General features: G+C 45.1%; 89 protein-coding genes (2 of these 89 cut by a window edge). 22 read left to right on the top strand and 67 right to left on the bottom strand.

Features of this window, described 5'->3' with window-relative positions; genetic code table 11:
- From B5M13_RS09745 to B5M13_RS09725, 5 genes are all read right to left on the bottom strand, one after another.
- Positions 1 to 327, bottom strand: partial view of a glycoside hydrolase family protein gene (locus tag B5M13_RS09745; protein WP_080055498.1) — the start only. 591 nt of this gene lie to the left of the window's left edge; the window shows 327 of its 918 coding nt (coding positions 1-327); it begins with the start codon at positions 325 to 327; its stop codon lies off the left edge, out of view.
- 1 nt (position 328) lies between these two features.
- On the bottom strand, positions 329 to 1,492 hold the full coding sequence (locus B5M13_RS09740) for an AraC family transcriptional regulator (RefSeq protein WP_080055497.1): 1,164 nt from the start codon (positions 1,490 to 1,492) through the stop codon (positions 329 to 331).
- A 58-nt stretch (positions 1,493 to 1,550) separates the two neighbouring features.
- Complete coding sequence (locus B5M13_RS09735; protein ID WP_080055496.1) at positions 1,551 to 2,804, bottom strand: sugar MFS transporter; 1,254 nt, start codon at positions 2,802 to 2,804, stop codon at positions 1,551 to 1,553.
- 60 nt (positions 2,805 to 2,864) lie between these two features.
- Positions 2,865 to 3,701, bottom strand: a complete 837-nt coding sequence (locus B5M13_RS09730) for an ROK family protein (protein ID WP_080055495.1) — start codon at positions 3,699 to 3,701, stop codon at positions 2,865 to 2,867.
- Positions 3,702 to 3,818: 117 nt separating this feature from the next.
- Positions 3,819 to 6,404, bottom strand: coding sequence for a family 20 glycosylhydrolase (locus B5M13_RS09725; RefSeq protein ID WP_080055494.1), 2,586 nt, complete (start codon positions 6,402 to 6,404; stop codon positions 3,819 to 3,821).
- Between the two features lie 242 nt (positions 6,405 to 6,646).
- On the opposite strand from B5M13_RS09725, the gene B5M13_RS09720 reads away from it, so the two are divergent.
- Together B5M13_RS09720 and B5M13_RS09715 are read left to right on the top strand one after the other, a co-directional pair.
- Positions 6,647 to 7,738 carry an acyltransferase family protein gene (locus tag B5M13_RS09720; protein ID WP_080055493.1) on the top strand — a complete coding sequence of 364 codons (1,092 nt, stop codon included), beginning with the start codon at positions 6,647 to 6,649 and terminating at the stop codon, positions 7,736 to 7,738.
- Between the two features lie 36 nt (positions 7,739 to 7,774).
- Entirely contained in the window at positions 7,775 to 10,198 is a 2,424-nt protein-coding gene (locus tag B5M13_RS09715; protein ID WP_080055492.1) for a hypothetical protein, read from the top strand.
- Between the two features lie 25 nt (positions 10,199 to 10,223).
- Here the strand turns inward: B5M13_RS09715 and B5M13_RS09710 are convergent, their stop codons facing one another.
- The 10 genes from B5M13_RS09710 to B5M13_RS09670 form a co-directional block, all read right to left on the bottom strand.
- Positions 10,224 to 11,141 carry an RpnC/YadD family protein gene (locus B5M13_RS09710; protein WP_080055491.1) on the bottom strand — a complete coding sequence of 306 codons (918 nt, stop codon included), beginning with the start codon at positions 11,139 to 11,141 and terminating at the stop codon, positions 10,224 to 10,226.
- Between the two features lie 94 nt (positions 11,142 to 11,235).
- The gene (locus tag B5M13_RS09705) at positions 11,236 to 12,387 is read right to left on the bottom strand and encodes an acyltransferase family protein (RefSeq protein WP_080055490.1); all 1,152 of its coding nucleotides are present in this window, start codon (positions 12,385 to 12,387) and stop codon (positions 11,236 to 11,238) included.
- A gap of 21 nt (positions 12,388 to 12,408) precedes the next feature.
- On the bottom strand, positions 12,409 to 13,791 hold the full coding sequence (locus tag B5M13_RS09700) for a purple acid phosphatase family protein (protein WP_080055489.1): 1,383 nt from the start codon (positions 13,789 to 13,791) through the stop codon (positions 12,409 to 12,411).
- A gap of 25 nt (positions 13,792 to 13,816) precedes the next feature.
- Entirely contained in the window at positions 13,817 to 14,680 is an 864-nt protein-coding gene (locus B5M13_RS09695; RefSeq protein ID WP_080055488.1) for a glycerophosphodiester phosphodiesterase family protein, read from the bottom strand.
- Between the two features lie 4 nt (positions 14,681 to 14,684).
- Positions 14,685 to 16,796: a hypothetical protein gene (locus tag B5M13_RS09690; protein WP_080055487.1), complete on the bottom strand. Its 2,112-nt coding sequence runs from the start codon at positions 16,794 to 16,796 to the stop codon at positions 14,685 to 14,687.
- An 11-nt stretch (positions 16,797 to 16,807) separates the two neighbouring features.
- Positions 16,808 to 17,626: an HpcH/HpaI aldolase family protein gene (locus tag B5M13_RS09685; RefSeq protein ID WP_080055486.1), complete on the bottom strand. Its 819-nt coding sequence runs from the start codon at positions 17,624 to 17,626 to the stop codon at positions 16,808 to 16,810.
- A gap of 118 nt (positions 17,627 to 17,744) precedes the next feature.
- A complete protein-coding gene (locus B5M13_RS09680; RefSeq protein WP_245859909.1) occupies positions 17,745 to 19,559 on the bottom strand; it encodes a hypothetical protein in 1,815 nt (604 codons plus the stop codon).
- Between the two features lie 182 nt (positions 19,560 to 19,741).
- Positions 19,742 to 20,020, bottom strand: coding sequence for a hypothetical protein (locus tag B5M13_RS34045; protein ID WP_245859908.1), 279 nt, complete (start codon positions 20,018 to 20,020; stop codon positions 19,742 to 19,744).
- A gap of 54 nt (positions 20,021 to 20,074) precedes the next feature.
- Positions 20,075 to 22,303, bottom strand: coding sequence for a hypothetical protein (locus B5M13_RS09675; protein ID WP_080055485.1), 2,229 nt, complete (start codon positions 22,301 to 22,303; stop codon positions 20,075 to 20,077).
- Between the two features lie 21 nt (positions 22,304 to 22,324).
- Positions 22,325 to 24,592: a ligand-binding sensor domain-containing protein gene (locus tag B5M13_RS09670; protein ID WP_080055484.1), complete on the bottom strand. Its 2,268-nt coding sequence runs from the start codon at positions 24,590 to 24,592 to the stop codon at positions 22,325 to 22,327.
- Between the two features lie 510 nt (positions 24,593 to 25,102).
- Between B5M13_RS09670 and B5M13_RS09665 the strand changes: the two genes are divergently transcribed.
- The 6 genes from B5M13_RS09665 (at position 25,103) to B5M13_RS09640 (ending at position 34,027) form a co-directional block, all read left to right on the top strand.
- Positions 25,103 to 25,648: an RNA polymerase sigma factor gene (locus B5M13_RS09665; RefSeq protein WP_179950483.1), complete on the top strand. Its 546-nt coding sequence runs from the start codon at positions 25,103 to 25,105 to the stop codon at positions 25,646 to 25,648.
- A 135-nt stretch (positions 25,649 to 25,783) separates the two neighbouring features.
- On the top strand, positions 25,784 to 25,987 hold the full coding sequence (locus tag B5M13_RS09660) for a hypothetical protein (protein WP_080055483.1): 204 nt from the start codon (positions 25,784 to 25,786) through the stop codon (positions 25,985 to 25,987).
- A gap of 72 nt (positions 25,988 to 26,059) precedes the next feature.
- Positions 26,060 to 29,461 carry a SusC/RagA family TonB-linked outer membrane protein gene (locus B5M13_RS09655; RefSeq protein ID WP_170061109.1) on the top strand — a complete coding sequence of 1,134 codons (3,402 nt, stop codon included), beginning with the start codon at positions 26,060 to 26,062 and terminating at the stop codon, positions 29,459 to 29,461.
- Positions 29,462 to 29,548: 87 nt separating this feature from the next.
- Positions 29,549 to 31,198 (top strand): SusD/RagB family nutrient-binding outer membrane lipoprotein, encoded by a 1,650-nt coding sequence (locus B5M13_RS09650; protein WP_080055481.1) that lies wholly within the window; start codon positions 29,549 to 29,551, stop codon positions 31,196 to 31,198.
- Between the two features lie 100 nt (positions 31,199 to 31,298).
- Positions 31,299 to 32,567, top strand: coding sequence for a hypothetical protein (locus tag B5M13_RS09645; RefSeq protein ID WP_080055480.1), 1,269 nt, complete (start codon positions 31,299 to 31,301; stop codon positions 32,565 to 32,567).
- An 89-nt stretch (positions 32,568 to 32,656) separates the two neighbouring features.
- A complete protein-coding gene (locus B5M13_RS09640) occupies positions 32,657 to 34,027 on the top strand; it encodes a PhoPQ-activated pathogenicity-related family protein (RefSeq protein ID WP_080055479.1) in 1,371 nt (456 codons plus the stop codon).
- Between the two features lie 76 nt (positions 34,028 to 34,103).
- On the opposite strand, the gene B5M13_RS09635 is transcribed toward B5M13_RS09640, so the two are convergent.
- The 5 genes from B5M13_RS09635 to B5M13_RS09615 form a co-directional block, all read right to left on the bottom strand.
- On the bottom strand, positions 34,104 to 34,601 hold the full coding sequence (locus B5M13_RS09635) for a hypothetical protein (RefSeq protein WP_080055478.1): 498 nt from the start codon (positions 34,599 to 34,601) through the stop codon (positions 34,104 to 34,106).
- A 57-nt stretch (positions 34,602 to 34,658) separates the two neighbouring features.
- On the bottom strand, positions 34,659 to 35,039 hold the full coding sequence (locus B5M13_RS09630; RefSeq protein ID WP_179950482.1) for a DUF805 domain-containing protein: 381 nt from the start codon (positions 35,037 to 35,039) through the stop codon (positions 34,659 to 34,661).
- Positions 35,040 to 35,234: 195 nt separating this feature from the next.
- On the bottom strand, positions 35,235 to 36,566 hold the full coding sequence (locus B5M13_RS09625) for a sensor histidine kinase (protein WP_245859906.1): 1,332 nt from the start codon (positions 36,564 to 36,566) through the stop codon (positions 35,235 to 35,237).
- Positions 36,567 to 36,777: 211 nt separating this feature from the next.
- Positions 36,778 to 37,065: a hypothetical protein gene (locus B5M13_RS09620; RefSeq protein WP_080055477.1), complete on the bottom strand. Its 288-nt coding sequence runs from the start codon at positions 37,063 to 37,065 to the stop codon at positions 36,778 to 36,780.
- A gap of 83 nt (positions 37,066 to 37,148) precedes the next feature.
- On the bottom strand, positions 37,149 to 37,427 hold the full coding sequence (locus tag B5M13_RS09615) for a hypothetical protein (RefSeq protein WP_080055476.1): 279 nt from the start codon (positions 37,425 to 37,427) through the stop codon (positions 37,149 to 37,151).
- Positions 37,428 to 37,801: 374 nt separating this feature from the next.
- Here B5M13_RS09615 and B5M13_RS09610 point away from each other — a divergent pair, with 374 nt between their 5' ends.
- Both B5M13_RS09610 and B5M13_RS09605 read left to right on the top strand, forming a co-directional pair.
- On the top strand, positions 37,802 to 38,023 hold the full coding sequence (locus B5M13_RS09610; protein ID WP_080055475.1) for a hypothetical protein: 222 nt from the start codon (positions 37,802 to 37,804) through the stop codon (positions 38,021 to 38,023).
- 205 nt (positions 38,024 to 38,228) lie between these two features.
- Complete coding sequence (locus tag B5M13_RS09605) at positions 38,229 to 38,666, top strand: response regulator (protein ID WP_080055474.1); 438 nt, start codon at positions 38,229 to 38,231, stop codon at positions 38,664 to 38,666.
- 9 nt (positions 38,667 to 38,675) lie between these two features.
- On the opposite strand, the gene B5M13_RS09600 is transcribed toward B5M13_RS09605, so the two are convergent.
- The 47 genes from B5M13_RS09600 to B5M13_RS09370 all read right to left on the bottom strand — a co-directional run bounded on the left by B5M13_RS09600 (position 38,676) and on the right by B5M13_RS09370 (position 87,950).
- On the bottom strand, positions 38,676 to 39,110 hold the full coding sequence (locus B5M13_RS09600) for a response regulator (protein ID WP_080055473.1): 435 nt from the start codon (positions 39,108 to 39,110) through the stop codon (positions 38,676 to 38,678).
- Between the two features lie 400 nt (positions 39,111 to 39,510).
- Positions 39,511 to 39,915 (bottom strand): VOC family protein, encoded by a 405-nt coding sequence (locus B5M13_RS09595; RefSeq protein WP_155297221.1) that lies wholly within the window; start codon positions 39,913 to 39,915, stop codon positions 39,511 to 39,513.
- 209 nt (positions 39,916 to 40,124) lie between these two features.
- Positions 40,125 to 40,673, bottom strand: a complete 549-nt coding sequence (locus B5M13_RS09590; RefSeq protein ID WP_080059862.1) for an RNA polymerase sigma factor — start codon at positions 40,671 to 40,673, stop codon at positions 40,125 to 40,127.
- 449 nt (positions 40,674 to 41,122) lie between these two features.
- Entirely contained in the window at positions 41,123 to 41,887 is a 765-nt protein-coding gene (locus tag B5M13_RS09585) for a tyrosine-protein phosphatase (RefSeq protein WP_245859904.1), read from the bottom strand.
- A gap of 104 nt (positions 41,888 to 41,991) precedes the next feature.
- A complete protein-coding gene (locus B5M13_RS09580) occupies positions 41,992 to 42,588 on the bottom strand; it encodes a hypothetical protein (RefSeq protein WP_080055471.1) in 597 nt (198 codons plus the stop codon).
- Positions 42,589 to 42,632: 44 nt separating this feature from the next.
- Positions 42,633 to 44,111, bottom strand: a complete 1,479-nt coding sequence (locus B5M13_RS09575; protein WP_080055470.1) for a capsule assembly Wzi family protein — start codon at positions 44,109 to 44,111, stop codon at positions 42,633 to 42,635.
- 37 nt (positions 44,112 to 44,148) lie between these two features.
- A complete protein-coding gene (locus B5M13_RS09570; RefSeq protein WP_080055469.1) occupies positions 44,149 to 44,685 on the bottom strand; it encodes a UpxY family transcription antiterminator in 537 nt (178 codons plus the stop codon).
- Positions 44,686 to 44,801: 116 nt separating this feature from the next.
- Positions 44,802 to 45,953 carry a non-hydrolyzing UDP-N-acetylglucosamine 2-epimerase gene (gene wecB, locus B5M13_RS09565; protein ID WP_080055468.1) on the bottom strand — a complete coding sequence of 384 codons (1,152 nt, stop codon included), beginning with the start codon at positions 45,951 to 45,953 and terminating at the stop codon, positions 44,802 to 44,804.
- A 15-nt stretch (positions 45,954 to 45,968) separates the two neighbouring features.
- Positions 45,969 to 46,382: a VanZ family protein gene (locus tag B5M13_RS09560; protein WP_080055467.1), complete on the bottom strand. Its 414-nt coding sequence runs from the start codon at positions 46,380 to 46,382 to the stop codon at positions 45,969 to 45,971.
- 16 nt (positions 46,383 to 46,398) lie between these two features.
- Entirely contained in the window at positions 46,399 to 47,154 is a 756-nt protein-coding gene (locus B5M13_RS09555) for a hypothetical protein (protein ID WP_080055466.1), read from the bottom strand.
- Between the two features lie 41 nt (positions 47,155 to 47,195).
- Positions 47,196 to 48,290 (bottom strand): DUF354 domain-containing protein, encoded by a 1,095-nt coding sequence (locus B5M13_RS09550; protein WP_080055465.1) that lies wholly within the window; start codon positions 48,288 to 48,290, stop codon positions 47,196 to 47,198.
- Positions 48,287 to 49,447 (bottom strand): DegT/DnrJ/EryC1/StrS family aminotransferase, encoded by a 1,161-nt coding sequence (locus tag B5M13_RS09545; RefSeq protein ID WP_080055464.1) that lies wholly within the window; start codon positions 49,445 to 49,447, stop codon positions 48,287 to 48,289. The genes B5M13_RS09550 and B5M13_RS09545 overlap by 4 nt, the downstream gene beginning before the upstream one ends.
- Positions 49,444 to 50,469, bottom strand: coding sequence for a lipid II:glycine glycyltransferase FemX (locus tag B5M13_RS09540; protein ID WP_080055463.1), 1,026 nt, complete (start codon positions 50,467 to 50,469; stop codon positions 49,444 to 49,446). Before B5M13_RS09540 ends, B5M13_RS09545 begins: the two co-directional genes overlap by 4 nt.
- Positions 50,470 to 50,571: 102 nt before the next feature.
- Entirely contained in the window at positions 50,572 to 51,729 is a 1,158-nt protein-coding gene (locus B5M13_RS09535) for an N-acetyl sugar amidotransferase (protein ID WP_080055462.1), read from the bottom strand.
- A complete protein-coding gene (locus B5M13_RS09530) occupies positions 51,726 to 52,493 on the bottom strand; it encodes an AglZ/HisF2 family acetamidino modification protein (protein WP_080055461.1) in 768 nt (255 codons plus the stop codon). Before B5M13_RS09530 ends, B5M13_RS09535 begins: the two co-directional genes overlap by 4 nt.
- Before the next feature lie 193 nt (positions 52,494 to 52,686).
- Positions 52,687 to 53,391 (bottom strand): imidazole glycerol phosphate synthase subunit HisH, encoded by a 705-nt coding sequence (gene hisH / locus B5M13_RS09525; protein WP_080055460.1) that lies wholly within the window; start codon positions 53,389 to 53,391, stop codon positions 52,687 to 52,689.
- Positions 53,388 to 54,326: a glycosyltransferase gene (locus B5M13_RS09520; protein ID WP_080055459.1), complete on the bottom strand. Its 939-nt coding sequence runs from the start codon at positions 54,324 to 54,326 to the stop codon at positions 53,388 to 53,390. The genes hisH and B5M13_RS09520 overlap by 4 nt, the downstream gene beginning before the upstream one ends.
- Before the next feature lie 6 nt (positions 54,327 to 54,332).
- Complete coding sequence (locus tag B5M13_RS09515; RefSeq protein WP_170061108.1) at positions 54,333 to 55,463, bottom strand: glycosyltransferase family 39 protein; 1,131 nt, start codon at positions 55,461 to 55,463, stop codon at positions 54,333 to 54,335.
- 292 nt (positions 55,464 to 55,755) lie between these two features.
- Positions 55,756 to 56,868: a glycosyltransferase gene (locus B5M13_RS09510; RefSeq protein WP_080055457.1), complete on the bottom strand. Its 1,113-nt coding sequence runs from the start codon at positions 56,866 to 56,868 to the stop codon at positions 55,756 to 55,758.
- Positions 56,865 to 57,818 (bottom strand): glycosyltransferase family 2 protein, encoded by a 954-nt coding sequence (locus B5M13_RS09505; protein ID WP_080055456.1) that lies wholly within the window; start codon positions 57,816 to 57,818, stop codon positions 56,865 to 56,867. Before B5M13_RS09505 ends, B5M13_RS09510 begins: the two co-directional genes overlap by 4 nt.
- Position 57,819: 1 nt before the next feature.
- Entirely contained in the window at positions 57,820 to 58,695 is an 876-nt protein-coding gene (locus B5M13_RS09500) for an FkbM family methyltransferase (protein WP_080055455.1), read from the bottom strand.
- 77 nt (positions 58,696 to 58,772) lie between these two features.
- Entirely contained in the window at positions 58,773 to 59,528 is a 756-nt protein-coding gene (locus B5M13_RS09495; RefSeq protein ID WP_080055454.1) for a class I SAM-dependent methyltransferase, read from the bottom strand.
- A gap of 2 nt (positions 59,529 to 59,530) precedes the next feature.
- The gene (locus B5M13_RS09490) at positions 59,531 to 60,349 is read right to left on the bottom strand and encodes a glycosyltransferase family 2 protein (RefSeq protein WP_080055453.1); all 819 of its coding nucleotides are present in this window, start codon (positions 60,347 to 60,349) and stop codon (positions 59,531 to 59,533) included.
- Complete coding sequence (gene rffA, locus B5M13_RS09485) at positions 60,349 to 61,482, bottom strand: dTDP-4-amino-4,6-dideoxygalactose transaminase (protein WP_155297220.1); 1,134 nt, start codon at positions 61,480 to 61,482, stop codon at positions 60,349 to 60,351. The genes B5M13_RS09490 and rffA overlap by 1 nt, the downstream gene beginning before the upstream one ends.
- The gene (locus tag B5M13_RS09480; RefSeq protein ID WP_080055452.1) at positions 61,460 to 62,185 is read right to left on the bottom strand and encodes a GNAT family N-acetyltransferase; all 726 of its coding nucleotides are present in this window, start codon (positions 62,183 to 62,185) and stop codon (positions 61,460 to 61,462) included. Before B5M13_RS09480 ends, rffA begins: the two co-directional genes overlap by 23 nt.
- Complete coding sequence (locus tag B5M13_RS09475) at positions 62,182 to 63,105, bottom strand: glycosyltransferase family 2 protein (RefSeq protein ID WP_080055451.1); 924 nt, start codon at positions 63,103 to 63,105, stop codon at positions 62,182 to 62,184. Before B5M13_RS09475 ends, B5M13_RS09480 begins: the two co-directional genes overlap by 4 nt.
- Before the next feature lie 11 nt (positions 63,106 to 63,116).
- The gene (locus tag B5M13_RS09470) at positions 63,117 to 64,790 is read right to left on the bottom strand and encodes a hypothetical protein (protein WP_080055450.1); all 1,674 of its coding nucleotides are present in this window, start codon (positions 64,788 to 64,790) and stop codon (positions 63,117 to 63,119) included.
- A 7-nt stretch (positions 64,791 to 64,797) separates the two neighbouring features.
- Positions 64,798 to 65,472, bottom strand: a complete 675-nt coding sequence (locus tag B5M13_RS09465; RefSeq protein WP_080055449.1) for a class I SAM-dependent methyltransferase — start codon at positions 65,470 to 65,472, stop codon at positions 64,798 to 64,800.
- A gap of 12 nt (positions 65,473 to 65,484) precedes the next feature.
- Complete coding sequence (locus tag B5M13_RS09460) at positions 65,485 to 67,158, bottom strand: hypothetical protein (protein WP_080055448.1); 1,674 nt, start codon at positions 67,156 to 67,158, stop codon at positions 65,485 to 65,487.
- A 35-nt stretch (positions 67,159 to 67,193) separates the two neighbouring features.
- A complete protein-coding gene (locus B5M13_RS09455; protein ID WP_080055447.1) occupies positions 67,194 to 68,453 on the bottom strand; it encodes a glycosyltransferase family 4 protein in 1,260 nt (419 codons plus the stop codon).
- Between the two features lie 44 nt (positions 68,454 to 68,497).
- A complete protein-coding gene (locus B5M13_RS09450; protein ID WP_080055446.1) occupies positions 68,498 to 69,421 on the bottom strand; it encodes a hypothetical protein in 924 nt (307 codons plus the stop codon).
- Positions 69,422 to 69,434: 13 nt separating this feature from the next.
- Positions 69,435 to 70,253 (bottom strand): glycosyltransferase family 2 protein, encoded by an 819-nt coding sequence (locus B5M13_RS09445; protein ID WP_080055445.1) that lies wholly within the window; start codon positions 70,251 to 70,253, stop codon positions 69,435 to 69,437.
- Positions 70,250 to 71,284 carry a glycosyltransferase family protein gene (locus B5M13_RS09440; protein WP_080055444.1) on the bottom strand — a complete coding sequence of 345 codons (1,035 nt, stop codon included), beginning with the start codon at positions 71,282 to 71,284 and terminating at the stop codon, positions 70,250 to 70,252. Before B5M13_RS09440 ends, B5M13_RS09445 begins: the two co-directional genes overlap by 4 nt.
- 10 nt (positions 71,285 to 71,294) lie before the next feature.
- Positions 71,295 to 72,200: a class I SAM-dependent methyltransferase gene (locus B5M13_RS09435; RefSeq protein WP_080055443.1), complete on the bottom strand. Its 906-nt coding sequence runs from the start codon at positions 72,198 to 72,200 to the stop codon at positions 71,295 to 71,297.
- A gap of 62 nt (positions 72,201 to 72,262) precedes the next feature.
- The gene (locus B5M13_RS09430; RefSeq protein WP_080055442.1) at positions 72,263 to 73,231 is read right to left on the bottom strand and encodes a glycosyltransferase; all 969 of its coding nucleotides are present in this window, start codon (positions 73,229 to 73,231) and stop codon (positions 72,263 to 72,265) included.
- Between the two features lie 4 nt (positions 73,232 to 73,235).
- On the bottom strand, positions 73,236 to 75,023 hold the full coding sequence (asnB, locus tag B5M13_RS09425) for an asparagine synthase (glutamine-hydrolyzing) (protein WP_080055441.1): 1,788 nt from the start codon (positions 75,021 to 75,023) through the stop codon (positions 73,236 to 73,238).
- Between the two features lie 41 nt (positions 75,024 to 75,064).
- Positions 75,065 to 75,796 carry an SAM-dependent methyltransferase gene (locus B5M13_RS09420; protein WP_155297218.1) on the bottom strand — a complete coding sequence of 244 codons (732 nt, stop codon included), beginning with the start codon at positions 75,794 to 75,796 and terminating at the stop codon, positions 75,065 to 75,067.
- 136 nt (positions 75,797 to 75,932) lie between these two features.
- Positions 75,933 to 76,667 (bottom strand): FkbM family methyltransferase, encoded by a 735-nt coding sequence (locus B5M13_RS09415; RefSeq protein WP_080055439.1) that lies wholly within the window; start codon positions 76,665 to 76,667, stop codon positions 75,933 to 75,935.
- A gap of 123 nt (positions 76,668 to 76,790) precedes the next feature.
- Positions 76,791 to 78,050, bottom strand: coding sequence for an ABC transporter ATP-binding protein (locus B5M13_RS09410; RefSeq protein ID WP_080055438.1), 1,260 nt, complete (start codon positions 78,048 to 78,050; stop codon positions 76,791 to 76,793).
- 21 nt (positions 78,051 to 78,071) lie between these two features.
- The gene (locus tag B5M13_RS09405; RefSeq protein WP_245859902.1) at positions 78,072 to 78,950 is read right to left on the bottom strand and encodes an ABC transporter permease; all 879 of its coding nucleotides are present in this window, start codon (positions 78,948 to 78,950) and stop codon (positions 78,072 to 78,074) included.
- 354 nt (positions 78,951 to 79,304) lie between these two features.
- Positions 79,305 to 80,267, bottom strand: a complete 963-nt coding sequence (locus B5M13_RS09400) for a Gfo/Idh/MocA family oxidoreductase (protein WP_080055437.1) — start codon at positions 80,265 to 80,267, stop codon at positions 79,305 to 79,307.
- Between the two features lie 39 nt (positions 80,268 to 80,306).
- Entirely contained in the window at positions 80,307 to 80,882 is a 576-nt protein-coding gene (locus B5M13_RS09395; protein WP_080055436.1) for an acyltransferase, read from the bottom strand.
- An 81-nt stretch (positions 80,883 to 80,963) separates the two neighbouring features.
- Positions 80,964 to 82,121, bottom strand: a complete 1,158-nt coding sequence (locus tag B5M13_RS09390) for a DegT/DnrJ/EryC1/StrS family aminotransferase (protein WP_080055435.1) — start codon at positions 82,119 to 82,121, stop codon at positions 80,964 to 80,966.
- A 2-nt stretch (positions 82,122 to 82,123) separates the two neighbouring features.
- Positions 82,124 to 83,224 (bottom strand): sugar transferase, encoded by a 1,101-nt coding sequence (locus B5M13_RS09385; RefSeq protein ID WP_080055434.1) that lies wholly within the window; start codon positions 83,222 to 83,224, stop codon positions 82,124 to 82,126.
- A gap of 98 nt (positions 83,225 to 83,322) precedes the next feature.
- Positions 83,323 to 84,594 carry a nucleotide sugar dehydrogenase gene (locus B5M13_RS09380; RefSeq protein ID WP_080055433.1) on the bottom strand — a complete coding sequence of 424 codons (1,272 nt, stop codon included), beginning with the start codon at positions 84,592 to 84,594 and terminating at the stop codon, positions 83,323 to 83,325.
- A gap of 42 nt (positions 84,595 to 84,636) precedes the next feature.
- Positions 84,637 to 87,012 (bottom strand): GumC family protein, encoded by a 2,376-nt coding sequence (locus tag B5M13_RS09375; RefSeq protein ID WP_080055432.1) that lies wholly within the window; start codon positions 87,010 to 87,012, stop codon positions 84,637 to 84,639.
- Positions 87,013 to 87,104: 92 nt separating this feature from the next.
- Positions 87,105 to 87,950 carry a polysaccharide biosynthesis/export family protein gene (locus tag B5M13_RS09370; RefSeq protein WP_080055431.1) on the bottom strand — a complete coding sequence of 282 codons (846 nt, stop codon included), beginning with the start codon at positions 87,948 to 87,950 and terminating at the stop codon, positions 87,105 to 87,107.
- Positions 87,951 to 89,184: 1,234 nt separating this feature from the next.
- Between B5M13_RS09370 and B5M13_RS09365 the strand changes: the two genes are divergently transcribed.
- The 12 genes from B5M13_RS09365 to B5M13_RS09310 all read left to right on the top strand — a co-directional run.
- On the top strand, positions 89,185 to 91,773 hold the full coding sequence (locus tag B5M13_RS09365; protein WP_170061107.1) for a DUF5686 and carboxypeptidase-like regulatory domain-containing protein: 2,589 nt from the start codon (positions 89,185 to 89,187) through the stop codon (positions 91,771 to 91,773).
- Between the two features lie 107 nt (positions 91,774 to 91,880).
- Positions 91,881 to 93,818 (top strand): tetratricopeptide repeat-containing sensor histidine kinase, encoded by a 1,938-nt coding sequence (locus B5M13_RS09360; RefSeq protein ID WP_170061106.1) that lies wholly within the window; start codon positions 91,881 to 91,883, stop codon positions 93,816 to 93,818.
- Between the two features lie 59 nt (positions 93,819 to 93,877).
- Positions 93,878 to 95,770 (top strand): tetratricopeptide repeat-containing sensor histidine kinase, encoded by a 1,893-nt coding sequence (locus B5M13_RS09355; RefSeq protein WP_080059857.1) that lies wholly within the window; start codon positions 93,878 to 93,880, stop codon positions 95,768 to 95,770.
- A 32-nt stretch (positions 95,771 to 95,802) separates the two neighbouring features.
- Entirely contained in the window at positions 95,803 to 97,737 is a 1,935-nt protein-coding gene (locus B5M13_RS09350; protein ID WP_080055429.1) for an ATP-binding protein, read from the top strand.
- 113 nt (positions 97,738 to 97,850) lie between these two features.
- Positions 97,851 to 98,327, top strand: coding sequence for a DUF6252 family protein (locus B5M13_RS09345; RefSeq protein ID WP_155297217.1), 477 nt, complete (start codon positions 97,851 to 97,853; stop codon positions 98,325 to 98,327).
- Positions 98,328 to 98,331: 4 nt separating this feature from the next.
- Positions 98,332 to 98,958: a response regulator transcription factor gene (locus tag B5M13_RS09340; protein ID WP_080055427.1), complete on the top strand. Its 627-nt coding sequence runs from the start codon at positions 98,332 to 98,334 to the stop codon at positions 98,956 to 98,958.
- Positions 98,959 to 99,097: 139 nt separating this feature from the next.
- Entirely contained in the window at positions 99,098 to 101,275 is a 2,178-nt protein-coding gene (locus B5M13_RS09335) for a prolyl oligopeptidase family serine peptidase (protein ID WP_080055426.1), read from the top strand.
- 273 nt (positions 101,276 to 101,548) lie between these two features.
- Positions 101,549 to 103,243, top strand: coding sequence for a hypothetical protein (locus B5M13_RS09330; protein WP_080055425.1), 1,695 nt, complete (start codon positions 101,549 to 101,551; stop codon positions 103,241 to 103,243).
- A complete protein-coding gene (locus B5M13_RS09325) occupies positions 103,227 to 110,084 on the top strand; it encodes a hypothetical protein (protein WP_080055424.1) in 6,858 nt (2,285 codons plus the stop codon). Before B5M13_RS09330 ends, B5M13_RS09325 begins: the two co-directional genes overlap by 17 nt.
- Positions 110,081 to 112,201, top strand: coding sequence for a fibronectin type III domain-containing protein (locus B5M13_RS09320; protein ID WP_080055423.1), 2,121 nt, complete (start codon positions 110,081 to 110,083; stop codon positions 112,199 to 112,201). The genes B5M13_RS09325 and B5M13_RS09320 overlap by 4 nt, the downstream gene beginning before the upstream one ends.
- A 2-nt stretch (positions 112,202 to 112,203) precedes the next feature.
- Positions 112,204 to 115,053 carry a fibronectin type III domain-containing protein gene (locus tag B5M13_RS09315; protein ID WP_080055422.1) on the top strand — a complete coding sequence of 950 codons (2,850 nt, stop codon included), beginning with the start codon at positions 112,204 to 112,206 and terminating at the stop codon, positions 115,051 to 115,053.
- On the top strand, positions 115,050 to 115,343 hold the 5' portion of the coding sequence (locus tag B5M13_RS09310; RefSeq protein WP_080055421.1) for a hypothetical protein. Its footprint extends 147 nt past the window's final position; only the first 294 of its 441 coding nucleotides appear in the window; the start codon lies at positions 115,050 to 115,052; the stop codon falls past the right edge of the window. Before B5M13_RS09315 ends, B5M13_RS09310 begins: the two co-directional genes overlap by 4 nt.

Below are 115,343 nucleotides of genomic sequence, written 5' to 3'. Positions count from 1 at the left end.
ATGAATTGGGTTCTCGGCATAACGCGTCCAGTGGAGTCCATCGGTCGAGGTCGCATAGCCTAAATATTTTGTCTGGTTTTTGCCATCCCGATAACCCGTATACCACAGATGGTAAGTTGCTCCTTCACGCAGTATATATCCCCGTTCGCGAATGTTTTTGTCCCAGGTATCCTGCCCCGTACCGCTGAATAATGGGTTATTTGTATAGGGCGTAAACTGAACAAGTTGAGCCGGGAACGTTGGCGCGTCAACAGGTGGCGTTACCTTTTCGGGCAGCCGGGAACCAACGAACCAAACCAGGCAAAAGAGCCAATAATAATTTTTCATACTATTTACCTGCCAGGTATTTATGGCGATATTCGAGTGGGGTAACGCCTTTTACCTGCTTGAATTGACGGGCAATATTTTTCGAGTCGTTAAGCCCCAGATCCATGGCTATTTCAAAAACAGCCTGATCGGTTTCCAGTAACTTTTTCGAGAATTTCTCAATACGCAGATTCTGGATGTATTTGTAAATTGGATAGCCTACAACCTGAAGAAAGCGCATCTCCAGCGATCGCCGGGATAAGGGCACCTGCTTCACCACCTCATCGACCTGTAAGTTTTTGTCGATATTCTGGTGAATGTATTTAAGCGACAACGCAATGTATTCATCAGCAGTCGAATAAATATCCGTCGACTGGCGCGTGATAATCTGCGTAGGCTCTACGATGATGTCGTAAAAGGTGTTTATTTCCTTCCGAATCAGTTGATCGAGTAAATGAGCTGCGTCGTACCCGCCTTTCTCGGCATCCTGCATAATACTTGAGAGGGGGGGATCGGATAGCTCGCAAAGCATTTCATCATTATCGACGCCCAGTACGGCTACCTCTTCGGGAATACGAATGCGCGAATGCCGACAGGTTTCTGTGATGTGCTGCCCCATCCGGTCGTCGCAGCACAGGATGGCGATGGGCTTGGGAAGCGATTTCAGCCATTTGCTCAGCGAACTGGGTTTATAATACCACAAATCGCTTGAACTATACTCTTCATGCTCAAAATACTGCACCGAGCACCCGGCCCGCGATACCCGCTCATCGAATCCTTCGGCCCGTTCGCGCGACCAGACAATGTGCTTGAAGCCATAGTACGCAAAATTCCGAAACCCTTTGCGAAGGAAATAATCAGCAGCCATAGCACCCGTTGCCCGATGCGCACCCGTAATATTCGGAATCTCCGTGAATCGCTCTTTAAAATCCTGCGCAATAACCGGGATACCCGCCTGAACGATCTTTTCTACACTGCTTTCGTTATAGAGCTGGCCAATGATGCCATCGGCCCCCCACTCCTTTGCCCAGTTTAGAATCCCATCTACGCCCAGGGTTTCGCGATGAAACAGGGGCATCTGGCAAAACACCCAGGGTCCATGCTCCCGAGCATATTTGGATACGCCTTTCAACAGACTTCGGCTGTAATCCTCTGCAAAGTCGATGAGTAGAATGATCTTGTGCATGGGTAAAGAGTGAAAGAGCGAAAGAATGAAAGAGTGAAAAATGGCCTACGACAGCATTTCACTCTTTCATTCTTTCGCTCTTTCGCTTTATGGTTGCATTATTGATCAGGGGTTTTGCCCAGATACCGATGCTGAAAATATAACCCAGGGTTAGTAGCATGACCAGCATGGCCAGCCGTAAACCCAACCATTCGGCCAACCCACCGATGATGAGTGGTACCAGGGCACCCCCAACAATTCCCGTACACAAGATACCAGAAAAAGTGCCATGATGCTCCGGTACAGAATTAAGCGCCAGTGAAAAAATAATAGACCACATGACCGACGCAAAGAAACCCGTACCCGGCAAGGCAATCAATGCCCACTCTTTGGGGCCAAACAGGCCAATCAATAACGAAAGGATGGCCCCCAGTGTAAATAAGCGCAACACGTTCCGGCTGTCGGCCACTTTGAGTAAAATCAGCCCCAGCACACAACCAATCGTCATTAGCCCCCAGAAATAAGCGACAGCCTGCGCTCCTACAGTTGCCGGATCAACACCATGATACAGTTGAAGAAATTTGGATATCCAATTAGAAATTCCCTGCTCGGTGCCCACATAGGCAAAAATTCCGGCGAAGTACAACAGTACTGTTCGGTCCCGAAGCAAAGCTGTGAGGGTTCCCCCCACTTCCACTTTTTCATCGTCTTTCAGCTCCACTTTCGGAAATCGAACTAGTGCCACAACCCCAATCATAAGCAGTGTAGTCAGGGCAAATACCCAGTAAAGCGATACCCATTCCACACCCGTCGGCACTAGTTTATCCAGCCATTGAATCCAGAATGCACCATTCCCCCCCTTGTGAATGGTCTGTACGAAATAGCTGTACAACAATGGGCTCAGGAATGAAGCCGCCCCCGAAAATAGTTGAGCCAGTACCGAATTGAACGCAAAATGTTCTTCGCCACCAGCCACACGAAGCAGTGGATTAATGGCCACCTGAAGCACCGCCATCCCTACACCAATGGCAAACAGCGAACCCAGTGCTACCGTAAATTGCGGAACTAACGCAAACAGCAACGATCCCAGAAACGCCAGCATAAACGCCCCGATCAGCATTGTTTTTTCGCGATACCTTTCAACCAGTATACCCGCCGGTATCGACACCCCATAGGCAACAAAAAATGCAAAGGGCAGGAACCCGGCCAAACCTATACTTAGCTGAAAACTATCGACTAAATCCGGTATGATCGGCCCGAGAATGTTGGTAAGAAAGGAAATGACGAAAAAGATGACCAGCACCAGGATCACCAACAGGGTATTGCGTTTCATCGTGTCTTTTTCAGGTAGTATGCCAACCTATTCGAAACTTACGAAGGCGTATTTGCTCAATCAAACCAACTGACGGACCAGCGCAGCGGCTCCTAACAGCGCAATATTTTCATTCTGCGACTGAAACATCTTGAGCCGTCGGAGGGTAACGGGGTACGCAAAATTGGCCATGCTTTCCAACATGGTCGTTTTGAAAAATGGATAGGCTTTGGCAATAGAACCGCCCAGAATAATTACCTCAGGATCGAAGGTATACAGGATCACTTTCACGGCATTGCCGAAATGCGTACCAAAATCATCCCAGAGCTTAAGGGCGTTTTGGCCACCCAGCAAGGCTTCCTGATTGGCCTCCAGAGCCGTTGTACCATGAATAGACTCAAAAAAGTCACCCGCTGCATACGACTCGATGTTCTTATCCAGATACGGGAGCAAGCCTATCTCCCCCGCCCCACAGTTACTACCCGTATAGAGCTGGTTGTCGATAATAACCCCCGAACCAAGCCCTGTTCCGATGGCCATACCCACTGCCGACCGATACCCCTGTGCCAGTCCGAACTGATGCTCGCCCAGAATAAAACAGTTCACATCGTTGTTAACAAATACCGGCATATCGAACTCTTTTTCGAGAATATCCCGCAGAGCCACTTCCTTCCACGATGGGATATTGGCTACGTCGTACACGATGCCCTGCTCAATGTCAACTACGGATGGAACTCCGATGCCAATGCTGGTAACGGCGGGGTTGACCAATGGGCGGATGAGTTCAATCAGTTGGGATAATGTAGCCGAAAGGGATTCTTTTTGCTGTAGAGCTTTGCTATGTTGCCGGATAATTGTACCGTCATCAACTAGCCCCGCCCGTACGTTCGTCCCTCCTAAATCAACCCCGATAGTCATAGTAGATAATATTTTTGTTAGTTCAGATTAGTCTGGACCACAGGCCAATTACCATAACAAATAAAGTATCGAACCCGAATTGTCATGCTCGTCTGTGGTCTAATTTTATCGAATCATCTATTTATTGCTAACCATTACCGATCGACTGGAGCGTCCTGCCGCATCGAAACTTTTTAATTTTACAGCCCCTCTAATGGCCACTGGGTTCGTATACGCTGGCGATTGTGTTGTAGGTTCAGTACCATCCGTTGTATAACGAATCGTTAGCCCCGGCAACTCAACATTCGCTTTAAATATACCCTTTTCAATCAATGCCCCTGGTGGTGGCACCCGATAGGTATAGCCACCATTCAACCGGGCCAGTCGCGGAAGCTCTCGCTGAGCCAGTGTGTTGGCAAAAATCATCCAGCCCGCATCCATGGACCGCTCACGGGCTTGTCGATTATCGATGGTTTCCCAAACGCGCTCGGGAGCCCAGGCGCTTTCAGCAAATCCAAGCAATTTAGGCAGTATATCGTATTCGGCCATATCGCGACCCTTCACAGTTTCGCTCCAAAGCTGAGACTCTATACCCCGAATGTTTTTTCGGGCTTCGGGTTTCATCTGTTCCAGGCCTGCAAAATTGAGCGGCTTACCCATTGACGTTTTGTAAGTGGTTTTAAACATGTCGTAGGGAGCAAAGGCCCAGTTGGCTTTTGTATCGACATACCCAGCCCAATACAGTCCGGGTTCCAGGGGGTCGTTGTTATACGACATATCAAAGTAGAAGTTCGATACATTACACAACACGACCGGATACCCGGCATTGGCCAGCCGATTGCCTAAATCCAGATCGAACAGGTTATTCCATACGTAAGGAACCACACCTTTCCCCACAAATTCAGGGTTCACCTCCAGTTTCCCACTGGCCGATTTGGTCAGCACGACTTCTTCCCAGCCATGAACTTCCAGCTTCCGTTTAGCCAGTCGCTCGCGAAGTTTACGGAAGAAATAGGCCTGTAAATTCTTCGGGTCTTTGATGGTCGGGTTCTCGCTCAGTAGCTTAGCGGCCATCGGCGACTTAGTCCAGACACCTTCCGGCACTTCGTCGCCCCCCGCGTGCATCACATCCATCGGCAGGCCTGCTTCTTTATACATCTTCGTGATCTCGTCCACTACCTTTTCGTAAAAGTGGTAAGTCGACTCCCGCCCAACACTCACCACATTATCCGTATAGCCCTGCGCCGACAGGTAGACCGATTTATCGTCGGGGTCAATTAAGCGGTACTCGTTCGCTTCTTTCTCTTTTCCTTCTTTCATGAATCGCTGGTAACGGGCTTCCATCGCTTTAATAGCCGCTCGCGCGTGGCCGGGCAAATTCACTTCGGGAATTACCTTGATATGTCGCTCATGGGCATACTTCAGAATTTCGATAAAATCGGCTTTGGTATAATAGCCACTCCCATATTTATCCTTGTCGTACGCTTTGGGTCCCGACCCATAAGCTGGATGCAACGCCGGTGCTTCTTTGCCAGACGTATGTTCTCGCTGGGCGCCCACCTGCGTCAGTTCGGGTAAACCATCAATTTCAAGTCGCCAGCCTTCGTCTTCGGTCGTATAGAATAAGAAGTGGTTGATTTTATAAAAGGCCAGCAAATCCAGTATCCGAAGGATGGTCTCTTTGGTCTGAAAGTTTCGGCTGACATCCAGATGCATACCCCGGAACGCAAACCGTGGGGCATCGTCGATCTGCGTGTATTTTAATAGGATGTCGGCCGAAGGGTTTTGGTAAGCATCGTTCGGTAGCAGCGCCAGTAAACTTTGTGTTCCGTAGAATACGCCCGCAGCATCGCTCCCGGTTATCGAAATTCCTTTTTCGTCGATGCGCAACTGGTACGCTTCTTTGGCTATGCCATTCACCTGAACAGGTGCGATTTTCAGGAAGATCCCTTTATTGGCTGGTGACTGGCTACTTACGGCAACATCCTTGCCTACTAATGCCTTTACCTGTTGACTCAATAATCTGGCTTCGTTTTCCAGACCTTTATCCGCGTAAATCGTCAGTGACGAATTGAACGCTAAGGAGCCTTCGAATGTGGTCAGTTTGACGGGAGATGGAATGATTGGCTGCAATTTTTCGGCTGGCAACACCGATAGCCCCAGGTTGTTTTGATAGGTTATGGCCGGACCAGCCGGAGGATACAAATCGTTTGGCCCACGTAGTACTTGCTCTTTCCGGGTAAAGGGCTTAATGGTATAATTGGCAACCTGTATGATCGACTCTTCTTTGCCCTCCTTATCGTAAAAAACGACGTAGAGCCCTAATGGCGCATCGGTTACTTTGGTGACCGCTTCCGTACCTTCATACCGGATTTCGGTCGATGCACCGGGCTTCAGGCTAAATCCCTTGGTGGGTACCAGTTTATACCAGTCGCCGTTGATATGCTGAACGGTTCCTGGCTGTGGTGACCTGGATGGCAGAATCGGTCGGGGCGACATGTTAAAAAATAAAGCCCAGTTGGCATCTGTCAAGTCGTTGTCACTGTTGTTGGTCAGCGTAAAACGAGCCAGAAACCCATCTTTGACGTCGGTAAAATTACTGACAAGCTCCCAGGAAACAGCGAGTTGTTTGCCGTACTCCCCACCATCGGACTTAACCCGCTGGCAGCTATTTAGGCCTACAAAAAATAGGCAAATGAGGGTAGCATAGAAACTCTTTCGCATAAATTTTCCGGTTTAGTAGCCTTTATAGTACGTCAATCAGTAATAAAGATACCATTGCAAGAACGGGGCTTTTTTAATAAAACGGTCATTTGATTGTCACTGATGGTCATGAAGCAGTCATTAATCGCTATCAGTCAGCCAATTCGCCCGGCTTAGGCTTCAGGAATTTTATTTTCCGTACGCCGACGTAGGCTTATATCAGCCACAGAATTCTCAATCCAGTACCATTGAATGACCACCGAATGACGCCGAATCGACTCGTTTCACTGGATGCCTTACGTGGGTTTACCATTGCGGCTATGATTGTCGCCAATTTTCCGGGCACCGAGGAGTTCGTGTATTTTACACTCCGCCATACCCGGTGGAATGGCCTGTCGTTCACCGACTTAATTGCGCCCACGTTTCTGTTTATTGTGGGGGTGTCCATTACACTGGCGTATACCCGGCACGTAACCGAAGGAAGTCCCAAAGGCGTACTTTATCGAAAAATTATCGTTCGCTCACTGAAGATTTTTGCCGTGGGCATGTTTCTGAATTTATTGCCCGATTTCGATTTTTCGAATGTTCGCTGGACAGGTACCCTCCACCGCATTGCCATCGTCTTTCTGATTTGCACAACGTTATTTTTGAACACTACCTGGAAACAACAGGCCTGGATTGGGGTCTTTACGCTGGTCGCCTACTGGCTGGCCATGACACTTATCCCTACTCCTGACGTGGGCCATGTTGTGTTGGAACCGGGTCAGAATCTGGCGGCCTGGCTGGATCGACAATACCTTCCGGGCCGGATGTGGCAGGGCACCTGGGACCCGGAAGGTATTCTCAGTACGTTTCCATCCATTGTGACTACCATAACCGGCATGCTGGCTGGCCGGGTGATGCTCATGGCCATAAGCCCCACCGAAAAAGTAGCCTGTCTGATGACAGCGGGCCTGTTCGCAGCAGCAGCCGGGTATTTCTGGGGCTTAACCTTCCCGGTCAACGAAAACCTATGGACGAGTTCGTTTGTGCTGGTGACGTCGGGTTTTGCAGCCTTGCTATTGGGAGCGGTTTATTTTCTGGTTGATGTACAGGGCCATACCCAAGGCACCAGACCCGGTATCATTTTCGGAGCCAATGCAATTACGGTATACGTACTGGCCGACATCTTTGCTCTCGTTTTTTACCGAATGAAATTCGGCAGTTATTCCCTGAACGAGCATGGGGTCAATGGATTAATCGGGATTGGTATCCAACCGGAACTGGCCAGTTTACTGTATGCCCTGTTTTTCATCGGTGTCAATTTCATTCCAGCCTACTTCCTGTACCAGCGCAGGATTTTTATTAAGTTGTAGAAACCGGTGCGCATCGGTACATATTCTACCCTTTCTATGTTTAAACGAATCGTTTTCTCCGTTTGCTTTTGTTTGGCGCTGGCCACGGTTCTGGCGTCTCCAATCGATCTGTCGAAAGCCCAAATTGTCAATACAGTTACGGATCAGAAAATCCTCCGCCGAACGGTTGAGGTTCTACAGCAGGAGATCAGGAAACGATCAGGGATTCAATTGCCCGTAACAAACCGCTTCCCAGCCTCAGCTATGCCTCAACCTCTGATTGGGATTGCGCTGGAAAATAACCTGGACAAACTCCCCAAACCCTTCCAGACGCTGGTACGCGATATGCCAGCAACACAACAGGAAGGTTTTAAACTGGTTACGGTTGAATCGGCCAACACTATACTTATCGTAGGGCATGATGCTCGTGGGTTGCTCTACGGCGTAGGGCGATTACTACGCAAGTTGAATATTCGTCCGGGAAAGCTTGAGTTGCCCGAACCGATTTCCCTATCCACCAGTCCACGATACCCTATTCGTGGGCATCAGTTAGGGTATCGCCCTAAAACCAACGCCTACGACGCGTTTTCGGTAGCACAGTTCGATCAATATATCCGTGAACTCGCCTTATTTGGAGCCAATAGCATTGAAATAATGCCGCCCCGCACCGATGATGATTTCACCAGTCGGCATATGAAGTTACCGGCTATCCAGATGATTCGGGAGCAATCGCGAATTTGTGCCGACTATGGGCTGGATGTCTGGATGTGGTATCCGAATATGGGTCAGAATTATACCCATCCCGACTCTATTCAAAAAGAATTGACTGAGCGACGGGAAATCTTTGCGACCGTACCCAAACTCGATGCCGTTTTTGTGCCGGGTGGCGATCCTGGCGAACTGGAACCTGACGTGCTATTTGCCTGGCTCGAAAAAGAAGCGCAGGTTTTGCATACGTATCATCCGAACGCTAAAATTTGGGTATCACCTCAGGTATTCCGACCCACTCAGCAATGGTTCGACGCGTTCTTCAAACAAGTGAATCACGGCTATGACTGGTTCGGTGGGGTCGTTTTTGGCCCCTGGGTCAAGATGCCCGTTCAGGAAATCCGGAATCGACTGAATCCTAATATCCCCATTCGGCATTATCCTGATATTACCCACAACTACAGCAGCCAATACCCTGTACCGCATTGGGATCTGGCCTGGGCCATGACGCTGGGCCGTGAGAGCATTAACCCACGCCCACACGATGAAAAAACCATCCACAATGCGCTGGATGACTACGCCGTGGGCAGCATCAGCTATTCGGAAGGCACCAACGACGATGTAAATAAATTCGTCTGGAGTGATCAGGACTGGAACCCCGAAGCCCCCGTATTAGAAACCCTCCGCGACTATGCCCGTCTGTTTATTGGCCCTAATTATACTGAATCCGTAGCGCAGGGCCTGGTAGCGCTGGAGCAAAACTGGCGGGGTAGTTTACTGACCAATGAGTCGGTAGAGCGAACGCTGATGCAATGGCAGGCACTGGAAAGCTCAGCCCCCCAATCGGTACGTCAAAACGCCCGGTTTCAGATGGGTCTCATTCGGGCCTATTATGATGCCTACACGCGCCATCGGCTCCTGTACGAAACCAATCTGGAACTACAAGCCCGCGACAGGCTGACAACGATCGGTGCTGAGGGTTCGCTGGCAGCTATTGAACAGGCAAAGACCATTCTCGCAAAAGCCTGGAAAGAGCCCATTTTGCCTCAATATCGCCAGATCTGTTTTGGGTTGGGAGATTCTTTGTTCAAGAGTATTGGCGCTCAGTTGACCATCGAACGGCACGGAGCTATGTCGGGACGAGGTAATTTTCTGGACAATATCGACATCCCGCTCAACGACTCGCCCTGGCTGCTGTCGCAACTGGAGCAACTTGAAAAAGTTAGCGATGAAGCCTCCCGTCTAGCCAAAATCAGAGAGATGCTTCACCGGACCGATCCGGGGCCCGGCGGTTTTTACGATCATATGGGTGCTCCAGAAAGTTGGCACCGGGTCGTTTCGGACGAACGCTGGGACGTCGATCCTGGTAGTCTGCGGTCGCCACGAACTGGCTTTGGCGTTGGCCTGGTGGGTGTTGAGTGGGTCGATGAAATTAAAGCAACGGGCTTCAAAGGACAGATTACGCCACGCGTCTGGATGAAACAAGCGAAAACGCTCTATGATCAGCCCTTGAAAATTGCCTACGCAGATTTGGACCCGAAGGCTGCTTATCGACTTCGTATTGCCTACACAGGCCGGTTCCGGTCGCGGATGAAACTTACCACCGACGACGGGTCGTTAATTCATGATTTTATCCAGACGGGCGAGCAACCGATTTTCGAATTCGACGTTCCGAAAGCAGCTGTATGGGACGGTAAAATTACCTTTATCTGGACCTGTGGAGAAGGGGAACGGGGTTCGCAGGTAACCGAGCTTTGGCTATTGCGGAAGTAGTGTGTGGGCTCTAAAAAGCCTAAACTTATACGCCCTTCTTTTTGACCTCTTCGACAAACGATACCGGTACGCCAACCAATCGGGCAATCTGTTCTACCGTAAACGAGGTTTCCTGAAGAAGCATTTGGGTAAAAACCAGGTTCTTTTCTCTCATCCCCTGTTCTATTCCTTGTTCTATCCCCTCTTTTTTAGCACGTTCCAGCAAAAATTGCTCAATTCCCATTGTGGTATTTTGTTGTGTTATAGCTTCAATAGCCCGCTCAAACTTATCGACTGCCTCCTGTTTTTCCAAACGTACATAATACCGAAGGAAGTTCATCAAACTACGAACCTTATCTTTAGGCAATTGGCTCGCTAACAATTCCTTAGCAATATTTATTTTAACGGTCAGCAATTGCGCTTCAGTCATCTTTTTGCCCAGTAAAGCAGCCTTACCGATTAATAATACTTTGGCAAAAGGGTTTGCACTGCCCGATAAAGCAGCATCGCTTTGATCCAGTAGTTTATAGACATTGTACTGATAGCGAAGCTGGGTTCCTAAACAATCCTGTTCATAATAGGCAGGCTGATACCCTCTATGACCATCTGTAAATAAGGCAAAAGCTGTAATCGGCTGTCGGTATTTGTCAAAAATACGGCAATAATACTGGAACATTCGTTCCGCGAAATTAGGATCTTTGTAGCCCTGTACTTCTATATGGATTAAAATCCACTGTTCCTGAACTTGGTCGTGTTGACGAGTATATACTTTTACCAGCTTGTCAACATACCGGGGTTGATAGCTATCCTGTTCAGGAGGAAACAACTGTTCTAATTCCTTATCCAGGTAGTCAAACCCTCTATCCAGAAGAAACAGTTCTTCTGCCTTCGGATAGAAGAAGCGTAAAAAATCATCAAATACATCTTCTAAAATTGCCTTCCAGAGAGAATCATCTCGTTTCATCGTCTGGCAAAATAATAACAATTTGCCGATTAGTAACCTAAAAGAGAAAATTGCCACTATTTTTTATTACCAGACAAAACCGGTATGTAACCTATTATACCCGCAGGAACGTCTTTTTCTTGTACATATAATACAGAAATGCCCATTTGACAGCGAGCACGCCGATGGCCATACCCACTTTCTGAACTACTTCGGATGACGACAGTTTCAGTAAGCCTTCGAAGAAAAACCGGGCGGCATAATCGAAGCTGATAAACTCACCCGCCAGATAAATCAGGATGGAGTTCATACCGATAACCGTAAAGAAAAACGTCCATCCTTTCAGGCCTTTTACGTCGATAACCCAGTAAAAGATAGCCAGCAAGATCAGGCTGAACCCACCGGTAACGCAAACGAATGAACTGGTCCAAAGATTTTTATTGACGGGAAAAACGAAGTTCCAGAGCCACGCCAGCACAACAAAACCCACACCTATACCCAGCAACCGAAGCGTTTTCTGCACTCCCGTTCGCCCATGCGCCCGTAGAAAGGTCCCGGCAAAAATGCCTAGCAAGGCATTACCAATGGCTGGTATCGTTGAAAAAACGCCTTCTGGATCATGAATTGTTTTATACAAATGTCCCGGCACAATCTGTCGGTCGATAAAGCTGGCCAGATTGCACTCCATTGTCAGAATACCCGCTCCGCATCCCGGCACAGGCACCAGCATCATCAATGCCCAATACCCTAGCAGCAATCCAACAAACCAGATGTATTGGAAACGCGTACTGGCGTACAGATAAATCAACTGCCCAAACATACCAGCCAACCCGATCCGGCCCAGTACGCTTGGAAAACGCGTATCCTGAAACGCTTTAACAAATAGGCCATTGTTGTAAATCACCCCCAGCAAAACCAGAACTAACCCTCGGGTAATAATTTTCCGGGCAACCTCCGATTTGTCCGCTCCTTTTTCCAGACGGCTACCAATCGAAAAGGGAGTCGATACGCCAGCCATGAACAAAAACAACGGGAAGATCAGGTCGTAGGCTGTAAACCCGTTCCAGTCCGGATGATGCAATTGCTCGGCAATAACCACAGCCCAGGCCCAGCCCGTTGTTTTGGCCAGTATGTGAAATACATCCTCACCGCCCATAATCCAGAACATATCGAATCCGCGCAGGGTATCGAGCGAAAGTAATCGTTTGACGGGTGCAGGCTGGGCAATAGCCGGGTCAGCCGTCGACTGGGAGGTAGTTGTATGCATAGTAGGTTGGTTAACTGAGTTTTACTCTTTTTTCGCCTGCTTGCGGGCTTTGTATTCCTGAAAACGATTCCGATACTCATCCATTTGTGCAGGTGTGTACCGCTTTTGGTATTCGGCGGGCAATTCGAGCCGTTCGGGCGACAGCAACGGCGCCTGATCGACCAGCGTATTCGTTCCTTTGCTGTCTTTCAGTAAGTCAAACGAATCGTATTTCTCCCCGGTCACCGTATACGACTGATAGGACAATTTAGCCCCATCGATTGAAATGGTCTGGTATAGCTGCGTATTTGAAGCCGCCCGATCCATCCAGTTTTGGAGGCCAATATCATACATTTTTGGCCCACTCACCGAAACGACATAGATTGGCCCATCGGGATGTTTCCGGCTCTTTCCCAACGGCATATTCAATCCTCGTCCGTAGGTATGATCGTGCCCCTGAAGGACCAGATCGACGCCGTATTTTTTATAAATAGGCTCCATCTTTTTCCGCCAATCGTCATTGTCTCGGCCCTGTTTCGTCGAATAGATTGGGTGGTGATGGGTCACAATCGTCCAGCGATTCGGATTGCTGCTCAACACCTGAACAAGCCAGTTCGCCTGTGTGGCCATTACGGTCGAGTCAAGCAAAGCCGCCTGTGAATTTAAGGAAACAAACCGTACGCCCTGATAATCGAAATAATAAGCTGTTTCTTCCAGCCCTTTTGGCCCATTTTCCGGCAACACAAACGACGGGCGCCAGTGCCTGGATACGCGATAGTTACCCTGTTCATCTTTAAAATATTCATGATTGCCCGGTGTAGCTAACGTGGGCACCATGCCATTGATCCAGCCACCCGCTTCGAACCATTCGGCCCATTGCCAGTCGGCATTGGAGGTTGTGATCAGATCGCCCGCGTGGACCATCAGGCTCACAGCGGGCAGGGTTGAATACGCTCCGCGAATGGCCCGCGACCAAAGTGACCGAATGTCGTTCTGGGCATCACCAAAGTACAAAAACGAGAACGGTGCGACCTGATTCTGAGCCGTTTTAAATTGAAACCATTCGCTCCAGTGCACCCCATCACCCACCCGATAGGTATATTTTGTAGCTGGCTTCAGGTTTGTGAAATGAACGGCGTGGTAGAGAACCGTTTTGCCATCGAGTACGATTCGGTCGGTCGTAGCCTGTATCACGGCTGCTTTAGCGACAAAATCGGGCGATGGATCAGCTTCGGTAATGGCTCCAACCGCATTCGTAACGGTTGAATCGGTACGCCAGTTGACGGACTGCGACGTGGCCGCATTGCCCTGCCAACCCAGAATGAGCCGATCAGGATAGGCCGTTGGGGTATAATCTTTGTGTACCTGTGCCCATCCCGACGCCGTTATAGCGACAAGAAAAGCGGTGCAGATTAGTTGCTTCATAACACTCAAGTCAGCTTGTTTTAAGTTATTTCGTCGCTCGGCGGGCTAGGGTCCGATAGACGGTCAAAATATGGTCGGTTTGAATCACATCGACGCCCAACTGCGCTGCTTTCTGGTAGTATTCTGGCCGATCGCCTTCATCCAGCAAATCTACGAATACCCGAAGCCCCTGCATATGCAGTTGATCGACCAGGTCTTTTGTCAATTCGGTAGCGTTTATATCGAACGCATACGGGTGCAAGGCTGCGATTTTGGCCGTCAACTCGTCGCTTTTTCGGAGCGAGGGCATACATTTCGCCTTCGGAGCCACCTTGTGAAGCGATTGCAAAAAGGTATCGGAGCCGTAGAAGACGGCATCGTTCAGCAAACCGTACTGAGTTAGCATCGCAACTAACGGCTCCGGAGCCACCGCTTTGCAATCGACATAGAGGTTGGTTTGAGAGCGATGATGGGCGTTCCAGTCCGACACCAATTGGCATACTTCCGCTAGCGTAGGAATTCGTTCGGCCCGAAATGATTCGCCCGCCCCTTTACCAGCCGATAATTCCTTCAGTTCGGCTAATGTTCGTTCGGCGGCAGGGCCTGTACCATTGGTTGTCCGGTTGAGGTTGCCATCATGCAGAATAACAAGCTGTCCATCCCTGGTTGTCCGGACGTCGATTTCAATGTAGTCAACCTGCCGTTGTAACGCAATGCGAAACGTAGCCAGCGTATTTTCGGGAGCAAGCCCAGTATTACCTCGATGGGCCGATACGCGGATTGTAGGCTTTTCGGACAATGCCTTCCGATAATAGGTAATCGAATCTGCTGATAATTCGGGGGCTTGTCCGTAAGCGATCCTGGCAATGGTTAGCCACCCAATCAGACAGGTCTGTATAATCATTTTCATAACGCTATTTGTGTTCAGCATTTTTTAGATTCGGTTTGGCACGCCAATCGGCTTCTGTCCCAAACCGGGTATGCATCGCATTGCCTGACTCTTCCTGCGCCGGATACGGATAAACAAGCCGGTTCGTCAGCACGAAGAAAACACCCGACAGACCAATCGTCACAACCGTTCGTAGCCACGCCTGGCGATAAAACGGCTGAAATGATTCGGGTGGCAAAATCGCGATCCGTTCCTGTTCGTGCGGAATGACCAGTACCAACAGAGTCGATGCAATGGCATTGACCGTAATTACCCACTCGGTAAGTAATCGCTGGGGATGCCAGTCGACCAGGGCCCGTTCAAAATTCCCGACGACCATCAGCCACAGCAGAACTAAAAAGAGTAGTTGCCCACGGCCAAGCCAGGAGACTGGAATAACCGACAATGGCTCCCGAAAATGCCGGCGGATCAGTATAATCAAGAGGAGTAGCAGCAATAGCCAGGTCAAGTTGAACCAACCTGCCGGACTCAACTGCCAGGAACCGATACCGGGTAAACGGCCCAGATACGGCGCATCCCACAAAGCCGTGGTCGTTTCTGTTGACCCGTCGGGACGTGTCATTGATCGGGTCCACACGTCTGGGTTTAATTGCTTGCCCCATTCTTCGACATTCTTGACCAGGTTGACATACGGAATGGCCAGCCACACGAATATGGTCGCTATGCCCAACGCCCATCGCCCCCGTTCGTCCACTGGCCGATCCTGATGCATAGGCACTCGCGTTGCCAGAAAACCCAGCGCAACCACGATAGCAATTCCGTTCACAAAGCCGTATGTCTGTTCCAGAAAGCTATGCCAGTTCTGCTGCTGCCAATTGGCCCAGTTGACCACAACGGTTTTAAATTCAGCGCTATCGGGCGAAAGGCCGCGTCCGGTTAGTATTCGCGGATTACCGGGTGCCATCAGCAGTTGTTTTACCCATTGTATACCGGAAAATCCTAATCCACCAATCAAACCACTGATAACGGAAGCCGCAGCCACAGCCTCTAACTGATGCCGCCTGAACCAGAGAAGTGCCCCAATGAAAACACCCGTGATCCCCGCCCAATCGTCGCTACGGGGCGGTGTCATCCGAAGGCCACCATAGTTGGCAAAGCCGATGCTTCCAAATACAGGCACGGCCAGGAAGAAAAGTAGCCATCCAGCAGCCATGTAGACGATCAGCGATGCGCCCTGACGAAATTTCCCAAAGCGGACAAAATAGGCGGCAACTCCCAACAATAGCCCAATAAACCAGCCAATATGCTGCGGATAATCGCCAAACCACTGCGGCCAGTTATTCAGAAAATTATGCGCGTCGAAAGCCCGTTGCCCCGTTTGGGGGCTGATATAGGTTGGATCGCCCAACGGATAGGTTAGCCACGAAGCCAAGAGTTTATCCAGACCCGCTACGCGTAACAACACCTGAATAGCCCAGCCAACAACCGCTCCGACGGCCGCAAGAGCAGGAAGCCATAGCCTGTTTTTTTCAGATCGATCAGTCAAATCGAAAACGCCCATTGCCAGCAAAGCCGTGTAAGCCGCCAGGTAATCGGCATCGAGCCAATAGAGCGGACTTTTATGCCGAGCGGCCGTATGATCGAACCCAATACCTGCCTGGAGCCACTCGGCAATGGGGTCTTCAATAATATCCTGAATAATCCACGCTCCAAACAGAAACAGTATTGGCTTGAACAGGCCAACCAACCGTTTATGCTCGGCGACAGCCGCTAGCGCCGTACCGGCTCCGCCCAAAGCAGCCCATAAAAACCCGATGTAAAACAAGCCGACATACCCGTACCACTGCGAAAGGAACTGACCACTTTGCGTATACGCAATGACCTGCATGTAGGAAATAGACCCGCCAAATCCCCAGCCAATAGCGCCAAAAAAGGCAAAGTACAGTACCCGCTGCCGCCAGTCGGTCCGACCCGATAGCAACGCCACGACAATAGCGGCTAAACAACCAGCAAAAGCGGCTCCATATTCGTGCCCGAAGTTGCCCCGAATGCCCCAGCCAATCGACAGCGCAAGGCCACCTAACACTATGGCTTGCGGCCGCCAGATGGGCGACAGTGCCTGGGTTGCTGTAGTCATTAATTGTCAGGTTAGATAATCAGTGAATCGGACTGACTGGGTCCCTTTTCATCGCCAACTGCTTCTTTAATAACGGCTATATCGTGCCGAAGGCGCTGACTAAACAGGGCGATGTCGAAGCTATGCACAACGATATTAGCCCCTTCGGCTATCCATCGGATTTGCCGTTCTGGTTCCAGTGAGAAATGAATACCGATGGCTAGCCCTTTCTGACGGGTTTTGTGAATAATGGTTCGTACAGCAGCCTCAAAATCAGGGTGATCGTACTGTTCCGGCAATTCCATGCTTACCGACAAATCGTGTGGGCCAATGAATACCGCATCCAGACCCGGCACTGACAGCATCTCGTCAAGTCGATTCATCGCCGGTACGCTTTCGATATTGGCAATGCACATCTGGTCGGTATTGTAACCGTCGATATAGGCAGCCATTTCGGGCGACAGGGTTTCGATACCATTCAGGTAAGCCGCCAGTTTTTCGCCTTTCAGCGGACGGTATTTGGTAGCGCCCACCAGCGTCTGCACCTGTTCGACTGATTCGAGATAGGGAGCAACGATGCCAATGGCCCCACCATCAATAGCCTGACAGGTCAGATATGGGTCGGGACTGGGAATGCGGACAATGGGGGTAATGTCATACGCCCGAAACTGCTGGCATAGCCGGGCCAGTTCCGACCTGTCCAGTGGAATGTGCTCGGTATCGATAAAAACAAAGTCAAGGCCGATCTGCTTTACCGCTTTAGGCCACATGGGACCGGTGGAGGTGATACAGGTACCGTATACATTTTGCCCATTTTTTAACCTTTGCAGAAGACTGGTAGTACCGCTCATTGAATCAATAGCAAGAAAAATGAAGCACTATACTTCACCTATCGTACTACGGTCTATTCCGCTATTCAGGCTACTTGCCACAAAAAATTAACGTGAAAGTGGTAAACTATCCGGCTATTTACCTCCCAATCGGTGCGCTGATCACACCCAGATAGCGCCCCATCCAGTAGGGTAGCAGGAATGAATCACCGGCGCTCAACTCAGAAACAGCTTTTCCCGGCCGATCCAGTTTGAACAGGTTGCGATTGTGCTTCAGTTCGGGCCGTTCGTCGGGAGGTAGTACCTCTTTTGTGGTCTGGCCCCGAAAATTGGCGGGTATCAAATCAATGTCTTTCCGGTGGCTGTTCAGCATGGGCCATTCGATCATATCGAGCGGAAATTCCTGCAAATACCAGACAGTTTCGGGCAGATCGAAGGTCTTTGCCCCCGTCATGGCATAACATAGATTCCAGAGACCATCTTTTTCGGGACGCTCTGCCAGCCAATGGTCTTTGATAGCTTCCCGGTATTTCTCTTTCAGCTCGGGTGTAAACGCATAGGGATACAGGCACCAGTACGCCAGAAAATACATTTCATCGTCGGAGTGGTTCCATTCTTCCGAAAGCATCTTTGCCCAGTCGCCAGCGCCCTGAGGAGCTTTTCCGATCTCGCTCATAGGCCGCATCAGGTTATCCAGGTAGCCGTATTGCCGCATTAGTTCATAGGCTTTCCGCTTGTATATGGGCTTTCGGGTAAAATGATACGCGGCCTGTAAAAAGGCAATGATATTGGACGACATGATTTTTCGGTCGCCTACTGAAATCGGAAACGAGTTGACATAGTCGGGATGCCATTTGCCCCAAAGCGTAGGTTTACCATCCACATCGATCAGATACCAATTATGGCGGATGATGTTGCTCATTAACCCATCCATCAGCGTAATGGCCCGTTTTTTCACGTCGCCATCCATCAGTTCGGCCATCAGCGTAAGGCAAAATAGCTGGCCTACGGTCTGATCACTACTGGTGGTACCGCGCCAATCCCACTGTGGGTCGCTGGCATGATTCCAGCCGTTGGTAAGTCCGCCATCCCAGGCTTTGGCCTCAAATTTATGATACCCCCGCCGTTCGAAACCCCGCGCGAAAAAACCGTCCATTCCGGTGATGCTAAATAGCCGTTCCATAGCCTCGAACGATTCCAGACAGTTTTGTAACGCTTCCTTACTTCCGGTCACTTTATAGCGAAACAACTGACTAACCAGATACATTGATGTCCAGAGATTGTCGCTATCCCGTTGTCCCATCTGCGCCGTCGACAGATCGCCATGCTGAATCGTCGTCACATCACAATTAAAGCCGTAGCGGATGTGCCGTTGGCGAACCTGCTGTTCATAGCGCAAGGCTTTCTGTTCCAGCGTCATCGACTCGAAGTGAATTTCGCCCAGGCCCTTGTTGGTCAATACACAAACGGTTTCTCCGGCCCCTTCACCAACTGCCGTTACGGTGTTGCCGGGTAGCCAGCGTTCACCATAATAGTAGTTGAACTTACCGTCCTGACGCAGCATAAACGCCCCTCTGGTTGACCCAAACCACAACTGCCCATGTAGTACCGATATGGCGGTGAGGTCTGGCCAGGGTAGCCTCGTCTGAATCCCGCCAATGGGTGCAAACGAACGAGCATCCAGTACCTGATACCCGTCGTGAGTACCGATGTACAGCTTATTTTGGAAAACGGTAAAACAGGTTAGCCCCGGTTTCTGAAAAACCATCTGAAGTCGACCTGCTTTCGGGTCCAGCAGACTTAAAGAGTGCTTTCCCAGTACCCAGTAGCGTTGCTGAGCGGCTTCATATTGGAGGCTGATTACAGAGTCCTGCGGTAACGGGCCTTCCCATACGCGCGAGCCATTTTGCCAGAACCGGATACGAACGCCATCCGAAATCGCTCCTGAAAACACCTGGCTACCTTCATCAGAACCTATACAAAACAGCCGTGCGGCAGGTAATCCATGCTCAATATAAAGTTTCCCAGCCCAGGCATTGCTAACTATGGCCGTATTGTCCAGGTAAATTAATTGCTGGTTGTAAAGGCCTAATGCCGACAGTTTGCGATCGGTAACGGGTCGATACGTTTGATCCGCTACCAGTTTTCCAGGATATTGAAACTGCCCCCCGATGGATGTAACAACCCAGTGGCCGATAGGACCTGAGTCACTCCATTTCGATCCGTGCAGGTATGGCTTAGCCGAAGTGTCGTGTCAGCCGTATAGTACTTGATGCTATAATCCTGCGTATAGGGTATATCCCGATAAACCGGCGGCTGAGCCGATACAACGAGCGAAAGCATGAATGAGTGAAAGAGCGCTCCACAGAATAGCCAACTCGTTCCAGATTGTTTAAGAAGGGTTAATAGATTCATTGTTACTATATGAAGTCGGCTCAACGCTCAATCACTCAATCACACATTCGCTCATTATCGCATAGGGGCACTGATCACACCCAGGTAGCGGCCCATCCAGTAGGGCAGCAGCCAGATATCGCCCGCACTGTGTTCGGAAGTACCATTGCCCCGCAGTCGATCCATACTGAACATATTGCCATTATGCCGCTGAATGGGTCGCTCATCGGGAGGCAGGACTTCTTTGGTGGTTTGTCTCCGAAAGTTGTCGGGCAGCAATTCGATATCTTTACGATGGCTGTTCTGAATTTCCCAGTCGATCATATCAAGCGGGAACTCCCGTAAATACCAGACAGCTTCGGGCAGATCGAACGATTTAGTCCCGGTCAATGCCGTGAAAATATTCCAGGCACCTTCTTTTTCAGGCCGTTCAACTTCCCAATGATCGATAATGGCTTTCTTAAAATTAGCTCGTAACGTATCGTTTAACGCATACCGGTACAGTCCCCAGTAGCCCACGAAGTACATCTCATCGTCAGAATGGTTCCAGCCATCTGACATGTGCTTGCTATGCTCATCGGCATTGTCGGGAGCTTTACCGATGATGCGCATGGGTCGCATCAGGTTCTCGAAATAGCCATGCTTCTGCATTAGCTCGAACGCTTTCTTCTTATACTTTTCTTTATGGGTGAAGTGATAGGCCGTTTGGAGCATAGCCACAATATTGGACGAATTCAGTTTCCGGTCGCCTACATTGATCGGAAAGGCATTCACATATTCCGGGTTCCAGCGCCCCCACATGGTTGGTTTCCCATCGAAATCGATCAGGTACATATCATGCGTAATAATGTGACTCATCAACGTATCGATCAGCGTAATGGCGCGGCTTTTCAGCTCCTTGTCATTGACCAGTTCAGCCATAGCTCCGAACGCGAAAATGTGCCCGATTACTTCATCGCTGCTCGTGGTCGATTTCCAGTCCCAACCGGGTTGCGGGGAATGCTGCCAGCGTTCTTTATCGTGTAGTTTGTCGATATAGCCTGCCCGTTCAAACGAACGAGCCGGAAAACCCGGAACGGGTGTAACCGTGTACAGCCGCTCCATAGCATCGAGCGATTCCCGGCAGTTTTGGAGTGCTTCCTTATCTTGGGTGACAGCATACCGAAAAACTTCACCCCCCAGATACATCGACGTCCAGAGGCCATCATTATCCGAATCTTCCATATAGCCGCTCTCCAGATTTCCTTTTTCCATGTGAACCAGCGACGCATTGAACCCATTCCGAATATGCCGGGTCCGCACCTGCCGATCATAGAACTGGGCTTTTTCCGCGAGTGTCATCCATTTCGATTCAATTTTAGCCAGACCAGCCGTTGTCAGAATCAGGACGGAGTTGGCCGGGCCAGCAGCAATCTGTGTGACCTGGTTGCCGGGTAGCCAGCGCTCGCCATTGTAATAGTCGAACTTGCCATCCAGACGCAGGGCAAAGGCACCCTGAGCCGATCCAAACCAGAGTTTCCCATTCACCTCTGCAACAGCCGTAATGTTTGTTACGGGCAGTTTACGATGAACAGTGCCCAACGGCTTTTTCCCAACAGCATCCACTTCCAGATACCCATCGGTCGTACCGATCACTACCTTAGTTCCTTTTGACGCCAGATCGAATGCGGTGAAGTTGGCCCCATCCAGCACTTTAGTCAGCTTGGGTGACTTGCCCGACAGGGAGTAAAGCGCTTTTTTACCCAGTATCCAGAACAGATCGACCCCAGGCTGATACCGAATCTGGATGGCTTCATCATCAGCTATCGTTCCTTTCCAGCGGATATCTTTACCTTTTACCAAATGCAGTGCTTTCCCGTCCGAAACCAGAAAGGCAAAATCAGCTCCCCCCGCAAATAGTCGTGCCTGGGGAAGTTGATGTTCGGTAAACAGTTTCCCTGCCCAGGCATTACTCAACACCGCCCGATTATCGAGATAAACAAGCTGGTGGTTATATTCCCCAATGGCGGCCAGTTTCATATCACTCATCGGCCGATACGTCTGATCGGGAAGAATTTTACCCGGCACCAGAAATTGCCCACCCGATGGATGCATGAGCCCGTTGGACGCGAGCAGTTGAATCACCCCGTTTCGGTCGCAGGCCAACCCGGCCAGACTGGCCTCTGGCTTATCGACATAATATTTAATGCTGTAATCCTGAAGAAATGGTTTGTCCTGATACACCGACTGGGCGTTCGCCAGAACCCCCAACGATACCCCAAGCACCACACCTACCACACGTTTACGAATTATTCCTATGCACATAAATTTTTGTTTTTCAACAGATTATTGAATCATTTTCAGGTATCGCCCCATCCAGTACGGCAGTAGCCAGAACACGGGCTCCCGTTCGATATCGGGCGTACCATTCACAGCCGCCCAAGGATTTTTATCCCAACGAACAACGGTCCGAATGCTAGCCGGTGGTAACTCACTCACCTGCCATTCGTCGAGCACTGGGGTCCGAATAATCCGAACATCCTCTCGTTTCGTATGATCGACCGTCCAGTTTACTAAATCGAGTGGCGTATCGACCAAAAACTCTACGGACGATGCCAGTTCAACCGATTTATTTCGGGAGTAACAGTACAGGAAGTTGATGAGTGGATTTTTATCGCCTTTCCGTTGTTGAAGCCACTGGTCCATATGGGCTTCGTAAAACGCCCGAAGTTTGGGATCCTGCTCACAACGAACCAGAATGGGATAGACATAGGCCGCCAGCATCACATCAAAATAGATAAACCAGGCCGGATTCTGATCCTTGATACGCGCCATATTGTCCAGGTAGCCTTCTTTATCGATCAGATTCCGGTAATGTTGCTCATAGACCGGCTTCCCGGTCATATAATAGGCCAGTTTCAGAAAGGCCAGCAACTCCATCGAATTTTGTGCCCGATCCGGTGCCCAGTCGGGGTTGCGGTTGAGCATGTCGGGCGACCACACGCCCCAACGTGTAGGCTTCCCGTCGATGTCTGTCAGGGTAAAATTATGGGCAATCAGGTGGTCGACCAGCCGGGCTACATGGGCGCGAACCACGGCCTTCTCGGCTTCGTCGGCCACCAGTTCGTAATAGAAATAATAGCCCATCATATGGCCACACACCTCATCGCTGCTGGTATCGCCTTTCCAGAGCCATTTCCCATCCTTCGATTTTCGCCATCGTACCTCAACCGGTTTAAACCGAGGCTCTTTTACCAGTTCGTCGGCTTGTTCCTGCGGGGTGTAGGTCCGGTTGGTATCGTCTACATGCGTCCAGTTGGCCGGAACGATTGTACGCGCAAAAAAGCCGTCCGTTCCCGTCACCTCCTGAAGAAGTTTCAGGAAATTAAATGCTTTCTTTGCGTTGGCTTTCGCGTCCGGGTCATGCGTAGCTGCGTACCGAAAGGCTTCCATCGCCAGGTAATTGCCGGTATACTCGCCATCATTATCGTCATCATCCGGTTCCCAGGTGCTTATATCACCTGGTTGTTTTAGTCGGCATTGTCCGGCAATCCAAGGCAATCGAATATGCCGTTTCATGAGCACATCGTAGAAATAATCCTGTTTCTGGGCCAACGTCATGGACCGCCGTCGAATGGCGCTTACTCCGCCAGCCGTAGCCACCCAGGCCGTTCCCTGCGCATCAAAGGCAACATCTTCGACCCGATCATCGAGCAGCCAACGTCGGGTAAACCGCAGCGAATGACTACCATCGGGACTATACCTGACAACGCCTACATCTGTACCTACCCACATACGCCCGTCGGGTGCCTGACTCACACAGTTCACATAACTCGACGGGATACCCTGCTTTGGTTCCAGCGTTTGCATCGGCTTATCCTGCCCCAAAACCGTGACACCACCCAAGCCCCCTACCCAGACATTCCTTTGTTGATCCAGGGCTATTCCTCGAACAGAAGCACTCAACAATTCGTCAGGACGTTGAAAGATCCGGGTTTGGGTATCGTCAATATGATACAGCCCCACATCGGTAGCCACCCAAAGTCTCCCCTGCCTATCCGATATTACCCGCCGGATGGATCGGGGCAGCGAATAGGACTTTTTCTGGCAACCCTGCTTATTGATTAGCCACACACCCGCTGGCCCCAGCGCATACACGCCTTCCGGGGCCGCACAAAGTTCCGAAATCGGTCCTACAGGGCCATCGAGCCGTTCGAGTTGCTGGTCCCTATACCGAAAAAGCCCGTTCCACATGCCTAGCCAAACCGTTGATTGCTGATCGACGGCTACCGCATAAGCCGGACCCTGCTCGGTAGGAAATGGCAAACTTACCCAATTGGGCTGTGCAGCGCTCTTCATAAACACACCGGCGGCTGATGCGATCCAGATCGTCGATTGCGAATCGACCGTGATTCGACGCACCGCTACTGACTGGCCATTCACAACCAGCGGATAAGCCTCGTGGTATTCCTGTTCAAAAGCCTGGTCCTGATAACGGCTGTTCATATCCTGCAGGGCCGTTCCCCAACCCGACCGACAGGCATAGACTAGCCAGCAGGTCATAAGCATGACGCATACCGAAAACCAGGACCGATAGGTGATACACACGTTCATCTAAAGCGAGGAGAAGCCAACCGCATAGGGTAAACAGGGGCCTATACACCAGTTATACGGGCATTCTGATTCATTAGGCTACTAGAACGCACCGAAAATTTGGTACCAACCTGCCAGCAGACAACCCAAACGACGGGCCTTTCTCCTTTTCACCCAACCTATTAGAGCTTATCAAAAGCGCAGCAGGATAGCTTTTACAGCCTGTTTGGCTAAATTAAAAAGCCCTGCGCAAAATGACGGTTATTTTACGCAAAGTGCGAAATTCTTTTGAAATACACTCTTCTATATTTGTCTCGATAGTGGCGCAGAATCCAAATATAATTTGGCTTCGATGGTGTATGTTAAGATATTATGAAGGATTTGTAAACTTTTATAGACAAATCCTTCGGCGAGTAATGTCAAAATTTTATTCGGCATTTGAACTTAAATTAGTTATAAAAATTCTACAGACCATTCAATCACAATTGTTTTTCTGGTTTATCGCCTATTACCCACCTTACTTTTCTGCATATGGCTATTAATTACTCCATCGATTCCATTCTAAGCAAGGTTGTTCTTGGCGATCAGGCAGCTTTTGCGAAACTATACAAACACTACCGTACCCCTTCGCTCCGTTTCTGCCTGTCAATTTTAAAAGATCAGGAAGAAGCTGAAAACTTGGTTCATGATGTATTTATTAAGATTTGGGAACGTCGATCGACCATCAACCCCAGCCTTAATTTCAACTCCTATTTATTTACCTGTCTGCGAAACCAGGCTTTCGATTATCTGAAACAGGTTGAAAAAGCGCAGTTTCTAAAGCAGCGTTATCTGGAACGGATGCAGGAGGCCCATGACGAATCGCCGGAGAGTCAGGAAGCCCAGTTTAACCTGGTACAATCGGCCGTGAGCGCACTTTCCGAAAAACGGAAGCTGATTTTGCGGATGAATGTAGAAGATGGAAAATCGTATCAGGAAATTGCTGAACTACTCAACATTTCAAAAAATACCGTCAAAAATCAACTCGTAAAGGCCAAACAACTTCTTCGGGAACGAATTGACTTTGCTCTTCTTTAGAAACGGCACGTGCGTTGTCCCGACAGCCAGCGCCCACCGCCATCCCCACTCTCTTTTCCAAAAAATACACGATGCCCCGATAGTCTTTTCGCCGTTTTTCCAAGTACTACTGACAAACTGTCGAACGGAAAGGCCATGGCTAATCAGGGCAGCCGCTATCTAATCAAACAGCTACTCAACAATAAACTGTCGAGAGCCGAACTGGATGAATTCCTGGCTGGTCTGCATGACGACCAGGCGCGACAGGCCTATTCAGACGTACTGGAAACCTATTTTAATCAACTCATAACCCAACAAAACCCAGCCCCGGAACCCGATGCGCCAACTAGTTCAGACTGAGCTGGAAATCGTTCATTCGGTCATCCTACATTTTCCCATGTATTTTATTGAACCCCTCATAACTGAACACGCATGAACACACATTCTACTTTTCAGTTTATTCTGAGGCATTCTCTGACCATCACGTTGCTGATAGGAGCATGCTGCATGCACGCGCTGGCCAAAACAAAACCGGCCAAAACCATTATGGGAACGGTTACCCTGGCAACAACCAGCCAGCCCGTTGCCGGAGCCAATGTCCTGATTAAAGGAACCCAGTTAGGAACCGTTACCGATCAGTCGGGCAAATACGCCATTACGGTCAATGGCGATAACGCCGTACTCGTCTTCTCGTTTATTGGGCATAAAACCCAGGAAATACCCGTTGGTAATAAATCGGTGATCGATGTATCCCTGGTGGAAAACAACGAAGTGCTCGGCGAAGTAGTCGTAACGGCATTAGGTATCAAGCGGGAAGCCCGTTCGCTGGGGTATGCCGTTGGCGAAGTTCAGGGTAAAGACCTGAGCCGGATAGCGCAGGAAAACGTATTGAACTCACTGGCAGGTCGTGTACCGGGTGTACAAATCAGTTCAACGGGTCCTTCGGGTTCATCGGTGAGCATGATCATTCGGGGAGCCAAATCGCTCAACAACGACAACCAGCCCCTGTTCGTTGTGGATGGTGTTCCGATTGCCAACTCCTTAAATAACGTTAGCCAGATTGGTAACGACAACCGAGTCGATTACGGAAACGCTATTTCGGACATTAACCCGGAAGATGTTGAAAACATTTCCATCCTGAAAGGTCCCAGCGCTGCTGCTCTATATGGCTCCCGGGCAGCCAACGGCGTGGTACTGATCACCACCAAAAGTGGGTCGAAATCACAGAAAATGACGGTAAACGTTTCGTCGAATACTGTTTTCGATCAGCCATATAAGTACCTGAAAATGGGAACCAAATTTGCCACGGGTATTCTACCGTTTACACCCGACTCCAACCCCTACCCGGGCGGCATTCTCCAGATCGACGAAAGTTCGGCGGGGGGTGTAGGGCCGGAACTGGACAAAGGCTACAACGCTATTCAATGGAACAGCCCGATTGGTACAGACGGTAAGCCCATTCCGACTCCGCTGGTTTCGCACCCGAACAACATCCGCGATTTCGTTCGGACGGGTATTACCAGCACCAACGGAGTGTCGATATCGAACAACAACGATAAAGTCACCTACCGGCTTTCGTATTCGAACATGAGCAGCCGGGGTATTGTCCCGAACTCTGACCTGTTCAAGAATACGCTGGCCATCAACTCGTCGGTACGGGTGAGCAATAAAGTAACCTTCAGCACCAACCTCGACTTCAGCCGCAGCAATTCCAATAACCGGCCTGCCGGTGAACGGGGAACCAATCCATTACAGTGGGCCTACGCCGTTGGTTCGCATATCGACATCAACGACCTGCGCGACTACTGGGTGCCTGGCAAAGAAGGCCTTCAGCAGAAATCGCAGAGCATTGGCAACTACAACAACCCGTGGTTCCTGGCGTATGAAGTCAACAACAGCTTCGTACGTGATCGGGTATTCGGAAACATGAAAGCCGAATGGCAAATCACCCCCGACATCAAACTGATGGGTCGTTATGCGCTTGACACCTATAATGAACAGCGTGAAACCAAAATCGCGAAAAGCTACACGGGCGAACCCAACGGTGCTTATGGCCTGATCAACCTGAAACGCTACGAACGCAACGTTGATTTCCTGGCGACCTACACCAAACGGTTCAATGCGCTCAGTGTGGTTGTATCGGCAGGGGGCAACAACCGCTATTCGCAGTCGACGGATATCAACACCAGCAGCAAAAACGGCGCAGGTCTGATTATTCCGGGGCTATACACGATCCAGAACATTGCCACGGCCAATATCAACTACAGCAATTATCTGTATAAAAAGGCCATCTACAGCGTGTATGGTACGGCCAACTTTGGCTTCAAGGACATGATCTACCTGGATGTGACGGCCCGAAACGACTGGTCAAGCACGCTTCCGGTCAACAACCGCTCCTACTTCTACCCATCGGCTTCACTGAGCCTGCTGCTGAATGAGATGGTGCATATGCCTTCTACGGTCGATCTGTTTAAAGTTCGGGCGGGTGTAGCTCAGGTGGGGAATGACGCCAACCCCTACAGCCTCTATCCTACCCTGGCCGATGCCGGTGCCTGGAATGGTGTAACCCGTTTAAGCAAGTCGGGCAGCATCCTGCTTCCTGATTTAAAACCAGAAATAGCAACCTCATACGAAGTCGGGATTGACTATAACATGTTCCGCAACCGGCTCCGTTTCTCAGGAACGTATTATGTATCGGAAAACCGCAACCAGATTCTGCCTTCGCAGATTGCCCCATCCAGCGGCTTTACAACCAAGAACATCAACGCTGGTTTGCTCGAAAGTAAAGGGGTCGAACTGTCGCTCGGTGGAACGATCATCGACAAAGGCGGCTTACGCTGGGATCTGACCACGAACTTTACCAAGAATGTTACCCGTATCAAAGAGCTGGCAGAAGGCATTCCTTACTATACGCTCTGGACAGATGCCAAAGGCGGTGCCTGGACCTATGTAGGCGACAAAGTCGGCGATATTTACGATGCTGAAATCATTACCGTTACCGATCCTAAATCACCTTATTACGGCTACCCAATTCTGGATAACGATGGTTCGTGGCAGAGCAGAAGTGCAACCACGGTCAAGAATAAAATTGGCAATTTCAACCCCAATTTCATACTGGGTGCACAAAGCTCGCTTTCCTACAAAGGCTTCACCCTCAATCTGTCGCTCGATTGGCGGGCAGGTGGTGACTTCGTATCGCAAACCTACCGGTATATGGAGTCTGATTTACGGTCGCAGCGGTTCCTCGACAACCTGATCAATCCAGGTGGTCGCTCGGGTGATGCCCTTCGTAACTGGCTGGTCGAAAACGCCGATCAGTACATCAAGATTCACGGCAATTATTTCCCGATTGTGGGTGGGCCAACGGCCGAGTATGGTGGTTATCCATTCGAGTTTGGCGGCAAAACGTATGCCTATGGCGTATTCAATCCAGGGGTTATTGCTCAGTATGACGCCAACGGAAACATAACCGGCTATACCGAAAATCTGGGTGGCGCAGGGACCAAAATTATTCCGTATGGCGACAACTACCCCTGGTCGTTTACCCGGGCTGCTACCTTCGATGCATCGTTTGTTAAACTGCGTGAAATCTCGCTCGGTTACGACATTCCTGCCCGTTTCGTGAAGTCGATTGGCCTGCAAAATGCGAACTTCTCGATCTATAGCCGGAACATTATTCTGTGGACTGCCGCTAAAATCAACGTCGATCCAGAGATGGCCTTCCAGCCGCAGGCCGGTGCACAGGCCGGTACGCAGTTCAAACAAGGTATCGAGCGCTATAACGTAACTCCCTGGGTGATTCCGGTTGGTTTTAAACTTGGCCTTACATTTTAAAAAATAGTCATTTGCTTCGTGGCATTGGTTTATTACAATGCCACGAAGCAAATGACCATATAATGACGACATTTTAACGATTCTGTCATGAAAACTATCTTCCATAAAATCACTGCGAGCCTGGCTCTGGTTTTGGGTTTGTTCTTCCTGTATTCCTGTAAGGACCTCACCCAATTGAACATTAACCCAAACGGTGTTCAGCCTGAGACGGTAAACCCGAACCTGGTCATGCCGACCGTTCTTACCGAAACAGCGAAGCTCTACACCAATCTTGGCTTTCAGGACATTGCCGGGGTTGTACAACACACCCAGAAAGATGCCTGGTTCAGTGGCCATAACGACTACGACTGGGGTGGCGACCAAAGCTGGACATCCTATTACGATCAGTTGCGGAACAACGACCTGGTTTATCAGCGGGCCGTTGCGCTGAACATGGAGTTCCAGCAGGGTGTTGCGCTGGTTATGAAATCGATCCTGTTCGGGCTGATAACCGACCTGTGGGGCGATGCACCCTATACTAATGCGCTGAAAGGCGAAGCGGGTGGCCTCGACAATATTGCCCCCAAATACGATAGCCAGGATGTTATTTACGCAGGTATACTGGCCGATCTGGATAAAGCCAGCACCTTGCTTTCGAAGCCCAAAGCATCCTACAGCAGTATTGTCGAAAGCGCAGATGTATACTACGCTGGTGATCCGACTAAATGGCAACGGCTGGCGAATTCGCTCAAACTCCGTTATCTGATGCGCATTTCGACTAAGCAGCCTGATGTAGCTAAATCTGGCATTGAGAAAATCGTAGCTAACCCTGCCCAATATCCTATTATTGACGACGCATCTTTCGATGCAACGATGGCGTTTGTCGGTAATAACTCAGGAGATGCTTGGCCATCAAATTCCGTTTTCGACATTAGCGGTAGCAACTATCGTCGGATTAAAATGTGCTCTACCTTGCTGAAAGCCATGCAGCCAACCAACGACCCTCGTCTGGCGGTATGGGCGAAAAAAGTGGAGATTCCCTTAAAAGTCGATGCTACATTACCAGCCGGAACCGATAAAATCGTCAGCGGGGTTCGTTATCTGTCGCCCGATAAAGTCGGAAACACTCCCATCGATACGGACCCTAATTACGTCGGTATTCCACCCAGCATATCGCAGCTACCTTCGGCCTATAACTTCAACCCAACGCCAGGGCAAACATCTGTTAACCCGCACGTTTCTTACCTGAATGAAATCTACACCCAGGCTAAAGGCACGCTGCTGAAATCTCGGCTGGTATCGGCGGCAGAAGTGAACTTCATTCTGGCCGAAGCAGCGCAGAAAGGCTGGGCAGCTGGTGATGCAAAAACCCGGTATGAAAACGCGATAAAAGCCTCTCTGACAGCCTGGGGCCTCTCCAGCAGCTATGCAACCTTTATTACACAGAAAGGAGTAGCCTACGATGGTACACTGAATCAGATTATCAGCCAAAAATGGATTGCTAGTTGGACGAGTGCCACCGAAGCCTGGTTCGATTATCGTCGTACGGGCTTACCCGCCCTCCAGGCTGGCCCAGTTGCCAAACGGAAAGTATTGCCCGTACGCTTCTACTACATGCGCGATGAGCTGAACCTGAACAAAACCAACTCGGGAGCTGCCCTCGACAAACTGGAAGTAACGGCCAATTCGCAGTCCGATGGCAAAAACAGTCCGTGGTCGAAACCTTGGGTAATTCAGGGCACCGGCAAACCCTGGTAAGCCGATCATCCTTCATAATGGATAATGTAAAATGGATATGAATGCCGTACCCGTCATTCGACATTTTACATTATCCATTATGCATTCTATCTCCTTCATAATGAAAACCAAACTCCTTACACTTTTCTTTTGCGTTGTTTCTCAGTTTGTTTCTGCTCAATCGTTTAAAGCAGGAGCGGCTGTCCGACTGATTACGCCCAATCCGTTACTACCGGTATCAGGAGGCATTGGTACGCCCAAAAAAGCCGTCGAAAAGAAAGGAGAGTTGTACGTTAGAGCCTGCGTTTTTGAAAAAGGAACCACCCGCATTGCCATCGTCAGCGTCGATAATCTGGGCTGGCCGTCGGTGCTAGGGAATAAGTCGAGAGCACTGATCAAAGGCATTCCGCCCCAGAATATTCTGATTGGCTGTACCCATACACACAGTGGCCCCGATGCCTATGGTTTCCCGAACGAAAAAGGCGAATCCTTTGCCGACCTTCCTTACCTCGACCAATGCGTACACGCCATAGCCGATGCCGTTAATGAAGCCGTTTCGAAGCTAGCCCCTGCTTCGTTAAAAATTGCCGTTGATGAGGCCAAAGGGCAAATTGCCTACAATTATTACGCCCCCGACCTGTATGACCCTCGCTGTGGGGTGATTCAGGCTGTGGCCACGTCGGGTACACAGGCGGGTAAGCCCATCGTTACGCTGGTCAATTATGCCATTCATCCTGAAATCATCGGATCGGGCCGGGGAATTTTAAGCCCCGACCTGTGTGGTCCTCTGTGCGACCGAATCGAATCAAAAGCAGGGGGTATTGCACTGTTTGTCAATGGAGCGCAGGGCGGTATGGTTACAGCCGATAATCGGCGGGAAGGCGGTAAAGAAGCCAACACCTGGGACGAATGCATTCGAATTGGCGAACTCCTGGCCGATGAAGCCCTTCGGATTATTGGTCCGGCTGTTTCTCAATCGAACCCGTCGTTGTTTTGTACGATGCACCCGGTTACGCTACCCATCGAATCGGATGTTATGAAATTCATCGTCAAAAAATCTCCGCTTCAGTATGAGGTAGCCCCCGGCGATAACGTAGTGGCTCAGGTCAACCTGCTCAACATTGGCACAGCCCAAGTGCTGACGATTCCAGGAGAAGCACTGCCCAACATCGGCTATTACCTCAAGCGGCAGATGCATACGAAAGCGCCTTTTCTATTCGGTCTGACCAATGATGCATTTGGGTATATGCTGACCCGAGTTGACTTCAATAGCTTTAAACGATACCAGTACATTAGCCGCACCAGCCTCGGCGAAAATACTGCCGAGATTTATATGGCAGAAGCCCTGAAGCTTATTGCCGATTCGCCCAGGGCTGATGGAACCAACTAACTCAACCAACAGATTTCCTCTCTCCTTCATGAGTAACGACCAAGCGATAACCATTTCACGATAACCTTTCAATTAACCTCAAAACCCTAATGAACAGTAATCTGCTTAAACTCGTCGCCGTTGTTGGCCTGATTAGTGCACTTTTTGCCTTTGTCCTGCCCAAACCAACGGATGGCATTACACCCTCGACCGCCCTGGATGCATACCTGAACAATGGTGACCAGTCGTTTAAATGGGAGGTAAAAGACACCTATAGCTATGGCGACATTACCGCTTATGAAGTACTCCTCACCTCGCAGAAATGGCGGGAATACACCTGGAAGCACCAATTGTCAATCCTGGTTCCGAAAGAAGTCAACCACGATGGCGCGCTGCTTTTCATTACGGGCGGAGCGGTCAATAAAGAGGGCGAACCCAACTGGAACAAGCGGGAGGATACGTTCAACCGGGCCATCAGCCAGTTAGCCACCAAAAACAACGCTGTGGTAGCTGTACTTCGGCAAACGCCCAATCAGCCGCTCTACGATAATCTGAAAGAAGACGCGCTGATTTCCTACACGCTCCATCAGTACAAGAAAGATGGCGATTATAGCTGGCCACTCCTTTTTCCAATGGTTAAAAGTGCCGTTCGGGCAATGGATGCTGTCCAGGAATTTGCTAAACAAACGCTGCATAAGGATGTCAATCGCTTTGTGGTTTCGGGCGCTTCGAAACGAGGCTGGACTACCTGGCTGACGGGAGCCAGCGACAAACGGGCCGTTGCGATTGCGCCTATGGTAATTGATGTGCTGAACATGCCTATTAATCTGGACTATCAGATGAAGATCTGGAATAAATACAGCGAACAGATCGAAGATTATGTAAAGCTGGGCATCCCGCAGACCGTCCATAGCAAAGAAGGTAGCGCCGTTACGGAAATGATTGACCCTTATTCGTATCGCAAAAAGTTAACGATGCCTAAAATGCTATTTATGGGTACCAACGATGAATACTGGACGGTCGATGCCGTGAAGCATTATATCGGTCAGATTCCGGGCGAAAATTACATCCATTATGTACCGAACGTCGGACACGACCTGGGCGATAAGCGGCAGGCCCTCGAAGCGCTGAATGCGTTTTTTGGAACAACCTTAACCAAACAGCCTTATCCAAGCTGCCAGTGGACCGTAACACCCACAAAAACCGGCGTCAATCTGAAAATTAAATCCACCTCTGACAAACTGGAAGATGTGACGGTCTGGTCAGCCAATTCAACCGATATGATTTTCCAGGACGAGAAGTGGGAAGGCAAATCACTGGGTATTAATCACACCAGCACTGTATCAGTAAGCGAAGCCTACCCGGCCTCTGGTTACCGGGCGTTTTATGTCGATCTGAAATATAAATCACCTACTGGCGGGACCTATACCGAAAGTACCCGCATGTTCATGACCGATAATGATGAGGTGTTTCTAAAGTAATTCCAAGAATATAGAACGGAGCTAGTTATAATAATTATGATTTAAATACGTCATAATTATTATAACTAGCTCCGTTCTATTTCTGGCTTATCTCCAGCTTCACTATGCGATTCAGGATGCGGTCGTCGTCAAGTTGCCTTTCGGGCACGTATTGAATACGCACAAACATACCATCATGCAGGGGAATCCGCTCAGCCTCTCCATTATGGAAACCCGCCATACCCACATTGCGGTAATAGCCGAACGAAACGGTATCGACCTGAAACGCTTCATAGCTATACGAGTTGTTCTTCCCATCCCTGCGTTCAACCCATTCTTTCTCCCAATATCCTACAATGGGGCCTTCGACCGTGACGGGCTTATGTCGTTTTAATTGATATAGGTCAAAAGAGGGTATACCAACCGACACCACAACGGCTGCAACCGAAAAGATTAGCAGGCCGGTACGGCCACTGCCCGGACGGGTGAAATATGCAGCCACTAAAGCGGCCACTGCCAGACCGAACGGCAAAACCAGGGAGCGCCAATCGATCAGAGGCTTAGCCCAAAGATCATAGATGGCCGTGTAGTGCATAACGGTATGCTATATACGCAAAAAAAAACTAGAAAGGATACAGTCGATTTTAACGAATCAGGCGTTTTGCTTAGGGTAGTTACCGTATTCGTTGGCTCCCTTAACCCCTTCGGTGCAGGCCAGAATCAGATTATAAAATGGAATCAGCGCATACCAGCCACTTTTTCCTACATCGTGCATCCGCCGAATAGCAACAGCGACCGAAGGAACCAAAATTGCCAGATTCAGCAACATAAGTAGCCCTCCAACTACGCCAGATCCGTTGAAAATCAATATATTGACAAAATTCAGCCCTTGCGTAACAATGACATTGACCAGAAAAAAATACCAGTATTCGCTTCGGCGAGCGCGTCCGTTGAAATCGTTGTACTTCTTCAAGACGGCTACGTAATTGTCCAGTACCGAAACATGGTTAGCAGCATTAGGGAGCGTGTTCATAATTGTTGTTTTATTGGTTGTTATTAAAAAAGATGAAGGGCAACGTCTCAAACAGCCTGTGTCAGGGTACAGCTGTGGGTGCCTGCGGAAACAAAAGTAGTCGTCGGCCAGAGGGAGGATCAACTACAGTCTGGTAACTGGTAGCCAAAAACGAATGGCAGGAGGAAAACGCCTGATAAGTGGAACACAACCCGACTAGGCGAATTCACCAATGGGTCGAATAAGAGGCAAACGAACCCTGAAACGTCCATCACCTTCCAGAATATCAGGGACAGGCTGCTCAAGTTTCTGGTACTGAGCAATAATTGTCGACAGGCCTATACCATTCGATAGCACAGCCGAACGCTTACGTTGCAGGTTATTGCTAACCTCCAGATAGCCAAGCTCGTCAGTGGAAATACGGATATGTAAAGGCTCGCTGGCAAGAGCAATATTGTGTTTAACCGCATTTTCGACCAGTAGCTGAAGCGTCAGGGGCGGAATCAGGCCAGACCGATAATCTGACTCAACCTGAACCGTTAAGCTCAGTCCATTACCGTGTCGGGTTTTCAAGAGGTGGTAATACGATTCAATGAAATCGAGTTCACTGTCCAGGCTGGTAAGCGGTTGTTCGCTTGCCTTTAGCAGGTAGCGGTACACCTGGCTCAATTCGTCGACAAACTGGCTGGCCCGTTGCTGATCGTCGTCGATTAGAGCCGACAGCGAGTTGAGGCTGTTAAACAGAAAGTGCGGATTGACCTGTGCCTGGAGGGCTCGTAGCTGTACCGACGTTTTTTCCTGTTCCAGCCGACGCATCGTCAACTCGGTCTCAAGGCGTTCCTGTTTGAGTTGTTCGGCAAGCTTCGTCTGTTCAACAGCTTCGGCCACGGCAATTGTACGCTGATAAAACACGAGACAAAGCGAAAACCAGAGTAGCTCAATAATACGCTCGCCCCAGAGTATCTGCCGCTGAAGGTCAATGGAAATGACCGGATCGGGAAATGGCCATCTATGCAGCCAGGCATAAATCAAAACGTACAGCTCGTTCAGGAGCATAAATACGCTCCCCAAAATAAAAGTTTTTCCAATCGCATCCTTTCGCTGAGCCGCAATTCGAATACCCATTCCGCTAATGCCAATCAGCAGACACCAATATAGGCCAGAAGCGACATGACCAGTTATAGAACGATACCAATCTTCATCGGTTATCCACAATAGGATCACATTCACCAGCGTGTAAATCACCAGGCCAAGCTGCCCCCAGCGCCACCGTTTCTGGTTAGTAACTGACCACATCGCCCCATTGAAAAGTAGATAGATCAATTCCAGAAAAATCAGTTTGATCAGCCCCCGGTGAAGCACATGAATAATCAGATAACCCGCTTTAGACAAAGGCACCTTTTCGGCAAAGAGCGCAAAAAAAGCGGACTGGCCAAATGAAATGAGAACCAGCAACGTGAACAGGCCATCGATCCAGGTCCGGGAAAAACTCCATCGTACGGCGTTGAGTACCCAAATGGCGCTCACAGCACCGAAGTAGAAGAACATAACCGTTTCGCCTGACATACGTAACCGATAGCATTTCCTTGGTAATACGAATATACAGCGTCAGGCGCAAACTATATGTATTGTAACGCGGGAGGAATCCCGCGATTTCAACTAATGAGCGCGGGATTCCTCCCGCGTTACAATACACCTGATAATCGTCACTAAAAACATCTCCCGAACGTCGAGTCTGGAACTACCGAGGGGTTGTTAATCAGTTACGCATCCCACTTACCAGGTCCGTAAGAGCGCCACGGGTTATAGCTAATTCAGATGCAAACTCGTCGAGTATTTGCTGGCAATCCTCAATATCTTGACTCACACGCTGATGGGCACGCTCAAGGGCATCGATCCGCGAACGGTAGTAGGGAGTCCGGTCAACAGGCCCTATTTCCATCAAATCCAAGTAAATAGTTTGCAGTTGAGTTAATAATTGGTGTGTTTCAGTCTCATACATAGGATTTCTATCAAAAAAAGCTGTATTGACAAATGTTAAGTCCATTCGGCAATCTTCCTAGTTTATTTTGCCGAATACCCAATTTTGGCTGTTAAAGGCCAATTTTTCAGGTCTGTGGACGAAGCCTATTAGTCAGCTATACCGCTTTGCTGAGTCCGAGGCAGCGATTGCCGCGCCCCCAGTGGCCTTATGGAACTGGCGATTGGACTGTTGGGGCCTTCCTGTGAGGCCCGATACTGGAGTATATTGACCAACCGCTTATATGGTACCAACGCTCGTAGCTGGGTTCCGCTCCGCAGTACAACCAGCGTCTTCTGTCCGCCTTCGAGCGGCTCCAGTTTTTTTACATGATCAATATTAACCAGATTGATTCGTTTGCTGGTTCGTATTGGAACAAATGGATTCATAATCTACCGATCGTTTAGTTTATCATAACTTCCCCACCAACTCAACTGGCAGCGTTAACCATACTTCTATAGTCACCCATCATACTACGTCGCAGTTGTTTACCCTGATTAACCAATGGGCTACGTATCACCCAGCTCGATGGTACAACCTGTGATCGATCAGCTATAAGCCAACCGATTCAATGTGGCAGCAAGTACGGAATAGGCATAAACACACACTAACACTCCTGTTTCATTCTTTAACAGTTTCGTTGCAGTTGGGTGATGTATGCGATTTTTTTGGCATTTATAGGATCCCTTACCTTCAAAAATGCCCTCACCAGCATCAATGTTTCGGGTGGAGTGACGAACCCAGTGGCTATCGCCAATACCAGATGGCATATAACCACCCAAACGAGTCAACAAATACGCTGACAATCAGCGCGAGTGAACTGATCAATGCCGGTAGCCTGTATGTCGTTGGTTTCCCCATTACCCGGACAACGGCCAATTCGGGAAGCGTGTCGAATATTACGGTAAACGTAGGCGATGATTCCATTAACTCTTATGACATCAACAGGCTAAAAATGCATGCCTTATTTCCGGTCGGTAAGTAGTAACTCAGTTGTCGGGGTATAGTGAATGGAGCGTTCACTATACCCCGACACGCATCGTAGGGAAACCCTTCCTGCAGCGTAGCGATCATACCGTTTCTGAGGAGTGCTGTCAGGTGTGAGTTGTGTCTTTATTCCACCCTTCAATCATTTTAGGCCTTTTCCAGGTTATACTATCCACGCACATTGATATACCTGAATTAACTAGATGGAAATTAATAACCCGATTATCTTTATTGATGATGACGACGACGACCAGGTCATTTTCAAACCTTTGTTGCAAAAAATTGCCCCGAATTGCCCTATACTCTTTTTCACTGATGGCCAGCAAGCCATCGATTACCTGCGAACCACCAATGATCGACCGTTTCTGATCATCTCGGAAGTGAGTATGAATGTGATGAATGGGCTGGAATTACGACGGCAGATCGAAGAAGACAGCCAGTTACGGAAGCGGGCTATCCCGTTTATATTTTTTACTCACCCTGTTTATAAGCATCTTGTAGAAGAAGCTTATGAGTTGACTATACAGGGTTTTTTCGAGAAGAAACAAAGTGTTGTTGAGCTTGAAAATCAACTCCAGGCTATTGTGGCCTACTGGTCGAACTGTCTACATCCCAATCGGTTCACAGATACCGATTACTGAGGAGACCCTTTATGGCTTTAACCAGACTTTGGGTATTGTTACCGTTTCAAACCAGTATAACTTCAGTAGCTTCACATATTTTTTCCAGTCGGCATACGTATCAGGCTTCTGTGTAAAGGCATTGGCCCCCAGCGTATATGCTTCTTCGGCAACCTGTTCATCGCTATTTACCGACAGCAGGACTACGGGCACCATCTTGCCCTGAGGGTGTTCCCTCAGCAAGGTTAAAAAATCGAAGCCTGAGTGCTTATCTTTCAGATCAATATCCAGTAAAACCAACCTAGGGCCATGCTCCTTCAATGCCTCCAGGTAGGTAATCGCTTCAGAAAAGCTACTAATCTGAATAAAATGAGCCAGAGGAAACACATGACTAGCCGCCCGATTCAGGATTTCAACAAGTTGGGGATCATCATCCACCAGAAGTATAGGCAGTTTGACAGGCATATGTTTTATACTGGTATGCATTATGTACAACTACAACTCCCGATTTGTTCAATTTCCTCGGAGCCTGTTTGTGTCAACCTACCCACAAAACGGGGAAACAACACCTCACCAATATGACAATTCAGGTTATAGTGTTACCGGACCACGTAAGCTTATATAACAGAAAATCAACCTATTAGCCCTTCTCAATTTAGAATGGCATAATTTCAGATATAAAGAGATCAGGCATTTGCCTTTAGAGCTAGTCGTTCGCTACAGGAAGTAGCATTAGATATAAATTTTACCTGATTTACTCAACGTATGAAAAAGAAAAGCCTGGCATAACGACCAGGCTTTTTCAGTTTCTAACTTCATAGCAACCGATTATCCTCCACTAAGGGATGCATTTACGCACCTCAGGCTAATCAGCGAGTGTAGAGGTACCGAACAAAGTAAGCTGCATCCCATCGGGGGTCTGTACTCGCGCGACTTCACTCCAAGGTGCTACTGTTGGCGGGGCAACTTCAACCGCTCCACCTTTAATGAGTTGTTCGCTAGCCTGCGAAACTGAATCCGTCACACGAAGCGCCAACCGAATCGGTCCAGATACCCGGCTCCCTACTTCCAGTTCATCGATCCGGGCTGCGTGGCTGGCATCAATGAGTTCGAGCGAGGCTCGCCCCGCATCCAGAATAATACCATTCCCGGTTTCTTCATGCCATTCTTTCGATGTTTCCAGCCCAACCGTATCCCGATAGAAGCGGATCAGTTCATCCAGATTGTCGACAGTCAGAATTAGTCGAAGTTCTTTCACTGTGGTTTTCATACTTACTTTTTCAGGTATAATGTCCAGGATAACTATTCACGATCCATCCAGGAACTGGTTTAGTCGAATATCATCCGTTAATACGAAATAGTTCACCCCGCACACTCAGAAATGTCTGAGCATGCGGGGTGAACGGCAATCTTTTTATCTGGGTTTAGGCCTACTTTTCTTCGAAGAAACTATTAAGAAGTCTATGTTAATCCTGCTTCTTAATCATTCCATTCATCACAGGCTACTGCTAGTGCTCGTAATTTCTCCCGGCTTCGTTTAAGCCGCATTTTAATGGCGCTTTCCGAAAGATGAAAGCGCCGACTAAGCTGCTGAATACTCAGGTTTTGTTCATACTTTAAGCGAAGTAAGGTGGCTTCCTCATTGGGCAATTGCTGTAGTAGATTCTCCAGTTGCAGAATCTGCTCATCAACTGATTCCTGAGCGTTCGTCTCATCGCTTCGGACATCCATCCCAGGCGTCATACGCTCTGTAGCTAAGCGCTTCTCCAGTCGAATCCGATCCTGGCAGTAATTATGCGCGATGGAATATAACCAGGTCGACAAACGGGACTGATTTCTGAACGCTTTCAGGTGGGTGAAGGCTTTAAGAAAAATATCCTGTGTACAGTCTTCGGCAGCCTCCACATCATTGGTTACCGATAAACATTTCTGAAAGACCTTTTTGACATATTTTTTATACAGATTATCAAAGGCGTCGTTGGAGGAAACGGGAAGCTGGCTCTTATGGATTGCGATGCTCTGTTTCATAGTATTTGTTGACGTTTTCAAAAAAAGGACAACAAACCAATAAAAATGTTTAGATGCACCAGTCTGCAACCCACGCTGTACCAATATCATAATATAAACATTTAGTTTAATATTCATAGGTTATTGAAAACATATATTCTAACATCATCCACTAAATGCTCTATGAAATATATAAATAGCCCTATTTTACTTCTGAATACTTGAAAAATGAAGTCAGTAAACTACGTTTTTGCTCAGTAGTTCGATATTTACTGGGCGGTATGCTAATCCATGGCTACTATTCGGGAATCGAAAGTCGTTTTTATTGCGCCAGTTTATAGTCGATAAAACATGATGATAAACGAATATAAGGAGGAGATTTGGGGTTGCGGGGCCGTTTCTTCGGAAGATAGAATAGGCTTTTACAGACTCACGCCAGCCCCACAGAAGCCGTGGGGTCCCAAAAGAAGCTAGAAGAGCGTATTATTGAGGAGGGGTTGATTTTGTAGCAGTTGTAATTCGTTGGAGTAGAGCAGACGGGCCATGTCTTTAAGATCTTTTGGCTGGTGCAGATCACTACCGATAAAGTCAATGACCCGCTGATTGACTAAAAAACGGGCCTGTTTCTGACTCTCTACCCCATACCGGCCAATCAATGACATCCAGTTGAGTTGAAACAAACAGCCTATTTCACGTAGGTGAAGTAATCCCTTCCTATTCTCGTGGTAGTACTTATAGCGTTCAGGATGGGCAAGCACAGGTGTATATCCATGCGTTTGTATTCGGAATAAAATATCGTCGATCTGCGCCGGGGCCCACGCCCAGCCTGTTTCAATCAACAGATATTTTCGGGGGCCGAAGCTCAACAGTTCCTCTTTTTGCAGCAGGTCGAAAAAAAAGTCGTCGATCAGATACTCCGCAGCCAGTTCAATCGAGAGCGGCAATTGGTGCTGATCAATCAGAATCTGTAGATCAATGAGCCCCTGCCGAAGATCAGCCGGTTTGTTCGGATACCAGTCGCCACTGATGTGGGGGGTTGTAATCACTTTCCGAATCCCCCATTCTACCAATTGGTTGAGGCAGGCTAACGCCTGTTCGGGGTCTTTCACCCCATCATCAACGCCAGGTACCAAATGCGAATGCACATCCACCTCCCAGAAACACATGGCTGTGTTGACAGGAGCAGGATCTTTAAAACCGGAAATCAACCGGTGCCAGATGGAGGATGCGGGCATGCTGAAAACAGTATATTGGCAACAGGCTACAAACCTACATTAGCTTTGGCAGTAATCACAACCTTTATCATTAGCTGCCATAGCAACGTTCAGAAAATCACTACTTAAAAATGAGCTTCCAGACCAACATTCCCGGTAGTGGTCAACCCCAGGTTTAGCCGATTAACCTGCGATAACGTTTTGATAGGCCCTGGCTTGGCATTATAGAGGGTAATGGATGTAGCCGTATGGTCATTGGCGAGTTCTATCAGGCACAGCCCGCCGACAAAAAGCCCTAACCCAGCCAACGTCTTAGGCAAGCTACGTTTTGTGTACGTAACCTGTATGTCGGGTGGCCTTGAATTCGTAGCCGTTCGAACACCACTGATCATAGCTGTTTGCTCATCTCCTTTAAGCCCCATATACCCTAATACGATTCCGGCTAACGAAATGATAGGTCCGATAGGCTTTAACCGATTACCCCATTGAAACTTATTCAATGCTTTGGGTGTCGACTGCAACAGACTGACAACAGCCGCATTGGACAATTTTTCACCGTTCTTGTAAACCGCCGTTGTAAACAGCTTTCGCTTGGCAACCAATAAGTCGATGGAATCCACTTTTACGGGCCTGATCGTATCATGCGGCACGGCAGACTGACCATATAGGGCTTGAGTCAACGTAGATAGGGCCAGTACTGAAAAAATGATAAGAAGCTTCATATGGAATCGCCTACAACGTAAGGGAAGTTATCAATTAAGGATGCTTAAAACGAGCGCTTTACCAGTAAACTTAAGCCGACATTTTCTTTAAGCACACCTGCATTATCGTAGGCCAGATTAGCCGTAAATGTATATTTCTTAATCGGAACTATAACTTGTTGCTGAACCGATGCCTGGGTATAGTCCAGAGGGACATCATAGTTACCCAGATTATGACTAAACGAAAGCCGTGTCAATAACTCGACTTGCTTGATTCGGCTACTCACACCTAGTGTAACCGCGTTGACCCGATTATTTACGATTCGATTAGGATTTTTATCCAGTGACTGAGGCAGACCTGTGGTGTAGCGCAAAGGCATGATAAATGGCGTACCGATCGTCTGCCCTTTATATACCCACCCATCGATATAGCGGCCATTATTGAAGTAATCCTCTGCCCCCCGCAGTTGAGGAATCGTTGACCGATTGGACAAATAGGGGCCGCCCTGATTGGAGGTTTGTAGATATTCCACAACAACTTTCAGAATGCCACTGGTTGCCTTTTTTCGGGTATACGCAATACCGTGCAATCCATCTGCTATGTTATTCAGATAAAACAAGGCACCCGCTTCATAAATCGACTGTTTATAGATAAACCACTTTGCATGCTCATCCTCGTACTCCAGCCCCAGATCAATCGTACCTAAGTGGTTACCAACCCGGTTCCCGCCTTCGGCTGACGCCTGCCCATTTTGAATCACCAGCGTATCGAGCGTATACAATGATTTACCATTCACAACGTATAAATATGTTTGCCAATCACTGCCAAACTCCGTAATCCGCAATTTGCCTTCATAACGCGGATACAATACCTGCCCTCCCCACTGTACCTGATGGTTGAAGCCACCATAAAATTTAAATCGCCAGTCGGGTTTTCCCAGACGAACGTAAAGGCTTTTTTGATGCAGGTAGTAGTTTTTCACCGAATCGCCGGTACCGAACCAGCCATGCGCAAAATTGCCTTTCACAGCAATCAAACCATTCTTCAGTATGGGTGTAAAATTGGGGATGGAAATCTGTACTTTAGGCATTGGCAACGCATTGCCTGACCATATGTATGACCCGGCACTAAGTGAGGAATCAACCAGGCCCATAATCTCACGCCGACGGCCAGCCGAAAACTCAAACGCCCCGTAGCGCACCTTACCATACAGTTCCGAAAGCAAAAACTGATTGACTTTACCAGCGTTCAGAACAGCCCTGATTCCGTAACCATACGAAAACTTACCTTTCCCTTTTTTATTGTAGACCAAAGGTTCATACTCTTTTTTTGCCTGCGCCCGAATGGTGAAGCCGTTCGACTCTAAAGGCACCTCTCCATATTGATTTGAGCGTATCCAGAACGGGTTACTCTCCGCCGTCGACAGGTATGTACCGGCCTCCAGCTCATAGCGCGTTTTTTGACGAATGGTCTGAGCATAGGTTATCTGACTCATCAGCAGGCAGACCGATGCAGCATATAATAGCCGTATAGTTTGGGGCATACAGAAATACTAAAAAAGGAAATTAAGGGGCGAACCGTTAATAGGCAGGCTGTAATTTATGCATCGCCAGAGCGAACAGTTTACTCGTTTTCACTTTTTCAACCTTCGTTTTACTAATATCAATAGCAATAAACATATTGAGTGAATCAAGCTTAATCATCAGGCGTTTGCCATTGGCCGATACAACCTCGCCTTCCTGATCCATGAATGCCCCGGAGGTAATTTTTAGTCGATCGGTAGCATCAAAACTCACCACTTCCAGTGACTCATGATCAAAGTCGTTCAGCATGTCCCGGATCAGGTCAATTTCTTTAGGTTTCACAATGGCAGGTTTCTTAAGCCAATGCAAATACCCGACCACCCCAGGCACACCGAATACCCTGGCCCGCTCATTCTCTTCTAGATGAACAAAGCAATACGAACGAAATAAAGGCTCTTCAACAATTTTAAAACGATCCGACCATTTTCGTTTAACTTTTCGGAGGGGGCAATAGACTTGGATACCTTTCTGAATCAGACCTCGAGCGACAAGCTTTTCCGATCTGGATTTGGTGTAGAGTACAAACCAGGGCATGATAATTCAATTGAGTAGTTTTCACAAGAAAGTAGAGACAAGATGAAAAGACAAGTAAACCATAACGCCCGTTTATACAGGCGAGTTAATAAGGGCATTAAATATACAAATTTTTATCATTTATAAGAATTATCCACTAATATAGCCAAGATCTGACTAGCAGCCTCCCCATCTCCATAGACGGGCTTAAACGAAATGGCAGTGGTCTGGCTGAAGTGAGTATACGCATCCAGAATGTTCTGTGGGTCAGCATCACAAAGTCGGGCAGCCCCATGCTCGACAATCTCTACCCATTCGGTTTCTGACCGCAGAATGATACACGGCTTTTTATAGAAGTACGCTTCTTTCTGTACACCGCCTGAATCTGTAATGATCAGTTTAGCCTGTTGCTCCAGCTGGGTCATTTCCAGAAACGAAGCGGGTGGTATCAGTCGTATCCGTTTATTGGCGTGAATAGCCTCATACAGATCCCGAGACAATAATGCCTCCATCTGCTTTAGGGTACGTGGATGCAGTGGCAACACAACATCGATAGAATGGGATATGGATAGTATCTGCAGAGCCTGAAATATAGCATTAAGTCGATCTGCCTCATCCGTATTGGCATTTCGGTGAACCGTAGCCAATACATAGGCTTCAGGCTCCAACAATAGCTGCTTCAGAATATCCGTCTTTTTAGCTGCTATCTCAGAGAAATATAAGCTGTTGTCATACATAATATCCCCTACATTAAACACCGCCGGATTATCGATGGTAAAGGGCGGGCATCTTTCGACGCGAAACCCTTCCTTTACTAAATTATCAACCCCGGTTTGCGTTGGAGGAAACAGGAAGGTAGCCGTATGATCGCTTACAATGCGATTGATTTCCTCGGGCATTTTTTTGTTATACGACCGCAACCCCGCTTCAATGTGTACAATAGGTACCGATGTCTTGGAAGCGGCAATTGCCCCTGCTAACGTAGAATTCGTATCTCCATAAATGATCAGGTAATCAGGCCGCTCGATACCCAGAATCTCTTCAATACCTGTGATCATTTTAGCCGTCTGAACCCCATGCGGCCCTGATCCTACCTGCAAATTATAATCGGGTTGTGGAATTTGTAACTCCTCAAAAAACACCTCCGACATCTGCCGGTCATAATGCTGGCCCGTATGGACAATGACTTCCTGTATGCGGTCTTTGTAGTGATGGTTTATTGCCCGACTGATGGCTGAGGCTTTGATAATTTGCGGGCGGGCCCCAATAATGGTAAGCAGTTTGATCATACAGGCAATCGTGACTTAGCCTTTTTGCTGGCTCATACCTACGCGCTCCCATACCCATAGAAACAGGAGCCCCAGGCATATACCAAGCGAATTAGCCAAGAGGTCATTAATGTTAAATGTCCGGTAAGTCAGCGGCAATTGAAGATATTCACAGAAAATGGCGAAGCCCAGCCCCCCTACCCCTACTGCGAGTTGTTTGCGTTTGGGTGCCGCTGCGATTGACCAGCCCCACCAGATCAGTATGATCCAGGGAATAAACAGAAACGCATGCGAGATATAATCATAGCGTATCTGTAATACATAATTGTCGTTCAGCTTACCCAAAAACTGATCCTCTCCATTAATAGGTAGTGTCACCAGCAGCAGAATCAACACGGTATAGACAACAGCTAGCTTTTTATAGAGCGATTGGTACTTATCTAAAGTCATTTCACTAGCTGGCGGCTTATTCTTTGATGAAAATATACTGTTTTACCAGATTTTTCACATTCTGGCTGATCAATTCTTTCGTCCATTGCAATGGATTATCATTCCAGCGTTGCGGATGGAACGTAAACATCATCTGATCCGGTAATTCATTACGGTGAAGCGCGTCAATGATCTCGTCTGTTTTGCGAAACCTATTTACAAATGTTGAATCGACTTTATCCCGAACACTCACTTTTTCTCCGTCCCACCGCCGACCCGTATCCGTAAAATAGGCAACCTTGCCGAAGTCGATGTCAAAATAGGGTTCACCGATTATACCATACTCGCGGTACGAATGATGCTTCCATAAATCTCTCGAATCGTATTTTGACATAGGGCTCCCATGCATACAAATGGTCGATACTGGAGCTAGTTTTCGGAGTGCTGTTAAATTTTCCTCAAAATCGTTAAGGGCAAGCTTCAGATTCCCTTTACAAGTCGTCAGGCATTCGTAATGGTACCCGATTTCATGTCCCATTTCGGCAATTTCCCGAATGACTTGCGTATCCCAGCTTTGAGGTACCGCTCTGAAATAATACACACCGGCAATGCCTAACTCATGTTGTAAAGCAGCAAAAACGAGTGAGTTTTCAGGGAGCAGATCAACATCATGACGAAGAATCACTACTTTCTCATCAGGTGCCTTTAAAAAGGCTTCAAACGTTTGGAATGAATAGCCAGACGAACGCAAGGCAGCTAAAAATGCCTTATACTTCTTTATGGAAAAATCCATACGATCTCAATTCAAGTTGGTGTGGTGGTTGGGTAATTAAGCTACAAGGCGTATTGATGAGCTGCGTTACTTTTTAGCTCATTAAAACTAGCAGGGTAGTTTGATATAAATTCGACTAAAAATGCAGTCAAATCAATTTTATCGGCCAGCATTCTCTCTTTACGCTGACTCCATTCTGCTTTTAAATCAACTATTTCCAGAAGCTCACGAACTTTACTCAACATGTGATCAAAATCTCTGGGCAGAAAAGAATAGCATAATTCATATCGCTGCTCTATTTCATTAGGAACCGATAACCGACCGGCAAAAGAATTTAACTTCACGGCTGGCGTACCCAGTAATGCCGCTTCAGAAATCATCGTCTGACTATCACCAATAAACATCGTTGCATGGTACATCAGGGTATGAATTTTTTCGGGAGAAACCGGCATTCGATACGGCTCTAATTCAGGGTCTATAGTACGCTCAGTTGTAATAAAGATTCGTCCGTATGGTTTAAGCAACTCAATCAATACCAGCTTTTGTTTAAGCGTAAGGCCAATCGCATCAGTATCATGATGGGCTTTAAATACATTAAACCGTAGTATAAAATAGGTTTCGCCCGGCAAAATACCAATCTCCCGCATAACTGATGGGTCAGGCTTAAACCTGGCGGGATGCAGATACGCCAATTCGTGAAAGCTTTGATGAGATATGTGGTTATTTCCCCGGTTTTCAAAAGCAAGTGAACTTGGGGTAAAAATAGTATCTGCCAACGAAATGGCCTTGCCAAAGAGCGGGGTAACAGTCATATCGTCATCATCTAAAGCAACCGATTTCATACGGGTCAACCTGGAAACTATTGGCAAAACCATCGAAACACCAATCCCATAATCAACGCGTTGGAATGCGACAATGCCTATTAATTTGAGTAAATGAAAAAGCTCGTAAATGTACTTTGCAACCATATTGTCCTTTTTTTGGCCGGTATCAATATAGTCTATCTTATAAGTTTGTAGAAGAGTTTTTATTGAGTTAACATTTTTAGCTGCAACAATAACTTTATATCCTTTGCTCTGCATCTCATCAATAAAGTACTTAAATAAATGCACATGCGCTGGATGGTTAATATCAACCAGAATTTTCTTTTTTTTCATAAAATATTTTCCTGTATAAATCTTGCTATAACTTTATTAATCTTAATAATATCGCTTTTTGTAAGCTTGCTGTAGCAGGGAATAGTAATTACTCTATTAACTAATTGTTCAAACTGAGGACAAGATCCATTTTCATACCCATACGCCGATGCCCATACGGCCGCGTATTGAAAGTGTTTGCCCGCCCCTATTCCATGTCTAATCAGATGATTATAAAGACGATCTCTGTCATCAACGATAAAGACGACCGCTAAACAATTGCTTTTATCATCTACATTATAAATAGCTTTCACTACAGATTCATTTGCCTTAATAATCTGTAGGGCATTCTGGCGTTGCTTCATTGCCAGATCAGGTAAGTGCTTCCACTTATTTTTAAGCAGTTGCCGAACGGATCGAAATTCATATTCTTGTACAAAACTCCTACTCTGAATACGTTGATTTTTAGTGGTGATGTACTGCTGAAACACGTTATGCAAAACTGTATATCCTAGCCCGGAATAGATAAGTGAGTAGGCTACTCTTTTCCCAACAAATATCAACTCGCTAAGCAAACCGGCAGGCTTTAAACGGCTTATATGTGTAGTAATCAATTTAGCATATTTCTTATTATTGATTACAATGATTCCTCCATGACCAAGAATAGGGAATTTTCCATACCCAAACGAAAAAACCGACACATCGAAAAAACTGCCTAGAGACTGATCATTATAATGACACAAAAAAGCATGAGCACAATCTTCAATAATTGGCAAATGACTAGCTAATTTCCTGATCGACTCAAGTTGTGCTGCAACTCCAAACGTATGGGTGACAATCAGTGCCTCTAATTGGTGTAACTTTTTTTTTAGATCCTCCTGATCAAGCGTGAATTCAGCATTAATATCAATGAAAACTATCTCTAGCCCTGCTGACTGAATAGCCGCCATTACGGATGAGCAGGTATAGGGCTGTACACCTACCCTTGCCCCAGGAGCAAGTCCCAAAGCCTGCAAAGCACACTGTATTCCCCATCTTGCACTTGGAATCTCGAAAACGGAAGCAGATGGAAATAAGTCCTGATAAGAGCTAACATTCGACTCTTTATTATTCGCTACACTTGCAATGGAGATAAAAATATCTCGTAATGAAAAGGAGTAATCAAATCTGGGAATCATCGCTTTTGCCAGATTTGATAGCCTAGTTTTAGTAAACCAAACAATCGAGGATAATGCACCTTTTCGTAACGGCCATAACAAACCAATTGACCGCCAAACTGCTTTTTATAGTCTCTTACTCCATATGGAACACCGGGTTTACCAGCCCCTCCAAAATCAAAATATTGAAAGCCCTGTTGCTTAGCCCATTGAAATACAGCCCACGGCATCAGATCGTTAGGGTATTTTTTATAATAGGCGCTAAAAGCACCTGCGTAATAATCATATACCCAGCGTCCATGCACCAGGCAGAGCATACAGCCAATAAGTTGGCCTTCCCAGACAACGGTAAACAATCGTAAGCCAGACTTCTCATCTGACTCCTGAAGTAGTGATTCAAAATGGCTAAAATCGGGCAAGGGTAGCTTTGCCCGTTGATACACTTCCTGTAAAATCGTATAGCAGGTTCGCAGGGAATCCAGCGAGGTATGCCGCTCAAAAACACAGCCTTCCTTAATCGCCCGGCGAATCTGGTTTCGGCGTTTTGTTACCACATCTTTCCAAAGCTCCTCTTCTGATCGTCCTAAATCGACCAGAATATCCAGGTGTTCTTCGTACTGAAATCCAAACCGGGCGAACAGGCTCTGGTAAACGGTGGTGTCGGATAGGTTTCGGACCTGAGTATAAATAGTCGATGGGCGATGTTTCTGGAAAAACTGGAGTAGCCCCTCAACAACAGGTAGATCCTGGCCAGTCACTACGGGTCCTCCCCAAATAATTGTTCGGCTAGATAAAAAAGAAAGAACAGGTAGCGTTGACTGAACCTGCTGAACCAGTAAGATAATTCCGGCAATCTGCTCCCGATCCCGAGCAATAATATAAAATGGCTTTAGTTTCTTCGACGCAGTCGCTACTCTAAAATAAGCTGGTGACTGAAAATAGTGAAACCCCTTACATTGACCTAAAAAACTACTGATCTGTTGTTCAATATCCAGATCGAGTGTTGTAATCAGCGTATAGTTATGTTGAACGGTTTTATACATGCCGTGCCAATAGTAATTCCCTTTGATTCACCAAACGAATATTTTGCATATTAACTTATATTCTTTCTCAAAGAGGATAGTCGCTATTTTTAGTATATGTCATCAATTTTTTGGCCTTACATCAAGTACAGCACTGGCTGATACAGACATAGGGGTAAAGGCGTATAGTCTTTTCAGTATGGGTTTTAGTTGGTTAATCGAATTAAATATCAACGCGTAATTCGAGGGGTAATCAAAGGTGTTCTTCGCAGGGGCCGCCCAGATCTGGTTGTACTCCTGATCCGACAAATCCAGTTTCTTCTGAATATACGCGCGTGTGGTTTCCAGTTCAGCGTCGGTAGCAAAGGGTTGGCGGAGTTGCGCTAAGGCTTCTTCTCTGGTAATTGCCTGACTTAATACCTGAGCCGACAGGTTAATTTTCCGTTTGTCAATAGCAAACTTTCGGGGGAGCCAAAAGGCCATCGAAAACTTGGTAAACAGGTTTTCATGATGATGCCCCCCATAATCTTTCCAGTTGTATAGCTCCATCATCAGGCGTTTGGCATCCTGCTTTTTATAATCGAGGTAGTAATAGGGCCGAATATCCTTGATACCCTTGACCATCCCCGAATACACCAGCATGGGTAACGTCAGCAGCGGGTAGGTTTTAAGTCGCACTCCCGACCCGAAGTGTTTATGAATGAACCGAAGCTGTTTGGAATCCGAATAGGTCCACTCCTTGGGTTGTTTCCCTTCCGAACGAAAATCATTACCCCGCAGGATAAATCGAATGCCTTCCGAACGGGCAATCTTGTACATCGTCGCTTTTATGGCCAGATCGGTTGGTGTATCGATCCAGGGCATGCCCGCTTTCATATACGCCCGGAGCAAATCCTTTATTTCCTCGTAATCGATCACGTAGGTTTCCAGATCGACCCCTAACTTCGATGTCACCTTGTAGATGTTCTGAACGGCAATTTCGCTGTTGAATCCATTGTCCAGGTTGACCGCCAGAGGGCGCAGACCATACTGATGCGCCAGATGAAGCAAATACGAGCTATCAACCCCACCGCTAACGCCAATAATACAGTCGTACCGACGATTTTTCCCAGCGGCCTTCATGTCAGCTACCAGCTTTTTCCAGTCCTCCCTTCCCTTTTCTCCTCTGGGATATTCGGCCATCATTTGTTCCTGCAATCGGCAGAAATTCGATACTCCATTCTCGTCAAATGTGATACCGGGGATCGTGTCATCCCAGACACCTTTGGTGCATATCATCATGATGGGTTGAATATCGTTACTAACTCTTCCTGTTTGGGGTAATTGACCAATACTGCTTTTCGGGGGCCGTGATAAACGAATAGCGAACCAGCCGCCACCGCCGATGCATGAGCCGTTTGAACGGCCGACTGGAAATGATCGAGCTTACCAGCCCCTCCAGCCGCCACGACGGGTATACGCACAGCCGCCGACATTGCATTCAGTAAGGCCAGATCGTACCCCTGCATCATACCATCGTGTTCAATAGACGTTACAATCAACTCCCCCGCTCCATTGGCTTCCATCTGTTTCGCCCAGGCGATGGGATCCAGTCCGGTAGAGCGGCTTCCGCCTTCGGTATATACCTGCTGCTTACCCAAAAATTTCTTTTTAATATCGATCGACACAACAATGGTTGAGCTCCCAAATTCATCCGATGCGGCTTTAATAAAGGATGGCTCCCGCACGGCAAACGAATTGATCACGACTTTCTCAGCACCGGCATTGATCAGGCTTTTAATCTCGCTAATCCGCTGAATCCCTCCCCCAACCGCAAACGGCATATTGGCTTCATCCCCTACCTGTCGTACAAAATCCAGATCGATACACCGTCCTTCTTTGGTCGCCAGAATATCCAGTAGCATCAGTTCATCGGCCCGTAAGTCGTTGAATATTTTGACGGCATTGATCGGGTCCCCAATGTAGGTATAGTCCTTAAACTTAACCGACTTTACCAACCCTTTGGCTTTTAACAAAAGCAATGGAATAACCCGGGGTCTGAACATTGGAAAACGGAAGTGCTAGTTTATTTATAAACCTGTTTAAACTTTTATTTTATCAGTTTTTGTCCTTCTGACGAAGGAAGAATCTTCGGAGCTGGCTGTTCAATCAGCACGTCCGAAGATTCTTCCTTCGTCAGAAGGACAAAAGCAACTTCTGGATATCTTTATCAAACAGTAGAACAGGTTCATTCTTCACTCAACAGCCTGTTATAAAATTAAAAATCAATTGCTCCCCCCAGTCATGACTCTTTTCCGGGTGAAACTGGGTTCCGTAAATGTTGCCCCGTTCAATAGCCGAGACAAACGGGTAGTCATAGGTTGTCATCGCCAAAATATCATCGGGCTGTTGGCAAACCATATGAAACGAATGCACAAAATAAAAAAGCGCCGTTTGCGGAATGCCTGTTAGTAAACGAGAGTCTTTAGCAACCTCTGCGGTATTCCAGCCCATGTGCGGGACTTTATACGCAAGTTCATCATGCACTCGAAATCGCACCACCTGGGCATCGAACCAACCTAATCCTTCCGTATCACCTTCTTCACTGAATTTCCCCATCAGCTGCATACCCAGGCAAATACCCAGAACAGGTGTTTTCTCGATCAGGACTTTATGGTTTAACACCTCCCAAATTCCCGACGCCTTCAACTTTCGAATCCCATTGGCAAAATGACCAACACCCGGCAGCACCAGTTTCCGGGCTTTGGCTATATCCCGACAATCCGATGAGATTTTGGCACATGCCTTCAGCCGATCAAACTTTTTCTGTACCGACCGCAGATTACCCATGCCATAATCAATGATAACAATATCAGAGCTACCGTTCCCGCCCTCCCCCAGAATTGGGTTTTCCTGATCGTCAACCAAAGACTCCTTCGGGGAGTAAGGGGAATCGTTAATCATAAAAGTTGCTGATAGACATCCCGAATCTGTCGGGCAATTAATCGATTGTCAAACCGACGGATACACTCCCGCGACGACACCGCCGTTGGGTTAGCCAGAACGACCCGCAGTTTTTCGGCTACGTCCTGAGGTTCATAGGTGGTTAGATAACACCCTTCAATATCACTAATCATATCCCGCACATCACCAACATCGGTCGACACTACGGGACAGTTACAAGCCAGCGCTTCTTTCACAAACTGCGGTGAGCCTTCTGAGTATGATGTCATTAAAGCCACATCAACTGCTGTAAACAGCAGCGCTACGTCTTCCCTGCCGTAATTTTTCAACTCGAGGAGTTCCACCGAACTATCCTGAAGCAACTCGACAGCGGCCTTAGCCAGTGGATAGTTCTTGACTTGATTCGAAAATCCCGATGAAAAGAGTATATACTTTTTATGGGCAATCAGTCCCAGCAATTGCCGACTCTCCACCTTTGATCTCGGCACAAATCGTTCGAAATCAACCCCACAGGGAATTACGGCTGGCGATGCTTTCCCTTTGTAAATGGCCTTCTGACGAAGTTGCTGGCTGATGTAGATGGTCCGGTAGCTAAGGAATGCTGCCACCATAGCCAGCATTCTCAATTTCGGCACATTGATATCAGAACCGTGAAAGGTAGTTATGACCGGCACCCGTCGCTGTAAATTAGCCAGGAGCGACGACATCGTCACATGCGCATGAACGCAGTCGTATAACTGATTTGCCAGTTGTTGGAGTAATGCCCGGTGGCAGGATAAGTATCCGAGAAGACCCTTGCCCTGGATAAAAAAATAATCAAATTGAAGGGAGGTATCTAGTTGTTTGAGGGCTTCGACCTGTTCGTAAATAAACGCCTGATGCAACCGGACATCGAAATTCGGCGCGTTTCCACTACAAACGATCAGGATGCGCATAATAGATTACGAACGTCCTGCGATTTTGAACCAGTTCCAGCTTATAATAATAACCGATATAAGAATTAGATAAGGGACATAGTACTTTTTATTTTTTTGATTCATCTGAGAAATACCATAAGAAGCCAAAATGAGCAGAAATGGAACGAGGGGCAAATGAAATCGCTCCGATAAGGCAAAACCACTAGAGGCAAGTACGAATATATACGAGAAAATAACCGACAATATTAGGATGTGCTCCCGTAACTGTTTTCGTTTATAGAGTGCAAACAGGCCAATAAACACAAAGAAAGCATACACATTGCGTGTAAAATAGGCTCCGCCCAACATCATAGCATTGGGCTGATCTGGAATATTTATTAGAGTTGGAAAAGGAGCCATTACCATGAAAGGCAGAAATATACTCCGCGATCCATAACGTGCCAGTTTATTCTTCCCATCTTCTCGGGTAGCAAAGTTATTCATCTGCGATTTAAGGTTCTGGTCGCTCGCGTCCAGATACTCATTAATATTATCAGAGATTGGGGTTGAGGCAATAAAAAACGCTCCTACCACTAAAAAAAATAGTAACACAATACGTTTACTTCGGTTTGTTATCCTTCTGGAAGTAAGGGCAGTTGCCATAGCTACCGATCCGATCATACAACCAGCTAAAACTGTCCGAAAAAAGAAGAGAGAGGCTCCAGCAAGACCAAGCAAAAAAATGTCACGTAGTCCTAGTGCACGAGAACGAATTAATCTATCGGCTATAAAAACAAAACAAACTACGAGAAAAAGCATTTCTGTCTCCTTCACATGTAAACCGCAGTAATAGATCAAATTCGGAAGCAACATGGTCATAATACCCGCCATTCGTCCCGTTTCTTCGCCAAAGTTATTCCGAGCAATTTTATATACTAATAAACAGGTATAAGCACTAATAAGAGCTTTAATGAGACGAGGTACAAACAGATTTTCTCCCAGGATATAATAGAGTAGTCCCAGATAAAATGGATAACCCATATCGGAATAGTTTGTACCAATATAGGTTAGATACTGATCAAACTTGCCTGTATTGAGAAGACTAACTAACCATACTGCTTCGCCATGATACCCTCTCGAATCAGCGGCCTGAAACTCAAAGGGTATCCCTGTCATCGAAATATAGAAAAAATAACTAAATACAACCCAAATAATACGAATGAATAAGGCCGTTCTAAACAAAAGTTTGGAATAAACAGCGGCTGGTAATTTTACCCACCTCGTGGATAATTTGGACGATAGTGTGAAGAACAACAGGACTTCAACTACATTAAATAGCATCCATTGAAAGGGTATAACACGTTGAAGAAATATCAAAGTAGCTAATAACGTGATGACCCAGAAAGTAAGGATTCCTTTCCGGGTAAAATAATGAGGAATATAGGTAACCAAGGTGTTAGTCATCTGCTTATACTACCATTCGATAGTATTCTTTCAAGGTTTGTATGTGCCGCTGAATTGAATAGGTATTCCGAACGGAAACAGCGTTTTCAGCGGCTTTTTCCCGAAAACTAGTTTTTCTATATTTAAAACAGTGAAACTTGGTTATCAGATCGTTAATATCCTTCGTTTTATATAAGGTAGCCCAGTTACCGTTCTCCGTAATTTCCTGCATAACTATCCAGTCGTTTACAAAAACAGGAATTCCTACAGCCATTGCCTCTACTACAGCGATACCGAACGTATCATGATCACTTGCATAGACAAAAGCATCCAGATCTTTCAGGATAGACGGTACATCTTGCCTGGAGCCTATGAAATGGACCCAATTCATTAGTCCGTTTGCAGTACAGAATGCCATACAATCGTCATACAAAGAGGGAGCCGATTCGCTCCTGGCACCTACAAAAACAAAATGAAAATCAATTGATTTTTTTTTAAGCTCGAGGAGAAATTTACAGATTGTTAGTTGATCTCTTACAGCAACAAAATTTCCAACGCTTCCGATCAGTAATGCTGATGGTGAAATTCCTAATTCCTGCCGAATACTAGTCTTAATCGTCAGTTCAAACTTTCCAAAGTCCACTCCATTGTATAGCACTTTCTGTTTTTGCGGAACATTATTCAACGAATAGGCTGCCATATAATGCGCCCGTAGATGCTGACTAACATATAGATTTAAGCTCGTACGTTGAATAATAAATTGAACGAGTCGATGCGCTAACCTGCTATAATTGAAATCATATCCATGAAAACTCAATATAATACGTATTCCTGTTCCTACACTAGACCAATAAGCCAAAAACGCATCCAATGGTAACTGAGCATGTACTATTTGTATGCCTTCCGTTTGAAATAACTTCCGAAGCCTCATAAAATAGCCTGGATCAAACGAATGCATGATTGGATAATGATAGAGCGGAACACCTGTCCGTTGAAATTCATGAAGCAGTACCCCATTTTTTCGATGAACCAACAGACAATCCAATTCTGCATTCGCTGCCTGTTTCAAGGTATCAAGCAAAAGCGTTTCTGTGCCACCTCGCTCAAGAGCGCCTAGCATAAAGGCAACTTTGGTCATCGAACAAGCCGAAGAATACCCTGTTTCAGAAACGATCCCATGCGTAGCCCCCTAAAATAAAGATGAGCCAATTGAACAGGTAACTGATAGATGACCTGATAGAAGTAAGATTGTTTAGAAAAATCAACCTCTCCCAGTATAGACTTAACCTCTTCGGTAAACTTTCCAGCTAAATAATAAGGCAATAAACAGCGCACCCTTAGTCCATCCAAAAGGCTTTTCAGAACACTGGATTGCTGTTCAAGAGCACTCAGAAAAGACAGATTAAAAACAAAATGAGAAGCTGGTTGGTATAGAGTAACTCCTCCAATCGCACGATTAGAACCATCAACATCCTGATTAGAGAAGGCTAATGGTTTATTAAGATAGGCTACTTTACCAATCAATGCCAGACGAATCCATAAGTTAAAATCTTCACCAAGTCGCAAAGTTGGGCAAAAGCCGCCAACGCTCAGAAACGCTGATTTTCGGACGGCGACGAAAGAACAATTTATTGGTACACAAAAGCTTTTAGCATATATGGATACATAGTCAATATACCCCGACGCGAAGTTTTCTGGTAAACCTTTCCATTCAATACGAGACTTTCCATTCTTGATATAATAGTAGTTTGTTCCATAAAAAGTAGCATCTTCATAATCCTGAATCAGGATTGCTAGCTCGTCTAAAAAAGAAGAGTGCCACCAATCATCAGCATCAAGGAAAGCAATGAAATCATAACAAGCGATTTTTACACCATTGTTTCTCGCTATCGAAACCCCAAGATTTTCCTGATTAATAATCTTTATTCTAGGATCAGTAAAGTGAGTAACTATTTCAAGGCTCTTGTCGGTTGATCCATCATTGACAATTATTAATTCAAAATCCTGGCAAGTTTGATCTAGTACTGATTCAATTGCTTTTTTAATATACTTAGCTTTATTGTAAAGGGGAATAACAATAGAAAACATGTTAAACACACAATGTTTTCAAAGCCGATAGAACTTCAGCCTGTTTACTAGTATGAAAAAAAAGATAATCATTTAAATCATAGCTCTCTAACGTCCATTGCTTTATAGTAATGGAGTCAAGCAATTTAAAAGATTTTAGTTTATTTTTAGCTTGATTAAGCTGAATGGCCTGGTAACCAATTTCTTTCAGTAAAGCGCATACTTTACTGGCGCGGTCTTGAGTAAATTCAAGTACTTCACTGGAGAAACTATCTAGAACTTCACATAGAATCAAAGGCTTATATCTGCTAATGGATTCTTTCATACCAGCCAATACTTCTAGCTCTGCTCCTTCTACATCGATTTTAACAAATGATAATTGATTATCTAGGTAAAGAGAATCATACGGTATGCAGTTAATAACCTGTGAATCAACAAAATAATTTGGTCTTAATGATTCAACAACTGATGCAGAAGCATCAGAATTTTCGTTCATTCTTAGTACAAGTTTTTGTTCTTTATCTGATAGAGCAAAATTTTCAACTCTACAGTTTCCATAGTTGTTTATCAATATTAATTCTTTAATATAGCTAAAGCAAATCGGATTAGGCTCAAAGCCTACATAATTAATGCTCCTATCAATAGCTTTCAATAAAGTTTGACCAATGTTTGTGCCTATGTCAACAAATGACCCACGATTTTCAGGGCAAAATTTCCTAAATAAGGGAGTAAAGCAATCCTGATGAAGGAAAAGATTTGGATAACCAACTCCTTTATTAACGGGTATTTTAGCTATGCCTCCTTCTATATAGATAATCGCATTAAGTTTAACATACTTCAGTAGCTTTATTTTTTTTAAAATTCTCAATAAAAAATAAGGCAGTAAATGCTTTCGCATAAAAATAGATATTGGCTAGATTGCTACTTAAGATATAGATGCATTTGTTGCCAACAAAAACAAGATATTTTTATAGTTTATAATAGCTGGGCTAATACGCAAACATCTTCATTAGGCCTATTATGTGTAAAAGGTATATTTGCCAGAGAATCATCTAAAGTAATTTCCCGAATATTCTTATATTTCTGCGTCGAATCTAATTGATAAATTAAACCTTCAATATCATAACACCATTCATGCTTCTCATATCGTACGCTATGTGTAAAAATAGAAAAGTAAAAGCTGTTAGGGCTATCTTTCTTAATTCTATTTAAAGACCAATCGAAATTATTCCTGATCTGCCCAGACAGATAGAAGTCAATATATTTTTTCAAATCAGGGGTTGTGATAAGTATATAACCATCCTGCTTCAAAAGTTTAGCACAATTAGCCAAAACAGTTAATCCATCTTCAGGGGTAAAATGTTCAAATACATGCTGCATTCTAATTAAATCGAATTTACCTAATTTACTTAATTCAGATTGAGTGGCATTAACTATATCCATTCGAAAATATTTACCCTCTCTATTTACCAAGGTATCAGGAAATAAGTCTACGTATGTGAAATTATCTTCAAAAACACCACCACATCCTATTTCAAGCCATCTTGTTCTACCTTCTTCCAGCAGTTTCCCCTTCAGTCCACCATTAGCAGTCGCTTTTATAAACTTACCTTTCTCTCTGAGAAGTGGATATTCTTTTTCAAGCGTAGCAACTTGATACGTATTTATTTTCTTTTTGGAGATAATAACAAATCCAAGCTTTTCAATAAATGTGGCAATAAACTTTTTCATTCTTATTTTTTAATTATGTATTTATCAAATCTAAACAGCAGCCGGTACAAATTTATTACAATGAACCAAGCTAGCTTATTCTGCTTAATACGTTTGATAATCAAGCTATCTTTAGCAAATTGTTGGTAATCAAGAAGAATACTCCTTGGTATAACCTCCTCCAAAACTCTGCTACGCTCAATTGTATCCAAATCCTTGTTGGTAGTGCTTATGCCATTCGAATCAAACCAAACAAGGTCTATATCACGGTAAGCTACCTTCTCATTGTTCATTCCTATAGAAATCAGGTAAAACTTCCAATCGGATACAATTTTCAATGTTTCATCATAGAGACCGTAGGTCTCGAAAAGTGATTTCTTTATGTAAGCAGGTGAATGAAAAAAAGTAGACATAAACATATCCAACAAGGTTATCTGCCTGCCTTCAAAACTTTTTTCTACTTTACTAATTCCGTTAAAATCTCTCAATTTATTTCCATAGAGTATATTGCATTCGGGCATATCTTCTAACATAAGCTCAGTCACATTATTAGCTAAAAGGTAATCTCCAGAATTTAAAAATTGGCAATACTCGCCCTTTGCCTGTAAAATTCCTTTATTCATTGCATGATAGATTCCTTTGTCTTTTTCACTAATCCAGTACGATATAGACTTCTCATATTTTTTAATTATATCTACACTTCCATCAATAGAGCCTCCATCAATAACTAAATATTCAAACTCTGGCGACGTTTGACTAACTACACTCTCTATAGTCTTACGTAATCCCTGTGCATTATTATAATTAATTGTTATAATAGAGAGCTTAGGTGGCCTACTCATTAGAAGTTAATATCGTTGAGTATCTTAACAATCCGGTCAATTTCTGTATAGTTTAATTCATAAAACATAGGCAAACGAACTAAACAATCGCTAAAAAAATCTGAGTTTGGTAAAAGTCGGCCATCATGTTTAGATTGGTAATATTCGCTTTTATGCAAACTTAAATAGTGAAATACAGCCAGAATACCACTGCTCTTCAAAGTATCAATCAAACATTGCCGCACTGAAATCGATTTACAGGTCAAATAAAACATATGCGCATTATTTGTAGCATAATCGGGCAATGCCGGAAGTGCAAAAAAACCTTTTTGAGCCAAAGGCTCTAATAGTCGATAATAATATTCCCATAAATTAGTTCGTCTAGTCTGAATATTACTTAAGTGCTCTATTTGAGCATATAAAAAGGCCGAGGTAACCTCGGATGGCAGAAAAGAAGAGCCAGTGTCTACCCACCCATACTTATTAATCTCTCCACGAAAAAATTCTGCCCTATTCGTTCCCTTCTCCCAGATAATCTCCGCTCTATGTATAAAACGAGGGTCATTAATGGCAATCATTCCTCCCTCACCTGAGATAATATTTTTAGTTTCATGAAAAGAAAAAGCCGCCAAATGGCCAATCGACCCTAATGGCCTACCCTTATAATACGAATCTATTGCCTGAGCAGCATCTTCAATAACCAATAGATTATACTTCTCAGCCAATAACATGAGTTGATCCATATCACAAGCTATGCCAGCATAATGCACTGGCACAATAGCTTTTGTTTTTGCAGTAATTAGTGCTTCAACTTTATTAACATCCAGGTTAGGATGGTCAACGCAACTATCAGCAAATACTATAACTGCTCCCTGGCGTATAAATGCCAGGGCCGTCGAAACAAAAGTGTAGGATGGAACTATAACCTCATCACCAGGCTCAATATTAGCTAGTAGAGCTGCCATTTCAAGAGCATCAGTACAAGAGGTCGTTAAAAGTACTTTCAGAAATCCATACTTTTGTTCAAAAAAAGTATGACATTTCTGAGTAAACGTACCATTACCAGAAATTTTTCCTGATAATACAGCCTCACGAATGTAATCAGTTTCTTTACCAGAAAGATATGGCTTATTAAAGGGGATTGTATTTATCACTCCAATAATGATATATAGATATTACTTGCTTAACATGGAAACCATTCTTTTCATAAAATTTACAAGCTGAATAGTTCTTACTTTGGGTAGCTACAGAAACAGTAGTATAATTATTATTAAATGCAAATAATGATACAGTATCTAATAACTTAGTTCCTATACCAAAGCCTCTAAAAGCTGAATTAACAGCGATAATTCCAATAGAAACATCTAATACATTTTTTTTTATTGTAACTAAGCCAACAGGTTTTTCAGTTTTATAATATGCATAGCACTCATCAGCAATAGTACCATCTAATGATTTCCTTAACCATTCCTCGTATAATCTTTCAAATTCATCGTTAACAAAATGCTTATCAATTTTATATCTAGAGTAAATACCACTTTGTAAAGCTAAATTTTTAAATGGCAGAAAGTATGAATGCATAATTGATTTAATATCAGTAATTCTATTATAAGTAAACTCAAATGATAATTGTTTTTTATATATAATTTTTTGATCAACTAAATCTAGATTAAGTCTTTCACAAAAATCTCTAGTAAGTTCAATGTACTCAGGTACAAATACGTATAAAAGTTTATATTTTGTACTCGCCTGTTCAAATAATTTATTTAAATAATCCTCATCAGAATTATTTATAAGCTCAATTATACCCACAGGGTAACCAAAAAAAGAGCTGTCCCATTCTAAATATTTTATCACTCGAAATTAATTTTACTTGAAATAATATATGTTGGTCTATCTTTTACTTTTTCAAATACTTTACCTACATATATGCCAACAATGCCAACTATAGCGATGATAAGCCCCCCAAGAAACCAAATTGACAAAATTATACTAGCATAACCAGGAACCATTATACTTCCATTCAAATACTTTATAAACGTAATAAAGCCAAACAGAAGCGATAAAGCCGTTAATAAAAAACCAAAACTGACTGTTAAGCGGAGTGGCTTATCAGAAAAAGCAATCATATTGTTGAATGCTAATTTCATTAATGCACCAAAATTGTAAGAAGATTTGCCAACGGATCGCCTTGCATGCTCAACAGTAATTTTTGTTCGGTTAAATCCAACCCAATGTACCATAGTTGGAAAATATCTAATAGAGTCTTTCATATTTAAAATAGCATTTACCACATCCCGATGATAAATACCAAAATTAGCTACGCTAGCATCCTGTTCAGTATCAGTAAGGTAGCTAAAAACGCTATAAAAAATCTTTGAAAAAAATCTCTTTAACCAGCTATCTTGCCTGTTAGTTCGCATGGCTAAAACAATATCATACCCTTGCTGTGCTTTTTTAAAAAGTTTTATAATTTCTTCAGGCTGATCTTGAAGATCTCCATCCATAACAACTATCCAATTACCAGATGAATTTTGTAAACCAGCAGTTATAGCATAATGTTGACCAAAATTGCGAGATAAATTAACGCCCTTAATCCTTTTATCAACCTCAGCTAAAGATAATACGCTACGCCAGTCATTATCAGGGCTCCCATCATTTATGTAAATAATTTCAAAATCCTTTGAAAATAAGCATAAAGAATTAACTAAGCGTCCTGTAAGTAACTCTATGTGTTCGTTGCATCTGTACAAAGGAATTATAACTGAAATTTCCACAGCAAATTATACTATTTATTTTTAATTAAGTAAGTCGCATAATTTACTTTTGAAAAAGAGTAATATTTCATCATGTATGCTCTTTCCCAATCCCAAAAGGCTAGATGTAAAAACGTTGAAGTGGTATGAGATTTTATTTTTTTTATGTATTCAGCTTCATCTTTTGGATAAGACGACTGCTCGACAATAACGTATTTTTTTCCTTTTCGCCAAACATAATTGTAGTCAATATGCCATTGATATAATTTAGCTTCTGGATTTAGCAACTGAAACCCAGCAAGGTACAGGGAATTTTTAGCTGAATAAGCTCCTCCTTGACTAGCAGTTATATATAATGTATCTTTTTTATAATCCCTAATAAATTTATCTAAGGAAGAATAAATAAATCTCGAATCTTTTTTTAAATCATACCACATAATTGGTGAAAAAATAATACCCGATGAAAGTAACATCTCGTCAGCAGTAGCAAGTTTCATCCCACTGCCAACCACAACAGCCAAGCTATCTATAGGACCTTTATCAAATTTCATCTGCATTAAACTTAAATAACTAGGATATGAAAATACACTGCTATAAGTTTTTCCAATATAGGGATGTGAATTAAAATAAAACTGAAAACCAATTAAATATTGAAATACAAATAAGCAAAAAAGAAGTAATAGCTCAATAATTTTCGTATATGTTAATGGTTGTAGAAAGAGATATTTACTAGCGCCTACAACTAAAATTCCAAAAAAAGGAATATAATATAATAAATGTTTCCCAGCTGTAATATTTCCTTTTAAAATAATAAAAAACAATACAATCGGAGTAAATACAATCGCTATTAAATTATATGCTCTAATTTTATAAAAATAAAAAGTGCCTATTATTATTAATACGATCATAAGTAAACTAAAAAAACCGATGCATGATCGAACCATTTGGGAAGATAAAAAGCTGCCGGCAGTCTTTATATTGTCCCCGAAGCTTAGTCCATTATTCCTAGCACTCTCAGTCAAAAAAGCTAAAAGTGAAATATTGCTTAAATAAAACAACAGGGTTAAGATTGAAAAAACTAGTCCACCAACTATGGATGCGATGAAAAATTGTTTTTTAAAGCTACTTGCTTTAATTAAAAAGATAATTGTCGGAAATACTACAATAACATCAAATCTTATCCATGCAGATATTGCTAATACAACTGAGGAAATAAAAATACTACTAAGCGAAGGAACATTTAAGATAATAATAAACCCTAAGATCATAAAGAACGCCGATGCAGTGGCTGAGTTCATGTAATACCAAGAACTATATACTTCCTGAAACAGCAGCAACAAGCAAGCTACAATAGGAAAACTCACATTTAAAAGTCTGGTTATAAACAAAGCTGAAAATAGATAAAATAAAATACCAAATAAAGCCGATATTAAAGAGTATGAGTGTATTAAATCTATTTTGAATAATTTATGGAATAATATTACTAAGGCATATATCCCAGGCTGCATTTGATATGAATACGTATAGTAATTTTCAGCAAATACGCCTGTCATTAATATTTGCTTACTACCAGAAAGCACACCAAGTGCGTCTGTCTCATAATTCGCAATAGGAAATATCCCGACTGCAAAATAGGAGACTAAAAATACAAGCACGGCATATAACATTAACTGATTATATGCCATAAAAAAATGTCTTACATTCATCTTAGTTTTAGCTGTTAGAGTCCTTAGTAACAGAAACTAAAAGCCATGGGCTTTGAGAAATCCATTTTTCAAAGCCTAACAAATGTTCCAAAAATGAAAATGTTTTAATCAATAATGCATTAGACATGCTCAGCGGAAAAGGCATCCAGTTAAAACCTTTAACAGATTTAATTTTTAAATTATTCTTCTTTAAAATTAATTTAATATTTTCATAACTAATCTCGCCATAATCTGTCCTTCCCTTATTAAAGCGTCTTAATGTATATCTCCAACTTTGGGGATTAACCATTAGAAAAACAAACGTACCATTTTCATCAAGTAAGGTGTTTATTTTTTTAAAAAATAGATTATAATTCCTAAAATAACTCAGTGCTTCAATACATAATATTAATGAATATTTATTAGGTAAAGAAACTTCCATAAAGTCCCCTTCAATCGAATAAATTTCAGGTTCCCTATTCTTTAATAGTTCTAAAGCATATTTATTAATGTCAACAACTGTTATATCTTTTGTTTCACTGAAAAGCGGGATTGCATAGCGTCCTGATCCACCGGCTATATCAAGAATATTTTTTCTATTATCAAATTGACTTAAAATAAAAGAATATTGTTTCGCAAACTTATAACGCCCGTATGGATTGTTATAAGTTTTTGTATTCAGCATATCCCAGACATATTCCATAAATGTATAAGGCTATAACTTATCCACTTTTAATAAAAAGAGATGTCTAGATTTATGTGCTCCGAAATAATCTATTGTTTCAGGACTACCAATATCTATTTGTTGATATTTGTCAGGAAAACCCCAAATTTTAAGCGAACTTTTAATTTCATTATAACTATAATCATTTAAAATAATGTATTTAGCAGGCTTCATGGCGGTAATATCATCACTTAAAAAGTCTGAAGGCATAAAATAAACCCGATGACCTGCTGACCCTCCTACTGCAAATACGGACATTAAATCAGGTTGAAATGCTAATATTGAATCACCAGAGTTATAGCCATTGCTAGCTAGTATTTCATACACGCTTTCAAAATGCGCTTTTTGCTTTGGTGTTATATATATGTCGTTTAAACGTTTAAGTTGAGTTGATTGAACAATACTCTCCTTACTCCTATACCATAAATTAAGGAAAATTTTCATATTCCAAATCACTGGAATTAGTACAAACATAAAAAAAATAGATGTGCTATATACTTTCTTAATACCCTTAAGAAGGACTATTGTAGAAATTAACCAAGTACTAAAAAAATAACCAATTTTAGTAGTAATTAATAAGTTAGTGCCCAACGGGGCAATCAAGGGTATTATAAGTAAAAAATATATTGTCGTATTCTGTGAAAAAATAAAACCCTTAATAACATCTCTAAAATAAATAAATAAAGCTATAATAGTAGGTGCTAATATCCACTCATATATTTCACCCGTTCTTGTATATTTAACAGAATAAAACATTAGCAAGATTATTATAATAAATGAAAATAACATTGCTAATGTTTTATTCTTTTTATTTAAAAGATCAAAAATAGCCAAAACCCCTAATGATGAGCAACTTACTACCAATAGTGAAAGTATTGATTTAGAATATTTAAATAATATATCATATGGGCCATAAGACCTGCCAGCTTTAGAAAGCATTTTATATGTCCCACTAAGTTCGTTAAAAAAATCTCCCCAACTTTTTATATATATAAAAAAAACTAACACACCACAAAGTAAGCCAACAGATACATAAAAAATTGTAGTTGCGATTCTATTAATAAAAAATATATTGTTTATTAATAATATTAATATTAAGAATGCAGTTACGGCTATTCCTGAAGGGGGAATATTTAGAATAGAAAAAGTGCAACAAAAACCTAATGTGATCAATAAAACTTTCCTAACTAGCATTTTCTCATTATAGACTTGGTATAATAAGAATGAACTTACAATTAATTGAATTAATAATTGTTGTAAATGGTTGTATGAAACCGTTTTTGTAAACAAATATAAACTTAAACTACTCACCAGAAAAAAATAACCCGTGTATAATATGTAATTGAAATGCTGGTATATTTTTTTTAAATAAATATAAGAGCTGATATTTAAAATGATAGTTGAAAAAATTTGCATTAAAAATCTAACCCACAAAAGGTTTTTAGCATTGTAAGTAAATCTATCTATAATAATTCCTAAGATTACACCTGATTGGCTTGCGAAACTTACAGGCTTTGGGATATTATGAGAAAGCTGGATTGCGCCTTCATCAATTAGCGAATCAAGACTAATATTAATAGTTAGTGCATAAATCAACCAAGGTGTAATCCCTAATAGAAAAACTATATAAGCAAAAAAATTAGAATAATTAAGTTTGAAATTCACTTGTTTTTTAAGGGCTTCAATTTTTTTATTATATTCTAATTAAGTATTCTCTTATATAAATCTAAATACGATTCAGCAATAATGTTTTCTGAATAATTTTCAACGGCAGTCTTTCTAGCTTTTATGTTTAAATGCTTATCTACATTAACATTTAAAGCCCATAAAATTGCTTCCGCAAATTGTTCTGTGGAAAAGGGTGGCACCAGCAAACCATTCTCCAGATGCTTTATCATATCAGAATTACCCCCAATATCAAATGCAACTACTGGCTTTCCACATGAAAGCGTTTCCATTATAACATTTGACAAATTTTCTGACATTGATGGCACAACAACAACATCAGCTAGATTATATGCATCTGCGAGTACATGCTCGTTACTTAGTTTCCCCAAATAATGTGTTTGAAAATCTCTCAAATTTGAATCATTTATAGAGTCTGAACCAAAAACTATAAGTTCTATTTCAATAGTAGTCTTAGATTTAAGAGAATTAATTGCTTCGATAAGTAAATGATACCCTTTATTTTTATCACTTGTAGAATTTACAGCACCAAAAAGTATATATTTTGTAGAAGCATTATAGCTAATAAATTCCTTAAATGAGTTATTCATTTTTGGCTGAAAAGTATCAGTATTAATTCCATTAGGAATTACCGTAATTGGAAAGCTGTTGAATAGTGAACTAGCTTTTGCACATTCTGCTAACCAATTACTAGGTGAAACAACAAATATTTTACATTGCTTATATACTTCTTTTTTTCTGTGCCAAATTTCTCTCGTCAAATCATATTCAGAATTCGAATTTAAGAATTGGCAATTTCCACATTTTGATTTATAATTTTCACACTTATAAAAAAAATGACATCCCCCTGTAAAAGGCCAACTGTCATGTAAAGTCCAAACGATAGGTTTATTAATTTTAACTAACTCATTTATGTCTAAAAACTGAAGAGTGATCCAATGCAAATGTAATATATCAAAATCAATAGTTGCTAGTGCTTTTTTTAATGATATAGATCCTAGGTCATTCATAAATACATTTTGTTTATGAGGGTATCTTTTCCATTTTCTCTTATTTAAGTAATTTTTAACTTTCCAACTATATTTATCTACTATTCTTAGAAAACCAGTATTAGCGAAATATGAAGCTTCCAGGGTGGTTGAGTCTAATAATTCTTTATGCTTTACAAGCATAGTTGATTCTACTCCAATCCTCCGTAAACTAGTATGCAATCGATAAGAAGCTTTTGCCGCCCCACCATTAAAATCACTATGGTTTAAATGAAGTACTTTCATCTATTCTTTTGCATATATATTTATTATTGACATCCCTATAATAATTATTCAACTCTGTAAATAATCTTTAAGCATTTCAGCAATATTTTTTTTGGCAATAAAATTTTATTAGGGTTTAAAAACCTTTCAAAAATAATTCTTTCATATAAACGGTCAATTTTGTATTCATGATGCACCAAAGGAAATTGTATTGAACTTGCTTTCAATGTTGTTTTTGCTTGTCCTTCTGTAAAGGTATGTGTAGCATCCGGTCCGAATCCTACATTTTGTATTAAATTCTCATTAGGTATAATAGTGCTTAACGAATTAACAAGTCTGGCAAATAACCATTGGCAGTCCCAAATATGGTTTTGATCATTATTGGCGCAATAATTAAATTCTTTACTTATTATCTCATATAAATGATCATTCTTTAACACTTTCTTTACTTTATCCTTTTCATCGATTACATTCCAAAGTGACATCTTGTAATCAAAGAGTTGCCATGATCTTCTCCAACCAGCCCATCCCCAAGTATCTCCTAAAAATGAATACGTATAAGAATAAGATTTTTTTTTCCAGCCTGGCATTTTGTTAAAACCGCTTATTATACCGATTCTCTCATCATTTTTATATTTAATAAGTAATTCCTCACAAAAATTAAAAAAACTTGGTGAAGGCAAACAATCATCTTCTAATATAATCCCCTGTTCCACATGACTGAAAAACCATGAAATAGCTTCTGCAGGTCCGTACCCACATCCTTTATTTTCCTCCTGGAAGAGTGTTTTCAACTCACATTGCCAATCGATTTGCTTTACAATTTCACGTGTTTCAGCACATTTCTGTATATCATCAGGTTTAGCATGTCTAGGGCCATCGGCAGCTATATACAAGTATTTTGGTTTAGCAAGACTAATTTGATAAAGTGCCTTTTTCGCAATCTCCGGCCGATTAAAGACTATCAATAATACTGGAGTTGATAACATTATTAATAAATAATTATAGAATTAATTTAGAGCCAAACATATTTATATTTTTAATTATTTTATAAATGAAAACTAGAAATATATATATATATTTTTGTCTTTTATACCATAATAGAATTTCTAACTCCCTTTCTCTAGTGTACCAATATTCATAATCATCAACTATTCGCTTAGGTAAATATTTATTTATTATTAAATCTATCTCTTGCAATGAAAGATCGCTTATAATTGAGCTCTGCCCTCCCATATCGTAATAGGAAAGAGTATCATTAACATATTTACACGAAGCATTCCCTATTATAATAGTCCTAATCCAAAACTCATAGTCAGCATGAATTCTATAGGATTCTTTATAATATCCATTTCGGGTAAATAAGCCTCTTTTTATTATTGTAGATTGATGCCCAATTGTCCTTTTAAAGAAGCTTCTCATGGTTAGTTGTGATGGATAATTTAACTGCTCAACTTTAACAGTATTATAGCTTAGGTATGTATTAAAATATATAATTTCTTCACCAGTTAATTCACATACAACTTTACCTAAGATATCTTCATTAAGCCAATCACCAGAGTTTAAAAATAGGCAATACTCAGTGTTTGATTTTGAGATACCTTTATTCATTGCATTATAAATACCACTATCCTCCTCAGATGCCCAAAAAGTAATTTTATCTACATATTTTTTAATAATGTCAACACTTCCATCTGTAGAAGCTCCATCAATTATTATGAACTCATAATCAGTGAACGTTTGTGATATTACACTCTCAATTGTTTTTTTTAAGCCTATTGCATTATTATAATTAATAGTTATTATAGAAAGCCTATTCATCTTTTTTGGATAGATATATTTAATGAATTCTCTAATGCAATCCTAATAGCTCTTATAATTTTCTTCAAACTGCTCTCGCTGTTTGTTTTAATTTGTAATAATTCATCGAAATGAGCTTTTCTCTGCTTGACATAATAGCATTCAGATTTCTTTAAATCTATATATTTGTTTTTTAACACTAAAGTAGCGTAATTAAAAAATAAAGGTCTAAACAATGGATTGCTATCTATATGAAATCGATTTTGATATTTACTAATAATATTACTTTCTAGTGGATTAAAATTACTAAAGTGAAAGAATATTAATGGGTACTTATTATTAATAAAATAAAATTTACTTTCCTCATTATATGATGTTATTTCTCTTTCATGCAAATTCCAATAAGCCATATTTAATCCCAAATTTTTTGATATTATAATATTTTCAAAAAAAATAGGCAAGTAGTTTAAAGGTAATTGATCTACAAACAATCCTTCGCTTACACGTTGATAACATGAGTCTTTTAATTTATCAGCCCACCAATCAATAATCAACTTAGTGGTCTCAGATCTCCTCAAAGCTAAAAAGCCTAAATTATATAATCCATAATTCAAGAAATTATTTTCAATAGGCATTAATCTATCATTCGGTATAGTAGTAATAATATGTGGAGTCAATAAAGCATTTGCTTTGCCTAACTCCGTTTCAATAGGTAATAAGTTATTATAAACATATATATCAGGGTCAAAATATATTGCAAGCTCTATATCTATGTAATTATCAAAAAAATATTTAAAGTAAAATGGCTTAACAGATGTATTCAATTCAACTATATCATAATTAAGCTGCATTTTATCAAATTCATCTATATTTAATTTATCAGCTTCAATAATTTCATATGGTAAAAAATAATTATAATCAATATTACTATCCTTTCTATCACACAAACCTATAAAAAAAGTATAATCTTTATTGGTTTCTTTTATCGAATCTCCAAGAGTTTTGGCTTGTGAAAGGTAATTATTTGAACAAATTGTAAAAGCAATTTTCATAATACTATAATTACTGGACTTTTGTAAAAACCGCCATCACAGACTGGCCTTTTATTAAATGGCGTAAACCTTTTATACATAATGAAGCTAATTTATTTAATTTCATTTTCCTGTAAAAAAATTTAATAAAATTATTTTTTAAATATTTATCTTCCATAATGCTCTTGTACCAATCAATATGATAATCTTGAAGAGGTTCATAAAACAGCTTGTCAGTCTCCATTGAAAATACATTTGTTAGTTCTTTTAATGATTTATCGTTCCATAATCCCATATGGTGGGGTGGTAAGTTTAATATATCAAAATCAAGGTATTTAATAAATGATGAATTATTAGGAACACAAATAACAAACTTACCACCAATCTTTAAACAAGTAAGTGCTGCACTAATAAATGAATTTACTTCTTGAATATGCTCTAAAACCTGAAACGTACATATTAGATCATAAGCTTCCTTATTATACTTTGAATGATCCTGAATTGTTTGGTTTAGTATTTTTAAGTTTTTCTGGTTTCCTATATTAACACTTTGTTCGTTTAATTCCAGTCCTACACAGTCACGAACTTGATGCTTAATTTTTTGCAAAAAACCTCCGTGGCCACTGCCAATTTCTAATATTGACATATTCGGATTTAAAAAATCTGCTGCTTTTGAGTGTTCCCACCTCCAGGGCATGTAATACCACTTTATTTCCTGCAATTTTTCGTAAAATTTTGAATCGCCGTCAACATTCAAAGGGTAAAAAAACCGATAACCTGTATCTAGACATTCATAAATGCTAATCGAAGTCAAATCAGAAAAGTATTTTCTGACATCAATATCATAATGATTTAGATAACTTTTTATGATATCATCACAATTGATACTTCGCTTAAATATAGTGTTAGGCTTTTTTGTAACAGGGCTTATTACCATTATATTAATTAAAAAAAGTTATTGCTAAATTTTTCTAGTCTTACATATAATAATTTTCATCATTAGTCTATTTTAATCAAAATATTTCTTTCTAACGCTTGTCGAGAAAGCTTATTAATTATTCTCACTAATATCTTAGGTATTTTTTCGACGATTATAGTTCCAGAAGGATAGTTCTTATTCCTAAGAAATATTTTTAATTTTTTTATATATGCTTTGTTTTCTTCAAATTTTTCACAAAAAATTATTTCTGGCTTTGTGTCTAAACTTTGAACATTGTAATAGTTATCTTCAACTCCACAATGGACACCAGTCCCATCAAAACCTCCATTTATTACATATGAATTCGTCGGACTTAAGCACAAGCCATTATTTATAAAAATTGTAGCGTACCAAAAGACAGCCCACGTATTAATTTTTTCTAGTTTATTTGATACAACTTGTTTCCAGAAATCCCCCTCAATTCCATCTATATTAAATCGGTATATATCTTTTTTACTAAATTCATTAATTAATCTATCAGGATTTTTTTCAAATAGCGCCCATCTATCATGCCATGTCGCCCAGCCCCAAGGACATGGTAAGCGCCAAAAAAAAGTACTAACTTTATTTGTTTTTTCTAACGGATACATATACCCGTTAATAGACCATATTTTTTTCTCATTACTGTATCTATCTAAGGATTGATTCATATAACTTAGAAAATATGGACTTGTAATTAAATCGTCTTCCAAAACAATGGCCTTACCATATTTCTTTAATATTTCAGTTACGCCTTCTATAATATTTTTCGCCAATCCATAATTACTTTCCCGTTCAATTATATATACTTTTTTAAAATTCTTAATAGTCCTAATATATTTCCTTATTTCTATTACTTCGTTGTCTTCATTTTTTTTTTCTCCGTCAGAGTATATAAATAACTCACTATCTAATGCAAGTTCATTTTTTTCTAATGCATCTATAGTTTTTTGAGTATGTGAAAGCCGATTATAGACAAATAAGATAATAGGTGCTAATTTTTTACTCATAAAATTACTGTAGATTTTCTGCAAATAGTTTTGAAATTATCCTATCTGTCAAAATAGAGTTGTAGTATTTATACTGACCTTTAAAATATTTATTTTTATAATTATCAATTATAGTATCTACAAGAGCAATTGGCTGGGCAAAACCTTTTTTAGGTCTATTGATTATATATTCAGGCAGTACCCCTTCTAGAGATTTTTTTAATAAAAATTTTGAAGTATTCGATCTATATTTCATCTCAAGTGGTAACGAGGAAATATATTCCACTAATTTGTAGTCTACAAAGGGAGACCTTATTTCAATTGAAGTACCCATCCCTAGCCGATCACTTAGATACAAACAGTTCCCAGGCAACCAAGTTTTAAATAAAGTTGAATATATTTGATCTATGCCATTTAGATCACCTTTAGCTTTATTAGATGCGATATAACCATTTATTGATTTATCCTCATATTCTGAATTGACAAATTTCTCGAAGTGCTCTTTAAAATAGTCTGGTAACACATCAGTCTCAAGCGCTTTTGAAAATTGTGCTTTTGCTAGAAATTGCCAGTTACTTACAATGAATTTAATTATATTTCGCTTTTCTTTTAAACTATTAGCTGGTAATAATTTTCTATGCAATTGTGCTAGTATTAATTTTTCACCTGTAGCATTATGCTGATCATAACCATAAAAAATTTCATCCGCTCCATTTCCGCTAATGAGTACCTTAAATCCCAATTCTTTTGCTTTCTTATATAAGCACCATTGGGCTATTGCCGCTATATCACATACTGGCTCATCAATAAATGATGAATATTCTTCAAAAGCTTCTAAGTAATCTTTTGCATCAATTTCAACTTCATTCCATGGCAAGTTTATATCCTTCGCAAATCGTTTAGCTAATTCACGTTCATCCAATTCATATTTGGACATTCCTTTATAACCTATTGTTATTGTTTCTACATTCGGCATTGTCTCCTTAGCAAAGGCAGCAATCGCGCTCGAATCTATACCGCTGCTTAGAAGCACTGCTACAGGCACATCACTCCTTAGATTTAATTTTACTGATTCTCTAATTAATCCTTGAGTAGTTTTAACGATTTCGTCGAATGGCAGACTATTTTGTTTTACATTATTTATTTTCCAATAAATTTTCTTTTTTATTCCATATTTATTAACAACTATATATTGTCCTGGTTCAACACGATTTATCTGCTCAACGAAAGTTTTATTTAGGCTTTGGGGATAGGAATACTCTACTGACTCTAATAGACTACCTAAGTTTAAATCAGGCTGCTTTATAAAATATTTTAATATAGCTTTTAATTCTGTACTAAATATTACACCACTTGGGATTTCGGAAAAATATAGTGATTTTTCTCCTATTCTATCTCTTACAGCAACTAGCTGGCCTAATTTTTTATCCCATAAACAGAAAGCAAACATACCTCTCAAATAGTCTACACATAGAAGGCCATAATCTTCATATAGATGCACTATTACCTCTGTATCGCTATCTGTATAAAACGTATGTCCCTTTTGTATTAATTGCTCTCGTAATTCAATATAGTTGTATATTTCACCATTACAGATTATAATTACCGTATTATCTTCATTAAATATTGGTTGTATACCATTTTCCAACCCTATAATTGAAAGTCTGGTATGAGCCATTCCGCACTTTTCGTCTGACCACACACCATTTTCGTCAGGACCTCTATAGTTCATTTCCTCATTCATTAATCTTAATTTACTTATATCTTCATTATCTATAGTTGTATAACGATATAAGGCAGAGATCCCGCACATTTTTTTTAAGGTTAGTTTTCATTTTTGTGGATAACTGTTATTTAATCTGCCAAATCTCCCCCTTCTAATAATAATGGTTGATGTGATAATGGCTTAAAACGGGCATTTCTATCAAAAAAGAAAGAAGTGGTCCATGTATAATTATTTATTGGCCCAAGCCCATACATATCAACTTGCAAAAAATCTATTTTCCTTAAGTCTTCGCTTATTGAAGGGTATTTTTCGGAATTATCCAAAATTATTACTCCTCCTTCCTTCAAAAAAGATGGAGCTACTTTAGCACACTCTTCACGTTGAATACTATCAATAACAATTATATCAAATTTCACATTTAAATCTTTTATTTTATCTACATAACAATTATTTTCTGGTACAAAGTATAAATAATTATTTTCAGAACATTTATCTTTTACCTTTAAATACCACTCTTCATTATTTTCGACACTATAAACACCTTTTGATCTTTCTGAAAAAAACAGAGATGAAGCCCCTGATCCCCATTCAAAGACATTACAATCTGACAAATCCAGTTGAGATAAATAGTCTATAGCCGGGTAAGTAAACCAAGGGATAGGACGTTTTTTACCATTTACTGCTTCATGAATTTGTCTTGATAATTTATGGCCATAAATATCTTCGATTGTTTTAACGTAATTAGGCACTTGTGGCAATTCAAAATAAATATCTACTCTAAATAATTTTGCCATGCTATAAAGAATGGCTCTTATTACATTTTTAGTATTTCTTTTAATTTTTTTCAGCAATTGGCTCATTTTCATAATTTATTTAGTATTTACTTTTCTAAAAGAATAATAAACTATAAATCGATTAAAATAACTATCGTGTTATATTATTTTTCTTTTAAGTTAGATTCAAATAGCTAATTAACAAATTTTCCTTCTCTTTTAATTAGTCCTGTTTATATAATAGTGTATAATAAGTTTTTGCAACAAATTTATAACCTAAGCTAGTTAAATACCTATGAATTTCCTTTTCATTAATTTCATATATATATTCTAAATATGCTTCTACTAGTATAAATTTTGGTTTATATCTATGCCAATCATTTGATTTAAGGACACTTAGGTCTAAGCCTTCAATATCTATTGACATAAAATCAATCATTATGCCTTTAGGCAAATAGTCATCTAGTATTTTTGACAATGTTTGCGTTTGTAATTGACAGGTTTCAACCAAGATAGCTTTTTGTTCTTCAATTAAACGATTGGCATTTGCTTCCGAAAACGTATTAAATGCAGTTTCATTAAATATATAAAAAGTTTCTATACCTGTTTTAGCAGATATTGGAATTTCAATATTAATATCATTCGGTTTGATTTCGTTGAATGCCTTCATGCTACCAGGCATTGCATCAATGTTTATACCTCTCCATCCTCGCAAATAAAAACGATAAGTATTTGAAAATCTCATTGGGTGGTGAGCTCCAATATCTATATAGAATCCTTCTTCTTGATATTTTAAAAATCTATCAATTACTAAATCTTCACCTTCCTGAGAAAAAGAAACATTTTGATATTTGTAATAATCTGTTGATACAAATTCCTGTTCAATAAATTTTTTGATTGATTGGGGTACAAAGCTGGCCAATACTCTTTTCAGCTTACTTTTTAAACTTTCTTTCATTCTACTTTCGATTTTGCTTATGTCACTTTTAAAAACTCACATTAATAATTAAGTATAATAATACAGAACAAATTTCACCATTTCTGCATTAATTATTAATAATTAGATTTTAGTATTATTTTCTTACCTTTCTATAACTTCAAAATCTGGGAATATTACCCCTTCAATTTGTTTAGAGTTCATATATTTATACGGATTCCCATCTAATATTTCAAAACTTACTATATTTTGTAACCAATCTTGAATACCTTTTTCTGTTTTCAAGAACAAGTTAATTCTATAAGTTTGAGGAGATAGATTATTTTTTATAATAAATACGTATTCTTGATGGTCGGATTTATGCTTTAAAGTTTTACTTATAAATTTGTTACTTGTATGAATTAGCATTTTATCATGAATATCATATATTCCTACCCCGATTTCCAAATCTTGAAAATCATTATCTTTTTGCTGCTTTAACTTTAATATTATTTCTATATCATTACCAAATTTTACTGGATACTCGTTGAACCTAACGTCTCTAAAAATTATATCTGAATCTAATTTATCTCTTTTTATAGTTTCTAGGTTGAGTTGCCCAGAGGCTAAAATAGATTGATTTTCTATGTATCTATTTATTATTTTTTCTGTAAAACCATCTACCAAAATTTGGCCATTTTCTATAAGAATTGCTCTATTACATAATAAGCTTATTGCATTTAGATTATGACTTACAAACAATACCGTTCTCCCCTCATTTCTACTCACATCCTGCATTTTACCTATTGCTTTTTTCTGAAATTCAGCATCTCCTACTGCTAATACTTCGTCCACAACGAGGATTTCAGGATCAAGGTGAGCTGCTACAGCAAAGCCTAAGCGGACTGTCATTCCACTTGAGTAGCGTTTTACGGGTGTATCTACATATCTTTCACAACCTGAGAAGTCAATTATTTCATCTAATTTGGAGCGGATTTCTCGTTTAGTCATACCTAGGATTGCCCCATTTAAAAAGATATTTTCCCGTCCCGTCAAGTCTGGATGGAAGCCGGTACCAACTTCCAATAAGCTTCCAATTCGACCGTTAAAATTAATCCGACCAATTGTAGGTCCAGTAACCTTTGAAAGAATTTTTAGTAGAGTTGACTTACCAGCTCCATTTTTACCAATAATACCCAACACTTCACCAGGCATCACTTCAAAATTGATATCTTTGAGAGCCCAAACGTAGTCACTTTGACCTTTACTATTCCGTTCGTTTGTTTCACCAATCTTCAAATAAGGATCTTCTTTCCCTCTAATCTGATGCCACCATCGCTGAACATCCTCTCGGAGAGTACCAGTCCCTATAGTTCCTAGGCGATACTGTTTGGATAGATTCTCAACTTTAATTATGGGCTTCATTCGTCCAATTTCTGGTTAGGTTTATACCGTATCCATAAAGTTCTTTTCTGTTTTATTGAATACTGCCAAGCCAATCAAGAATGCTATTAGGGAGAACCCAATTGAATAGCTAAGTAGTGGCCAGGAAAACGTACCTGTTCCGAAAAAGCCGTATTTAAACGTTTCGATAACCCCTGTCATAGGATTGGCCAGCATGATGGGTTTATATTTGGCGGGTATAGCCGATAAGGGAATAATTACTGGTGTTGCATACATCAGTAACTGCACCCCAAACTCAACCAGATACTGTAAATCGCGGTAGCGGGTAGTCATAGCGGATACCAGCATGCCTAATCCCAACCCCATAAAGCCCATTACGACGATTAATAAGGGGAACAGGAGTAAAGCGCTGCTGGGGTGTAGCGCCGTTCCGATTAGCGTAAAAAAACCGTACATCACCAGAAAGAGCAGCATACCAATGCCAAACTGAATGAGGTTGCTGATGACAACCGATAAGGGAGTAACTGCCCTAGGGAAATAGACTTTCCCAAACAGACCTGCATTGGCGGTAAACGTATTCGATGTGGCCCGTAGGCAGTTGGAAAAGTAATTCCAGGCCGTTACCCCTGCCAGGTAAAACAGAATCGGTGGTACGCCATCTGTCGATAGGCCAGCCATGCCCCCAAAGACGATAGCCATAACGGCTGTCTGGAAAATGGGCTGGATAAAGAACCATACTGGCCCCAGAATGGTCTGTTTGTACTTCGCAACGAAATCCCGGCGGACAAACAGGATCAGCAAATCACGATACTGCCAGATTTCGCCCAGCCGCAAGTCGAACAGGCTGTTTTGCGGAGTAATCGAATGAGCATACGTTACCTCTTCCTCTTCGGCCACTACGTTATGTTGAATCAACGTCAAGCTTTTTGAATTGTTAAGCGTTTGTAAAATTGAGTTTGATAAAGATTTCTGTCCTTCCGACGAAGGAGGAATCTTACTGTTATCCTGAAGCTGTTTAGGATTTCAGCTCGAGAGCATTTTTGTTATCCCGACGCAGGAGGGATCTTTGTGAAAGGCAGAAAACTTCCTGCTACAGAAGCCCCCTCCTGCGTCGGAATTACAAAAACCACTCAACTCTTATCCCTTTTTCAAAATCCTAAACAGGTCCCCTAACTAGAAAGTAGAAAGCCTTAATATTCTTCCTTCGTCAGAATGACAAAATCTGGCTTTTCGGCCTTTCTTTAGAATGTTAGACATCTCTAAGCAGGGTCGATTTTACTTAACCACCAGACCGTTTTGCCGGTACTTGACCAATGGGTGATAGTCGCTACTTGGATGCGTCAGATTTGCATTTCGGATATGGTGAACAATTTCGATGGATGGGTAGGCTTCCAGCAGGCCAAAGCCGCTCCCCGACAGAATGTGTTCATAGCTTCGGGTATGGAGGTCGGTAAAGCCGTCGCTGAATTCAATTTCCTCCCCTTCCATTTGCAGGGATCGATAGGTCCGTTTACCGGCTAGCTTGACAGCTTCAGGCAACGATTCATATTCGGTACTTAGAAACCAGCGCACATTGGCCCGTTCCAGTTCCAGAAATCCAGCGGCTGTATTCTCTTCGCGCACATGCACGACGTTTTTCTTCACCTTACCGAAAATCCAGGTTAGCATGTCGAAAAAGTGGACGCCAATGTTGGTTGCCACGCCACCCGATTTGGTGGTATCGCCTTTCCAGCTAATGTTGTACCATTTGCCCCGAGAGGTGATATAGGCTAGATCTACATCGTACACTTTATCGGCTGGGCTGTTGGCGATGCGGTTTTTCAGCGCTACAATACTGGGATGCAGCCGTAGTTGCAGGATGTTATTGACCCGTTTGCCGGTTTCTTTCTCCATTTCGGCCAGTCCATCGATGTTCCAGGGGTTCAGCACCAGGGGCTTTTCGCAGATCACATCGGCTCCGCTCCGCAGTCCGAAACGGATGTGTGCGTCGTGCAGGTAGTTCGGGCTACAGATGCTGACGTACTGAATCGGATCGCCTTCCCGGCGTTTTTTATCGACGTGCCGATCAAACCGCTCAAACTCCGTGAAGAAATCAGCTTCGGGAAAGAAACTATCCATCACCCCCACCGAGTCGAACTTATCGAAGGCCGTCACCAGCCTATTCCCGGTTTCTTTTATGGCTTTCAGGTGGCGGGGGGCTATAAAACCGGCAGCACCGATCAGGGCAAATGTTTTCATCAAGGAAGGAGTGGTAAAGTAGACGTTAGGATAGAATTTCTACAGTTCTTTATGAATTGCACCGTCTTTGAGCCGGTAGGTTTCAGCACTTTCCGGGCATTGGGCCAGCCCTTGCTCGTCGAAGTTGAGTCGGTGGCCGTATTCGCTGATCCAGCCGAGTTGTCGGGCCGGATTACCGACCATCAGCGCATAGGGCGGCACATGTTTAGTGACTACTGCTCCTGCGCCAATAAACGCATACTCCCCAATGTCGTGCCCGCATACGATGGTAGCATTGGCCCCGATACTGGCTCCTTTGCCAACGTGCGTTTTCTGATACTGGTCTTTTCGGACAATAGCGCTTCGTGGATTGATCACATTCGTAAACACCATCGACGGCCCTAAAAACACATCGTCGGCGCAGGTAACTCCCGTATAGATCGACACGTTGTTCTGCACCTTCACGTTATTACCCAGCACGACCTGCGGGGAGATCACCACATTCTGGCCGATGTTACATCCGTTCCCAATCACGCAGTCGGGCATGATGTGCGAGAAATGCCAGATTTTCGTGCCTTCGCCAATCTGGCACCCGTCATCAACGATAGCCGAGGGGTGTATAAAAACGGAGTTCACAGAGTAAGGTTAGTTGACAGGATTAACTGGATTTTCATGATTTATCGGACAAACATCATCCTGTACATCTTGTAAATCCTGTCAGGAAAAATAATCAATGATCGTTTCGACAATATAATTGATCTGATCGTCCGACAACTCGGTATGCATGGGTAGGGAAATCACCCGTCGGCATAAATCCTGCGTTACAGCCAGATCGCCCACCACTCGACCGACGCTCTGGTACGCTTTCTGGGCATTCAGGGGAATCGGATAATAGATCATGCTGGGTACTTTCTTCCGGCTCAGATAGTCTTTCAGTCCATCCCGTTTATCAGCCGGTACTTTCAGCGTGTATTGATGAAAGACATGGGTCGAATCAGGATTTCGGTATGGAATTTCGATGGCTTCCACATTCCGAAAGGCTTCGTCGTATCGATTGGCGACCTGCTGACGCGCCTGGGTATAGCCGTCCAGATGTTTCAGCTTTTCGAGTAAAATAGCGGCCTGAATGGTGTCCAAGCGGGAATTCACGCCAATCGTTTCGTGGACATACTTTCGGGCCTGCCCATGATTTCCGATCATCTTCACCTTGTGTGCCAGACTATCCTGGTCGGTATAGACCGCTCCTCCATCGCCAAAACAGCCGAGGTTTTTCGATGGGAAGAACGATGTGGTCCCCAGATCCCCCATTGCGCCTGCGGCTTTTATCGTTCCATTCCGAAATGTGTAGGTTGCTCCTACAGCCTGCGCCGTATCTTCAATTATGGACAGTCCATGCACCTGACATAACGCGACAATGCTTTCCATATCGGCACATTGACCAAACAGGTGTACGGGAACCACCAATCGAGTTCGTGGCGACAGCGCCTTTTCGATGCTTTCCCGTGTCATTGTAAACGTGTCCGGGTCTACATCGACCATCACGGGTTTGAGTCCCAGTAGCGCAATCACTTCGGCTGTTGCTACGTAAGTAAAAGCGGGAACTATGACCTCATCGCCTGGTTTCAAATCCAGCGCCATCATCGCCAACTGAAGGGCGTCGGTTCCGTTGGCGCAGGAAATCACATGCTTTACATTCAGGTATTTCGCTAGTTGCTGTTCAAAAGCGCCAACCTGCGGGCCTTTGATAAAAGCAGTCGTATCCAGACATTCCTGAATGGCCGCATCGATGGCAGGTTTGATTTTCAGATACTGATTCTTCAAATCAACCATCTGTATGGTTTCGCTGATGCCAGACCCAGTCAATGAAGCGGTCATGTCTATTTACTACGCGCTTTATGAACGACGATATTTTTCAGGATCTTCAGCAAATACGCCAGATCGGTTTGCCAGGGGGCTTTTTCGTAGGCTTCCAGATACGCCAGCTCCGACTGCACAATTTCGTCGAACGTAGTAGGCATATCGGCATAAAAAGGCGGTAGTAAACCCGGCTTATGCTTCTTCCGTATCTGTTGAACCTGAGCGGGATACAGGCTAAAATAATGCTCACTAATGGGGCGAACGCCGATCAGTTTGATATCCCCTTTCAGCAGGTTATACAACATGGGCAATTCATCAAGCCAGTATTTTCGCAATACGCGCCCACCGGTGCTCACGCGAAAGTCATTTTTGAACTTTCCGCCTGCATCCAGCCCATTGGTCCGGTGCAGATACTCCTGCACATACTCGGCGTAAGGATGCATGGAGCGGAATTTATAGACGGTAATCGGAATCCCCAGTTTACCAACCCGCTGCATTCGGAACAGAAACCCCTCCTTGGAAGCGGGTCTGAGCTGGCTGGGCATGACGCCCGTGTTCGCTTTGGCAATGATTAGCGTATCCTGAGCCGTTTCAACCAGATCAACAATGTCGAACCCTTTGTAAATCAATCGACCAATGATTTCTGCTTTCGAGATATCGACCGGGATGGCCAGCAACCGACATACTTTACGAAATCCCTTGAGTTTTGGGAGTACCCGTCTGGATAAAAAATGGAATGGGTAATAGATCGTAAAGAAACCGTAGGAAATACGCTGCTGAATGCTGGCTTTTATGTTTTCGGCCGTTACGATGCGAAACGCAAAATAGGTATTGTCGATCAGTTTGGTCCGAATTGTTTCAAAAACCTGGTTCGGATCGTGGGCTTTCAACAGCACCTCATCGATGTATACATGCGCAACCGTCTGGTCGAGCTTATGCTGAATAATGTCGTCTAAACTGGCACAGTGCCAGGCCTCTTTCTGCGCAATAGTCAGTAAGCTATCGGGCAGTTTCTGATGAATACTGTCGCGCCGGGGCGAGATGATGGCGGGCTGGTCGAGCGGACGGATGGTATCACCGGCCAGTGAGCCTTCCCGAACGGTAAGTTGAGTGAGCGACATGGTAAAGGTTGATCAATAGGCGTTAGATAGGCGAAATGCATACTGCTGAAAACCGTTTCAAGACTATACGTAAGGAGTTGACTAAGAAGCGATGGCGCTTACAGCCGAATGTCGACCAGCTTCTTGTCGAAGATGGATTTCACATCGAACACGATGGATTTCGCATCTCTTTTTAACCCGTTTATATCTAATTCAAAAAACTGCCGATGAGCCACAGCCAGAATAATCCCGTCGTATTGCTTCCCGGCTATCGTATCGGCCAGCTCTATACCATATTCTTCCTGCACGTCCTGCGGAGAAGCCCAGGGGTCATAGACGTCAACCCCAATGCCAAAATCAATAAGCTCGTGGTAAATATCGACCACTTTGGTGTTGCGCGTATCCGGGCAGTTTTCCTTAAACGTGATACCGAGAATAAGTACCCGGCTCGACTGTATCTGTAGCCCGTTGGCAATGAGTCGCTTCAGGATCTTCTTCGCCACAAACATGCCCATGCCGTCGTTCACGAGCCGCCCCGAGGCAATGACCTGGGGGTAATACCCGAGGCTTTGGGCTTTATGAACCAGGTAATAGGGGTCAACTCCGATACAGTGTCCGCCTACCAGTCCCGGTTTAAATTTCAGAAAGTTCCATTTCGTGCCAGCCGCATCCAGTACGTCGTTGGTGTCGATGCCCATCCGGTCGAACATCAGCGCCAGTTCATTGACAAACGAGATGTTGATATCCCGCTGAGCATTTTCAATGGCTTTGGCGGCTTCGGCCACTTTAATGGACTGGGCGCGGTAGGTTCCCGCTTCGATGATAGAGCCATACAAGCGATCGACAAAATCAGCCGTGTCGTCGGTTGACCCTGACGTAATTTTCAGAATACGGGTCAGCGTTCGCTCCTTATCACCCGGATTGATCCGCTCGGGGGAGTAGCCACAGAAGAAGTCTTGATTGTACGTAAGTTTGCTGCACTTCTCCAGCACAGGCACACAATCTTCTTCGGTGCATCCTGGATAAACCGTCGATTCGTAAATGACCGTATCGCCTTTTTTCAGGAGTTTTCCGACGGCCGTCGAGGCTTTCAGTAAAAAGCTCAGGTCCGGTTTTTTAAAGCTATCGATGGGGGTCGGGACGGTGATAATGTAGACGGTGCAGGACCGTAATAGCTCAATATCATGCGTGAACGTCAGATGCTTAGCCGAGCAGATTTGTTCTTTGGCGATTTCGAGCGTGGCATCATGCCCCTCGACAAGTTGCCGAATTCGCTCTTTGTTGACGTCAAAGCCAAAAACCGGGTATTTTTTTCCGAACTCAACGGCTAGGGGCAGCCCTACGTACCCTAATCCGATTACACCAATCGATATGGCCTCTGATCGACTCATTGTATCGTTATTCCTGAAATGATGCAGTGTGGATGGTATCGCTTATACTTTCGACAGAAGTCGGTTGATCCAGCTCTTTTTCGAGGTTTCTTCCGCATAGTAAGCTCCTTTGCCATAGCCGTAGCCATACCCATAGCCGTAGCCATACCCATAGTCGGAAGAGTTCTTGTAATTGACCGCGTTGAAAATAATGTGTACCGTTTTAAACAGCTTCTTATGCGCCAGTTCCTTAATGTTCGACAAGTATAGTTTGGGCGTTTTCTCGTGGCGAACCAGGTAAAAACATTCGTCTACGTAGGGAGCCAGCAGTGTAGCATCCGTAACCAGGCCGAGTGGGGGCGTATCGATCATGATGTAATCGAACGATTTGCGTAAGTCCTCGATCAGGTGTTTCAGTCGACCATTGGCGATCAGTTCCGAGGGGTTTGGCGGAATCGGCCCACTGGGGACCATGTATAGGTTTTCTACTGACGTTGCATGAATGATACTATCAAGGCTCGTTTTTCCGATCAGATAATTCGACATACCCATCTTATTACTGACCTTCAGATACTCCTGTATTTTCGGCTTGCGTAGGTCCAGCCCGAGGATCACTACTTTTTTGTTCAACAGCGCCAGCGAAGCGGCAATGTTAAGCGTCATGAAACTCTTGCCTTCGCCACTAGTAGACGAGGTGACCAGAATCGTACTGCCAATGTCGTCCTGCTTATCGAGGAACAAATACTGCATGTTGGAGCGCAACATGCGCAATTGCTCACTCACAAAGCTTCGGCTCCGAATGTCGATGATTTCGCCCTGCTCTTCTTTAGGTAGTAAACCCACTTCACCAAATACTTTCAGGCCCGTTTTCCGCTCAATTTCTTTCTTATTCTGAACCGTATTCGTCAGGGCTTCTTTCAGGGCGATCAGGCCAATGGGAACAGCCAGGCCAAACAGCAATGCCATCAGGTAAATATTGTTCCGATCGGGCCGGATCGGGCCACCCGTCGAGAAGGGCGCATCGACCACCCGGCTATCCGTCACGGTCGACGCATAGGATAGTGCCGTTTCCTCACGGGTTTTCAACAGCAGTAAATAAAGATCCTCTTTGATATTCGCCTGCCGCTTGATGCCCACAAATTCCCGTTCCTTGTGCGGAATAGACGAAATAGCGCCTTCCAGGCGATTATTCAATTCGAGCAGACTTCGTTTAGAGACATTCAGGCTATTCCGCCGGTTGCCCAGGTTTTCCTTGATCGCCTGCTTCACGTTTTTCATCTGGTTATTCAGCGTTTCCAGATAGGGGTTTCCGGGCTGAACCGATTGCGCCAGCTTACTTCGCTCAATTTCAAGCTGCGATAGTTGATCGATATAAGACGTCAGGACGGGATCGGTAAAGCCCATCATCGTAGCTGGCGCGACAATACCTACCTGCGAACTATTCAGATAGTCTTCAATGCCATCAAGCACTTTCAACTGAATGTCCAGTTCATTCAGTTTCGAATCGTTTTCTTCCACTTTCCCTAAAAACAGATTGGCTTCGGAACTTAAATCGGTTACGCCTTTGCTTCGGCGATAATTCTCTACATTCTGTTCAACCCCACCCAGTTCGGCCGTGACCAGTTTCAGCCGTTCTTCAATAAATCGAAGCGTATTGGTGGCTTCCCGGTTTTTGTCTTCGAGTGAGGTAAAGGCATACTCATTCAACAACTTTGTCAGAATGTCTTTACCTTTCTCAGGGACAGCCGTTTCGAGACCCAGCGAGATCAGGCTACTTTTTGGATTTAGTAACGCGATCTGGAGCCCACCGATCAATCCTTCGACCAGCCCATCCCGGCTCTGAAAGACAACTTTCACTGGTGTCGGGAAGGTAGTGTTCACACTATCCCGATCAAAGATCCGGAACTTTCCATATTTGGATTTTACCTGCTGGCTGTAGTAGTACGTTCCTAATTCGTTTTGGTCGCCATCCAGCAACTGATATTTGCTGTCGGGGCCTATTTTAATGTAGAGTGGGTTACTATAGGCATAATCGGTAATCTCCGTAGCATTCAGGGTAATCGGACTTTCGTTGTAGAGTTCACGATCACGGGCTTTCGTTTCTTTCCAGTAAGATACAGTCAGATTCAGGTCATCGACGACTTTCCGGATCAATGCCCTCGATTTCAGAACTTCGATTTCGTTTTCAACTAGTTTACTTTGCCCATCCATGTCCAGCTTTTCGAGCACTTCCGTATTCATCTTCTTCTCATCCTTAATGAGAAGCGTAGCGTTCACCTGGTAAATGGGCGTATATCTTTTTAAATAAACGTAAGCATATACAAAACTGATAACCAGCGCAATCACAATCCAGTACCAATACCGGAGGTACTTAAATACGTACCCCAGAATATCTGTATCGTCTTCCTGTTCTTCGCTAAATAGTTGTTCGCTGCTCATAGGCGTTCCAAAAGGACTAGGCAATAATGTTGATATTTATCACAGGCAGATTGTAGGGATAGATGAATTCGTTTGATAGTCGTTAACAGCGCTTAAAGCCTGGAAAATAGCGCGATAAGCGTTACAGCGGTTGTTACTAAACTTAAGAAAAAGGGAAATCTTTGGTAGAAGGCGCTGTTCTTAACCTGTTCCTGCTGTGGAAGCGGCAATTGTTTATCTTTTGTCGGTTCGACGTAAATGATGTCATCATTCCGAACGTAGAAATAAGGCGAGGTAAATACTTCCCGGTTGCGCAAACTGACCAGGCCTATTTCCCGTTTTCCATTTACAGAACGGATGACTTTAATGCTGTCCCGCTTGGCATATTCAGATAAATCCCCTGCTACGGTAATGGCATCAATGAGCGTAGTGCGATCATTCAGCAGGTTAAAAATACCTACGTTTTTAACCTCACCTAATACGGTGAACTTATGGTTCATAAACCGAATGTTCACCGCCGGGTCTTTCAGTGTTTTTTCCACTTCTACCCGAACCTTCTCTTCCGCCTGCTGGATGGTTAGCCCGTCGAGCTTCACTTTACCAATAAGCGGTATGGCTACATTGCCTAGAGAATCGACCGGATAGCCAATCGGCTGGCTACCAGACCCACCACCCCCACTACCGCCTGGTGAAAAACTGGCGAGCGGTAATGAGCTGATGTTGTAAAAATTCATGATCTCATTCGATTCCTTATTCAGGCTGCTGACAATAATGCCCAGAATATCCCCCTTTTGTATTCTGGAAATTTGAGGGGCAATGGTTTCAATACTGGCGGGAAATCGGGGGTCACTGCTTTGAAAGTATTCAAATTTGGGAGTTGGCGGCTTTATCGTTGTACAGGACGACAGAAAAAAAAACGCCCAAGCAACAAACAATAATCGTATGGAATAGTTTTCCATAAAAATCGGTATGCATATTATATTGAAAAGGGGGATGGAGAAGGCGCTCTATGTTCACGACAAATAACCTCCCAAGTTAATGACTCTTTACGGCTTCGCCCGTTCAGTCCCATTTTATCTGGGCTTAGCACAAAAATAAACCTACCTGTACTCCTGACAGGCTCTGGTTTTCCAACAAAGCTCTTAGCTAACCTTCAGACCTATTGAAGCTCAAAAGGGGTCGAGCGTATGGTATGGTATCTATTAGACTCTGGACAATCGTTGCTTTCATCAGAAACAACCTTACTCTATCCAGTTTCATAACAATGGTTTATTGAGTTAGCCTATTAAAACGGCCGCATTCTCCTCACACTGCTAACCCATGTACTCTAAAAAGCGATTAAATATAAATGTGTAACCACAGATATTTGCTGATAAAAATCAGTTTACTTTTTGATTAAATACAATCTCATCGGCAGAAAGTACTAGCTGCCTTGGATGCATACTTATTCGTTAGTCTTCCCCAGAAGTTGAGTGTTATTTCCAAAATAAATAAGCCTAGCAGGCAAATTATTTATTATAAATCTAAACAATATACTATCTACATTAAAAACGAAATAGTATCATTAAAACTACTAAAATTCTTAGTTTATTTTAGCAAAAAGTACTAAGAAAATTAAACTCTTTATCTACTTTATAAACCAATTCAAGTAAAAACGTAACCAATTAGTATACATTAAACTGAATTATTTACCTATGAATAGGCTAGATATCTTTTAAATATGCATTAACAAAAGCTATTTAGTAACAAACAAGAATTCTGTGTTACCTAAAAAGCCTTTTAATAAACAATAAAGTAAACCACCTATTGTTTATGTTTCTACTCACAAGCAAATTAAACCATTTTAATTATATTATTGAATAAAAAAATTATTATTTATTCAACTGAAGCTACAATACCCCAATAACTAATAAGAAAAACATCTAATAATCTGGCACTTACTACGATTGATAAAAATGAGAAGTTTCTTTGTAAGAACGATGTAACTTTAAAACAAATCATTTTTTGCACAACAACTAAGTATACATCCTCACTTTGGGTTGATCTCGAATTATACAAACTAGTTTATCGGTTCAATTCATACAGCTATTTCAACATTTGGCTGACTAAATTTTCCTGTTCACGTTTTAACCAGTTTACCTTAAAGCCTGATTGCCAGAGCTTTGCTGGAGTCGTATGGTAAACAACATGAACATGAATACATCTCTTCCTCTTACGCTACCAATTGAATGTCAGGGCCTACAGTCTGTACTAACATTAGTACGACGGATTCGCTCCGTCAACCAACTCCTGTTTTGGCTAATGTTTCTGTTCTGTTTACCCGCTTTAGGCCAGACGACCACACCCACGCTGATTTCGGGACGCGTAATCGATCAAAGCACTGGTCAGGCTATTCCCTTTGCATCGTTGGCCGTGAAGGGGAAAGCAGTTGGTACGCAGGCTGACCTGGAAGGTGCTTTTCAATTAGCATTACGACAACCTACTGATTCACTACTAGTATCGGCATTGGGGTATCAGACCAAAGCGGTAGCTATTTCGGGAGGTAAAATCCAGGTTGAGCTGATACCTACAGCCGCACAGTTGAGCGAGGTTGTAGTCCATGCAGGTGAAAATCCAGCCTTTCGCGTTCTTAGAGCTATACACTCCTACCGGAAGCGAAATGATTTCAGTCAGCTGAGCGGGTATGACTACGAAGCCTACAGCCAGCTTTCTATCCGAATAAACAATCTTGATGAACGCTTTCGACAACGGAAGCCTATCCGAGCCGTACTACAGGCATTGGAGCAGAAACAGGGCGGAAAACAACAACAGGAATTCCCCATTTTTCTATCCGAAACTGTTTCACACATCTATGCCCGACAGCATCCTCAGCACCTGAAAGAGCATATCCAGAAAACCAACATCAGCAGTGTAGGTATCACCGACGACAGTTATGTTTCTCAATTCACTGGTGCAGGTTTCAATACGCTCAATTTTTACAAAAACCAGGTAAGCCTGTTCAAAAAAGAATTTCTATCTCCGCTGGCTGTTAGCGGGCGAATGGCCTATACCTATTTTCTGGCCGATACGGCACAGGTGGGCGAGTACACGTGCTACGGAATTGATTTTGACCCTAAAAATGAACGGGATCTTGTTTTTCGGGGAACGATGTGGATCGATACCGCCAGCTATGCATTGGTTCGCATCGAAGCCCACGTCGACTCCATCGCCAATATTAACTTTATCAACCAGATTACTATTGAGCAAACCTATTCGATGGTTTCAGATTCAGGTAAGGTTTGGCTACCTGAGTTCACTCACCTGACGGTTCAGGCTGGCGAGCTCGTACCCCATACGTTTGGTGCTACCGTCGATTACTTTACTAGCGTTCGTCGGCCAGTAATCGGCCAACCTAAACCTGTTGATTTTTTTACGGTTGATGTTGAGTTAGCTGACGATCGTTCGCAGGCTCCGGCTGATTACTGGCCCACCCAACGTGAGCAGTCGATTCTATCCGCAACATTCGACCAAACGAGAGCCATGCTCGACACGGTACGTAATTTGCCCATTGTCAGGGCCTACACAAAAGTAGGGCAGTTTCTCTTAAACGGTGGTTACCTGCCTCTCTGGCGGGGTATCGATCTGGGATCCGTATACTCCATGTGGGCATATAACCCCATTGAAGGCAATCGGCTACGAATTGGTTTACAAACCAACAATGCATTTAGTCGCCACTGGCAATTGTCTGCTTATGGGGCTTATGGAACCCGCGATAAAGTCTGGAAAACAGGTTGGGAGGTTAACTTCATTCCTTCGCGCCAGCCCTTAACACTACTCACACTGAAACACAGCTATGAACTGGAGCGGCTAGGCTATCGGCAGGAAGATATTGCGGATAACTCGTTTTTTCGAATCACCAGCCGGTTTGGGGCGTACCGGCAAGCCTACTACCAACGCGAAACGGTGTTGACAGCCCAACGAGACCTAGGTTCCGATTTTACCCAGACAGCTGGCGTTCGGGCCCGAGCGATGAATCTGTTGTTTCCGTTTGCCATCAACCAACCGGCAGAATCATCCAATCCCTTAACGGCCAATCCGACGGTGCAAAGCCGGGAGTTTTTTCTGGAGACCCGCTATGCGCCAGGTCGTCTCCCGAATCGTCGGGTTACTGGTCGTCGCATCCGTCGCCGGACGACAGAAACCGCGCCCATTGTCACCCTTCGTTATACACTGGGCGCGTCATCGGTACAGGGGAATCGACTGGGTACCTACCACAAATGGCAGTTACAATGGGCTCATGCACTCCGCTGGGGGTTGTGGGGCAAGACACAGTATACGGTTCGGGCGGGGTATAGCCCTTCGCTCCTGCCCTATCCGTTGCTGGAAATGCACCTCGGCAACCAAACACCGTTTTACAACCGCAATGCGTTCAATTTGATGAACTATGCCGAATTCACCAGTGATCGATATGTATCCCTGGCCATCGAACACAAATTTGATGGTCTACTTACCAATCGGCTTCCACTGGTCCGGCGTTGGGGCTGGCGTTCGTTCGTGACCGGCAACCTGTTGTGGGGACACCTAAGCAACCAGAACCGGTCACTCCCTGCCACGCATGATGCCACTGGCAAACCGATTGCACCAATCCGGTCTTTAGGGTCGGTGCCCTATGCAGAAGTAGGATACGGCATTGAAAACGTCTTTAAGGTGCTGCGTATTGAAGCGCTCCATCGTCTGACTTACCGGAATCAGCCAGGCGCTACCTCCTTTGCGGTAAAGTTATCGATGCAGGTGAGCCTTTAACCAATCTGTCGGGGCCGCCCATGCGGTTCTATAAACCTTTTGCTAAAGACATTATAATTTGGGCAATATTTGATTGATATTTATAGGACTATCGATAACTCGTTATCATGAAATCCTGCTTCTGTCGAATTGTCCTTATCCTTTTTGTGACCCTCTTGCCTAAAGCCGTTCTGATAGCTCAGGTGCCTAATTCTCTCGATTCGGTTCGTATTTACCTCAAATCACATACGGTTCAGGATACCAATTACGTCATTGCCCTAAATGTGCTGGGCCGTGAACTTCATTCAAGCACCAATCCCGATTATGACGCTGCCGACTCTGTTCTGCAAATTTCCGAAAAACTGGCCGGTAAACTTCAGTATGGGCTGGGTCTGGCAAAAGCCTATACAAACCGGGGATCTATTTATTACCTGACGGATCGTCCGCAAGTAGCCCTTACGTATTTTCAGAAAGCCTTAACGGACGCCGAGACCTATAAACTCACCCCTCGGTTCCGCTGTGGAGCTATGGCTAACGTAGCCGCTGCGTATGAAAAACTTGGCGAGTATGGTAAAGCCGTAGCTATTGGACTTCGGTCACTGCGCGTACAGGAGCAGTATACCATTCAGCCCCGAATTGCGACTACCTACGGCGGTATTGGTAATGCACTCCGAGCCATGAAGAAGTATTCGGAAGCGCTCACGTACTACCGGCAGGGACTAGCGTTGGCAAAAGCTGAGCATAATATAAGGGGAATGTCCATTACTGAAAATAATATGGGTATTTGCTATGATGAGCTAAAACGATACGACCAATCTATTCCAATCTATAAAAAAGCCCTTCAGCATGCAAGAGTGGTACAATTTGAGCTGCTTCAGGCCGATATTCTAGTCAATATCGGGCTTGCTTTGAATGCATCAGGCCATTCGCAGGAAGCAATTCCATACGTTGAACAATCACTGGCCATCGGCCGGAATCAGAACCATAAAGAAAGTATGGCTACGGCTTACTTCAACCTGGGCCGTATTTATGAAGACCTGAAACAGTACAAGCTAGCCGAAGCCAACCTAAAAAAAGCGATGGTGCTGGCTACCGAACGGGGCGATAAGGAGCAGATTGGCAATTATACCCAGGCTCTGGCCGATCTCTACGGAGGTCAGAAAAATTTCCAGCAGGCCTACGCGTTCCAGCTCGAAAAAAATAAACAGATTGACTCGGCTACGGCCATTCGGACCAGTACGGAAGTGCAACGGCTGGTCGCCAGTTATGAAACCGAGAAAAAAGAGGCTCAGATCAAACTGCTTCGCCAGCAGGCCCAACTCCGGGAGGAAGAACTAGCAAGGCAACGATTGCAACGAAACGCCCTGCTGCTAGGGGGACTGCTGCTGCTGCTACTGGGAGCAGCCGTCAGTGGCTGGCTGCTCAACCGGGCCAAACTCAACCGACTCCAGGAAGCTCAGACCTTACGCAAACAGATTGCTCACGACCTCCACGATGAAGTGGGCAGCACCCTCTCCAGCATCTCCCTGCTGAGCGGCCACACCAACGAACTGCTCAGCCAGAACCGACCCGAATCGGCCCAGAAGATGGTCCAGAAAATCTATACCGATGCCCGACAGATCCTCGAATCCATCGACGAAATTATCTGGACCATCAATCCGGGCAACGACTCGCTGCAACGCATTGCGCTACGTCTTCAGGAGTATGCTCAGCCCCTGATGGAATCCAAACACATCGCTTTCACCTTCGGGGTAGACCCTTCGCTGGATGAGTTGCCGATCTCGATGGAGGTTCGTCGGAGTCTGTACCTGATTGGCAAAGAAGCCATCAACAACCTGGTCAAATACTCCCAGGCCACCCAGGCGACTGTCCAGTTTGAGCTAAAAGCCAACCAGTTGCAGGTGCTCATCGAAGATAACGGCCAGGGCTTTGACACCACACAACTCAGCAGTCGAAATGGGCAGACCAGTATGCAAAAACGAGCTCAGGCAATAGGTGGTACGCTGGTCATCCATTCGGCCCCCGACAAAGGAACGAGTCTGATAGTTACAACGTCACTGATCTAAACCGAATACCCGTGTTGATTACATTTTATAAAAAGGCCCCATATTTCATTTTATTTGCGATGTTGAGCCTGATTCTGCCGGGACCCAGTACAGTTCGGGCTCAGATACCCAAATCGCTGGATTCGTTGGAAATCTATGTTCAGACGCATACCCCAACGGATACCAACTACGTGATCGCTCTGAATGAATTAGGCAATCTGATCACCCGCAAAAAAGCCGACTATAACCGGGCCGATTCAATCCTGCATCGGGCCGAATCGATAGCCCGACGGCTGCACTTCGGCCGTGGGATGTACAGGGCCAATACCAACATGGGGTCCAACTACTTCCTGTCGAACAGGCCGCAGCAAACCCTTGAGTCGCTCCGAAAAGCACTCTCCATTGCCGAAGACTATAAATTCGACACCCGTACCATAGCACGTGCCTTGACCAATCTGGGTACAGCCTATCGGAAAGCGAATCAATACGAACAGTCAATCGAGGCCTACCTGCGTTCGCTACGGATGCAGGAGCAGTACAACCTCCAACCCCGAAATGAAGATACGTACAATGGGATTGGCCTGACACTGAAAGATATGCATCGGCCCCACGCAGCCATTGGCTATCTGCAACAGGCATTCGCCTTAAACCAAGCCCAGAAGAACCCCTACGGAATGGCTATTTGCGAGCAGAACATTGGCAAATGCTATGACGATCTGGGACAGCCAGCGAAAGCACTAAGTTATTACAAATCAGCCCGAAGCCATGCTAAAGAAGCCGAATCAGAACTACTCCAGTCCGACATACTGGTCAACACAGGTCTGGTCTTACGCAAACTAAAACGGTTTGATGAAGCCAGGCAGGCCATCGAGCAGGCGCTGGCTATTTCCAGAAAGCAGGAAAATCAGTCGGCTATGGCTACGGATTATTTCAACCTGGGGCAGGTATATGAAGAACAGAAAGACTATAAGCTGGCCGAGCGCTATATGAAACAGGCGCTTGCGCTGGCCAATGAGCAGGACGATAAACCCAAGATTGCCATCTATACTCAGGGACTAGCCGATTTGTATGGTGGTATGAAAGACTTTCAGCAAGCCTACGTTTACCAGCTAGAACGCAATCAGAAGATTGACTCCACCACCACCATTCGAACTAACGCAGAAGTTCAGCGACTAATTACCAAATACGCAACCGAAAAGAAAGAAGCCCAGATTAAACTGCTTCGTCAGGAAGCCCAATTGCGCCAGCAGGAAACCCAGCGGATTCAACTCCTGCTTTTGGGAAGTATTCTATTACTCTTACTGGTAGCCGTAGGGAGTGCATGGTTACTGAATCGCTCTAAATTACGCCGTCTGGAAGAAGCCCAGAACTTACGCCAGCAGATCGCCCACGACCTCCACGATGAAGTCGGGAGTACCTTATCCAGCATTTCCATGCTCAGCGGCCATACCGATCGGTTACTGAGCCAGAATCGACCTGAATCGGCTCAGAAAATGGTCCAGAAAATCTATACCGATGCCCGACAGATTCTGGAATCGGTCGACGAAATTATCTGGACCATCAATCCAGGAAATGATTCACTCCACCGTATCGCGCTACGCCTTCAGGAATACGCCCAGCCCCTCATGGAGACGAAAGCCATCGATTTCCGATTTAGTGTCGATGCGTCTCTGGATCGGCACCCCGTCTCGATGGAAGTCCGAAGAAACCTATATTTAATTGGCAAAGAGGCCATTAACAATCTGGTTAAATATTCGCAGGCTACCCAGGCTACAGTTCGGTTTGAACTAAAAGAAAGGCAACTACAGGTTGTCGTTGAGGACAATGGGCGGGGGTTTGTACAAGATGCCATCAATAGTCGCAATGGGCAGGCTAGCATGAAACAACGCGCTGAAGCCATAGGCGGCTCGCTGAATATACAATCTACTCCTGAACAGGGGACTCGCTTAGTCGTAACTACGTCAATTACCTGATCGAGTGCCAGACTAAACCCATACCAAACACAATGAAACATTGTTTCTATTTCCTGCTGATTGCATTTCAGTTGACATTGCTGTGTCGTGGTGTTCTAAACGCTCAGGTTCCTAAATCACTGGATTCGCTGGAGATCTATGTGAAGACCCATCCTCCTATAGATACTAACTTTGTCAGAGCTACGCTTCGTCTGGCATACGAGCTTTTTACAAAAAAAGCCGCTTACCAACGAGCCGATTCGTTGCTACAAGGGGCCGAGACCTTGTCTATCAAACTAGATTATGGACGTGGACTTTCCAATACGTATACCAACATGGGTAGTCTATATTATCTCACCGACCGCCCACAGGAAGCACTGGCTTTATATCAAAAATCGCTGAAAAGTGCCGAATCGTATACGCTTCATCCCCGCATTATTACTGAAAAAACAACGGATGTAGCGCTAGCACTCAATAAATTAAAACAATATGATAAAGCGGTCGAAACATCTCTCAAGGTGATTCGTATGGAGGAGCAATACAACATCCAACCGCGAAATTCAAGAACCTATGAAATTATTGGTCTGGCGCTTAAAAATATGAATAAACCGAGGCAGGCCATAGCCTATTTCCAGCAACGGCTTGCTTTAATGAAACAGTCGTCAGCGACTCCTTATGGTCTGGCTATTACCGAACACAATATTGGTCGATGTTACGATGATCTGAATCAGGAGAAAGAAGCCATCCTACACTATAAAACAGCGCTTAGCTTTATCCATGGCACCGACTACGAGCTGCTTCGATCAGATATTCTGGGCAATATTGGTTTAGCGCTTCAGAAAGACAAACGCTTTCAGGAAGCCAAGCCTTATCTGGAACAGTCGTTGGCTATGGCAATTAAGCAGGGGAATAAAGAAGCAATTGCTCCTGGCTATTTCATGATGGGGCGCTTCTATGAAGAGTTGAAAGATTATAAGCAGGCTGAATACTACATGAAAAAAGCTTTGGCGATGGCCAATGAACGAGGAGATAAAGCCATTATATCTGAGTACACGCAGGGGTTGGCCGACCTATACGGTGGCATGAAAGATTTTCAGCAGGCTTATGTCTTCCAGCTCGAACGAAACCAGCGCATGGACTCCACGACTACGGTCCGCACCAACGCTGAAGTACAACGCATGGTGGCCAAGTACGAAACAGAGAAGAAGGAAGCCCGTATAAAACTGCTTCAACAACAAGCCAGATTTAATCAGCAGGAGGCCGAGCGTACTCGATTTCGTACCAATGCCCTGCTCATTGGCGCGGCTCTGTTGCTATTGCTGGGTGGAGCCGTCAGCGCCTGGTTGTTGAACCGATCCAAATTGCGCCGATTAGAAGAAGCTCAAAAGCTCCGCAAACAGATTGCCCATGACCTTCACGATGAAGTAGGCAGTACATTAAGCAGCATCTCTATGCTCAGTGGCCACACGGACGCGCTACTCAGACAGAACCAACCCGAATCGGCCCAGAAAACAGTCCAGAAAATTTACACCGATGCCCGCCAGATTCTGGAATCCATTGATGAAATTATCTGGACCATCAATCCCGGTAACGACTCCTTACATCGGATTGCGTTGCGCTTACGGGAATACGCACAGCCACTCATGGAAGCCAAAGGAATTGTTTTGCACTTCTCGGCTGACTCCTCGCTGGACGATTATCCCGTTTCGATGGAAGTACGTCGAAACCTGTATCTGATTGGCAAAGAAGCGATTAATAATCTAATCAAATACTCGCAGGCAACCCAGGCGACAATCCGTTTTGAGCTTCAGAACGATCAACTGATGGTACTGATTGAAGATAATGGACGAGGATTTGATGCGGCTCAAGTCAGTCAGCGAACAGGACAGAACAGTATGAAACAGCGGGCATCGGCCATGGGCGGCACATTAGCCGTACAGTCAACACTGGGGCAGGGCACTCGTTTGCAACTGATTATGAACCCGTGAGAATCATACATTTATCCGATTTTTCAGTATAGGCCGACAAGCTACTTTTGTTGAGTAAGTAACGGCGGCTAAGGAACCTGCCCGGATTACTTGTCAACGCACAAGCTTATCGTATGAAAACGCACAAACTAGTCTGGATGCTTGTCCTGGTTGCCAGTTCACTGGCTTGTAGTAAGAAGGAAGATAGTAGCGTTACACCAGCCAGCAAAGGCGTGGTAACGGCTTCAGTAGATGGTCAATCGTTTACATCCGAACAAGCAACATCGACCTATAACAAAACGACCAAAGACCTAACACTGGTTGGCTATAACAGTGTGCACATGATGGGCTTTACACTCGAAAAACTAACAGGCCCCGGTACAATTACGCTGGTTGATATTAGCAAAACGGGAAGCACAGGGACTTATGTAGATGTAAAAACCAATACGACCTATACCAATAAAGAAGGACGAACCGGTACGGTTACCGTAACAAAATTTGATGGAGCTACAGTCGAAGGTACCTTTTCAATGAAAGTCTACAATCTCCAGCAAAAAAAAGAAGTTGTACTGACCAATGGTACCTTTAAAGTACCTGTAGAAGCTATTTAGGCCTATGATTCGAGTGTCTATTTTCGACGATAATGACTCATTGCGGGAAACCCTCGCGCTGATTTTCGAGGCTACCGACGATCTGATTGTAACGGGTCAATACCCCAATGCGCTCAAGGCTGTAGAGTTGGTGAATCATACCCAGCCCGATGTTATTCTGATGGATATCGATATGCCGGGCCGAACAGGAATCGAAGCCGTACAGCTCATCCGTCAGCAGACCACCCGTCCGAAAATCCTGATGCTCACCGTCTTTGAAGATGTCGAACGAATTTTTGCGGCTATCTCCGCCGGAGCGGTTGGCTACCTGCTCAAGAAAACCCCCGCCGATAAAATCATCGACGCAATTCGTGAAGTCATGTCTGGCGGAGCGGCTATGACCCCTTCCATCGCGTTAAAAGTACTACAGGCTTTTCAACAGCCCAAACCGACCGACTTTTCGCTCACGGATAAAGAAAAAGACGTCTTAAAACGACTGGTAGAAGGCGACAGCTACAAACTCATCGCTCACCACTGCGATATCAGCATGGGTACGGTTCGCACGCACATTGTCAATATTTACGAAAAACTGCACGTCAACTCCAAATCCGAAGCGGTAGCCAAAGCCCTGAAAACGGGGCTGTTTAAATAAATAACAGCGTAGAACTAGCTGCTATCGAGCCGATGAATTGCCGTTCACTCAAAATGGTCGACACCATAGTAGTATACGTAGCGAATCAGGCTATGTTTATTATACGTATAACTAGCTGACCTCTAATCAATTATTTACCATGAAGACCTCTTTGTATACGATAGTAGCTCTGTTTGTCAGTCTGACGGTACAGGCGCAGGTATCCGTTAACGCTAGTCTACCGGCTACGCCCAAAAGACCTGTCACGGACACCTATTTTGGTAAAAAAATCACCGACAATTATCGCTGGCTCGAAGATATGAACAGTGCCGAAGTCAAAGACTGGTTCAAGGCCCAGGGCGATTATACCAACACCCTGCTGGCTCAGATTCCAGGTCGCGACAAGCTCATCCAGACCTTTGTGGATTACGACAAACGGCTCCCCATCCGCTACGGCGAAATCAGGAAACGAGGAAACACCTATTTCTATCGCAAAACCCTTCCTAACGAAAACGTCGGTAAGCTCTACTGCCGCGAAGGGAAAACCGGGCCCGAAAAACTGCTCTTCGATCCAACCGCATCGAGTCAGGGCAAAACCTACGCCATGAGTGCTTTCACCCCCAGCCCAGACGGAAAGCTTCTGGTCATTGGCCTGCAGGAAGGCGGTGCCGAACTGTCGACTTTACGAACCATGGACGTAGCCACCAAAACCTTCCGCCCCGAAAGCATCACCGCTGTTTTTGGCGGAGGCATCGACTGGTTGCCCGACAACAGTGGCTTTCTGTATACTCCTCAAAATTCGAACGATCCTAAAGACCCTAAAGGCAACCTCGATACCAAGGCCCGATTACATAAACTAGGTACCAGCCCCGGCAACGACCCTGAATTATGGTCACGGGCTAAAAACCCCGACATGGGCATTCGGCCCGACCAATACCCGATTATGTATTTTTCGGGTGATTATACACAGATGTACGGTATCCTATCGTCGGTTGATCGGCGAATTGATGCCTGGATGGCGGCTCCAGCCGATCTTACAAAATCGGCTATTAGCTGGAAACGTGTAGCTGCCCCCTCCGACAGCATCAACGATTTTTACAAGATTGGCAATCGACTGTACTTGCTGAGTGTCAAAAATGCACCGAATGGCCAAATTCTGGAAACGGACGCGAGCAATCCAAATCCGGCGAAGGCGACTGTTCTACTGCCTGAAAGCCAACGAAATATTACCCGGATCGTAGCAACGAAAGATTTTTTGTTCGTCACATTGAGTGATGGTATCAATGAGAAAATCCGGCAGTACGATCCCCACACAAAACAATGGGCTGATGTACCCATTCCAGGCACAGGCACTACAGGTATTGAGCCTTATGACGCTCCACGTAGCAATGAGGTATTAGCCTACATAACCTCCTGGAATAACCCCGGCACTGCCTACGACTTTGACCCATCCACCCGGAAAATAGCGGTTAGTACCTTCGATGTGCAGCCCAACTACCCTGGTGTAACTGATTTGGTGGTTGAAGAGCTTGAAATTCCAGGGCATGATGGCGTAATGATACCGCTTTCGCTGGTCTATCGGAAAGGACTTAAGCGCGACGGTAGCGCGGTCTGTTTTATGACCGGTTATGGTGCCTATGGCATATCGGCCACGCCTTATTTTAGCCGACGGAGTCTGGCCTTACTCAATCAGGGTGTTATCATCGCCGAAACCCATCCGCGTGGGGGTTCCGAAAAAGGGCAGAAATGGTATCGGGCAGGTTTTCAGACAACCAAGCCTAACACCTGGAAGGATTTCATTTCGAGTGGCGAGTACCTCGTTAAACATAAATACACAAGCCCACAACACCTTATTGGCGAAGGCACGTCGGCAGGAGGCATCCTTATTGGCCGGGCCATCACCGAGCGCCCTGATCTGTTTGCCGCTGCCATCAGTAACGTAAGCTGCTCCAATGCCCTCCGTATGGAAGAATCACCCAATGGCCCCGTCAATGCACCCGAGTTCGGCACCGTAAAGGATTCGGTCCAGTGCATGGCGCTCTATGAGATGGATGCCTTCAACCATGTGAAAGAAGGGACCAGGTATCCGGCGGTAATGTGCATCGGAGGCATGAACGACCCGCGTGTTATTGCCTGGCAGCCGGGTAAGTTTGCCGCTGCCCTACAAAACGCCAGTACCTCCGGCAAACCCGTAGTTCTGCAAGTCAATTACGACAATGGTCATTTCACAGAAGACAAAGCCGTAACCTTCCGCAACTTCGCCAACATGTATGCGTTCGCGCTCTGGCAAGCGGGTCACCCCGATTTTCAACCGGCCAAGGCCCTCGTGAAAAAGTAACGACCCTCATCAGGTATTAACTTTCTATCCACCCAGCAGCCCGGTCTTCGGATCGGGCTGCTTGTTTATCCCTTCAGCCCATGCTGGTATGCGTAAAAATACGCATTAAGCAGTTCAGCAAAGCGCAAGCTCAAAAACACAAATATCTGATTATCAAACCAATAAAAACAAACCTATTCATCACGTAGTATCCCTATCATACATTTATCCGATTGATTGGCGCAGCAGGCAAAACTAGCTTTGACACAAGTTTTTTGACCATCTCGTCAGCTCATGCGTCCAACTTTACTTCTTCTCCTTTTCGGGTTCTGGCTGAGTAAGGTAGCATTGGCACAAACCGATGCCCCTACGACGAAATCCCTGCCTGTAAAAGTGTCGGGAGGATTGAATGCCTACGCGGGGTTTTATACAGCCAGTGGCATTGCCGCCCGCAACCAACCCTCTCCTTTCGGATTAAGTGGCTCGGTAACCGTTGCATTGCCTGGTGGTATATCACTGCCTTTCTCGGCCGTACTGGGCAATCAGGGCAGCAGTTTCCGCCAACCGTTCAACCAGTTCGGTGTGTCACCAACCTACAAATGGGCTACCGTTCATGCAGGTTATCGAAATGTCAGTTTCTCCCCCTTTACGCTGGCGGGGCATACGTTTTTGGGAGGTGGCGTTGAACTCAATCCGGGCAAGCTGCGGCTGGGAGCCGTGTATGGCCGATTCAACAAAGCGATCTCAACCAACCTGGCCGAACCCGACATTATCCCCGCTTATCAGCGTACGGGCTATGCGTTAAAAGTTGGGTATGGCAAACCCGGCAATTACGTCGATCTGATTATGTTGCGCGCCAAAGATGATTCGGCTTCGATCACCTCAGCCCCTCAATCCGTTTCTCAAACCGTTACACCCGCCGAAAACCTGGTCGTAGGCCTGACCACCCGCCTGCTGATTCTGAAACACATCACGGTTGAACTCGATGAGGCCGTTAGTGCCTACACCCGTGATGTTCGGAGCACGCTTATCTCGGCCGAAGGGAGTAATTCAGTAACGCGCTTCTTCGGAAAACTTTTTACGCCCCGATTGTCAACTCAACTGACGCAGGCGACGCAGGCAGCTATCGGCTACCGGGGCAAAGCAGCAGGGATCAAACTCCAGTACAAGCGCATCGACCCTAACTTCCAGACAATGGGTGCTTATTATTTTCAGAGTGATATAGAGAGTTATGCCATCGCCCCCAACCTGACCTTGCTGGAAGGTAAACTTCGATTGTCGGGCAGTTATGGGGTACAATTCGACAACCTAGCCAACAACAAAAATGCCCGTACCGGACGAAGCATTGGCTCGCTGATCGTCTCGTACAACCCGGCAACGGCTTTCGGTATCGATGTACAGCTTTCCAATTATGGCATTAGCCAGCAGGCGGGTCTTCGTCCGGTCATCGACACGCTCCGGCTGGCGCAGAATAACCTGTCGGCAACGGTCAATACACGATATACCCTTCAAACGGAAGATGTAGCGCAGGTGTTTACCCTAACAACCACCTATCAGAAACTCAGCGACCTAAATGCCACCACCGCCAGCCAGACCGAAAACAACAACATCAACCTGAACCTGGGCTATTTCTACCAGCAAACCACCACCGGCTGGGGCTTCAACGGCATGCTCTCCTACACACAAACACAGTTGCCCGTTGCCGTTGGTGATACCAATCAAACCGTGCGCTTCTTTGGCCCTACGCTGGGGGCTACCCAGTCGTTTCTGGAGAAAAAGCTAACGACGTCCTTCAACGCCAGCTATCTGGTCAATCAGCAGTCGGGCATAACGGGCAAGGTATTAACGGCTTCGGTAAACGCTGGCTACCAGATCGCCAAACGCCAGACGGTCAATGTATCGCTCAACTACCTGAACTCTAATACCGGCATTCAGGAACAAACCTTCAACGAACTCAGAGGCAACCTTGGTTATGGAATCTCATTTTAAATTCGATATAACGCAAAGGGCGCGGAGTGTTTCGCAACGAGCGCAACGAATCCTGGCGTTCTCTGCGCTCATCATAACGATCTTTGCGGTTAACACTGTCTATGCCCAAACGTTCCCGTTGCAGGTGCAGGTGAGCGTGATGCCGCCCTATAGTGCCTACCTTCAGGATTATCCCGGAGTTGGTCAGCAGGTGCGGGTGTTTATCATCAACACCAGCCGGAGTACATACCAGATTCGTTTGACAGGCCAGCTTACGGGCGACAACGGCATCGAAATCAAAACGTCGCCCAACTACCGCCCTCCGCGCCCGGTTACAGTCCCCCCCGGCCAGACCTTACTCACCCGAAATGATCTGGAAGGGTTGTTCGACCTGAATCAAATCGAGGTAACCGGAATCGACAAAAACCTGCTGGCACGGGGCCTGCCACTCCCGGACGGAACATATCAACTCTGTATCCGGGCGTACAACGAAACGGCTACCAATACGGCAGCCACTGCCTTTGGCCAGGCCCTATCGGCTGAGTTTCCGTTGGGATGTTCAGCACCGATTGTGGTTCGTTCGGTGGAGCCCCCTATCCTGATTTCGCCCCTCTGCGACGCCAACGTAACGGCTACGACCCCACAAGCTGTTGTGTTTACCTGGACACCTCCCGTTGGAGTTTCGCCCGCTTCGGTTGAGTATACCCTCCGGGTCGTTGAACTACCCCAGGAAAACATCGACCCGAACGTATTTATCGATGCTATTACATTACCGAAATCAGGGGTCGAATTGCGGAACCTGCGTACAAGCACCTTTTTGTACGGCCCTACGCAGCCACCCCTGGTTGTGGGCAAGCGGTACGCCTGGCGAGTACAGGCCATCGACCGCTCTAGCAAGCTGCATTTTCAGAACGACGGAAAAAGCCCCGTTTGCGCCTTTACGTATGGCAATGAGTCCACGCCGAAGCTACCAATTCTGCCTATAGCCTCAACGGACTCGACAAAAGAGAAAAAATACGTAGTTAAATCGGGGGAGCTTCCGATTAACTGCTCCTGCAAGATTGAGCTGGGTGACAAAACAGTCGATAACAGCGGTGTGTTAAAAAGCCGCTCGGCAACGATCGCTGGCTTCCAGTTGACTTTCCTCGATAATGTAAACGAATCGGAAGGTGGGGTGCTGAATGGCGACGGTATGATTCCGCTGCCACTCGTCAACAGTCAGTACGCCCGACTACGGGTGCATTTATACAATGTGCAATGTAATACTGCCGGGCAGGTGATTGGTGGGGTGGTCCGGGCCCGCTACAGCGATAAAGCCGACCCGTCGCTGAAACCCAATTGGGACAAACCCGACTATACACCACCTACTCTGACCAGCGATCAGATTGGCAACATCAGCAAGACCTTGGCCGACAACAAAGATATGCTGGTATCATCGCTGAAAAACTCGGCCAACAGTGTCGGCTTCGACGTTCCATTCGGCATCGACAAATCCTTTGGGCCTATTACCACCAATATTGCCATCACCGACGTCACCTTTACGCCCGAGCAGGCTTATTACCAGGCCAATACCTGGATCGTCCTGAATAGCAAGCCGGGCGGTTTCAGCGGCATACCACTTAGTGGCTACAACCTGTGCATGAGTGCCGATAAACCGTTTTGTGGTGAAGGTATGCTCTATCTGGGTCAGGATATGGAACTGTCGAAATTTCTGTCGCTGAAGGGTGGCCCTGCGCTACCGATGATGAAAGCGGAGGAGCTGGCGGCCAAATACACTTACGTGTACTTCGATGTGGAAGGTTTTAAGAAAATGGGGATTCGCGCTGGACTGAAACCACCGGGTCTTCATCGGGTTGCCGACGGTGCCGACCTGGAGATGCTGGCATCGTCAGATGTTAATACCCCCGATTTTGATGACTGGAATGCTGAGCTAACGTTCGACGATTTTTACGTAGGCAGCCTGAAAGACTATGTGTTTTCGATGACCGACGCCGATGGCAAAGTCAACAAAGGCTTCTATGACCATAGCGACACAAAAAATCCCGATGGTTTTGTCGATGGCTATACCGACATGGGCAACCTGTGGCAGGGTATCTACTTCCCGCTGGTCCAGCTCAAACTGAGTGGTCCCTTCGCCAAGCTCAATAAAAAAGGCAAACCCTTAACGGGCGGAGTCAAAAGCCTTATCTATGACTCACAAAACGGTTTCAGTGGGAAGGTCTTTTTACAGAGCGTATTAACCCTTGGCGACGGTCAACTGAAAAGCTGGGGCATTTCCATCGACGAAATTTCGGGAACCTTCAAGAAGAGCGAATTTCAGGAAGCCAGCATGCGCGGAGGTATTGGGCTGCCACTGTTCAAAAAAGACGACGGCACCGCTTCCACCCTATCATACACGGCGGCTATTGTGAATAACCCCAATAGCACAGACATTACGTTCAACGTGCAGCCGACCGACAATATGCACGTCGATGTATGGCGAGCCGATTTGCAGCTTAACAGCGATTCTCACATCAATCTGGCGTATATAACCGGTAGCTTTTCGGCCTCCGCCATTTTCAACGGCAAGCTCAGTCTTGACCTGAGTATCGCGAAAGTTACAGCCGCCGAGTTCACTGGTTTAGGCGTCATGACGGAAGCGCCTTATTTTACCATGAAGAACGTCTCCTTCAACTCCCCCCAACGATACATCGGTGCCCCCGGCGACGATGGCTTCCCGCTTACGCTGACCAACTTCGCGGTTCAGGAAGCCCCTGGTGCCAAGGTATCGGCGCCGGCGATTGCTAAAGACCTGGCCTTTACGGGGAACGTAAACCTGACCGAATCAGCTAATTTTTCGGCCTCGGCTACAGCACGGATGCGCTTTACGGTCGGGCCATCCTGGGAGAGTTGGGGCTACAACGATTACTTTATTGATTCGCTGTCCGCAGCAGGCACCATCGGCCCGGCCAGCGTATCGGCTACAATTGGCTTCATGCACGATGACCCTACCTGGGGGAACGGTTTCTTCGGCCACGCCCTGCTCGATGTGGGCCTGGCGGGGTCTGTAGGTGTACAGGCCCGCTTTGGCCGTACAATTGGCGATAAAGGGTTTAAATACTACTATGTCAGTGGTGTTGTGCCCCTGGGACCAACCGGCATTCCACTCGGTTCTACAGGATTGGCTATGAAAGCATTCCGGGGTGGATTGTACCGAGGTATCGACCAGAAGATTGCTGGCACCAACGTTTCGTACAGCCCCAGTAGTACCGTCGAACTTGGGATTCAGGTCGGGGTCATCATCGGAACCGTGGGTACGAACATGCTGAACATGGATGGCACCCTAACGTTCCAGTTTGGCGCGGATCCGAAGGTAACGATCGATGCGGCTGCCTATGTGTTACACAATGGTTCACCACCTAATTATGAGAACCCGCTGGCATCGGGTCATGCCCTGCTGAAGGTTGACATTAACAACGGCACTATTTCAGGTAGCGCCAGCCTGACCGCCAGACAGGGATTAAGTGAAGGCCTATCGCTGGCCGCTGAGGCCAATGCTGAGATCTATTTCGAACCCCGAAACCTCAATTTCTACCTGGCGTTCGGGAATCCGAACGGCCAACGAATCGACCTCAGTCTGATGCTGGGCAGTAAAGAGATCATTGGGCTCGATTCGTACTTCCTGATGGGTACGTACATTCCACAGAGCGTATTCGGAACATTGCCACCACCCATGTCCACCGACATCGTTTCGCCAGAGCTGATTAGTCGACTGAACTACAAACCAAACCCGTTCAAAGGAAACGGCAAAGGGGTAGCGTTTGGAGCTGGGTTTCACATTGGTACGCCTAAAGATCAGGTTCAGGTCAATTTCGGCCCCTTTTATTTTTCATATTACCTCGGTGCAGGGTACGACTTCGTCTTACAGGAAGTGCAGGCCTGTAAAGGCTATAATCCACCGGGCTTTAATGGCTGGTATGCCGTGGGGCAGGTATACGCTGGTTTAGGGTTCAGCCTGGGCGTTGATGTAGACCTGTGGTTCTTCAGCGGAAAAGTCGAAGTAGCCGGGGGCGATGCGGCCGCGCTATTACAGGGCGGTATGGTCAACCCAGTCTGGCTGCAGGGCAGCGTGGCTATTCGGTACCGGGCCTTACGAGGTCTGGTGAAAGGTACGTGCAGTGCGCATGTCGAATACAATACGGATAAAATCTGTATTCCCGATCCACCACCGGTCAATCCCTTTGCGCAGCCGCTTATATCCAGCCTGCAACCCAATGGCGAGAAAGATCTGAATATAATTTCTCCTTTCTACGCGGAGTTCAACTACCCCATTGAAACCAATATCGATGTGGATTCAGTCGACATAAACGGGAATTATCGAGCCACCATCACTTTCCGGGTCGCCTACATTCCGGGTCAGCAGTTTGTGGCCCAGCCTGTTGGCAGTGTGTCCGCTAAATATGCCTCCTGTGTTGGCGATAACAGTGGGCGGCTCCGGTATGGCAAAAATGAAGAGGGTGAATCTAATACGACGGCAACGTTTTATCGAAACGCGGCTATGGCCCCTGAAATCGACCATACCCTGACATTGGGCCTGGTCGCTACCCGTCGGCAGGCTGATGGCAAATTCCATCCGTTCTATTTTAAAGGGAAACTTGTTGATACCACGGCGGTTGCCAAGTTTACAACGGACAAATGCAATCCGTCGATGACCCGCGAAGGAAACAACAAAACTGTCGCATATTCGTATCCGTTCGAAGGGCAGCGGTACTTCATGAAAGGTGAAGTGAACACAGGCTTTGTGGAATTCTTAGCTAAATCGTGTTGCATTGAAGGATTGACCAACAACGAAGACTTCTCCCTGAAAGTCCGCATCAGCCCAGGCTTTGATGGCGTGTTCGACGATAAAAAAGCCCTGTTTGCCGACCCAACCTACGATGGACTGCACGTAAAATATACTATGCCCGCCGGATTGGTCAACAGCCAGCTTTACAAACTCGAACTGGTCAGAATTCCAACCCAGACTTACATCGACAAACAGGAAGCGGTACTGGCCGAACTGAAGAAGAAAGCCAAACAACAGGCATCAGCAGGTAATTTATATGCATCTGTCAGCCAAGTGGCTCATTCCGGCCCGAAACTATCCGCGCCAGGCTCCGGACTTAGCAGCCAGCAGGCACCCTTGCCCGCAGGCATGAATAACAAGGGCAACAATTCGCCGGGAAGTACACCGGGTGGGGGGAAACAATATACAGCCCCCCTTGGCTCGACGGGAAACTATGCTCCTGGCGCAGGGGCTGGCCCATTAGCTATGAGCGTTAATACCAAGGCGGATCAGATAGGGACTCAATATGGAAATAAACTACCCCTGGTCGATGACGGCGGCTTAGTGTTGTACGACCCCAACAAGTCGAAAAAGAGTGACAAACTGGTAAAAACCAGTAAAGCTCAACAGGACTACGAGATTGGTAAACAACTGGAGCAGGTACTCTACAGCTACTATTTCCAGACGAGCCGATTCAATACGCTGGCTGAGAAAATCCAGGCCAGTGGCTTCAATATTGCCGATCAGAAAAATACAACAAAGGTACTAGGTCTTTCGCTTCCCGATGCTGTGTTTACAACACCCATGAGCAATTCACTAGAAAATTTTGAACAGTATGAGTTACAGGTAGCTGATCTTGGCTACACCAAATACCTGCCTCCGCTGGTGAATTTCCGGGCCAATACGACGATCAACCCCTGGTTTGACACCTACATGAAACCGACGATCCGACTCATGTACCCGGCCAGCTATGCCCTCGACCGGGCCAAGAAACAGCAGCAAAATCAATCGTCGGGTGGCGGCTTGTTCAGTGGTGTAGTCGATCAGGTATCTGATGCTGTTTCGGGGGCTGTGTCCGGGATGTTTGGCGACAACATCGACGCAAGTGTAGATGCCGATATTGAACTATTAGAGCGGCAAATGACCTGGGTGACTGCGCAGTTCGACCTACCCGAAAAACCCATTCAGTCGTGGGAGGTAGATGGAGCACTGCATGGGTCGGAAGGATATTACAAAACCGATCAAATAACGGGCGAAGAGGTCAAGGTAGCCTCGGGTACGGCGGCATCCATTCATAAAAATGGGACACAGCGGTATGGTATCTGCCTGTCGGCGTTGCCCTTTCAGGATATGTATCTCCAACGGTTAGTGCCTTTTGTCGATCAGTATTTGAACATTAATCGCGAAGACTTTCAGGTAAAGGGATTTCTGCTGGATGCCGCCATACTCGGTACGGCCTTAGTGGTAGCCGATGAATATAACCTGAGCCAACTCTGGAAAGATAACTTTTCAAAAAATTGCAAACCTGCGCTGGCGAAGCTGGACACCAAGCTTCCCATCATAGAACTTAACGAGGCTATTAACAAGATCATTAGCGACGCGCAAAACTACGCCAATGCGTCCACGCCGTTTACGAATACGAGCTACCAGCAGATGTCGGGCGATCAGGGCTATAGCAATGCGGTCAATGGCACGACGCCCCCCCCGCAGAAAAACACGTTTGCAACCCATGGCTTCTATGTACAAGCTACGATCAGAAGTCATTTTGCCTATATAGATGCCTATGATGCCATCAGCAAGATCTTCTGGAACGACGCCACTACTAAAGCCCTGAAAGCGGTGAAAGAGGGTAAATATAAGGCACTCGCATCCCAGCACGGCTCACTTGGGCAATTCGATGTATGGGCCTTCTCCCCCCTTAAAATGGCCGAAATGAGTCTTTCGAATTCGGCCGGGATTAGTGATATCCTATACGATGCGGCTCACAAATGCCCCTCGAAAAAGGCTTATGAAAATATGAGTAAAACCAAACGATCCGGAATCATCTACATCAAATGATACGCATTGCTTTTCTCCTTCTGCTTGCCCTTACGCCCGCGTTGGCGCAACGGAAAAGTCGCACCGCACCAGCCTCGCAAGGCCCAACATCGTCGACCCTCGCCAATCTGGCCATACCGGATACTACTCGCTATCGCACTATGGCACTATCCAAAGCCTACGGCGACTCTGTGTTCGTACGCTGGGCACCCGACAATGCGACGCTCTGGCGGGCCGCCAACGTACGGGGTGGTGGGTATTTACTTACGCGCCGGAGCATAAACGCCGAAGGCAAACTGGTGCTCGACTATCAGAAACAGATTCGCCCCTGGACCATTGACCAATGGAAACAGCGTTGCGGTCCACGTGATACCTTGGCTGGTGCCTGTGTACAATTGCTGTACGGAAAGCGGGACCGGAGTATATCAACTGGCGAAATAACGCTCAATAAAGCCCTAAAACAGCACGAGCAGAATCAGTACGAACTAGCCCTGGTCTTGCTGGAGGCCGACATCAATGCCCGTCATGCGCAGGGTCTGGGTCTGGGGTATATGGATAAAGACGTAAAGAAGGGGACAACCTATGTGTATGCGCTCCTACCGTTAGTGACTGATCAGAAGATGCCCGTTGATCTAGGAAAAACGATGGTACGCAATGAGGCTCCTGATCCACGGATACCGTTTATTGAACTTCGGGGCGAATCAGGTGACCGACAAGTGCGAGTGACCTGGGATCGAAAAATTGCCGATATGGCCTATACCGCTTTCCTGGTCGAACGTAGCACGGATGGGGGACGTACGTTTCGACGACTCACCAAACGCCCCTGGTTTCAGCCACCAACTAAAGAGTTGAATTTGTTATATGCCTATACCGACTCAACAGCCCGTAATTATCAGCCTTATCAATACCGCGTTATCGGTATCACACCCTTCGGCGAGCAAAGTCTGCCGTCGCCAGTATTGACCGTTCGCAGTATGGATCAGACCCCGCCTTCCCGTGTTGAAAAGGTAGATGTTTCCCACCTGGGCGGAAGCCGTGTCCGAGTAAACTGGACGCATCTGAAACCACCGGGCGATCTGCGAGGCTACCAGATCAGTAAGGCCGCCCGTATCGATGGGCCATTTGTAGAACTTACCCGGAAGCCATTGTCCCCCAATCAGCGAACCTTTACCGATACGACAGCCATTCCGTACCAACCCGCGTTTTATCAGGTCACAGCCATTGATACGTCGGGTAATGAAAGCCTGTCGTTGCCCATGTACTGTACATTCAAGGATACGAAAGGGCCCTCTAAACCCAACAATCTGCAAGGGTATATCGACACAACGGGCTTCGTTCGTATTGTATGGGATGCCAATCCTGAACCAGACTTATTGGGCTATGCCGTCGTGATGGCCAATGACCCGACGCATATTTTTACGGCCCGAACCAGCGGGTATCTGGCGCTCAGCCTGTTCAACGACCAGACCGAACTCAATACACTGAGCAGGCGATTGTGCTACCGGGTCATTGCCTACGATAAAAATCACAACCCCAGCCAACCGTCCGATGTACTGATTCTGACCCGGCCCGACCGAGTGCGCCCGGTCTCTCCTATTCTTACGCGTTACGTTGCCAGCGATACAGCCATGAACCTTTTCTGGGCAAGAAGCAGCAGCGACGATGTCCGTGAACAGTTGCTGCTACGCCGGGGAGCACCTACCGAGCGCTGGCACGAAGTGGCCAAATTAGCGCCCACCCAGACCACCTATACCGACAGGAGTGTAAAGCCGAATACAGCTTATACCTATGCACTCATGGCCGTCGATTCCGCAGGATTACGTTCGGATGTGTCACCTGTACTGGACCTGAAAACATTGACCTTATCTGCTCAACCCATCACGAACCTGACCACCCAGTTATCGGCAGATGGCAAACAGGTGGTGCTTCGCTGGAAATACCCGAATGACCTGTGTCGGTTTGTTATTTACCGAGCTGGTTTACCGTCTCCACTCCGTACCTACAATGCTGTTAACCGCGAGCAGACCTTTACGGACAAGGCGGTACAGAAAGGTCAATATGAATATGCTGTGAAAGTAATCTATCAGGATGGTCGCGAATCGGGTCTCTCCAATCGTGTCAAAATTGACGTCAACTAGCTATGAACTCATTGATACGTTTTGGGTTGCTGGGGCTGGCCCTGCTGGCTACCATCTCCCTGTTCGCTCAATCCAACGCCCCAGCCAATCTGAAGGCAACCGCTACGACCTATAACCAGATCGACCTGGCCTGGGACGACAAATCGACCAACGAAACCAAGTTCGAGATCGAACGTATAGGCCTAACCGGCAGCTTCATCAAGATTGGGGAAGCCTCCGCCAACTCGCCATCGTATCAGGATAAAACCGTTACGAGCCTGAATACCTATAGCTACCGAGTTCGGGCCGTATTTGTGACCAGTACCTCTACTTACTCCAATACACTCACCGTTAGCACCCCTCAGGAGCCACCCGGAACGCCTACAGGTCTGACGGCCACCTTGCAGAATGGCAGTGTAGTTCTTAGCTGGAGTAACGGCTCTGGCGGGACAGCTACCAGCTACCGGGTCGAACGGTCGGTACAGGGCGGAGCGTATAGCCTCTACCAGACCGTTCAGTACAGCCGAACCCCTGGCCTGACCGACAACGGTGTTCAGGGCGGTCAGCAGTATTGTTACCGGGTACAAGCTATCAACGGGGGTGGTTCGTCGGGCTATGCTGGCCCCACCTGTCAGACCATCCCGCTATCGCCAACGAATATCAAAAACCTAATCGCCACCACGGTAAGCAGTAGTTCGATTAAACTAAACTGGACACCCTATGGCAAAGAGTCGGGCATTACCATCGAACGACGTAAAGGCCAATCGGGCAATTTCGACAAGATCAAAGACTGGCTGGCCGATAGTGGCGAATTTATCGATACGGGTCTGGAGTCGAACACTGAATACTGCTACCGAATCGGTGAAAGTGGACACGACTATTCGGCCACCGTCTGTAAAACGACCTCTCAGAGCGTTCCGACGGCTCCGGCCCGCATGCAGGCGCAGGCAATTGCCTATAACCGAATCGATCTGCAATGGGCCGACCTGAGTAGCAATGAATCCCGCTTCGAGATTGAACGAGCCACGGGCGGCTCAACGGCCTCGTATACCAAAATCGCAGATGTAGGCCCGAACACGCAGACATACAGTGACCAGAGCGTTCAGGCCAATACCCAATACTGCTACCGGGTACGAGCGGTCAACGATGCCGGAAATAGTGGTTATAACGATCCGCCTGCCTGTACGACCACCCCGGCTCCTCCCGCTGGCATTCCCCAAAACGTAAAGGCTGTAGCGACGTCTACTACGCAGATTAGTCTGTCCTGGGATGCTGTATCGGGTGCCAGTGGGTATCAACTCGAACGAAGTCTGAATGGGACGGATGGCTGGCAACAGATCGGCCCCTCCCCTGCTACAGCCACTACCTTTGTCGACAATGGACGAAGCCCCAATACCCGCTACTACTATCGCGTGCGGGCGCTGAACAGTGCGGGGGCACCAGGTGATTACTCCGGCGTTGTGAATGCGATTACGCCCGATGTGCCGCCTGCCGATCCGGCCCGGCTCACCATTACAGCGTTTACCTACAATCAGGTGAGTCTGCAGTGGGCAGATCTGTCTGGCAATGAAACAGGGTTCCAGGTTGACCGTAGCCCAGACGGCACGAGCTGGACCAAAATCGGGGATGTGGCTCAAAATGCGACAACGTATACCGATCAGAGTGTGGCTCCGCAAACGCATTACTATTACCGGGTGCGGGCAGTCAACGCGGCAGGTTTATCCAATCCTTCCAATACGGTCGATGTTACAACGCCCGTTGGTCCACCCATTGCGGCTCAGGACTTGAAGGCTACGGCGACATCTACTACACAAATTAGCCTAAGCTGGAGTGCCATACCGAATGCAGTTACGATTGTTATCGAGCGCAGCCCGGATGGTGCTGGCAGTTGGAATCCGCTGACGACGGTAGCCGGAACGACCACCACCTATACCGACAACGGCCTGACACCCAATACCCGCTACTACTACCGAATCCGGGCGACCAACGTCAGTGGAACCGGCCCCAATAGTAATGTAGCCGATGCCCTTACGCCTGATGTACCGCCCAAAGAACCCGCAGGGTTAACCGCCAAAGTAATTTCGACCAGCCAGATCAACCTATCCTGGACTGACCAATCGACGAACGAAAGCGGTTTTGAACTCGAACGGGCTACCGGTACGAACGGTTCGTTCCAGAAAATAGCCGACCTACCCGCCAATACTACCACTTATGAAGACAAGGCATTGGCCGACAACACTCAATACTGTTATCGGGTTCGGGCCAAAAATGCAGCCGGTCCATCGGCCTATACCGATCCGGCTTGTGCAACCACCCCGTTAGCTCCCCCGGGTACACCGGTAAACCTGACGGCCGAAGTGGTCGATTATGATCAGGTCAAACTGAACTGGCCTGCCGTGAGTGCTTCAGCCGTAAATGTCCGTATCGAGCGATCCACGAGTCCATCGGGGCCTTTTCAGGAAATAAAAACCGTTCCAGCTTCCCAAACTACGTATACCGACGCTGGGTTGCAGGAATTCACCACCTATTACTACCGGATTCAGGCCAGCAATACGGCTGGGAGTTCAGGCTTCTCGAACGTTGCTCAGGCTCAGATCAAGGAGATACTGATTGCCGTGGAAGATGAGTGGCTTTCGCAAACGCAGGTGTTTGTGGCCGATCAGACGCTGCATATCCAGACCGACTGGCATCAATCCAGCCAGGCACTTATTCAACTCCATAGCCTGGCCGGACGAGTCCATCTGAATGACAGTCGACGTGTTTTACCGGCGGCTGCCTGGACCTATGCATTGGGACAACTACCAACGGGTGTTTACATCGTCGCCATCCACGTTGAGGGGCGAATCTTTACGAAACGAATCTTACTGCCATGAACAAACTAGTTGGCCTATTTATGCTCCTGCTTGGCCTGACAGGTTGTCAGCCCAAACCCATTACGCCTATCACCAGCCTGATCAACAAAGTCTGGAAAGCCAATACCGTTAAAGAATCGGAAGTGCTAGTCTTTACGCTGGGGGCTACATCGAATATAAAACCGGGCTATACCAACTTCCGGCTCGATCTGAGCAAGCCCGACCAGGTGATTTTGAAAGATGTAGATGGGCGCGTCACGACGGGCACCTGGAGTGTATCGACCGATAACAAACGGCTCCTGCTGGACAAC

Source organism: Spirosoma aerolatum, from assembly GCF_002056795.1.
Taxonomy (GTDB): domain Bacteria; phylum Bacteroidota; class Bacteroidia; order Cytophagales; family Spirosomataceae; genus Spirosoma; species Spirosoma aerolatum.
The sequence above is the reverse complement of the archived record's forward strand: the minus strand, read 5'-3'. Positions and strand labels throughout refer to the sequence as shown.

Excerpts from the sequence above, each read along its gene's own strand:
- B5M13_RS09465 (WP_080055449.1), bottom strand. The coding sequence starts at position 65,472 with ATGGAATATGTCTGGGATATGCTGAATACAAAAACTTATAACAATCCA.
- B5M13_RS09715 (WP_080055492.1), top strand. The coding sequence starts at position 7,775 with ATGTTTAAACGAATCGTTTTCTCCGTTTGCTTTTGTTTGGCGCTGGCC.
- B5M13_RS09685 (WP_080055486.1), bottom strand. The coding sequence starts at position 17,626 with ATGAGCGGTACTACCAGTCTTCTGCAAAGGTTAAAAAATGGGCAAAAT.
- B5M13_RS09575 (WP_080055470.1), bottom strand. The coding sequence starts at position 44,111 with ATGCCCCAAACTATACGGCTATTATATGCTGCATCGGTCTGCCTGCTG.
- B5M13_RS09510 (WP_080055457.1), bottom strand. The coding sequence starts at position 56,868 with ATGACCAAAGTTGCCTTTATGCTAGGCGCTCTTGAGCGAGGTGGCACA.
- B5M13_RS09445 (WP_080055445.1), bottom strand. The coding sequence starts at position 70,253 with ATGAATAGGCTTTCTATAATAACTATTAATTATAATAATGCAATAGGC.
- B5M13_RS09650 (WP_080055481.1), top strand. The coding sequence starts at position 29,549 with ATGAAAACTATCTTCCATAAAATCACTGCGAGCCTGGCTCTGGTTTTG.
- B5M13_RS09615 (WP_080055476.1), bottom strand. The coding sequence starts at position 37,427 with ATGAATCCATTTGTTCCAATACGAACCAGCAAACGAATCAATCTGGTT.
- B5M13_RS09360 (WP_170061106.1), top strand. The coding sequence starts at position 91,881 with ATGAAATCCTGCTTCTGTCGAATTGTCCTTATCCTTTTTGTGACCCTC.
- B5M13_RS09730 (WP_080055495.1), bottom strand. The coding sequence starts at position 3,701 with ATGACTATCGGGGTTGATTTAGGAGGGACGAACGTACGGGCGGGGCTA.
- B5M13_RS09580 (WP_080055471.1), bottom strand. The coding sequence starts at position 42,588 with ATGAAGCTTCTTATCATTTTTTCAGTACTGGCCCTATCTACGTTGACT.
- B5M13_RS09505 (WP_080055456.1), bottom strand. The coding sequence starts at position 57,818 with ATGTTTTCTATTGTTATTCCCCTTTACAATAAAGCTAAGTATATTAAA.
- B5M13_RS34045 (WP_245859908.1), bottom strand. The coding sequence starts at position 20,020 with ATGAATCTATTAACCCTTCTTAAACAATCTGGAACGAGTTGGCTATTC.
- B5M13_RS09500 (WP_080055455.1), bottom strand. The coding sequence starts at position 58,695 with ATGCGAAAGCATTTACTGCCTTATTTTTTATTGAGAATTTTAAAAAAA.
- B5M13_RS09635 (WP_080055478.1), bottom strand. The coding sequence starts at position 34,601 with ATGCACTACACGGCCATCTATGATCTTTGGGCTAAGCCTCTGATCGAT.
- B5M13_RS09535 (WP_080055462.1), bottom strand. The coding sequence starts at position 51,729 with ATGATGATATGCACCAAAGGTGTCTGGGATGACACGATCCCCGGTATC.
- B5M13_RS09640 (WP_080055479.1), top strand. The coding sequence starts at position 32,657 with ATGAACAGTAATCTGCTTAAACTCGTCGCCGTTGTTGGCCTGATTAGT.
- B5M13_RS09700 (WP_080055489.1), bottom strand. The coding sequence starts at position 13,791 with ATGAAGCAACTAATCTGCACCGCTTTTCTTGTCGCTATAACGGCGTCG.
- B5M13_RS09740 (WP_080055497.1), bottom strand. The coding sequence starts at position 1,492 with ATGCACAAGATCATTCTACTCATCGACTTTGCAGAGGATTACAGCCGA.
- B5M13_RS09705 (WP_080055490.1), bottom strand. The coding sequence starts at position 12,387 with ATGCATACAACTACCTCCCAGTCGACGGCTGACCCGGCTATTGCCCAG.
- B5M13_RS09690 (WP_080055487.1), bottom strand. The coding sequence starts at position 16,796 with ATGACTACAGCAACCCAGGCACTGTCGCCCATCTGGCGGCCGCAAGCC.
- hisH (WP_080055460.1), bottom strand. The coding sequence starts at position 53,391 with ATGATTAACGATTCCCCTTACTCCCCGAAGGAGTCTTTGGTTGACGAT.
- B5M13_RS09365 (WP_170061107.1), top strand. The coding sequence starts at position 89,185 with ATGAATACATCTCTTCCTCTTACGCTACCAATTGAATGTCAGGGCCTA.
- B5M13_RS09545 (WP_080055464.1), bottom strand. The coding sequence starts at position 49,447 with ATGATTCCCAGATTTGATTACTCCTTTTCATTACGAGATATTTTTATC.
- B5M13_RS09585 (WP_245859904.1), bottom strand. The coding sequence starts at position 41,887 with ATGCCCGCATCCTCCATCTGGCACCGGTTGATTTCCGGTTTTAAAGAT.
- B5M13_RS09340 (WP_080055427.1), top strand. The coding sequence starts at position 98,332 with ATGATTCGAGTGTCTATTTTCGACGATAATGACTCATTGCGGGAAACC.
- B5M13_RS09440 (WP_080055444.1), bottom strand. The coding sequence starts at position 71,284 with ATGAAAATTGCTTTTACAATTTGTTCAAATAATTACCTTTCACAAGCC.
- B5M13_RS09665 (WP_179950483.1), top strand. The coding sequence starts at position 25,103 with ATGGCTATTAATTACTCCATCGATTCCATTCTAAGCAAGGTTGTTCTT.
- B5M13_RS09410 (WP_080055438.1), bottom strand. The coding sequence starts at position 78,050 with ATGAAGCCCATAATTAAAGTTGAGAATCTATCCAAACAGTATCGCCTA.
- B5M13_RS09600 (WP_080055473.1), bottom strand. The coding sequence starts at position 39,110 with ATGCCTGTCAAACTGCCTATACTTCTGGTGGATGATGATCCCCAACTT.
- asnB (WP_080055441.1), bottom strand. The coding sequence starts at position 75,023 with ATGTGCGGGATCTCTGCCTTATATCGTTATACAACTATAGATAATGAA.
- B5M13_RS09450 (WP_080055446.1), bottom strand. The coding sequence starts at position 69,421 with ATGTTATCAACTCCAGTATTATTGATAGTCTTTAATCGGCCGGAGATT.
- B5M13_RS09645 (WP_080055480.1), top strand. The coding sequence starts at position 31,299 with ATGAAAACCAAACTCCTTACACTTTTCTTTTGCGTTGTTTCTCAGTTT.
- B5M13_RS09385 (WP_080055434.1), bottom strand. The coding sequence starts at position 83,224 with ATGTCGCTCACTCAACTTACCGTTCGGGAAGGCTCACTGGCCGGTGAT.
- B5M13_RS09470 (WP_080055450.1), bottom strand. The coding sequence starts at position 64,790 with ATGAATGTAAGACATTTTTTTATGGCATATAATCAGTTAATGTTATAT.
- B5M13_RS09590 (WP_080059862.1), bottom strand. The coding sequence starts at position 40,673 with ATGAAACAGAGCATCGCAATCCATAAGAGCCAGCTTCCCGTTTCCTCC.
- B5M13_RS09420 (WP_155297218.1), bottom strand. The coding sequence starts at position 75,796 with ATGAGCCAATTGCTGAAAAAAATTAAAAGAAATACTAAAAATGTAATA.
- B5M13_RS09620 (WP_080055477.1), bottom strand. The coding sequence starts at position 37,065 with ATGGACTTAACATTTGTCAATACAGCTTTTTTTGATAGAAATCCTATG.
- B5M13_RS09710 (WP_080055491.1), bottom strand. The coding sequence starts at position 11,141 with ATGAAACGAGATGATTCTCTCTGGAAGGCAATTTTAGAAGATGTATTT.
- B5M13_RS09660 (WP_080055483.1), top strand. The coding sequence starts at position 25,784 with ATGGCTAATCAGGGCAGCCGCTATCTAATCAAACAGCTACTCAACAAT.
- B5M13_RS09375 (WP_080055432.1), bottom strand. The coding sequence starts at position 87,012 with ATGAGCAGCGAACAACTATTTAGCGAAGAACAGGAAGACGATACAGAT.
- B5M13_RS09325 (WP_080055424.1), top strand. The coding sequence starts at position 103,227 with ATGGAATCTCATTTTAAATTCGATATAACGCAAAGGGCGCGGAGTGTT.
- B5M13_RS09530 (WP_080055461.1), bottom strand. The coding sequence starts at position 52,493 with ATGTTCAGACCCCGGGTTATTCCATTGCTTTTGTTAAAAGCCAAAGGG.
- B5M13_RS09330 (WP_080055425.1), top strand. The coding sequence starts at position 101,549 with ATGCGTCCAACTTTACTTCTTCTCCTTTTCGGGTTCTGGCTGAGTAAG.
- B5M13_RS09670 (WP_080055484.1), bottom strand. The coding sequence starts at position 24,592 with ATGAACGTGTGTATCACCTATCGGTCCTGGTTTTCGGTATGCGTCATG.
- B5M13_RS09630 (WP_179950482.1), bottom strand. The coding sequence starts at position 35,039 with ATGAACACGCTCCCTAATGCTGCTAACCATGTTTCGGTACTGGACAAT.
- B5M13_RS09335 (WP_080055426.1), top strand. The coding sequence starts at position 99,098 with ATGAAGACCTCTTTGTATACGATAGTAGCTCTGTTTGTCAGTCTGACG.
- B5M13_RS09430 (WP_080055442.1), bottom strand. The coding sequence starts at position 73,231 with ATGAGTAAAAAATTAGCACCTATTATCTTATTTGTCTATAATCGGCTT.
- B5M13_RS09515 (WP_170061108.1), bottom strand. The coding sequence starts at position 55,463 with ATGACAGGGATACCCTTTGAGTTTCAGGCCGCTGATTCGAGAGGGTAT.
- B5M13_RS09555 (WP_080055466.1), bottom strand. The coding sequence starts at position 47,154 with ATGGATTTTTCCATAAAGAAGTATAAGGCATTTTTAGCTGCCTTGCGT.
- B5M13_RS09455 (WP_080055447.1), bottom strand. The coding sequence starts at position 68,453 with ATGAAAGTACTTCATTTAAACCATAGTGATTTTAATGGTGGGGCGGCA.
- B5M13_RS09720 (WP_080055493.1), top strand. The coding sequence starts at position 6,647 with ATGACGCCGAATCGACTCGTTTCACTGGATGCCTTACGTGGGTTTACC.
- B5M13_RS09390 (WP_080055435.1), bottom strand. The coding sequence starts at position 82,121 with ATGACCGCTTCATTGACTGGGTCTGGCATCAGCGAAACCATACAGATG.
- B5M13_RS09625 (WP_245859906.1), bottom strand. The coding sequence starts at position 36,566 with ATGTTCTTCTACTTCGGTGCTGTGAGCGCCATTTGGGTACTCAACGCC.
- B5M13_RS09400 (WP_080055437.1), bottom strand. The coding sequence starts at position 80,267 with ATGAAAACATTTGCCCTGATCGGTGCTGCCGGTTTTATAGCCCCCCGC.
- B5M13_RS09610 (WP_080055475.1), top strand. The coding sequence starts at position 37,802 with ATGGCATATAACCACCCAAACGAGTCAACAAATACGCTGACAATCAGC.
- B5M13_RS09725 (WP_080055494.1), bottom strand. The coding sequence starts at position 6,404 with ATGCGAAAGAGTTTCTATGCTACCCTCATTTGCCTATTTTTTGTAGGC.
- B5M13_RS09435 (WP_080055443.1), bottom strand. The coding sequence starts at position 72,200 with ATGGTAATAAGCCCTGTTACAAAAAAGCCTAACACTATATTTAAGCGA.
- B5M13_RS09605 (WP_080055474.1), top strand. The coding sequence starts at position 38,229 with ATGGAAATTAATAACCCGATTATCTTTATTGATGATGACGACGACGAC.
- B5M13_RS09695 (WP_080055488.1), bottom strand. The coding sequence starts at position 14,680 with ATGAAAATGATTATACAGACCTGTCTGATTGGGTGGCTAACCATTGCC.
- B5M13_RS09350 (WP_080055429.1), top strand. The coding sequence starts at position 95,803 with ATGAAACATTGTTTCTATTTCCTGCTGATTGCATTTCAGTTGACATTG.
- B5M13_RS09320 (WP_080055423.1), top strand. The coding sequence starts at position 110,081 with ATGATACGCATTGCTTTTCTCCTTCTGCTTGCCCTTACGCCCGCGTTG.
- B5M13_RS09570 (WP_080055469.1), bottom strand. The coding sequence starts at position 44,685 with ATGCCCTGGTTTGTACTCTACACCAAATCCAGATCGGAAAAGCTTGTC.
- B5M13_RS09735 (WP_080055496.1), bottom strand. The coding sequence starts at position 2,804 with ATGAAACGCAATACCCTGTTGGTGATCCTGGTGCTGGTCATCTTTTTC.
- B5M13_RS09560 (WP_080055467.1), bottom strand. The coding sequence starts at position 46,382 with ATGACTTTAGATAAGTACCAATCGCTCTATAAAAAGCTAGCTGTTGTC.
- wecB (WP_080055468.1), bottom strand. The coding sequence starts at position 45,953 with ATGATCAAACTGCTTACCATTATTGGGGCCCGCCCGCAAATTATCAAA.
- B5M13_RS09540 (WP_080055463.1), bottom strand. The coding sequence starts at position 50,469 with ATGTATAAAACCGTTCAACATAACTATACGCTGATTACAACACTCGAT.
- B5M13_RS09380 (WP_080055433.1), bottom strand. The coding sequence starts at position 84,594 with ATGAGTCGATCAGAGGCCATATCGATTGGTGTAATCGGATTAGGGTAC.
- B5M13_RS09315 (WP_080055422.1), top strand. The coding sequence starts at position 112,204 with ATGAACTCATTGATACGTTTTGGGTTGCTGGGGCTGGCCCTGCTGGCT.
- B5M13_RS09355 (WP_080059857.1), top strand. The coding sequence starts at position 93,878 with ATGTTGAGCCTGATTCTGCCGGGACCCAGTACAGTTCGGGCTCAGATA.
- B5M13_RS09675 (WP_080055485.1), bottom strand. The coding sequence starts at position 22,303 with ATGTGCATAGGAATAATTCGTAAACGTGTGGTAGGTGTGGTGCTTGGG.
- B5M13_RS09370 (WP_080055431.1), bottom strand. The coding sequence starts at position 87,950 with ATGGAAAACTATTCCATACGATTATTGTTTGTTGCTTGGGCGTTTTTT.
- B5M13_RS09595 (WP_155297221.1), bottom strand. The coding sequence starts at position 39,915 with ATGAAAACCACAGTGAAAGAACTTCGACTAATTCTGACTGTCGACAAT.
- B5M13_RS09495 (WP_080055454.1), bottom strand. The coding sequence starts at position 59,528 with ATGAAAAAGTTTATTGCCACATTTATTGAAAAGCTTGGATTTGTTATT.
- B5M13_RS09415 (WP_080055439.1), bottom strand. The coding sequence starts at position 76,667 with ATGAAAGAAAGTTTAAAAAGTAAGCTGAAAAGAGTATTGGCCAGCTTT.
- B5M13_RS09345 (WP_155297217.1), top strand. The coding sequence starts at position 97,851 with ATGAAAACGCACAAACTAGTCTGGATGCTTGTCCTGGTTGCCAGTTCA.
- B5M13_RS09655 (WP_170061109.1), top strand. The coding sequence starts at position 26,060 with ATGAACACACATTCTACTTTTCAGTTTATTCTGAGGCATTCTCTGACC.
- B5M13_RS09550 (WP_080055465.1), bottom strand. The coding sequence starts at position 48,290 with ATGAAAAAAAAGAAAATTCTGGTTGATATTAACCATCCAGCGCATGTG.
- B5M13_RS09520 (WP_080055459.1), bottom strand. The coding sequence starts at position 54,326 with ATGCGCATCCTGATCGTTTGTAGTGGAAACGCGCCGAATTTCGATGTC.
- B5M13_RS09490 (WP_080055453.1), bottom strand. The coding sequence starts at position 60,349 with ATGAGTAGGCCACCTAAGCTCTCTATTATAACAATTAATTATAATAAT.